Below are 113436 nucleotides of genomic sequence, written 5' to 3'. Positions count from 1 at the left end.
TGCTCGGGCCCCTCGTCGGCCGCTGCTGAAGCGGCCGGGGTGGGGGACAGGGCGACCATGGTGAGGAGGGCCAGTAAGGCGGCCCGGCATCGGGTCATGGAGGTCCTTCAGAGTTGGGAGCGCTCCCAAAAGGCGCGCCCCCGATCCTCCACAACCCCCGCCGCCCCGCCAACGGCCCCGCACGAACCCCTTCAGAAGAACGTGAAACTTTCACGGTCGTGGTTGTGGTCTTCACCGATTCGCGGTGATCTGGGAGGGTTCGAGCGTGGTTCGCGCCCTCACCCTGGCCGGGTGCCCCCTGTACGAGCTGCTCGACCGCCAGATCCCCAAGCTGGCCAGGCTGCTCGTCAAGGGCTTCGCCGAGCAGATCCCCGTCTACAGGCGGTTGCCGCAGGAGGAGCTCGACGGGGACATCACGGTCATCACCGAGCACAATCTGCGGCTGATCTCGCGGGTCTTCCGTGATCGCCGCCCGCCCGCCAGAGCCGATCTGGCGCCCTTGCGGGAGTCGGCGGCGCGCAGGGCGCAGGAAGGGGTGCCGCTCGAAGCGTTGCTGGCGGCCTATCACCTGGGGGCGCGGATGGTGAGCGAGCGGCTGTTCTCGCAGGTCGGTCCCGACGACCTCGACGACGTGCTGGAGGCCAACCGGATCATCCTGCTGTACATCGAGAGCGCGACCGTAGCCGTGTGCACGGCGTACCTGGAGGAGCGGGAGAGTGTGCTCAGCCAGGAGCAGCATGCCATGCACGCCACCGTCTCGGCGCTGCTCAGCGGTGACCAGGCGGCGCTCGCGGGGGTTCGGCTGGCCGCGCGGTATCTGGTGCTGGCCGTGGCGGCGGGGCGGCATCCCGATGAGGACGGGCCCGGTGGAGCGGTGGCCGGGCGGCGCAAGGTGCGGCGGATCAGGCACGCGCTGGAGCGGTACGTGGGCGAGCCGGTGTTGCCGGCGCTGGACACGACCGGTGGGCTCGTGCTGGTCCCCGTCCAAGGAGAGGTCCAAGGAGAGGTCCAAGGAGAGGTCCAAGGAGAGCTTCCGGTGGCCGGGGAGCTGGCGGAGGTGGCGGGGAAGGCGGCGGGTGTGCCGGTGTGGGTGGCCGCCGAGTGCGCGCCGCCCCAGGGGGTGCCCGAGGCGGCGCGGCTGGTCGAGGAGGTGCTGGACGTGGTACGGCTCTTCGAGCAGCCGCCGGGCGCCTATCGGCTGGCCGACGTGCTGCTCGAATACCAGCTCACCCGGTCGAGCCAGGCCACGGCGCTGCTCGCGGGGCTGCTCGACCCGCTGCTCGACAACCCGGATCTGCTCAGGACGCTCACGGCGTACCTGGACACGGGGCTGGACCGGCGGCGCACCGCCGAGCTGCTCCACGTGCACCCGAACACCGTCGACTACCGCCTGCGCAGGGCCGTCAGCCTGACCGGGCTCGACCCGATGGATCCGGCTCACCTCCAGCGGATCGGGGCCGCGCTGGCCGCCCGGAGGCTCACAGGACTCCGGTGACCGCGGCGGTCACCGCTGTGGCGAAGCCGCGCATGCCGAGGGCGTTCGGGTGGAAGGGTGCGGCGGGGGCGGCGGGGACGTACGGCTCGATCCAGCGAGTGCCGGGGCCGGTGCATGGGGAGTGGGAGGCGCTCGGGGTCTGGAGGTCGATGAAGCCGACCCCGGCCGCCGACGCCTGTTCGGCGAGCATCTGGTTGAAGTACATCAGCGTCGCCCGGATGTAGTTCGCGTCAGCGCGGATGATCGGGACGCGGGGGTAGCAGCCGTTGGGCGGCGCGTACGTGGCGTAGCCCACGACGAAGACCCTGGCCTGCGGCGCGCGGGCGTGAATGTCGGAGATCAGGGTGGTCATGCGGGCACGTAAGGCGTCGGTCGCCACCCGCCACTGGTCCTGGCCGCCCGCGTTGTAGTCGTCGTTGCAGGCGTCGCCGACGGGCGGGGGCAGCAGGTTGAGGCAGTCCTCGATGAAGCCGGTCAGGCCGACGTCGTTCGCGCCGATCTGCACCGTGACCAGCGTGGTGTCCTGGCTGAGGGCGTCGAGCTGGGGCGCCACGTCGCCCAGGTCGGTGCCCTGCGAGGTGTACATGTCGTCGGTCTGGGCGCCCGAGCAGGTCACGTCGCGGAACGTGGCCGCGCCGATGGACTGGGCGGTCAGGTGGGCGTAGTTGTGGTCGGATCGCCAGCAGCCGTAGTCGGGGCCGATCTGGTTGGGCACCAGGGGGCCTGAGGCGGCCGAGTCGCCGAGTGCCACGTACACCTCGGACTGGGCGGCTTGTGCCGGCGGCGCGAGGCTCAGGACGAGCCAGGCCGCGGCGAGCGGGATGAACATCCGTCGGACCATGAGGACTCCTTCCGGCAGGGGTGGGGGGTGCGGAATCCGTGCTGGTCTGTCAGCGGCGGAAGGGGCCGGTCACCTCGTAGGTGATGCCTCCGGTGCCCGCGGCCTCGCCGCTGGCGCCGCGTTGGGAGGAGAAGTAGAGCCGGGCGCCGTCGGGGGAGAAGGCAGGGCCGGTGATCTCCGACCTGGCCTGGCCGTTGAGGCGCATGACCGGGGCCACGACGCCGTCCGGCGTGATGATGTTGATCTCCATGTTGCCGCCGTCCTCGGCCACGTAGAGATCGCCTTTCAGGCCGGTGACGTTGTCCACGCCGTCGAGCGTGCCCGTGCCGTCGTAGATGGCGGTCACGGTCTGGCGGGCGGTGTCGTACGCCCAGACCTTGCGGTCGCCCTTCGCGGTGAAGTAGCAGACCCCGGCGGCGTAGTGGCAGCCCTCGCCGCCGTTGAAGTGCCTGGCGGCCGGGACCTGGTGCCTGGTCTGGCGCTCCAGCACGGCGGGGGTGGGGTCGGGGACCTCGCGCCACACCGTGCCGTCGCCGCAGAGCACCTCCAGCCGGCCGCTGGACAGATCGCCCCAGGTCGTGGGGGTGAATCGGTAGAAGCAGCCGTCGGTCTCGTCCTCGGTCAGGTAGATCACCCGGTGGTCGGGGTCGCAGGCGGCGGCCTCGTGCTTGAAGCGGCCCATGGCGGGGCGGGGCTGGGCGCCGCGGGAGCCGTACGGGTCCGTCTCGTACACCCGGCCGCGGAAGATCTCCTCACACGACAACCAGGTGTTCCAGGGCGTGGCGCCGCCCGCGCAGTTGAGGTTCGTGCCGTTCAGGATCCGGTACGCGCGCTCGACCGAGCCGTCCGCCCTGAACCTGATCGCCGAGGCTCCGCCGATGAGCGGCACCTCGGAGTTGGACACGTAGATCCAGCCGGTCCCGTCGGCGAAGCAGGCGCCGCCGTCGGGGGCCGGATGCCACAGCAGGCCCCCGACGATCCTGCCCGACCGCGCCACGACGCGGCCGGTGAAGCCCGCGGGCAACGCCATGCCGTTCGCGTCCGGGGCGCCCAGCGGCCCGTAAGGGCTCGTTCCCGCCGACAGCGCCGAGGCCACCGCCTCATGCCACACGGCTCCGGAGAACGCCACGGCGGTGAGGAACGTACGGCGGCGCATGGAGGCCCTCCCGTGGTCGCGGTTGCGTTCGCAGACACACGATGAGCCATGCTCGTCATTCTGGGAACTGGACACGCCAGTAAACGTCGGCGGTCAAATCTGTGACGCCTCACAAATTACGGGACGGCGGGGCGCCACATGGGCCAGAAGAGGGCCCCGTCCGGCAGGGCGAAGGGCTCGCGGGCCTGGTAGCCGTGGCGGGTGTACAGGTCGCGGTTGCGGGGGTCGCTGGCCTCCAGGTACGCCGGCAGCCCGCCCAGCCGGGCATGCTGGTGCCGCAGCAGCGCGGTCCCCAGCCCCTGGTTCTGCCTGTCTGGGTGGACGGCGAGGAAGGCCAGGTAGTGGTGTGGCGACTCCGGGTGGTTCTTGTCGAAGAGCTCGTCCAGCATACGGAAGCGTTCGACCCACTCGCCCGTGACCTCGGCCAGGCGCCGGTCGTAGTCGGGCGGTCCGGGCACCGGGGCGGTGTGCGGGATCCACACCGCGACGGCGGGCCCGTCGTCGATCAGGTGGACCTCGCCGTGATCGAGGGCGTGATCCACAAAAATGCGGAAATTTCCCGCCATGATGCGGTGCCGCTCCCGACGGGCCGGCACCAGGTAGGACGCGGCCCGCAGCCCGGCGAACGCGGTCGCGATCAGGTCGGCGACGAGCCCCGCGTCGTCGGCCGTGGCCCGGCGCACGATCGGCCGCAACGCGAACGGCTCCCCCGACGCCGACGGGGGGTGCATGACGGGCCAAGCCTCGAACGTCTCTCCCATGAGCTCACGTCTCCTCTCGTCGGTCACGCCGTCTCCTGGGCGGTGGCCGCCTTGGCGCCCATCCCCACCGCAGCGTAGACGGCGGGCTGCCGGGCGCGCAGCACCAGTGCCCACCCCACCCCGAGGAGGGCGGCGACGCCGTACACGGCGGGCAGCAGCCAGGCCAGCGGATCCCCCTCGGGCACGCCGAGCAGCGCCCAGAAGTTGTCCAGGGCCAGCCACACCATCACGGCCAGCGCGATCGCGGCGGGGACGGGGGCGATCGCGCGCTGGACGAGCGTCTCGCCGCTCGGCTCGCGGGCGAAGAAGGTGATGATCGCGATGGAGGTCACGAAGATCAGCAGGAGCACGCCGAGGCCGCCGAAGGAGCCGCCGTAGAAGAAGAGCTGGACGAGCGGGTCGAGGCCGAGGACCGCGTACAGGACGATGACGATCAGCCCGAGCACGGTCTGCGCGATCGAGCCGGCCTTGGGCGCGCCGCTGCGCGCCCGGGTGCGGCCGAAGATCTCGGGGAGCACGCGTTCGCGGCCGAGCGCGAAGAAGTAGCGGGCGGTGGTGTTGTGGAAGGAGATCATGGCCGCGAAGACGCTGGTCGCGAAGAGCACTCTGGCGATGTCCACGACGGTCGCGCCCAGGTGCGACTCGGCCAGGACGAAGATGGTGTCCGCCTGGTTCTTCTGCGCAGTGGCCACGATGGCGTCGGGGCCGGTGGCGACCGTCATGGCCCAGGACGACAACGCGTACACGACGGCGATGATCGCGACGGACGCGTACGTGGCGATCGGCACCGTGCGGCTCGGGGTCCGGCTCTCCTCGGAGAACACCACGGACGACTCGAACCCGACGAACCCGAGCGTGGCGAGCACCAGCAGCGCCCCCACCCCCGGTACGAACAGCGCGGCCGGCGACAACGTCGCGGCGGAGTAGCCGGAGGCGGCCGGGTTGAGCAGGTCGGCCAGGTCGAACAGCAGGATGACGGCCACCTCGGCGGTCAGCAGCACGGCCAGCAGGCGCCCGCTGATGTCCACCCGCATCACGCCCAGGATCGCGACGAGCGCCCAGGCGACGAGCGAGACGACGTACCAGGCCGGCGTGATGCCGAACCACCGTTCGAGCAGCGGCGTCGTCGCCGCCCCGAGGGCGCCGTAAAGACCCACCTGCAACGCGTTGTACGCGATGAGCGCCATCCACGCCGCCGCGATGCCGGCCGGACGGCCCAGCCCCCGGCTGATGTAGGTGTAGAACGCTCCGGCGTTGGCCATGTGACGTGCCATCGCCACGTACCCGACCCCGAACACGGCCAGCACCACCCCCACCACGAGGAAGGAGATCGGCAACCCGGTGATCCCGGTGACGGCGTAACCGGTGGTGATCACGCCGGCGACGACGGTGAGCGGCGCGGCGGCCGACAGGACGAAATAGACGACCGTGGGCGCGCCGAGCCGGTTGGCGGCGAGTGCGCCGGCGACCGGATCGGTTCCTGCGCCGGTCGGTGCGATACGCGTCATGGTCCTTCCAAGGGGGTTCAGGTGCGATAGGTCAGTACGGCGTCGCCCACGGCCGCGTTCACCTGGCGGCTCAGGTCGCTCAGCGGCTGGGGCATGGTCGCGAGCATCGTGGCGAGGTAACGGTGGGCGGCCCGGCGGCCGTCGGGGTCGTCGAGCACGGTGTCGGTCAGGTCGCAGGCGTCCATGAGCGTGGCCAGCGCCATGTCCTGCGGCGCCAGCGGCCGGCGCTGCGCCAGCGCCAGCCGCAGCCGGGTCAGCGGCCAAATGGCGTGGCTGAAGTCGGTCGAAAAATAGCGGGATTGTTTACGTTTCAAGAGTTTCGGGGTTTCGCGTTCGAGCAGCCCGGCGCTCATCAGCCGTCCGCTCACTTCTTCGACCGAACGTTGTGCGAGATAGGACAGCCAGGTGCGTACGTCGGTATGGTGCGGCGAATTTCCGATGTCGGACAGCACCTTGTCCGCCACGTTCTCCTGGACCCGTCGCGAGTCCACCATGTCCAGCCGCACACCTCGCACGGCGACCCGCCGGCGCAGCACCAGCTCCCCGATCAGCGCGCCGGCCAGGCCCAGCGCGACGCCCTGGACATGCAGCCTGGGCTTGCCAGAGCCGGTCGTGTCCCAGGAGACGAGGAAGAAATCATCGGCCAGCACCTGAATCGGTCCGCTCACTATCGTCTATAAAGGACAACCGGCTTTCCGTGCGATCGCACGAGCCGCCGGAAATATCTATCAAGAACGCCGGGGCACGGCTAGACCTATTTCCATAAGTGCCGCCGCATTATTTATGCGTGCCCGACTCATGATTTGTTGACGGGCTTCCCGCCCGTCGGCCGCCGCCGCCCGGCCAGGGACAAGATCTGCTGACGTGTCCCTTACGAGGTTGGGAGATCCACTTGTTCTGACCTGGGGTATCGGTGCCCGTGATCACGATCAGGAGGCATGTCGATGGCGGACTTTCCCATTGTCGTCGGTATAAATCGCACCCAGGATGGCTCCATCGCCGTCGCGATGGGCGAGTCGGGCATGTACAGCCTGCAGAAGGAACGCGTCAGCCGCCACAAGCACCACTGGGGCCGCCTCGGCGACCTGCGCGACCGTTACCTGTCCGCCATGCCGCTGCTCAAGGAGCGGGTCGACCTGGTCGTCGAGGGTTACTCCTCGGACACGGAGATCGAGCACGCGGGGGCGTACCAGGAGGAGGTGCGCGAGACGCTCGGCGCTTCGACCGTGCTGGTCTCCCACCACCTCAGCCACCTCTACAGCGCCTTCTATCCCTCGCCGTTCGAGGAGGCGGCGGGGCTGGTGATCGACGCGCAGGGCAGCCACGTCAGGGACTTCACCGAGCAGGTCGAACTGCCCGAGGGCACGGACGGCGACCTGCTGGAGGTGGCCTCGTTCTACCGGTGCGCGCGGGGGCGGATCGAGTGCCTGGCCAAGCAGGTCTGGGACGGCGACTGGGACCGTCCGGCCGGGCTCGGCGCCTTCTACGCGCTGCTGACCAGGATGATGTGGCCCGAGGGCAGCGAGGACAAGGTGATGGGGCTGGCGCCGTTCGGCGACCCGGACGCGCTCGGCCTGCCCGACCTCGACGTACGCGGGCACGAGGTGCACGTCCCGGCCGCCTGGCTGGAGGTGTTCGGCCGCCGCGACGCCTTCCTGTACGAGCCGGGCGGCGAGGACTTCCGCCGCGCCGCGAACCTCGCCGCCGCCGGCCAGCGCGCCTTCGAACGGGCCCTGGCCCAGGTGGCCGGATGGCTGCACACCAGGACAGGACTGGACACCCTGGCCTACGCCGGCGGCGCCGCCCTGAACAGCTCGGCCAACGGCCACCTCATCCGCGAGTCCGCGTTCCGCGAGGTGTTCGTCCCGCCCAGCCCGCACAACGGCGGCACGGCCGTCGGCTGCGCCTTGTACGGGCTCATCGCCTGCCTCGGCGTGGACAGCCGGTTCCGGTGGACCGACGACTTCCTCGGCCCCGACCCGGACGAGAGCGAGATCGACGCGGCCGTACGCGGCCTGCCCGACGACCTGTACGCCGAACGCCCCGACGACCTCGTGGACGCGATGGCGGCGCTGCTGGAGAGCGGCCGGGTCGTGGGCCTGCACCAGGGACGCAGCGAGTCGGGACCACGGGCGCTGGGCAACAGGAGCATCCTCGCCGACCCGCGCGGCCCTGACGTGCAGGACTACATCAACTTCGAGGTGAAGGGCCACGAATGGTTCCGGCCGCTGGCGCCGATCGTGCCGGCCGAGCACGCCAAGGAGGTCTTCGAGGTGGACCGGCCCGCCCCGTTCGCGCAGTACGCCGTCCGCCCGTCATACCGTGACCTGCTGCCGGGGGTCACCCACGTGGACGGCACCGCGCTGCCGCAGACGGTCGAGCGTGACAGCACGCCGTTCCTGCACGCCCTGCTGACCAGGTGGCACGAGCGCACGGGGACGCCGGTGCTGATCAACACCTCGCTCCACGGGCCGGGCGAACCCGTGACCGAGACGCCGGAGCACTCCATCGAGACCCTGCGCGGGACGGGCCTGCACGCGCTGGTCATGCCGCCGTACCTGATCCGCAAACACGCGGAGCCGCCGCTGCCGGGCTGAGCGCCGGCCGACACGAAATGCCAGGTCAGGCGGGATCGTGGGATTCCAGGGCGGTGCCCGGTACGGTCGGTGCCATGCGTGCCTACCGCACCGGACCCGTGGCACTGACCATGCTGGTCGCGCTGACCGCCGGATGCGGCGGCAGCGCCGCGCCCGCCGCCCAGAATGCGGCGCTGCCCGCCTCCCCGACCGCCACGGCCGGCGGGAAGCCGCTGGCGGGCAAGACCGTGGTGATCGACCCGGGGCACAACGGCGGCAACGCCTCGCACCCCAAGGAGATCAACCGCCAGGTCGACATCATCAACGGCCGCAAGCCCTGCAACACCACCGGCACCGAGACGAACGCCGGCTTCCCCGAGCACGCCTTCACCTGGGACGTCGCGGGCAGGCTCAAGCCGATCCTCGAGGACATGGGGGCGAAGGTCGTGCTCACCCGGCCCAATGACAAGGGTGTGGGGCCGTGCGTCACCGAGCGGGCCGCCATCGGCAACGAGGCCAGGGCCGACGCCGTCCTGTCGATTCACGGTGACGGGGCCGCGCCGAGCGGGCACGGGTTCCACGTGATCATGCCGGGGCTGCTGAAGGGGCACAACGACGACGTGGTCAAGCCGTCGCGCAGGCTCGGGCACGACATCCGCGACGCCTACCGCTCCGGCACCGGCATCCCGTACGCGAACTACGTCGCCGACGAGGGGCTGCAGACACGCACCGACCTGGGCGGGCTCAACCTGTCGAAGCAGCCGGCGGTGTTCATCGAATGTGGCAACATGCGTAACAAGGGCGACGCCGCCAAGATGTCCGACCCGGCCTTCCGCCAGCGTATGGCCGGCGCTCTGGCCAAGGGGCTCAAGCGGTATCTGGGTTAGCGGCCTCCGAGAGGTGGTCGGGACGCGGCTGATCACTCCCGGGCGTGTGCCTGGGGGGCGGGGAGGGCGTGAGGTCAGCCGTCGCGGCAGAGGGGCTTGCCACCGACCACGCAGGCGATGTCGTCGAGTTGGCAGCTGAGCAGAGTGCCGTCCATGCCGAGCACGAGCACGAGATCGCGTCGATACGAATGGGCCAGCATGACCCTGCCCACGACGCCATTGTCCAAGATCACGGTCGGGCGGCCTACCGCGTTGTCCATACCCGGTGACTCCTCTCAGGTCCGGAACGAGCCCCGCGCCGGACCCGTCCACACAAGGATGCACAGGCTAGGGCTCTGAGCGCATCGGTCCTGCGGCTGTATTTCCGGTCCATCCGGGGAAGGACCCCCGGTTCGGCGGCGTACAGCGACGTGAGGATACCGCCGAGTAATATGACGGCAAGGTGTTCTCGGCGAAGGAGACGGCCCCCGTGACCGAGCTAGAGCGCGTTCCGCCCGGCGTGGACCCGGGCGTCCCCAGTTCGGCCAGGGTCTACGACTACCTGCTCGGTGGCAAGGACAATCTGTCGGTGGACCGCGCCGTGGCCGAGAGACTGCTCGCCGTCGCGCCCGACACCCGCCTGGTGGCCAGGGCCAACCGCACCTTCCAGGTGGAGGCCGTCCGGCATCTGGCGGAGCGGGGCGTGCGGCAGTTCATCGATCTCGGCACCGGCATCCCGACCTCGCCCAGCATCCACGAGACCGTCCGCGCCGTGAACCCCGCCTGCCGGATCGTCTACGTGGACAACGACCCCGTCGTGCGCATGCACGCCCAGGTCCTGCTGGCCGACGCGCCCGGCGTCGCCGGCATCCAGGGCGACCTGCGCCGGCCCATCGAACTTCTGGCCGACCCGCACATCACGGGGCTGATCGACTTCGACCAGCCGGTGTGCGTGCTGATGGTCGGCGTGCTGCACTACGTGATGGACGAGGAGGACCCGGACGGCATCGTGGCGACCTTCAGGAAGCGCCTGGCGCCGGGCTCCCACCTGGTGATCTCGCACGCCATGGCCGAGAGCGACCCGAAGGCCACCGCCCAGCTCCAGTTCGCCACGGCCGGCTCGCCCGCGCAGGCCAGGTTCCGCACGCGGGAGGAGGTGCTGCGGTTGTTCGACGGGTTCGAGCTGATCGGGCCGGGCCTCGTGCCCGTCCAGGACTGGCACCTCGACCCCCACGCGCTCCCCCTGCTGGACGGCCCGCCGCACCTGCGCGTGGACGGCGGGGTGGGCCGGGTGCTCTAGTACGCCTTGAGCTCGATGCCGGTGGCGAACTTGTCGGTCATCTTCATCATCAGGCCGAGCAGGAAGCTGTACTTGAACGTCCAGTTGCGCATGCGCATCCGGCCAGGGGTGCCCGGGGCGAGGAAAGGGCCGGCGTTGCCGTTGCGGGCGATCTTGGCGTAGGGGCGGATCTGGCGCTCATACTCGGCGAAGGCCACGCGGTGATCACCGCCCGCCGCGGCCAGCTCGCCCGCCAGCACGTACGCGCCCACCAGGGCCAGGCCGGTGCCGAAGCCGCCCAGGGTGTTGCCGTACGCCGAGTCGCCGAGCAGCACCACCCGGCCCTGGCTGTAACGGTCGATCCTGACCTGGCTGAGCGAGTCGAGGTAGACCCCCTGTGACTCGCGCACCTCGCGCATGACCGCCTGGGTACGCCAGCCCATGCCGGCGTACGCGCGGACCAGGATGTCCTTGTGCTGCTCGATGTCGAAGCGGTCGTAGTCGAGCTCGTCGGAGGCGAAGACGAAGAACGCCGGCGCCTTCGGCCCGCCGACGGCGACCATCCTGCCGGGCTCGTTGTACATCTTCGGCTCCGCCCCGAAATCTCCGTCCATGTCCACCAGGGCGTAGTAATGGCCGAGGAAGTTGACGAACTCGGATTCGGGGCCGAAGGCGAGGCGGCGCACGTTGGAGTGGATCCCGTCCGCGCCCACGACCAGGTCGAACGTGCGGGGGGCGGAGCGTTCGAAGGTGACGTGGACGCCGGCCGGGGTCTCGGTGAGCGAGGTGATGGAGTCGCCGAAGACGTACTCACAGTGGGGGGCGGTGCGTTCGTACAGGAGTCTGGCCAGGTCGCCACGGGCGATCTCCAGGTCGCCGCCGGTGAACTCGCCGGGCACGACCGCCAGCTTGCGGTCGTTCGCGTCCACGATCTCCTGGTCGGTGCCGCCGGTCTGCAGGCGGCGGACGTCGTCCAGGATGCCCATGCGGGTCAGCACGGTCTTGTGGGTCTCGCCCTTGAAGTCGACCGCCTGTCCGCCCGGGCGCAGGGCCGGGGCCTTCTCGACGACGGTGACGGTGAAGCCGTATCGGATGAGCCAGTGGGCGAGGATGGGGCCCGCGACGCTGGCGCCGGAGATGAGGACGTGGGTGTTTCGCATGTCAGGCAGCTTCGTCAGCGGCGCTGACAGCGGGGCGACTAACGGCTGACAGCGGCGCGCAGGACTGTCAGCGCCTCGTCCCCGGTCATGGCCGCCCCTCTGGCGTACGCGGCCGCGAACGCCTCCGCCCCGAGCACGGCGGTGGCGCCCGCGGCGGTCGCGGCGACGTCCCGATCCCCCGCCACCGCCATCCCCCGCAACGCCACCCCGACCCCGAGCAACAACGCCGCCCTCTCCGCCCCGCCGCTCTGGAAGAGGGCGTGTCCGGCCAGGCCCTCGGCGACGTCGGCGTGGTCGGTGGCCAAGGGGGAGGTCAGGGCGGCGGCCAGGGCCTGGGCGTGCATGCGGGCGGCCCTGTCGTCCGCGTCGCCGCCCGCCTGGGCGAGCCGGCCCAGCGCGGTGTACACGTGCGACCTGGTCCCGCCGGAGGTGAACGCGCCGGTCTCCGCGCCGGACAACGCCGCGTCGAGCCGCCGCGCCGCCTCGGTGAGGTCGCCCTCGAACCGGGAGATCTCACCGAGCTGGAGGCTGACCCACGACATCAGCTCCGGCCGCCCGACCCGTCGTTCCAGCTCGCCCGCCCGCTCATAGTCGGCATGCGCGGCCTCGGCGTCCCTCGTACGCAGGTGCGCGCCCGCCCGCCGGACCAGCACGTCCGCCAGCTCGTCGAGCGCCCCCAGCTCCTCCAGCAGTCCGAGCGCCTCGTTCCACAACCGCATGGCGCGCCTCCAGTCGCCCCGCCAGCTCGCGATCAGGGCGAGCCAGTCGAGCGCCTGCGCCTTGCCCCACCGCTCGCCCACCGCGCCGAAGTCGGCCAGCACTTGCTCCAGCTCCGGTTCCGCAGCGGCGACCCGGCCGTTGAGCGACATCATCAGGGCGACGCCGAGCCGTTCGAGCGCCTGACTCCACGGATCGGGCGCGAGGACCGGCCGTTGTCTCCCGGCCGGTATCCCGTCCCGGGGCGGTCCCGCGATCATGCCCCAGAGGGCCACGCCGAACCGGTAGCGCGTCATCAAGCCGAGTTCCCCGACGACCGCCCGTGCCCGCGCCCAGTGCGGCGACCCGGCCTCCGGCACGGCGTGCAGCACGGTCATCACGTACTCCTCCGCCAGCTCGGCGGGCGGCTCTGGCCCGGTGGAGTCCAGCAGGCGGACGGCGTGCCGGGTCGCCTGGCCGCGCCGCCCGCTCAGCCACCAGTACATGCCCAGCGCCGCCACCAGCCGGAACGCCGTCGGCCTGTCGTGCTCCACGCTCCACCGCAGCGCCGCCTGCAGGTTGGCGTTGTCGGCCGACAGCCGGGCCAGCCATTCGAGCTGCTCGGCCCGGCGCAGGTGGTCGTCCGCCTGCCGGGCGAGCTCCAGGTGCCAGGCGGCATGGGCGGCCCGCAGCCGCTCCTCCTCACCCGCCTCCGCCAGCCTCTCCTGGCAGAACAGCCGGATGGTGTCGAGCATCTGGTAGCGCTCGCCGTCGGCCTCGATCAACGACTTGTCCACGAGATCGGCCAGCGACTCCGCCACGGTGTCGGCCGGGCCGCAGACCCGCTCGACCGCCGCCAGGCTCGCACCCCCGGCGAACACCGAGAACCGCCTGGCCAGTGCCTGCTCCTCGGCGTCGAGCAGGCTCCAGCTCCACTCCACCACCGCGTGCAACGTCTGGTGGCGGGCGGCCGCCGTGCGGTCGCCGCGCGAGAGCAGCCGGAACCGGCCGTGCGAGGCCAGCCGGTCGGCGATCTCCGCCACGCCGAACGTCCGCACCCGTGCCGCCGCCAGCTCGATGGCCAGCGGCAGGCCGTCGAGGGCCGCGCAGATCCGCAGCACCGCCTCCAGGTTGCCGGGACCGAGCGAGAACTCCTGCCGTACGGCCGCCGCCCGGTCGGCGAACAGCCTGATCGCCGGGTAGCCCATCGGGTCTTCCGACGAACCGGGCGGCGGGGTGGGCAGGGGCGCGAGCGGCACCAGGTGCTCGCCGGTGAGGCCCAGCGGCTCCCTGCTGGTGGCCAGGACGGTCAGGCCGGGGCAGCGGGCGAGCAGGTGGCGGGCGAGCGCGGCGGCCTCGTCGATGACGTGCTCGCAGTTGTCCAGGATGAGGCGGATCCGCTGCCCGGCCAGCGCGGCGACGAGGCGCTCCACGAGGTCGACGGACGGCCTGAGCGCGGGCTCACGCAGCCCGAGCGCCCCGAGCACGGCCTGCGCCACCTGCCCGGCCCCGCCGTCCACCAGCGACAGGTCCACGAACCCCACCTCGCCGGCGGTGGTGGCCTCGATGGCCAGGCGGGTCTTGCCGGTGCCGCCCGGCCCGACGATCGTCACCAGGCGGGCCCCGCTCAGGCCGGCCAGGCGGGCCAGCTCCTCCTCCCGTCCCACGAAGCTCGTGAGCTGGGCCGGCGGCGCCGCCCACGGGGCCGGGTCACGTTCGTTCCTGAGGATCTCCAGGTGCAGCGCCGCCAGCTCGGTAGACGGATCGGCCCCCAGTTCCTCGGCCAGCAGCCGCCGCCCCTCCTCGTACACGGTCAGGGCCTCGGCCGGACGCCCCGCCGCGTGCAGCGCCCGCATCAGCAGCCCGCGCGGCCGTTCGCGCAGGGGGTGGGCGGAGAGCAGGTCGCGCAGCCCGGCCATCGGGCTGGCCCCGGGCAGGGAGAGCTCGGCCTCGAACAGGTCCTCGGCGGCGGAGAGGCGGAGCTCCTCAAGCCGCACCGCCTGCGGCCCGGCGAAGGGCGCGTCGGACACGTCCGCGAAGGCAGGGCCCCGCCACAGATCCAGCCCCTCACGGAGCAGGGCGGCGGCGGCGCTGTGACGGCCCGCCGCCAGCAGCGCGTGCCCCTCGCGGGACAGCCGCTCGAAGCGGTGCGCGTCCACGTCGTCCCGGTCGGCCGCGAGCCGGTAACCGGCCCCGTGGAACTCGATCAGGTCGCCGGGCAGGCCCCGCCGCAGCCGGGAGATCCCCGCCTGTACGGCGTTGGCCGCGCCCGCCGGGGGCCGGTCGCCGTACTGGCCGTCGATGAGGCGTTCGACGCTGACCAGCCGCCCCGCGTCGAGCAGCAACATCGCCAGCAGCGCGCGCGGCCGGGGACCGCCCACGGCGACCGGGTCGCCGGCGGCCGACCGCACCACGAGCGGGCCCAGGACACCGAACTGCACGCCGTCGATTGTCCCCTACCTGACCAGGTGGAACGGAATTATCGGTATGTCTACCGATGCATATACGTATTTTCCCGCAGAGGGTGAGCGCTTAGCGTCTGGCGGCAACAAGGCGAAACGGTCCGCTCGCTTTCCCGACACCCTCCATCACCCCCCAGTTTCCCTGCACGACCGCGAGCCCAGGCGATCCCAGGCTACGCGTCGGCCGCCGCGTGCTCACAAGTGCCCGGCGGCCCAGGGGAACCGCCGAAAGGAGCAACAGCGTGAAACGCAAAGCCGTACTCGCCGCGGTCGTGGGCATGGCCACGGCCGCGACGATGGCGTTACCGTTACCTGCCCATGCCGCCCCTCCGGGGGCGAGCAGGCCCCAGGAGACGAAGGTGGCGGCCGACCCGGAGTCGCTCGCGGCGGCGGTGGCCGACAAGGCCGTCTCCAGCCAGCTCGACGAGCTCACCAGGGGCCCCGACGAGGCCTACAGCCGGGTCTCGGTGACGCCGGGCGCGAGCGAGATGTACTACGTGGCGTACGAGCGCACGTACAAGGGTCTTCCGATGGTCGGCGGCGACGCCGTCGTGGTCACCGACGCGGCCGGGCGGGTCAGGGACACGGTCGCGGCGACCGGGCCGAGCCCCCGGGGCATCGCCACCAAGGCCGCGGTCACCGCCGAGCGGGCCACCGAGGTGGCGAGGACCAGGCTGGCGCGGGTGGACGACACCGGGACGCCCCGGCTGGTCGTGCTGGCCTGGGGCGAGAAGCCCAAGCTGGCCTGGGAGGCCGTGGTCAGCGGCATCTCCGCGGGCAAGCCGAGCATCCAGCACGTGTTCGTGGACGCGCGCACCGGCAAGATCGCCGATTCGTACGACCTCGTACGCGCGGGCACCGGCAACGGCTACTACTACGGCCAGGTGACGATCGGCACGAGCGGCTCGGGCAGCTCGTACTCGATGACCGACACCAGCAGGCCCGGCATCCAGTGCGGCGGCCAGGGCGGCACGGCCTACACCGGCACGGACGACGCGTGGGGCACCGGCTCCGGCACCAACCTGGAGACCGCCTGCGTGGACGCGCTCTACGGCGTGCAGCGCGAATGGGACATGTTGCGCGACTGGCTGGGCCGTAACGGCATCAACGGCAGCGGGCGCGGCTTCCCCACCAGGGTCGGGCTGAACGACGTCAACGCGTACTGGAACGGCAGCTACACGAACTTCGGCCACAACCAGGCCAACACCCAGCAGGCGACCCCGATCGACGTCGTGGCGCACGAGTTCGGCCACGCGATCTTCCAGACCACCCCTGGCGGCGCCGGCTCGGGCAACGAGAACGGCGGCATCAACGAGGGCACCGGCGACATCTTCGGCGCGCTGACGGAGGCGTTCGCCAACCACGCAAGCGACCCGCCGGACTACCTGGTGGGCGAGGAGGTCAACCTGGTGGGCCAGGGGCCGATCAGGAACATGTACAACCCGAGCGCGCTCGGCGACCCGAACTGCTACTCCTCCTCCATCCCGAGCACCGAGGTGCACTCGGCGGCCGGCCCCCTGAACCACTGGTTCTACCTGCTGGCCGAGGGCAACAACCCCGGCGGCGGCAAGCCGGCCAGCCCGATCTGCTCCGGCGGACCCGCCTCGGTCACCGGCGTCGGCATCCAGACCGCCGGCAAGATCTACCTGGGCGCCCTCAGCCGCAAGACCTCGACCTGGCGCTACACGAACATCCGCGCCGCCTCCGTCGCGGCCGCCATCGAGTTGTTCGGCGCCAACAGCGCGGCGTGCAACACCACCAAGGCCGCGTGGAGCGCGGTGAGCGTGGCGGCGGCCTCCGGCGAACCCGCGTGCGGTCAGGCGGGCAACGACTTCTCGATCACGCTCAACCCGTCGTCGGGCAGCGCGTCACCGGGGCAGCAGCTGACGGCCACGGTCGCCACGCAGACCACCTCCGGCACGGCGCAGACCGTGAACCTGTCCGCGTCGGGGCTGCCGAGCGGCACCACGGCGAGCTTCAGCCCGTCCTCGGTGACCTCGGGCAACTCCTCGACGCTGACGTTGTCGGTCGGCTCGTCCACGGCGCAGGGCACCTACCCGTTCACCGTGACCGGAGCGGGGACGGCCACGCACACCGCCACCTACACCCTCACCGTCGGCCAGGGACCCGGCGGCAGTGACCCGCCGGACATCAGCCTGACCAACGTCAAGGCGCACCTGACGCAGTTGCAGTCGATCGCCACCGCGAACGGCGGCACCCGCAGGTCCAACGGCAACGGCTACCTGCAGTCGGTCTCCTACATCGAGGAGAAGCTGCGCGCGGCCGGATATACCGTGACCAGGCAGAGCTGCTCGACCACCACCTGCAGCACCGGCTCGGGCCCGAACCTGATCGCCGACTGGCCCGGCGGCGACGCCAACCAGGTCATCATGTCCGGCGCCCACCTCGACAGCGTCTCGGCCGGGCCCGGCATCAACGACAACGGCTCCGGCTCGTCGAACCTGCTCGAAGTCGCGCTGACCCTGGCGCAGAAGAACCCGACGCTGACCAAGCACGTCAGGTTCGGCTGGTGGACCGACGAGGAGCAGGGCCTGAACGGGTCGGAGTTCTACGTGGCCTCGCTCAGCGCCGCGGAGCGCTCGCGGATCCAGGTCTACTACAACTACGACATGACCGGCTCCACCAACGGCGGCTACTTCATCAACAACATCACCACCACCGGGGCCGCCTACCTCAAGGAGTTCTACGACCGGCTCAGCCTCCAGCCCGAGGAGAACGTCGAGGGCGCCAACCGCTCCGACGACGCCTCCTTCCGCAACGCCGGCATCGCCAGCTCGGGCGTCGCGGCGGGCGCCAGCGCCACCAAGACCTCGGCGCAGGCGACCAAGTGGGGCGGCACGGCGGGGCGCGCGTACGACTCCTGCTACCACGCCTCCTGCGACACCACCACCAACATCAACGACACCGTCCTGGACCGGGCGGCGGACGCGGCGATGTACGCGATCTGGAAGCAGGCGGCCGGCACCACGCCGCCCACGCGTGACTTCTCGATCTCGGCCAACCCGGGCTCCGGCACCGTGCAGGCGGGCTCGGCCGCCACGTCCACGATCGGCACCTCCACCACGGCCGGCACCGCCCAGACCGTGAACCTGTCCGCCGGCGGCCTCCCGACGGGCGCCTCGGCCACCTTCAGCCCGGCCTCGGTGACCTCCGGCGGGTCGTCCACACTGACGATCTCGACCTCGGCCACCACACCGGCCGGCGGGTACACCGTCACGGTGACCGGCACCGGTGAGACGGCCACGCGGACGACGACGTACGCGCTGACCGTCCAGGGCACCTCGGGCGGCAGGACCTTCACCAACGGCACCAACTATCCGATCGCCGACTTCTCCAACACCCAGAGCTCGATCACCTCCACCGCGACGGGCACCGCGACCACCCCGGTCAGGCTGTCCATCACGATCAGCCACACGTGCGCCGAGGACCTCGACATCTGGGTGCGCGGCCCCAACGGCACCTGGTACGCGGTCGATCTCTACGGCGGCACCACGTGCACCTCGTACGGCACCAGGACGTTCTCCGTCCCGGTGAGCCAGCAGGCGGCCGGCACCTGGGTGCTCGACATCGAGGACGTCTACGCCGGTGACACCGGCTTCCTCGACTCGTGGAGCATCACGGTCTGACCCCGTCAGCGCCCCTGCGGGGCTCCCCCTGGGAGGTGGGGAGTTCCGCGCAGGTCCCTCCGGGAGGAAGCCCCCCGCGAAGGGGGTCTAGCCGCCTGGAGAGTCGGGGGTGACGGGCCCCGGCCGGTCGTCCGGCCGGGGCTCTCTCACGTCCGCCCTCGTCCGCACCCCCAGCTTCTGCAACACCCGGGCCACGTGCGTGTCCACCGTCCGCTGGGACAGGAACAGCACCTCGGCGATCTCCCTGTTCGTCCGCCCGAGCGCCACCAGCCGCGCCACCTCGCTCTCCCGAGGTGTCAGCACGCCGGCCTTCCTGCCGCGGCGCGGCGCGGCGGGCCGCCCCCGGTCGGGGCCGAGCACGCGCAGGAGCCGCCGGCTGCGGGCCGCGTCGTGGGTGGCGCCGAGGGCCGCGTACCGTTCGCCGGCGTCGGCGATCAGGTCGGCGGCCCGCTCCCGGTCCCCGAGCGCGAGCCACGCGCCCGCCTCGGACTCGCCCGCCCGCGACGCCGCGTAGGGCCGCGGCATGGCCAGGTACGCCTCCCGCGCCTCCGCGTAACACCTCGCCGCCTCGTCGAACGCCCCCTGGTCCCAGGCCAGCGCGCCCCTCGCGAGGTGGAGCCCGGCGTGCGCGGACGGCGCGTCCCTGCCCGCGATGCCCGCCGCGAACTCGGCCACCAGGTCCACCGCCTCCTCCGGCCGCCGCGCCTTGAGCAGCGCGGTGACGGCGGCGGGCACGAGCTGGTCGCCCCACACCCACACCCCCTTGCGCCGCAGCCGGGTCACCGCCAGGTAGGCCGCGCCCAGCGCCGGCTCCAGCGCGCCCCTGGTCAGGTGCAGCTCGACGAGCCCGCTCGACCCCGCCACGGCGACCGGCAGGAACCCCGAGTCCAGATCCCGTACGCCGGCCGCCTCCAGGTGCTCGCCCGCCGAGTCCCACTCGCCCCTGGCCAGGGCCAGCACGCCGAGCGTGAGCCGGGCCTCCACCGCCAGCAGCGGCGCCTCGTACGCCATCTCCACGGCCGCCAGCGCCCGCTCGCGCAGCCCGTCCCAGCGGCCGGTCAGCAGGTCGAGCCGGATCGAGGACATCTCGACCAGGAACACCGGGTAGAGGGCGCCGGTCTCCTCGGCGATCCGCCTGCTCTGGTCCGCGAAGCGTTCCGCGGCGGCGTAGTGGCCGAGGGCGAGGGTGGCGTCGTACAGGTTGGAGTAGCCGCGGGCGACCTGGCGGCGTACGGCGGTGGAGGGGTCGTGGACCGGGAGCGTCTCGGCCAGCTCGAACGCGTCCGGCGAGCCGACGAGCATGGTCATGCTGACCTTGTTGGCCAGCACGGCGGCGGTCAGCTCCGGGTCATGGTCCTCGACCAGCAGTTTCTCGGCCTGGGCCATCCACTCCTCGTGCATGGCCAGCGGCTCGCCGCCCCAGGCGGGCATGGCCAGCAGCGCCAGGCCGCGGGCGGCCAGTGAGGGGCTGTCGGCCAGGTCGGGGAGCGCGGCGAGGATCTCCTGGCGGCCCGCGGTGATCGCGCCGGCCTGGTTGGACAGCAGCACGCCCAGGTTGAGCCGGGCCTCGCCGCGGGTCTGCCTGGACAGGAAGTCGTCGGAGAGGAGATGGCGCAGGATGCGGACGACGCGGCGGTGTGACAGGCCGATCGCGGCGACCCGGCTGAGCCGCAGCGCCAGCGGGCCCCTGGCCTTCCGGGGCAGTTTCGGGTCGGCGAGCAGCCCTTCGAGCAGCTCGACGGCGAGCGGGATGTCGCCGATGGCGGCGGCGTGCTCGGCCGCGGCGCCGCCGTGGCGCTGCCAGGCCGCGACGTCGCCGGCGCGGCGGGCGTGGTGGGCGAGCTGGACGAGCGGCGGCGGGTCCTGCGCGGCCAGCGCGGCCATGGCCCTGCGGTGGGTGGAGCGGCGGTCGGGGCCGGGGATGGCGTCGTAGACGGCCTGCTGGGCGAGGGCGTGGCGGAAACCGTACTGGCCGTCCTGCTGTTCCAGCAGGACACCGGCCTGCAGCGCCTCGCACAGCCCCGACCCATCGGCCGGGTTGTGGCCGGAGACGGCGTTGATCAGCGGCTCCTCGGCGGGCAGGCCCAGGACGGCGGCGGCGTGCACGGCGCGCAGCGCGGCCGTCGACAGCCCGGTGAGCCGCTCGGCCATGGCCTCGCGCAGCAGCACCGGCACGGCCATGCGGTCGAGGGACTCGGCGTCGAGCGAGGGCAGGCGGCCCTCGGCGTCGAGCGACGGCAGCGGGCCGTCGACGTCGAGCAACGAGCGCACCACCTCCTCGATCACGAACGGCACCCCCGCCGTGCGCTCGTGCAGCTTCGCGGCGAAGGCCTGGGTGGGCGCGGAGCGGCCGAGCAGCGCGCCGGCCAGGCTGCGCACGCCTTCCACGTCGAGCGGCGTCAGCGAGATCACCTCGCTGCGCACCCCTGGCGACCTCCGGTAGGCGTGCCCGAACGGCAGCCCGGGCACCGGCAACTCCTCCCTGCGGAACGTCACCACCAGCGCCAGCCTCTCGGGCGGCTGGTCGGTGAGGAAACGCAGCAGGTCACGGGTGCCGTCGTCGGCCCAGTGCAGGTCCTCGACCACGAGCACGACACCTCTCGCCGCGCCCAGCAGCGCGTGGACGGCACGGAACAGGTGGTGCCGCAAGGCGCGCGGATCGTCCATCGGGGATGGTGAGGGGGCCGGCGGCAGGTGGTCGCCCAGTTCGGGCAGGTAGCCGCGCAGCGTCCCGGTGACCGGGCTGAGCTGTTCGCGGTCGGGCAGGGCGGGGGCGATCTGGCGCAGGGCGTCGAACACGGGCCCGTAAGGGAACGGCTCGCGAATCCGGTGGCAGTGGCCGAGCAGCACCGTTCGTCCGGTGAGCAGGCCGACCGCCGCCCTGACGAGGCTGGTCTTGCCGATACCTGCCTCGCCCTGCACCTGGGTGACGGCGGGCGGGCTGGTGAGGGCGGCAACGAGTAATCGCAAGTGGGCGTCGCGCCCGACCAGCGCAGGAGAAGCCAGGCTTGTCATCGGGGTCTCCGTAACAGTGCAGGTTTACTCCATTCACCTCGCGAGTTTGCTGGCTTCTCAGTGATTCGTCTACGGGCCGGGGCAGGTCGAGCACGTGGCCACGGCGGCGCCGATGGCGGGAGGGGTCGTTCCATGATCGACTTCTGGGATAATGATCTTGTGCGGGCCCCGACCGCAGCCGGGGCCCGCACGCCCGACGGTAGGCTGACCGCATATGGACAGCACGCCTGGGCTGCGCGAACGCAAGAAGGCCGAGACGCGTCAGGCCGTGCACGAGGCGGCGCTGCGGCTCGTGGTCTCGCACGGGCTCGACTCCGTCACGGTCGAGGCGATCGCCGACGCGGCCAACATCTCGCGGCGGACTTTCTCCAACTATTTCTCCGGCAAGGAGGACGCGCTCCTCTACGGCGAGGAGCAGCGCATCAGGGCCCTGGTGGGCCAGGTGCGCGCGCAGCCCGCCGGGATGTCGGCGTGGCAGGCGCTGCGGGGCTCTATCGAGGAGTTGCGGCGACAGGTGGGGGAGCCGGAGCGCGAGTGGGCGTTGCGCACCCGGCTGGCCCGTCAGCACCCTTCGTTACTGGCCCGCCAGCTCGCCAACCACGCCGCCCTGGAGCGCGACCTCGCCGAGGCCGTCGCGGAGCGGCCCAGCACGGTGCCGGCGCCGGTGCTGGCGGCGGCCTTCCTGGTCGCGCTGCGGCTGGCCGCGTTGGTGTGGACGGAGGAGCAGCAGACGCGCACGCTGCGCGAGGTCATGAACGAGACCCTCGACCAGATCGCCCTGCCGTTCACCTGAGGCCCGCCCTCAGGCGAACGGCAGGGCAGTTCGGGGTCAGGAGCAGGTGGCGCCCGCCGGTTGGCTGCTGGGGCCGTTGGCGGTGAAGCCGATGACCACCGACGCGCCCGCGGCCAGGCTCTTCGCATAGTCCGGGCCCTTGGCGGTCCACGTGGTGCCCGACTGCGTGACCACCGCGTTCCAGCCGTTGTTCAGCGTGACCCCCGAAGGGAACGTCCACGTGGCGCCCCAGGCGGGGATGGCCGAGCCGCCGGTGTTCTTGACGGTCAGCTCACCCTGGAAGCCGCCCTGCCAGGAGTTCGTCTGTTTGTACGTCGCCGCGCACTGCCCGGGAGGATTGGCCGTCGTCGTCACGGTCGGCGGCGTCTGGCTGCCCACGGGCGGGATCAGGTACGGCTGGAGGATGTCCTGCTTGGGCTGGTTGATCGTGGTCCAGTCGTCGTTGGCGATGCCGCCGGTGTCGCCCGAGTTCGGGTTCCACGACCAGTACGTGAACGACATCCCGTTCACCCCGGTGCCCATGTACTTCATGAGCTCCTGCAACCAGATCTTGTCCACGTTCGAGGCCAGCGTGGTGCCGAACTCGCCGAGCATGATGGGCGCGATGTTCTGCTTGTAGAGGTATCCCCAGTACTTGTCCCAGATCGCCGGCATGTTCGCCGGGTAGTCGGGGGCGTCGAACCAGCTCTGGTGGTAGACCGAGGTGGCGTACTCGTGGGGTGAGTAGACCAGCCGGTTGGCCACGTTCAGCCGTACCGGGAACTGCCCGGCCTTGGTCAGGTTGCCGCCCCACCAGCCGCAGTCCTCGTCGTTGCTGGGATCGCCGTCCCAGACGTTGGACAGGCCGCCGCTCGGGCAGCTCACGCCCTCCACGAAGATCAGCCAGTTCGGGTTGACGGACAGGACCGCGTTCCCGCCCCGCTCCGCGGCCAGGCGCCAGTCGCGGGCCTGGTCGCCGCAGCCCCAGCAGGCGCCGGTGGCGTTCGGGTTGGTGCCCTCGGCGTGCGGCTCGTTGTGCAGGTCGGCGCCGATGACCGTGGTGTTGCCCGCGTAGTGCTGGGCCAGCGCCTTCCAGTCGTTGATCCAGGTGCTCTCCGGGGTGGCGGAGACGTACCAGAGGGGGGACTGCCCGCCTGCGGTGGGGCGGTGGCGGTCGAGGATGATCCGCATGCCCTTGACGCCGGCGTAGGCGACGACCTTGTCCAGGATCTGCATCGGCGTCAGGCCGATCAGGTCGGGGTTGATGTAGTCGTTGATGCCGGTGGCGGTGGCGCCGGACTTGAGCGCGTCGTTGGAGAACGGCACCCGCAGCGTGTTGTAGCCCAGCAGGGCCATCTTGTCGATCTGGCTCTTCCAGGGGTTGCTCGACCACAGGCCGTGGAAGGTGCGGTTGTCGGTCTCCATCCCGAACCAGTTGATCCCGGTCAGCCGCACGGTCGCGCCGGTGCTGTCGACGATCTTGTTGCCGTTCGTGTGCAGGTAACCGGTGCCCGTGCCGGCCGCGGCCGTCGCCGGGGTGGCGGTGGTGACCGCGACGGCGACGGGCGCCCCGGCCACCAGCGTGGCCAGGGCGGCTGTCAGCGCCTTGGACAAGTGCATGGGGTGCCCTTTCGAAGAGGGGGACGCGCGTCATGCTCAGCCGCGCGCTCCGGGCACGTCAATGCACCATGGCCGTCCATGTGCTCTGACCTGGTGGAACGTGTGAAACTTTCAGCTTGGCAGGTTCCACTTCTGCGGGTCGAGTCCGTTGCAGTCGTAGATCTGCAGCTTGGTGCCGTTGGCGGTGGCGCCCTGGGGAGCGTCCAGGCAGCGGCCCGACTGCGGGTTCAGCAGGGCGCCGTTGGCCTGGGGCGTCCACTTCTGGCCGCCGTTGGTGTTGCACTGCCAGAGCTGCACCTTGGTGAAGTTGGCGGTGCCGTTCGCGTCGATGTCCAGGCACTTGCCGAAGGCGCGCAGGGTGCCGTCGGGGTGCCTCGACCAGCGCTGGCCGGTGGCGACGCCGCAGTCCCAGAGCTGGGCGGCGTTGCCGTTGGCGTTGGTGTTGGTGTCCACGTCCAGGCACTTGCCGCCGGGGCCGGTGATCTGGACGGCGTTGCCGGGCAGCGTGCCGAGGCCGTATCTGACGGCACACTGGTTGCCCGTCAGGTGCGTGGCGGTCAGGTAGAGGAATTCCGTGCCGTTCGCCGAGGGCACGATGGGCGAGCTGTAGCCGGGGCAGGACGGCTCGCCGGTGTTGTAGCCGCCGGTCGGCGAGGTGAGGACGGGAGCCTCGATCTCGGTCCACGCGCCCACGCCGAGGTTGGTGTTGGCGAACAACACCTGGCCGGACTCGCCCAGCACGGTCTTGTTGCCGGTCGGTCCCGCCACGACGCGCTGGCCGGACAGCAGCAGCGTGCCGTTCGCGCCGCCGCCGGGCAACCAGGCGACGTACGGGGTGTGCAGCAGCTCCCGCTCGTCCGACGTGCGCACGAGCGTGCCGGCGCCGGTGCCCCAGCTCAGGCCGTTCGAGCTGGTCTTGATGTAGACCTCGCAGGCGTGGTCGGCGTCGGTGGCGTCCCTGCACATCTCGTACGCCATCAGGAACGTCCCGTTCGGCAGCCCCGTCACGATCGACATGCCCGGCCTGGCCAGGTTGTCGTTCGGGAAGGCCACGTCCTGGGTGAGCGTGGAGCTCCAGCTCTGGCCGCCGTTGGCAGAGGTGTAGTGGCCGATGACCTGGTTGTTGGTCGCGGTGCCCGCCGGCCGCTCGTCCGAGATGAAGCAGGCCAGGGTGTTGTCCGGCGCCAGGAGGAACCACGGCTCCCAGATGCCGTGCCCGATCGTGTCGGGCAGGCCGCTGGTCTGGGTGCAGTTGGACAGGTAGGTCCAGGACGTGCCGTGGTCGGTGCTCTTGAACACTTCGACCTTCTGGGTCGTGTAGTCGCCGTCCACCCAGGCCGTGCCGGCCGCCAGGAGGTCGCCCTGGTTGAGGCCGTTGGCGGTGCGCGGCACCTCGTACAGGACCGGGGCCCCGAGACCCCAGCCGGACGTGTGGGACGAGACCGTGGAGATCGGGCTGCCCGACCACGTGCGCCCGCCGTCGGTGCTGCGGTAGATCGGGAACGAGGAGGGGGCGTTGTGGTTGCGGCGGGCGAACGTGGCCAGCATGGTCTCGTTCGCCGAGCCGTCGTAGTCCAGCCTGACCGCCCTCGGGTAACTGGCGTCACCCTGGGGGAAGGTGGTCAGGTTCGGCGAGTAGAGCACCTGGCCGGCGGGGGCCGCCTGGGCGGGGCCCGCGAGGGCTCCCAAGCAGGTGCCGATCAGGGCTAACGCGGTCAGAACCCGCGCGGGGGGAGTGAATCGCACTGCGGATCGTTCTCCTTTATCGGTTGTCTCCGATGACGGGGGCGGTGAAGGTGTCCACGTCTACGGCCGAGCGGCCCACGACGACGCCGTCGCTGACCAGGGCGATGTGCAGTCGCCCGCTCGTCCAGCCGGCCGGCAGCCCGGCGCGCACCTCGGCGGCGGCGCTGAGCAGGAACGGCTTGGCCTCGGTCCACGGACCCCGCGAGCCGGGCTCGGAGGGGGTGGCGCCGAGGACGGGGGTCCAGGTGGTGTGCAGATGGCCGTTGACCGGCTCGTCGCCGTGGTGCGAGACGCGGACGGGCACGCTCACCTCGCCCGACTCGCTGAGCAGGTCACGGCCGGGCGCGACGGGGACGACGTCGAGGACGAGCGTGGTCGTGGCGTTCACCTCGGCCGGGTCCACCCCGGCCAGGTCCTTGGCCCGGCGCTCGAAGTCCAGCAGGCCGGCGGACTCGTGCTCGATGTCGTACAGCTCGGTGTAGACGTAGCCGGCCACGCGGTCGTGGCGGCGCAGCTCCTGGGTCTGCCAGCGCAGGTGCCAGCCGCGCTCGACGGAGGTGAAGCCGGTGCCGTACTCGCTGTTGAGGTTGGGCAGGCCGCGCAGCGGCTGGTCGGGCGTGCCGGCCAGCTTCTTGCGCACCACGAAGTCCGGGCCGAGCTTGACCGGGAAGTCGTCCTGGGTGCCGTCGAGCAGCGCGGCGACCGTCCTGCCCCAAGAGGCGGCGGACTCGTCGTAGTAGTGCCAGTCGAGCAGGTCGGTCTTGACGTGCGTCCAGCCGGAGTTGTCCACCGCGGGCCTGCTGGTGTCGAGGCTCTTGAGCAGGTCGTACGCCTGCGCCGTCGCCCGCTGCTTGGCCGGGTCGCCGGGAATGTCCCAGTCCAGGCCCCACTCCTCGTTGTACAGGCCCCAGATGACGATCGCCGGGGAGTTGCCGTCGCGCTCGACCATGGGCGCGACCTGCTCCTCGAACGCCGCCACCGAGTCGGCGGAGAAGCGGCCCGTCGCCGCGGGCTCGGCCCACACCAGCATGCCGAGCCGGTCGGCGTGGTGGACGAAGCGCGGGTCCTCCAGCTTGAGGTGCTTGCGCACCAGGTTGTAGCCCGCCGCCGCGGCCAGCTCGATGTCGCGGACCAGCGCGGCGTCGTCGGGCGCGGTGATCCCGGTACGCGGCCAGTACCCCTGGTCGAGCACCCCGCGCACGAACAGGCGGCGCCCGTTGAGGTACAGGTCCTCCCCGATCACCTCGATCCGCCGCAACCCGGTGTAGGCCGCGACCGTGTCGGCGCCGTCGGCCGAGGTCAGCGTGGCGTCCACGTGGTAGAGGTACGGGTCCTCCGGCGACCACAGCCGCGCGTCGGCCACCGGGATCTCGGTCTCGACCAGGCCGCCGGAGACCGGCAGCTCGACCGTCGTGCCCGTGCCGCGCAGAGTCAGGCGCAGCGTGCCCTCCCCTGCCACCTCCGCCTCCACCTTGATGGCGTCCAGGCCGTCGGAGGGGCGCAGCTTCAGCGCGGCCACGTACGTCGCGGGCCTGGCCTCCAGCCAGACGCTCTGCCAGATGCCCGACGACGGGGTGAAGCAGACGCCGTCGAAGTCGTCGCGCGGGATGCTGCGCTGCTTGCCGTGCGCGATCTCGCGCTTGTCCGGCGGGGCGGAGACGCGTACCACGACCTCCTGGTCGCCGTCATGGCTGACGGCGTCGGTGATGTCGGCCTCGAAGGGGGTGTAGCCGCCCCGGTGGGCGGCCACCTCGACGTCGTTCACCCAGACCGTGGCCTCGTGGTGCACGGCCCCGAAGTGCAGCACGACCCGCTGCCCCGACCAGGCGGCGGGGATGGTGAACGAGCGGCGGTACCAGGCCAGCGGCAGCCAGTGGGCCTCGACGCCCGACGCGGGGGTCTCCCAGGCGAAGGGCACCGTGATGGTCCGGTTCCAGTCCTGCTCGGTGTCGGCCCGGAAGTCCCAGTCGCCGTTCAGGCTCGACCAGGTGTGCGACCGGTCGAAGTGGGGCCGGGGGTATTCCGCACGCGGCGTCATGGTTCTCCGTTTCATGTGTTGGGGTCAGCCCTTGACGCTGCCCGCGAGGATGCCGTTGATGAAGTGGCGCTGCAGCAGGACGAAGATCACCAGCAGCGGCAACATGGCGATGCTCCCGGCGGCCAGCAACTCGCCCCACACGGTGGCGAAGTCGGCGCCGATCCGGTTGCCGGTGACGTTCTGCGCCAGCGTGGACAGAACCACCTGCAACGTCTGGTGCGCGGTGTCGTTGACGGCGACGACCGGCCAGACGAAGTCGTTGTAGATGTTCATGGTGGTCAGCACCGCCAGCGCGGCCAGTCCCGGCCTGATGACCGGCAGCACGACCTTCCAGAAGATGCCGAACTCGCCGGCCCCGTCCACCCGCCCGGCGTCGATCAGCTCGTTCGGGATGGCGGCGATCGTCTGCCGCATCCAGAAGATGCTGAACGCGTCGATGCTGTTCGGCAGGATCAGCGCCTGGTAGGTGTTCACCCAGCCCAGCGAGCTCATCTCCAGCAGCAGCGGGATGACCAGCACCAGCGTCGGCAGCATGAGCGTCAGCATCACCATGCCGAACAGCGCGTTCTTGAACGGGAAGTCGTACTTGGCGAAGGCGTAGCCGGCCAGCGGGCAGAAGAACATCGTCATCGCGCCCTTGACCACCAGCACCAGCGCCGTGTTGGCGAACCCGGTGCCGATCGGCACGTCGGCGAACATCGCCCGGTAGTTGTCCAGGGTCAGCTCGCCGATCGCGAGCGGGCTGGTGATGATCTCCGCCGCGGGTTTGAGCGAGGAGCTGACCGCCCACCAGATCGGGTACAGGAACACGATCGCGAGCAGCGCCAGCACCGCGTACTGCGCGACGCCCGGCCTGTTCTGGTTCATGAGGCCTCGTCTTTCGGGCGCAACATCCGGCCTGAGACCGCCGAGAGGCCGAAGACCAGCAGGACCAGCAGGAACGAGTTCGCCGCGCCGGTGCCCAGGTCGGAGGCGGTGATGTGGTTGTACAGGTACAGGCCCGCGGTGGTGGTGGAGCCGTACGGGCCGCCCTCGGTGACCACGAAGGGCTCGGAGAACATCTGGAAGACCGCCAGCGTCTGGATGACCACCAGGAACGACATGCTCCTGCGGACCAGCGGCACGGTGATCGACCAGAACTGGCGCCAGCGGGAGGCGCCGTCGAGGGAGGCGGCCTCGTACACGCCGCCGGGGACGGCCTGCAGGCCGGCGAGCAGGATGATGATCGCGAACCCGGTGGTCTTCCACAGGAACAGCAGCGCCAGCGTCGGCTTCGACCACGCCGTGGACGTCAGCCAGCCCACGTCGGGCAGGCCCACCAGGTTGAGCAGGTAGTTGACCAGGCCGTAGTCCTGGTCGAACACCACGATCCACACCTGCGCCATGGCCACCAGCGGGGTCACGAACGGCGCGATGAAGGCCACCCGGAAGAACCCGCGCAGCCGCAGCTTGGCGTTGGCCAGCAACACCGCGCCGCCCAGCCCGGCCACGACCTGGAGCGGCACGATCAGCAGCCACATGACGGCGCTGTTGCCGAGCGAGGCCCAGAAGTCCGGGTTGGTCAGCAGGTAGGTGTAGTTCTCCAGGCCGACCCAGCGGGCCACGCCCGCGCCGCGCCAGCGCATGAAGCTGAGCTGCAGCGCGTAGATCAGCGGATAGATCCCGAACGCGGCGAAGACCGCGAAGAACGGGGCGATGAACAGGTACGGCGACAGGCGGGTGGACCCCAGCCTGAGCCTGCGCCGCGCGTGACCACCGCCGCCCGTGAGCGTCGTCGTCATGACCGGTCGATCAGGTTGCGCTGGATCTTCTCCGCCGACTCCGAGATCACTTGGTCAGGTGACATCTTGCCTTCCATCAGGCGTTGCATGTTGTTGCCGAGGTAGTCCACCGACTGGGCCCACCACAACGGGATCGGCGCGGCGGCCGGGATGGTGGCGCCGGCCTCGACGGCGACCTTCCACAGGTCCTGGCCGCCGAGCGCCTCGATGGGCTGGAAGAGCGGCTTGGCCGGGTCGGCCGCGGGGGTGTAGCTGGGGATCGAGGTGGACAGGCCGCCGGGGTAGATGTCGTTGGGGCCGTACACGGCGGTGTAGCCGGGCTCCTTGAAGCAGAGGAACTCATACAGCAGCCAGGCCAGCTCCGGGTTCTTGGCCTTGGCGGGGATGACGAAGCTGCTGCCGCCCATCGCGCCGCTGCGCGCGCCGCCCGGCGTCCAGGCCGGCAGCGGCGCGGCCCGCCACTTGCCCTTGGTGGCCTTGAGCAACTGCTGCGGCGCGAACGACCACCAGATCGCCCACGGCACGAACACCTGCTGGCCGCTGTCGAGGGTGTTGACGTCGGCCGGCTCCAGGTAGGGGGCGTGCGTGACCAGGCCGTCCTTGACCGCGCTCTGGATCCAGGCGAAGATCCGCCGGTATTCGGGGGAGTCGAGGCGCAGCTTGCCCTGCGCGTCGGTGAGGCTCGTGCCCTGCTGGTTGGCCAGCATCTCCAGCCAGAGCTGGCTCAGGAACGGCGTCTTCTCCAGGTGGATGGGCTTGGTCTTGGGGTCCTTCTCCTTGACGGTCTGCGCCGCTTTGAGCAGGTCGTCGTACGTGGCCAGGCTCGCCGGATCGACCCCGGCGCTCTCCAGGATGTCCTCCCGGTACCAGAGCAGCCCCGGGTCCAGGTCCCACGGGACGCCGTAGATCTTGTTGTCCACGGTGTTCACCGACAGCTTGTACGCCGAGGTCTGCTCCTTGTACGGCGCGATCAGGTCGGTCAGGTCGAAGAGGTGCTCGGCCTGACCGCCGATCTTGGCGTCGTCCCAGAAGCTGCCGTCGGGCACGTCGGTGCCGCTGATCAGCGTGTTGGCGAGCTTGGCGTCGATGTCCACGGCCTGGTGGTTGACCTTGACGTTCGGGTAGGCCTGGCGGAACTTGCCGATGGCCGCGTCGAACACCTTGAACAGGTCGCCCGACCGGTTCCAGATCGTGATCTCGCCCTTGGCGGACGAGGCGGCGGCGGTGGGCTTGGCCAGTTTGCTCGGCTGCGCGGTGGTGCCGCCCGGGGCGCACGCGGCCAGTGAGCCGGTGGCGGCGAGCGCGCCGATGCCCAGGGCTCCCTTGAGAAAACCACGACGGTCTACGGAGGGTGTGGACATCTTCGACTCCTCGCCGGACGGAAAAAGGCAATGTGAGGGCTCTGCAACGATGCAGACATCATGCATACTTGCTTGCAACGATGCAAGAGGGAGTTTGGGATCTTCCCAAGACGAGCAGTCGGAGGTATAGGAGACGCATGGCCGGTCCAACCCTGCGCGACGTCGCCAAACGGGCGAACGTATCGATTCGCACCGTTTCCAACGTCGTCAACGGATACGCGCCCGTCTCCGACGAGCTTCGTGCCCGGGTTCAGGCCGTCCTGGACGAGCTCGACTACCGTCCGAACCTCATCGCCCGCAACCTCAAGCAGGGACGCACGGGGATGATCGCCCTCGTGGTGCCGGAACTGGACGTGCCGTACTTCGCCGAGCTGGCCCGCGAGGTGATCACGGCCGCCCGCGCGCACGGCTACGTGGTCATGATCGACCAGACCGACGGCGACGGGGACCGGGAGCGCGAGCTGCTCGGCCGGGACTCGCGGGCCACCATGTTCGACGGCCTCCTGCTCAGCCCCCTGTCGATCACCGCCGACGAGCTGCGCGGGCGGGCCAACCGGATCCCGATCGTGCTGCTCGGCGAGCACATCTTCAACGGCAACTTCCCCCACGTGGCCATCGACAACGTGGCCGCCGCCCGCGACGCCACCGCCCACCTGCTCGCCCTGGGCCGCCGCCGCGTGGCCGCCATCGGCGACCAGCAGTACGCGACCGGCGAGACCGCCCAGCTCCGCACCGCCGGCTACCGCCAGGCGCACACCCGCGCCGGGCTGGAGCCGGACGAGTCACTGATCGTCCCCACCGCGCACTTCCACCGCCGGCTGGGCGCCGAGGCCATGGAACACCTGCTCGCCCTGCCCGAGCCGCCCGACGCCGTCTTCTGCTACAACGACCTGCTCGCCCTGGGCGCGATCCGGGCCCTGACCAGGGCGGGCCGCCGCATCCCCGACGACGTCGCGGTGGTCGGGCTGGACGACATCGAGGAGGGCCTGTACAGCACGCCCAGCCTGACCACGGTCGCCCCCGACAAGGGGGAGCTGGCCCGTACGGCGGTGGACACGTTGCTGGAGTCGATCAGGGCCAACACCCCGGCCCCGCCGCCGGAGATCGTGGTGCCGCACCGGCTGATCGTCAGGGAGAGCACGGCCGGGGAAGGTCATTAGCGCTGGCACCACCCCCGATTCTCGCCACAGCACCCGTGCCCGCCCGTCCTGGCGCGACTTGGATGGCCGGTATGACGAATTCGGTTCCCGGACGCTGGGTGGAGGGCGCCGGGCTGGTGCTCGGTCCGCCGCTGCTCCTCGCCGGCGTGCTCACGAGGATCGGCGAGGACGACTTCTTCCCCGGCCAGCTCGCCGCCTACGCCGCTCATCCCGGGCGGATGGTGTTGTCCTACAGCCTGTACGCGGCCGGGGTGGTGTTGTTGTGGCCCGGCGTGACCGCGCTGGCCCGGCTGATCGGCTCCTCCTGGGGTCAGTGGGGGCTCGCGCTGGTGGTGCTGGGCCTGTTCGGGAGGGTGTTCCACGCCGGGGTGAGCCATCTGGCGTTCCAGCTCGTGGACGCGCTCGGGCTGGAGGAGGCGCAGCGGGTGGTGGCCGGGACGTACGGCGCCTTCCACGTGTTCAAGGCGGCCAACGTGGGCATCATGGGCGGCTGGATCGTGCTGGCCGTCGGCGCCTACCGGGCCAGGGTGCTGGGCCTGGTCCGGTGCGTGGCGCTGGGGCTGGCGGCGGGGCTGCCGCTGGGCGTGCTGAAGGGCAGCAGCGATCCGATCTCGCTGGTCGCTCTGGCCGGGCTCGCCGTCGCGCTGGTGCCGCTGGGCCTGTCCGTGCTGAAGGAGGGGCCCGCGCCCCGGTGGTGGGCGGTGGGGCTGGCCGTCGCGTTCGTCCCCGTCGCGTTCCTCCTGGGCCTGACGGGCTGATCGCCGCCGTACCTACCGGGCACGGAGCTCAGCTGGAGCGTCCCCCTGGGATCGGACGGGTGAGGGCGCGTTTGAGGATCTTGCCCGTGGGGCTCATCGGCAGCTCGTCCACGAAGGACAGGTGGCGGGGATACTTGTAGGCGGCCACCCGCTCCCGTACGAAGTCGCGCAGGTCCTCGCAGGTCACCGGCGCGCGCAGGGACACCACGGCCTCGATCTCCTCGCCCAGCTCCGGGTGCGGCACGCCGAGCACGGCCGCCTGCCGGACCGCCGGATGCTCGTACAGGACCTCCTCCACCTCGCGCGGATAGACCGTGTAGCCGCCCCGGATGATCACGTCGCGGCGGCGGTCCACCAGGAAGAAGTAGCCGTCCTCGTCCACCCGGCCGAGGTCGCCGGTGTGGAACCAGCCGTCGCGGACGGCCTCCGCCGTGGCGCCGGGGTTGTTCCAGTAGCCCTTCATGACGTTGGGGCCGCGGACCACGACCTCGCCGATCGCGCCGGTGGGCATCTCGCGCCCGTCGTCGCCGATGACCTTCATCTCGACGTCCCTGATGGGCCAGCCGATCGAGCCGGCCCTGCGGTGCTCGCCGCCCCGGTTGGTCGCGGAGACGGGGGAGGTCTCGCTGAGCCCGTACCCTTCGACGATCTCGCAGCCGAACCTGGCCTCGTACGCGCGCAGCACGTCCAGCGGCAGCGCCGCCCCGCCCGAGGCGCAGACCCGCAACATCGACATGTCCGAGGCGCCAGGATGGTCGAGCAGCGCGATGAACATGGTCGGCACGCCCTGGAAGACCGTCACCCCGTCGCGCCTGATCACCTCCAGCGCCCGCCCGGCCTCGAAGCGGCGCAGCAGCGTCAGCCGCGCGCCCGCGTGCACGGTCGCGTTGAGCGAGCACGTCTGGCCGAAGGTGTGGTAGAGCGGCAGCGCGCCGAGCACCACGTCGTCCACGCCGAGCGCGTGCATGCGGGCCACGGTGGCGGCGTTGCCGCCCAGGTTCCCGTGGGTCAGCTCGATGCCCTTCGGCCGGCCGGTGGTGCCGGAGGTGTAGTGGATGACCGCGGTGTCGTCGGCCGCCATGGAGGCGATCTCGCGTTCGGCCGCCACGCCGCGCAGCAGCCGGCGGAACTCGCCCGGCACCACGAAGAAGCAGTCGGTCTTCGTGCCCGCCGAGCCCGCCTCCGCCGTCTCGGCGAAGGCGTGCCAGGCGATGAGCAGCCGCGCGCCGCAGTCCCCCAGGTACGCGGCGATCTCCCGCCGCTTCAGCAGCGGATCCAACGGCACCACCACGGCCCCGGCCCGCAACACCCCGTAGTAGACGACGCCGAACTCGGGCACGTTCGGCAACATGATCGCCACCCGGTCGCCCACGCCGATCCCGCGGCCGCGCAGCAGGCCCGCGAGCCTGGCGCTCAGCTCCTCGAGCGTCCCGTAGGTGAGCTCCGCCTCGTCCAGCGTGAGAACCGCTCTGCCGCCCAGCCGGTCGGCGGCGGTGTGGAGCCGGTCAACGAGGTTCATGGAAAGACCGTACGTCCGCTCTCCCACGCCCCTCATTGGTCGCGGTGCCCAGTCTTTCCCGCCCCGCGTTGGTCGGAAGGGCGTCATGTAGGGCGATCGCGACAAGAAGCTCGACGAGGTCGTTGATCGAGCGCAGGCTCCGCCCCGTGCGCTCCTGGATCCTGCGCATCCGGTATTGGGCGGTGTTGGGGTGGATCTGGAGGCGTTCGGCGGCGGCCCGCAGGTTCAGGTCGGCCGCGGCGAACGCCCTGATCGTGGCCGTCAGCACGCCGCCGCGCGCCCGGTCCTCCGACAGCAGCGCCGCGATGCGCGGGTCCACCAGGTGGCGGGCGGTGTCGTCGGCCTTCAGCGCCAGATATTGGAACGGCGTGATCCTGGGCAGCGCCGCCACCCCGCCCTCCTCTGGCACGAAGTCCAGCACGGCCCTGGCCTCCTGGTAGGCCTGCGGGATCTGCGCGGGACCCGCCGACACCGTGCTGATGCCCATGGCCAGCCTGATCCCCTCGCCGGCCAGGCTCTCCAGCACCGCCTGCAGCCGGTCGCACAGATCCTCTGGGCCGGTGCCGAGGCCGAGCACGGGGATGGCCACGATCTCCGACTGACGCACGACCGACAGCGTACGCGTGCCGTTCCCGCCGGTCCTCGCGATGGCCGCGCAGGCGGCGTGCCGCGCGTCGGCGCCCCGGTCGGGGCCGGTGGTCACGGAGGTGGGCGGCCCGGCGAGCACCGCGATCACCACCAGCAGCGGCGCCCGCGCGTCGGGTGCCAGGCCGTGCGCCTGCGCCGCGGCCAGCTCCCTGCCCCGCGTCGGCGCCCCGCCGGCCAGCAACGTCTCCAGAAGGTCCCGGCTCTCCCGTACGGCCTCCGCCGCCGCGTACTGCTGGAACTCCATGTACGCGTTCGCCGCGTGCGTGCTGGCGAAGTCGCAGTAGCGCATCAACTGCGCCGCCAGTGACAACGCCGCCTCGCGGCCCGCGTACGTGTGCCCCGCCCGCTCGACCACGGCCTCCCAGAACACCTGCTGCCCCACCCGGAAGGCGTTGATGTAGTCGGCCAGCGCCACCCCCGCCCTGGCCCGGCGCATCGCCGCGCGCCGGGTGAAGGTGATGTCCTCCAGGGTCACCGTGCGCTCCTCCAGCAGCACGCCCAGCTTGGCCCGGTAGTGCTTGACCACCTGGTCGAGCACGTCGGCGTGGAAGGCGGGGCCCTGCGCCTCGTAGGCGGGGATCTCCTCGCGCATCGTCATGAGGGCGACGTCCGCCAACTCCTGGAGGTCGCTGAGCAACTCGGAAAGTATGCGTGTGCGTTCCGCGCGTACGGCGGCTTCCACGGTACTCGAACCTGTGGACATGCCGGGGATGATCCATGCCCTGGGCCGGGCGGTCAACGGGTCGTAACCGGTCCGAGACCCACGCTGTGCTCAGAGGACAACTCGCCTGAAACATCTTGGGTCACCGTGCCCAATGCGGCCCCTGACGAGCGGCTCCTACGCTGAGGCCAACATCAGAACATTGTTCTCCAGGAGGCGCCGGATGCTGGAGGTGCACGATCTTACCGTTCGCTTCGGCGGCATCACCGCGCTGGACAGCGTGGGATTCGAGGTGTCGGGCGGTGAGATGGTGGGACTCATCGGGCCGAACGGCGCCGGCAAGACCACCCTGTTCAACTGCCTGACCAGGCGCTACGACGCGGGCTCAGGGACGATCGCGTACGAGGGCAAGGACCTCACCGCCGTGCCGCCGCACGCCATCGCGGGGCTCGGCATCGCCAGGACGTTCCAGAACCTGGGCCTGTTCCCACGCCTGTCGGTGCGCGACAACGTACTGGTCGGCGCGCATCACCGGGGCCGCGCCGGCTTCGTGTCCGCCGGGTTGCGCCTGCCCGGGGTACGCCGCGAGGAACGTTCGCTGCGTGCGGACGCCGACGCCGTGCTGGACCGGCTCGGCCTGACCGGCGTGGCCGGACACCCGGCGATCGGCCTGCCGTTCGGCACCCTGAAACGGGTCGAACTGGCCCGCGCGCTCATCGGCCGCCCCCGGTTGTTGCTGCTCGACGAGCCGGTGAACGGGCTGAACTCGGGCGAGGTGGAGGAGTTCGCGGGCACGCTCGGGGCCATCCGCGAGGAGTACGAGCTGACGGTGGTCGTGGTCGAGCACCACATGGGGTTCGTCATGGGGATCTGCGAGCGCATCGTGTGCCTGGACTTCGGCCGCAAGATCGCCGAAGGCTCGCCGGAAGAGATCCAGCGCGACCCCGCCGTGATCGAGGCTTACCTGGGGACTGCGGCATGACCGACCTTGTGGTGGAAGACCTGGTCGCCGGTTACGGGGACGCGCGCGTGCTGCACGGCGTGCGCTTCACCGTGCGCGAGGGTGAGGTCTGCGCGATACTCGGGCCCAACGGCGCGGGCAAGACGACGCTGCTCCGGGCGTTGTCCGGCATGGTCAAGGCGCGCGGCAGGATCACGCTCGGCGGCACGGACCTCATCGGCCGCTCGCCCGACACGATCGCCAGGCAGGGCGTCGCGCACGTGCCCGAGGGCCGCGGCACGTTCATGCCGCTGACCGTCGAGGAGAACCTCCGGCTGGGCGCGTTCGTCCGGCGTGGCCGGGCGGCCGTCGAGGAGGACCTCGGCCGCATCTACACCTACTTCCCGGTCCTGAAGGACCGGCTCAAGCAGGCCGCGGGCAGCCTCAGCGGCGGCGAGCAGCAGATGCTGGCCCTCGGCCGGGCCCTCATGCTGCGCCCCCGGCTGCTGCTGCTCGACGAGCCGTCGCTCGGCCTGGCCCCGCTGGTCACCCGGGAGCTGTTCCGCATCGTCCAGGCCATCAACGCAGAGGAACGGACCACTGTGGTCGTCGTCGAACAGAACGCCCATCTCGCCCTCGGCATCGCCCAGCAGGCGCACGTCCTGGAGACCGGGCGGATCGTGTTGTCGGGCACGGCCGAGGACATCAGGGCCGACGAACAGGTCGCGCAGTCCTACCTCGGGTACCGGGTGTAGCCGATGGCCGGATTCCTGCAACAGATCGTCGAGGGGCTCGGCGCGGGCGCCATCTACGCCAGCCTGGCGCTGGCCCTGGTGCTGATCTACCAGTTCACCGGGATCGTGAACTTCGCCCAGGGCGAGCTGGCCATGTTCGCCACGTACATCGCCTGGCAGTGCATGGCCGCCGGGCTGCCGTTCTGGGCGGCGCTGGCGGTGACGCTGGTGGTGTCGTTCGCGGGCGGGATGCTCATCGAACGGGTGATCATCAGGCCGGTCGAGGGCGCTCCCGAGCTGACCATCGTGATCGTCACCGTCGGGCTGTTCATCTTCGTCAACGCGGCGGCCGGGTGGATCTGGACGTTCCTCATCAAGGACTTCCCGAACCCGTTCCCCGGCGGCGCCCTGGAGGCGGCCGGGGTCAGCGTCAGCTTCTCCACGCTCGGCGTGTTCGGCGTGGTGGCGCTGATCATGGGGCTGCTGTACCTGCTCTTCCAGTACACCAAGGTCGGCCTCGGCATGCGGGCGGTGGCCGCCAACCCCGCCTCGGCGAAGCTGGTCGGCATCCGCGTGGGCCGCACGCTCGCGCTCGGCTGGGGCCTGGCCGCCACCGTGGGCGCGGTGTCCGGGGTGCTGGTGGCGCCGCTGCTGTTCCTGGAGCCGAACATGATGGGCGGCGTCCTCATCTACGCCTTCGCCGCCGCCACGCTCGGCGGGTTCGACAGCCCCTTGGGCGCGGTCGTCGGCGGGCTCATCGTGGGCGTCGCGGAGACGCTCGCCGGGGCCTACGTCGGGTTCGTCGGGTCCGACCTCAAGGTGGGGGTGCCGCTGGTGATCATTCTTGGCGTTCTGCTGCTGCGGCCTCAGGGCCTGTTCGGGCGAGCGGTGGTGGAGCGGGCATGAGCGGTTCCACGCAGGCCGGCCGCCTCGGACAGGTGCGGACGGCGCTCACCCTCCGGTGGCGGTGGGCCTGGCCGGCCCTGGTGCTGGCCGCCGCCGTCTACGCGCCCTTCCAGCTCGCCCCCTTCCACGTCTTCCAGCTCACGATGGTGCTGGTGTACGCGGTGGCGCTGCTCGGGCTCAACCTCCTCGTCGGGCACGCCGGGCAGATCTCGCTCGGCCACGGCGCCTTCTTCGCCGTCGGGGCCTACTCGGGGGCCATCCTCCTCGACCGGTGGGAGTTGCCGTACCTCCTCACCCTGCCCATCGCGGCGGCGGTGGCGTTCGGACTCGGGCTGGTCCTGGGTGTGCCGGCGATGCGGTTGCGCGGCCTGTACCTGGCGCTCGTGACGCTCGCCATCGCGATCTTCCTCGTGCCGCTGCTCAAGCGGTTCGAGGCGCTGACCGGCGGCTCCATGGGTCTCACGCTGGCCAAACCCGCGCCACCCGCGTGGAGCGGCCTGGCCGAGGACCAGTGGTTGTACTTCCTCACCCTGGCCACCGCCGTCGTCGCGTTCCTGCTGGCTGCCAGCCTCCTGCGCTCCCGCGTCGGGCGGGCGCTGCACGCCCTCAGGGACAACGAGACGGCGGCCGAGGTCATGGGCGTGCGGCTGTCGTTCTACAAGACGCTCGCGTTCGCCTGGAGCGCCATGTTCGCCGGCGCCGCGGGCTGCGTCTACACGTGGGTGATCGGGTTCGTGTCGCCTGACTCGTTCACGGTGAACCTGTCGATCACCCTGCTGGCCGGCCTGGTCGTCGGGGGGCTCGGCTCGTTGTCAGGCCCCGTGCTCGGCGGGCTGTTCGTGATGTTCGTGCCGAACATCTCGCAGGACGTCAACGACGCCGCGCCCGGCGTCATCTTCGGCCTGCTGATCATCGCGGTGATGTACGTGGCCCCGACGGGGCTGGCCGGGCTGGCCGGCCGCTTGATCAAGAAGATTCCCCGGAAGGAGTAAGAGATGCGAGTTTCTGCGATCGGCTGCACAGCGCTGCTCCTGCTTGCCGTCGCCGCCTGTGGGGGGCGGTCAGAAGAGGGAGCCACCGGAGGTGCTACGGCCGCGTCGGGTCAGTGCCAGGGGCAGCAGACCACCGGCATCACCGACAAAAGCATCAAACTGGGCGGCATCTACCCACTGTCCGGCCCCGCCTCCGCCTACGGGGACATCCCCAAGGGCATCAAGGCGTACTTCGACTACATCAACGCCGAGAAGAACGGCATCGGCGGGCGCAAGGTCGAGTTCGTCGTCCGCGACGACGGCTACCAGCCGCCCAAGGCCGTGGAGGAGGCCCGCAGACTGGTCGAGCAGGAGCAGGTCTTCGCCCTGTTCCAGACGCTCGGCACCCCCTCGACCTCCGCCACCTGGGACTACACCAACCAGCGCAAGGTCCCGCAGGTCTTCGTCGCCACCGGCGCCTCGAAGTGGGGCACCGACGCCGCGCACCCGTGGACCATCGGCTGGCAGCCCAACTACATCTCCGAGGCCCGCGTCTACGCCGCGTACCTGAAGAAGGAGAAGCCCGAGGCCACGGTCGCCGTCCTCTACCAGAACGACGACTTCGGCAAGGACCTGCTGGGCGGGTTCAAGCGGGCGCTGGAGGGCACCCAGATCAAGGTCGCGGCCGAGCAGAGCTACGAGGTCACCGACCCCAGCATCGACCCGCAGATGCGCAACCTCGCCGAGTCGAAGGCCGAGGTCTTCCTCAACATCACCACGCCCAAGTTCGGCTCCCAGGCGCTGGCGGCCGACGCCAAGAACACCAAGTGGAACCCGCTGCACATCGTCAACAACGTCGCCGCCTCGATCACCGTGCTCAAGCCGGTCGGCTTCGAGAACGTGCAGGGCGTCCTGTCCGCCACCTACTACAAGGACCCGAACGACCCCACCTGGGCGAGCGATCCGGAGATGGTGCTGTACAAGGAGAAGATGAAGCAGTACGCGCCTCAGTCCGACCCGAACGTGCCCTACAACACCTTCGGATGGGCGGTGGCCAGCAGCTTCCACAAGGCCATGGACGCGGCCGCGTGCCCGACCCGCGAGGGGCTGCGGGACTCCGTACGCAACCTCAAGGGGGTCAAGGTGGACATGTTGCTGCCTGGGGTGATGATGGACACGGCGCAGGGGGACGGGTTCCCGATCGAGTCGATGCAGCTCATGACGTTCAAGGGGGAGCGGTGGGAGCTGATGGGTGACGTGATCGACACCCGGAAGGAGTTCGGGCCGCTGACGGGCTGACCTCTCACGCTCTGGATGCCGCCTGCCGCCTGCCGCCTGCCGTGGTCGTCGGCAGGCGGCATCGCCATGTCCGGCTCAGCTCGGCGCGGTTCGTTGCTCAGGCCTTGACGGTTCCCGCTCTCACCAGCCAGTCGACCGCCTCAGAGGTGGCCTCCAGAGAGGTGTAACGGGGCCGGTGCCCGAGCAGCCGCTCCGCCTTCTCCATGCTGCAGTGCGGGCTGTGCGCGATGTGGTCGTAGGTGATCTGCGCGTCCTGTTCGGACACCGTCGCCCGCCACTCCTCCCACGGCAGGAACGCCAGCCGCGCCTCCTTGCCGAACCAGCCCGCCACCGCCTCGGCGTACCCGCGCAACGTCAGGGCGGTGGTGGCGACGGAGTGGAAGCTCTCCCCGACGGCGGCCGACGGGCTGGCCATGGCGTCCATGAACAGACGCGCGACGTCGTCGGCATGCACGTGCTGGACGGTCTCCATGCCCAGATTGGGCAGCGCCACCTCGTCGCCGTCGGCCAGCGCCTGGTAAACGGCGGGATTGACGTTGCCCGCCGGATTGACCGGCACCCACCCGGGGCCGGTGATGTGCCCGGGATGAATGATCGTGGCGGGGAACCCGTCGCGCTGGGCGCGATCGAGCAGGAAGGCCTCGATGGCCGCCTTGCGCACGCCGTAGTCGCCGAAGGGCTCCCGCCTGGCGTCCTCGGTGGTGGGCACCTGCGCGCTCGGGCCGTGCACCCAGACCGTGCCGCAGTGCAGGAACTGCCGCACCCGCCCGCTGAGCGCGTCGGCGATCTCCTGGGCGCTGCTCTCCTTGAAGCAGATCAGGTCGATGACCACGTCGCCTTCGAGCCCGGCGACCCGCTGCCCGAACGCGCCGTCCGCCTCTTCCGCCGCGCGATCGGCGGTCACGGTGGTCACCTTCCGCCAGGCGCCGTGGGGGCTGTAGGGCTCCCGCTTCCCCCGGCTCACGTTGACCACCTCATGCCCGGCCCCGACAAGCCTGGGGATGAGGTACGTACCGATATGCCCACTACCACCGATCACCACTACGCGCATGAGCCCAGCGTAAACCGGCGCCGCCGCCCGCAGCACCCACCCGTGACCCGGTTACCGGCTGGGCCTCGTACGCCCGCCCCGAGCGGACCTCGCTGTCGCTCGGACGTCCTCCCGAGGCGTGCCTCCAGCACGCACGGCTCCACCACGGGGCGCTTCGCGCACGGCGGGCTCCGCCACGGGGCGCTTCGCGCGCCGACGATGTCCTAGCGCACCATCAGCGTGGGCCGTACGGCTCCCACGTGATCACCTGCCATCGTCGAACACGATCGCGCCGGTGAGCCTGTCACGGCGAGCCCTCATCACGATCCGCTCGTAGGTGTAGCACGGCTCATTGGCCCAGTCGATCCAGCCACACGTGCCGAATCGAGCCCCTGACGGTGAGACGCAAGGACGAGCTCAAGACGGTCATGTCGTGGGCATTCAAAGACAACAACGCGTTCATGACCACGGCGGCGGCCCATGCGCAGTATTCGGTCAAGGTCCTGGACGAGAAGGCAGCAGTGTTGGCCACGGAGATCGGAAACGAGTTCACGGCATGGCACAAGGCGCATCCTGAGGCGACTCAGAAGCAGATTGATGCGAAGCGACAGAAAATCCTCGAGGAGAAGATGGGAAATGGCGGCGGAGCTTTTGCGTTCCTGGGTTCGGTCGAGAACCTCAGCCAGACCACATCCGCGCTAACCGAGGCTGCGAACATCGCCAGGATCGAGGATGCCAGGAAGAATGATGAGCGGTACGCGGCGTACAAGGCCATGATTATGAAGATCATCGACCTGGCGCCGGGACCACCCGGCAAGTTCGTCGGTCTGCTGGTGGGCCAGGCGAAGGAACATGTCTACGGAAAATTCAACTCGAACGAAGAGGGGAAGGCGAGAGAAGCGGCCGGAGACGCGACCGAGGAGGCCAAGATCATGTTCCGGGACGCCACCGCGGCCGCCATGATGCGGCATGGACTTTTCGGAGATGGATCCGTGCCGGCGCCTACTCATCCATACGCATCCAAGCAGTATCCGAAAGGCTCTGCCGGTGACTTCCTGAGGGACGGGAAGATCATAGCGAAGGATAAAATGACCGCGGCTCAGCGAAGAGCTTACCTCGAATGGCTCTATCAGACCGACGCTACAGATCGCGTTTTCTACGGCGCAGATGCCGCCGTTACCCAAGGTTCTTGAGCTACCACAGAGGCCGCCATGAGTGACACCTGCTTCAACATGAGAAGGCTGTTACCGCCGATGGCCTTGCTTCTTGCGGCAGGCCTGCTGACCGGCTGCTCATCCTCTCCACCACGCCCCTCCCCGCCTGCTCCCGACACGCGGCCGCTGGGCGATGTCACTGCGGCGCCCAAAGAATGCGGCCTGATCTCGAGAGAGTCCGCCGAACGCGCCACAGGCCTCAGCGATTTCACCGTCGAGAAATACATGTCCGACGATGGCAAGCATCTGGAGTCCTGTTATTTCTACCGCAAGCCCCGCAACGGGAGTGGTTATCGCCTCAGGGTTGAGATCGAGAGCACGCGCCCACTCCCGTTGAGCCAGATAGAGAAATCCAAAGCATTCAGAAAGGGAGTCGACCTGCCTGCCGACGCCGGGCCGGGATTCACCTTCACCGTCGTGGAGGACGGGGTGGACTACGGGACTGCGGGCTGGGCATGGGCGAGGGACGGCAGCAGCATGCTCATGGTGTCGCTCTCCGAGACCCCGCCGAACAGGAATCCTCAAAAGGACGCCATCGAGTTCATCCGGCAGCTCAGACCCATCCTGCTGACCCCGAAGCCGGGCACCTCGCGACCGACATAAGCGGTCGGGTGCAGGAAGACCTCCCCGCCACGCCCGCACGACCGTGATGTCCGTCCGCTGGGCGCGACAACGGGCACGCCCGCCGGGCTGACTTTCGAGCCGGCCAGTCAGCCCCGCAAGTCGGACAGGTCCTCATCAGTGAGGCTGAGGCCGTTCGCCGCGAGGTTCTCCTCAAGGTGATCGAGGGAACCGGTGCCAGGAATCGCCAGCACCGACGGTGACGTCGCCAGCAGCGCGGCGATCGCGACCTGCGACGTCGTCGCGCCCAGGCGTGCCGCGACCTTGCCGAGCCGTTCGGTGTCGAGCGGGTTGCCGCCGCCGCCGAGCGGGAAGTACGGCACGTACGCGATGCCCGCTTCCTCGCATTCCGCCAGCAGTCCCATGTCACCGGCGTACTGGTTCTGCACCGCCGTGACAGGCGCGATCGCCCGGGCCTCGGCGAACTGGGCGGCGTCGACATTGCTGACGCCCAGGTGCCGGATCAGCCCCTCCGCCCGGAGTTCGGCCAGCGCCGCGAACCGTTCGGCGATCGACTCGCCACCCGGCCCGGTCATCCCGCCCACCCGCAGATAGACCAGGTCGAGCCGGTCCAGTCCGAGGGCGCGCAGATCCGCCTCGACCAGGCCGCGCAGCTGGCCGGGCGTCGCCTGCTCGCTCGGCACACCGGTCGGCCCGAGCAGCGGCCCGACCTTCGTCGCGATCACCAGGTCGTCACCGTAAGGGGTCAGCGCCGTACGGATCAGCTCGTTGGCCCGCACCGTGCCCCGGCCGTAGAAGCCGGCTGTGTCGATGTGGTTCACGCCGAGTTCCACGGCGCGCCGGAGCACCGCGACGCCGGTCTCCGGGGCCCGCGCCGGACCGTCGAAGGTGCCCATCGCCAGGCGCATCGCGCCGAAACCGAGCCGGTTGACGGTCAGGTCTCCGCCGAGGGAGAAGGTTGTGGTTGTCATGAGGCCCATGCTGTCCGCCGCCACGACGCCCGGCGAACTTCTGGCATCTTGCTGCCAGACTGGTGGGGTGCGGAATGAACAGGTGTTCTCAGTCCACGGGGACGCGGAGTTGATGGCGCGTGCCGGTCATCTCTTCGAGTCCGCCCGCACCGAGTTCCTGTGCGTCGCCCGTGACCTCAACACCTGGTCGCAGCCGGAGGTCAGGGCGGCGATCGTGAGCCGGATGCGTGCTCTCGACTCCCCGGGCTTCACCATTCACAAGCTGCTCAGCCCGACGGCGCTCGCCGATGAGGAGGCCCGCGCGCACCTGCGGCTGGTGCGGAGCAAGGGTGCTCTCGTCCGGATCAGCGGCTCGCCGTTGCCGCACGAGACCATCTGCATCGACCGGCGGGTGATGATCCTCGCCGGCAGGGAGACCCCCAGCGGCCGTGAATACACCGTGACGACGTCACCGATCCTGGTCGACGGTGTCCACTCGCTGCTCTGGGCGCTCTGGGACAACTCCGTCGACCTCGACACCTACCTGCTCGCCGACGTCCCCGACCTCGACGCCGACGGCCACCTGATCCTCAGGGCCCTCGGTTCCGGACTCACCGACGAGTCGGCGGCCAAACGGCTCGGCGTCTCGCTCCGCACCTACCGGCGGCGTGTGGCCGACCTCATGGCCAAGCTCGAGGCGGGCTCCCGCTTCCAGGCGGGGCTGCGCGCGGGGGAGCTGGGGCTACCCCGCTGACCTTGGGCGGCTTGCCGATTTGTCGACTTCTGTGGCGACAATGTGCGTGGTCGACATGGTCGAGACGCTGGCGCCGAGAACGTCGAGACGGTCGGACTTGGCGAAGTGGTGGAGCACCATGGCGTCGACGACCAGCGGGGGAAGCGGGTCGTCCGGCGTCGCGGCTGTTATGGAGCCTCATCTTCTTCGAGCCTCGGTGGCAGATCCGCGTAACCTTCGAGCTGTCCATGCATTAATTCCAGTGCACGGTTGCTGGTGATGTGCGCGAGTCGGTACGCCGTCATCACAGCGTGCGCAAAGTTCGGGGGCACTCGGATGGCATTGAGGTCCGGTTGAGGTGTCCAACCCACGGAGTCCGTCAGCTTCTCGGCCGTAAACGACCGAGCTTGCAGCTCCTCGCCGTCGATGGCGTCGACGGTCCGGTCCGCGTCAGGCAGCGTGACTCACTGCCCAGCCCGCCGCACCGCGTGCGGCGATGTTGCGGGCTGCGTTGACGTCGGCATGCTCAGCGAAGCCGCACGACGTACACGAGAAAGAGGCTTGATCGAGCCGGTTCCTGCGGTCCACATGCCCACACGAGGAGCATTGCTGTGAGGTGAAGGCCGGATCGATGTGGATGACGGCGACCCCGGCGCGGGCCGCCTTGTAGCCCAGGAAGCCGCCCAGCTGGTGGAAGCTCCAGGAATGCAGCGTGACCCGCTGGGGCTTGCGAAGCCGTACCCGCTCGCGGATGCCCCGCAGGTCTTCCAGGGCGATCCCACGTCCGGTGCGTTCTGCCTCGGTCACGATCTGCTTGGCGATGACGTGATTGGTGTTGGCGGCGAACCGCGCCTCGGCCCGGCGCCGCTTTTTCAGCAACCGCCTGGCGGACTTGGTCTGTTTGGCCTGCAACCGGCGGCGCAACTCGCGGTGGCGGTGGCGGACGGCGTTCACGCCCTTGCCGCAGTGTCGGCTGCCGGTGCTGGTGGTGGCGATGTTGGCGATGCCCAGGTCCACGCCCAGGAAGCCGTCCGGGACGGTCACCGGCCGGTTGGGGAGGTCACAGGTGGCGATCAGGAACCACCTGCCGTCCCGGAAGAGCAGGTCCGATTCGCCCTTGCGGTGTGCCGACAGCATCGTGATCTGGTCGGGCGAGGCGGTGAACGCCATGTTTCGCACTCGGCCCGCCACGGTCCAGATCGACACCGTCCGCGCGTCGATCTGCCAGGACAGGCAGCGATCATCGAACGGCTGGGCGGCGTGCGGGCGGAAGGCGATCGGCGTGGATTCGGCCCGTACCCGGCGGGCGGAGCCTGCCTTGCCCAGGTTCCCGGCTCGCAGGTTGGCGTGCAGGGTGGTGTAGGCGTCGGCGACCTTCTTGATGACGTGCTGCGCGGCCTGGGCGGCCAGCCCGTACTCGTCCTTGATCTGCGTGTAGGTGTGCTTGCGCAGGTCGTAGTTGCGAAACGTGCGCTGCTCGTGGGCCTGCCGGGAGACCTGGCAGGCGGCCGTGTTGACCGCGCGCAGGGTCGCCTCCAGCGCCGCCGCCTGCCCGGGCGTCGGCAGGAGTCGCACCTGCACCACCAGCCTCACAATCGAACACATTAGCATTTGGCCTATGTCACCGCGACAAGAACTCGACCTCGGTATTTGCAGGGGCCGAGCTGTCGTCTACAGCTTCAAAGCCTATTTGGTCTTTATCCCCAGATATCGGCGGAAAGTGTTACCAGCGAGATGCCGTGCCGCCGTGAAGACATCATGATCGAGGTATGCGACAACTTCGGCGCCGTCCTGGACGAGTTCAACGGCGAGCACGATCCTGTGCACCTGTCCCCGCCATACTCCGCCGCCTGCTGCGGTGGCGCCCCGCCATCGATCATCAAGGAGTACACCGAAACCAGAGATGACCGGACTGATCCGCTCAATGATCCGGCCGTCACGGCACCGCTCGGGCCTGGAGGCCCTCCCGCGCTGTCGCTTCCTCCCCGGCGTAAACACCCGGGGTTCCACGCCAGATTTCGCTGAACTCGGCGAAGGTCGGTGGGCACGCTCGCAGCTTCTTCTCCTCGCGAGGCGTGATGGCCTCAGCAGTTCGAGCCTGCCGTAGCGTGAGGCTCCAGGAGGTGCGGTATTCGGCCGCCAGTCGCACAAGCGTGGGTCGATCTGATTTCCCACTGCTGCTGGCGCGTTGGATCGCTGCCACCGGCAGAAGTAGCTCTGCCGCGAAGGCGTCTACCATGTCTTCGCGTTCCGCTCGGGAAGCGCCGACTCCTACGTCTGTCGAGTATTCGTCGCCGAGAATGAGATGACCAAGCTCGTGGGCGGCGGTGCTGCGTCGGCGACCGGGATCGCCATTGAGGCTTACCACCGCTGCCGCGATATCCAAGCTCGACCCCCTTGATCGACGTGCGGCCTGGTTTCGGAAGTCCCGAGTGCCGCATCGTTTTATTCCGCAGAGGCAGGCCGTAGCGCCGGTCACCCGACTGGTCGCCGAACCTGGCTGGGCCATCGGGGCCGGACGTGGCCCGGACGTGAGGCCGAAGACAGGTCCGGAAGGTATCCCAGGTCGGGTGAGCGTAAGAGGCCCACCACGTAAGGGGGCAACGGGTGAGGGCGCCGGAGGCGCGGGGGTGCGCACGAGGCGCCGAAGCAGGACGCCTGAATCCCCCCGCGCGTAGCGCCCTCTTGTGAAGACCTTCAGGCGGGTGCCGGTAGGCCCGATGGGGCCCACCTGCTGCCCGGTTACCGGCCCTGGTGGCGGGACGCGGCGAGGACGGTGAAGGAGGCCTTGGCGGTCTTGTCGGCGACCTTGACGGTTACCGTCTTGGTGCCGGTCCTCGTCCTCGACGACAGTGCCAGCTCCTTCGTGGCGCGGCCGTGCGAGAGGGAGACGCGGTAGTTCTTGCCCTCAGGGCTGGTGATCGTGGCGGTGCCGGAGGAGACGCCCTTGGCGACGATCGTGACGCCGTACGTGGAGCCCGCGCGGACCCGGCTCTCGCTCACCGACACCTTCAGGGAGACCGTCTGGTGCTTGGGCTCCTGGTGCTTGGTCTCGCGCTTCGGCTCCTGGTGCTGCTGGGGCTTGGCGGGGGACGAATGCGTTGGCTGCGGCGCCTTGGGGGCGTCGGCGAACGCGGAGCCGGCGAAGGGGAGGGCGACGAGGGCCGCGCTGGCGATGGTCACGGAGAAGGGCTTGGCGAAGCGCACTGGTAATGAGTCCAATCTTGGACTGACCTGGCCGAACCTCTGAATTCAGCCCCGAAGGTCATCCATGTCGGTCACTCTGCCGAGCGAACCTGAGAATGGGCTGGCATGCGCTTATGAGTTCGCTAAGTAACCCGGACATAAGTAGTGATCTGTAACACATATATTCTCTTATGCATTTTTCAGGGTTTTATCGGATTCGCTCTCAGGATTGGCGCCCGCCTCGCGGAACGCGTACAGGCCGATGAGGGCGGAAGGGTCACGGCGCGATCACAGCGAGCTGTGCGCCGGATAAATCCGGACAAAGGGGACTTAAAGCCCCGGTCAAGAGGGATACGTTCCTGCCTCATAGACGCACCGAACGCTCATCGCGTTCCCGCGACGAACAAGGAGCACATCCCTTGAAGATCAAGCACACCCTCGTACCCCTCGGCGGTGGCCTGGCCGCCGCGGCGCTGCTCAGCGCCTCGTTCGCCGGTACCGCGCAGGCACAGTCGCATGTGAAGCCGTCCGAGAGCGTCAGCACCACCACCGCCCAGGGGATCGCCTCGTTCTGGCTGCAGAACAACGGCGCCGCGCTACAGGCTGCCACCTACCTGGAGGAGGACACCACCGACGTCGACAAGCTCAAGACCACCGGCACCGCCACCACCGACACCAAGGCCGGCGCGGTGGCCCCGACCGGGACCACCACCAGCAGCTCCAAGTCGAAGAACGTGAACCTGCCGAAGACCGTCGGCAAGGTCTTCTTCGTCGACCAGGACGGCAAGAACCGCTGGTGCTCGGCCTCCTCCATCCAGGGCAAGTACGCCAACGTGGTCGCCACGGCCGGTCACTGCGTGTACGACACCGCCAACGACGAGCAGCTCATGGACAACTGGGTCTTCGTGCCCGGTTACTACCAGGGCAAGGCCCCCTGGGGCATCTACGTCGGCAAGCAGGCGTTCGTGCACTACGACTACAGCGTGTACGAGGACTACGACCGCGACTACGGGTTCGTGTCCGTCTACAACGGTGTGACGGTCAAGGACTCGACCGTCACCAGGTCCGAGTACGACTCGGACCGCTCCAAGCGGCGCTCCGACGACACCAAGGGCGACCTGAGCTACTACGACCGCTCCTCGAACAAGTACCACGTGGTCGAGGTCGCGGACGCCGGCCGCCTGGGTGACAACGTCGGCGGCCAGGGCATCTCCTGGAACCAGCCGCTCAAGAAGGCGCACTACGTCTTCGGCTACCCGCAGGCCGCGCACCCCGACGGCAACAAGCCGTACACGGGTGTCACGCCGAAGTGGTGCTACGGCACGACCACAGCCAAGACCGTGGGCTCGGCCGCCAAGAAGATCGAGGAGCACGTCGGCCTCAAGTGCGCCATGACCGCGGGCGCGGACGGCGGGCCGTGGCTGCTCAAGTACAGCAGCTCGAAGCGGACCGGTTACCTCAACGGCGTGACCAGCAGCTTCTACGACCAGGACGAGAACGACCGCGTGGACTACATCAGCTCGCCGTACTTCGACGCCGAGACCTACAGCGTCTACACATCCGCTGCCGCTGTCTGGTCTGGAAAGTTGTTCTGAGGGAAGGGGGGATGGGCTCTGGGTAGCTCTCACAGCGCTTTAAAGGGATAGGAAGGACCCGGCTCGGGATGCGTGCCGGGTCCTTCCGCACGCACAGCTCACGGTGCTTTCATCAAACACTCATCCTGGGGCGTCATCGTCACGAATATGGACACGATCAGCGCGAACTTCAAGTCCGAGCCCGTGCGCCGGCCCGACGGCAGCTCGATCAACATCCTCGTCGTGGATGACGAGCCCTCGCTGACGGAGCTCCTGTCCATGGTCATGCGTCAGGAGTCCTGGGACGTGCGCTGCGCGTACAACGGCAGTGAGGCCATCCGCGCGGCGCGCGGCTTCCGGCCCGACGCGATCGTCCTGGACATCATGTTGCCCGACATGGACGGGATCGACCTGCTCCCCAGGCTCAGGGCGGTGCTGCCGGGGGTGCCGGTGCTGTTCCTGACCGCGAGGGACTCGGTCCAGGATCGCCTCATCGGGCTGCGCGCGGGGGCCGACGACTACGTCACCAAGCCGTTCAGCCTGGAGGAGGTCGTCATCCGGCTGCGCGGACTGCTGCGCCGCTCGGGAGCGGCGCGGGCGCGGGCCGACGCGGGGCTCGCGGTCGGGGATCTCACGCTGGATCAGGAGACCCATGAGGTACGGCGGGCGGGCAAGGAGATCAGGCTGACGCCCACCGAGTTCGAGCTCCTGCGCTTCCTGATGCACAACCCGGGGCGGGTGCTCAGCAAGGCGCAGATCCTCGACCGGGTGTGGGCCTACGACTTCGGCGGCCAGAGCAACGTGGTCGAACTGTACATCTCCTACCTGCGCCGCAAGATCGACGTCCAGCGCAAGCCGATGATCCACACTGTGCGCGGCGTCGGGTACACGCTCAGACCCGCCGTATGACGATCTCCCTGGAGACCAAGCTGGTGGTCTCCTCGATCGCGCTGCTCGCGATCGTGTCGGCCGTCATCGCCACCGCGACGACCCTGCTGATCGACGACTTCCTCATCGATCGGCTCGACCACCAGGTCAGCTCCGCCGCCCACCGTTCCATGGGCGCGGCGGGACCGGAGGTGTCGTTCCTGCTGGTGCCGGGGCAGGCGGTGGAGACGTTCGGGGCGCGGGTGCGGCAGGGAGCCGTGCGCAGGGCCGCCGTGCTGACGGGCGTCGGCAGCGTACAGGATGTGCCGGCGCCGCCCTCGGTCGCGCGCGTCACCGGCGAGCCCGTCACGATCAACCTGGGGCCGATGGGCGACTACCGGATGGTCGGCGCGCGCACGCGCGACGGCGACGTGCTCGTCACCGGGCTGCCCCTGACCAGCATGCAGACCACGCTGACCAGGCTCGTCGTGGTGGAGGCCGCCGTGACGCTGGCGGGGGTGGCGCTGATGGCGATCGCGTGCACCCTGGTCGTACGCCGTGCCGTACGCCCCCTCGGCCGGCTCGCCGCCACCGCCACCCGGGTGTCGGAGCTGCCCCTGGCCTCGGGCGACGCGATCCGGCTCGCGCGGGTGCCGGCGGCGGACACCGACGCGCGTACCGAGGTCGGGCAGGTCGGCGGCGCGCTGAACCGCATGCTCGGGCACGTCGAGACCGCCTTCGCGGTACGGCACGAGAGCGAGACCAGGCTCCGGCAGTTCATCGCGGACGCCAGCCACGAACTGCGTACCCCACTGGCCTCCATCGTCGGCTACGCCGAGCTGACCGAGCGCGGCGGCGAGCCGCACGGGCCCCAGACGGCGCACGCGCTCGGGCGCATCCGCTCCGAGGCGGGCCGGATGACCACGCTGGTAGAGGACCTGCTGCTGCTGGCCCGCCTGGACGCGGGGCGGCCTCTTGAACGGGTGGAGCTGGATCTGTCGCCGATCGTGGTGAACGCGATCAGCGACGCGTACGCGACCGCGCCCCGGCACCGCTGGCTCGTCAGCCTGCCCGACCAGCCCGCGCTCGTCGTCGGGGACCATGACCGGCTGCACCAGGTGGTGACGAACCTGCTGGCCAATGCGCGCACCCACACCCCGCCGGGCACCACGGTCACCACGACGGTCTCGCTGGACCCCGACCGGGTGAGCGTGCGGGTGGCCGATGACGGGCCGGGGATCCCGCCTGAGCTGCTGCCGCACGTGTTCGGGCGGTTCGCGCGGGGCGACGGGTCCCGATCCCGGCTGGCCGGGGGGAGCGGGCTGGGGCTGGCGATCGTCTCCGCCGTCGCCGAGGCGCACGAGGGGCGGGTCGAGGTGAGCAGCGAACCCGGGAACACGGTGTTCACGGTCAGCCTGCCGGCCCGCTAGATCCGATCTAGCGGGCCCGTCTAGCGCCTCCAGGGTGAAGGAGGTGACCGTCATGGGGCCGCTCAGCGTCACGGTGATCATCGGCAGCACGCGGGCTGGGCGCGCGTGCGACGCGGTCGGCGAATGGTTCGCCGAGCGTGCCCGGCGCCGCGACGACCTGGCCGTCGAGGTGCTCGACCTGGCCGGGTACACCTTCCCGACCTGCTACCCGCAGCAGGCCACGCCGTCCATGCGGCGGTTCGCGGCGGCCGTCGGCGGCTCGGACGCCTTCGTGGTGGTCACCCCCGAGTACAACCGCAGCTTCCCCGCCCCGCTCAAACAGGCGATCGACTACGCCTACGACGAGTGGCAGGCCAAACCTGTCGCCATCGTGGCCTACGGCTCCGGCTCGTGCGGCCACTACGCCGTCGAGCAACTCCGTACCGTCTTCTCCGCCCTGCACGCCGTCACCATGCGCGACTGGGTGGGCCTCGACCTGCTGGGCGCCGGCATCGAGGAGCGCTGCCGGCCCCGCGACACCGACGACCGCCTGCGGGCCGTCGCGGTCATGCTCGACCAGCTCACCTGGTGGGGCCGCACGCTCCGCGAGGGCCGGCGCGCCCAGCCGTACGTCTCATGAAGGGAACAACCATGTCAGAACTGGCCATACAAACCTCCGGCCTGGTCAAGGTCTTCGGCGACACCCGCGCCGTCGACGGCCTCGACCTCGCCGTCCCCGCCGGCGCCGTCTACGGCGTGCTGGGGCCGAATGGCGCGGGCAAGACCACCGCCGTACGCATGCTGGCCACGCTGCTGCGGCCCGACGGCGGCGAGGCGAGCGTGTTCGGGCACGACGTGGTGCGCGAAGCCGACGCCGTACGGTCCCGCGTGAGCCTGACCGGCCAGTACGCGTCCGTGGACGAGGAGATGACCGGCTCCGAGAACCTCATCCTGCTCGCCCGCCTCCTCGGCCACCGCAAGCCGGTGGCCCGTTCGCGGGCGGCCGAACTGCTGGAGGCGTTCGGGCTGACGGAGGCGGCGGGGCGGCAGGTCAAGACGTACTCGGGAGGAATGCGGCGGCGCATCGACATCGCGGCCAGCATCCTCAACACGCCCGACCTGCTCTTCCTCGACGAGCCCACGACCGGCCTGGACCCGCGCAGCCGCAACCAGGTCTGGGACATCATCCGCATCGTCGTCGCCCACGGCACCACGGTGCTCCTGACCACGCAGTATCTGGAGGAGGCCGACCGTCTCGCCCAGCGCATCGCGGTCATCGACCACGGCAGACTCATCGCCGAGGGCACGCCCGGCCAGCTGAAGTCGTCCGTCGGGTCGGGCTCGATCCACGTACGGCTGCGCGACGCCGCGACCCGTCCCGAAGCGGAACGCGTGCTCACCGAGGCCCTGGACACGCCCGTCTACCGGGAGGCGGACCCGGTGGCCCTCACCGCCCGCGTCACCGACTCGGGCAACGAGGCCGCACAGGCCTCACGCGCGCTCGGCCGCCTGGCCGAGGCGGGCATCGTCGTCGACGACTTCTCCCTGGGCCAGCCCAGCCTGGACGAGGTCTTCCTCGCCCTCACCGACCACCCCGCCACCTCCTCCGAGGAGGAGGCCGCGGCATGAGCACCACCACTGAGATCGGCATCACCGAGACCGGCACCACCGAGACCGGCACCACTGAGGAGGCGGCAGCATGAGCACCACCACCGAGAGCAGCACCACCTACGCACCGGCCCCCGACGCCCTGGCCACCGTCCTGGCCCCGTCGGTCAAACCACCCCGGCCGGGCGCGTGGTCGGCGTCGCTCACGTTCGGCTGGCGGGCGATCCTGAAGATCAAGCACGTGCCCGAGCAGCTCTTCGACGTGACGGCGTTCCCGTTGATGATGACGTTGCTGTTCACGTACCTGTTCGGAGGCGCGCTCGCGGGCTCGCCCACCGAATACCTGCAGTTCCTGTTGCCCGGCATCATGGTGACGAGCGTCGTGATGATCACCATGTACACCGGCATGGAGGTCAACAAGGACATCGAGAAGGGCATCTTCGACCGCTTCCGCACCCTGCCCATCTGGCGCCCCTCCACCATGGTCGGCTACCTGCTGGCCGACATCCTGCGCTACACGATGGCCGCCACGGTCATCCTGCTGGTCGGCCTGGTGCTGGGATTCCGTCCGCAGGGCGGGTTCGTCGGGGTGGTGGCCGGAATCCTGCTGCTGCTGGCGTTCTCGTTCGCGTTCTCGTGGGTGTGGACGATGTTCGGGCTGATGATGCGCAGCGAGAAGGCGGTGATGGGGGTCAGCATGCTCGTGATGTTCCCCCTGACCTTCCTGAGCAACGTGTACGTGGATCCCTCGACCATGCCCGGCTGGCTCCAGGTGTTCGTCAACGCCAACCCGATCAGCCACCTGGTGACCTCCATCCGGTCGTTGATGGGCGGGGCCCCGGACGTGGGGGAGATCACCTGGGTGCTGGTGTCGTCGGCGCTCTTCATCGCGGTCTTCGGCACGCTGACGATGCGCCTCTACAACCGCAAGTAACTTTCGGTTGGTCAGCCTGCCGCCGGGCTCTGCGCTCGCGTGAACCCGTAGCTCCGCTCCACTTTCGCCACATGCAGCGTGTAGCTCCGGTACCACTCGACCTGGCCGCGCTTCTGCGCCGCGCGGTGCTCGGCGTTGCTCCGCCACTCCGCGAGGGCGCCGGCGTCGCGGAAGTACCCGACGGTGATGCCCAGCCCGCCAGGAGTCTGCGCGTGGTCCATCCCCAGGAACCCAGGGACGTCCTTCACCAGGTCTTCCATGCGTGCGTTGGTCTCGCTGTAGTCACTCTGCTCCTGGGTTCGCACCGCAGTGAAGACAGCCACGTAATAGGGGGGTTCATAGGCCTCGACGGGCGCTTCGGAGTGATTGTTCATGGCGTCACCGTAAGGCGGGATGGCGGACGGTCGCGAGCCGGAGCCCATTTCAAGGAACGGAGAACTGATCTCTCGCCCTTCCCCCCGAGTGGCACGATCAGACCTCGCCCGCACAAGAGAGCGGGCCTCCTCCGATCGGGGTGCATGGGTGTCAAGGATCGTCTGTTGCCTGTTGGTCGTCATAGCGATGGTCAGCGGTGTGAACCCCGCGTCGGCCGACGCGGGGCCCGCGCCACAAGAGCGGATCGGTGTCTACCACTGGGGCCCGACCGCCGCGGCGTGGCCGGGCACACCCGACAAGCTGAGCTGGGGTGCGAATGCCGTGGCCACGCTCGGGAGCCGGACGATCCGCGTCGCGTTGTCCACGCGCGACGACTACGGGGTCAACAACGGCGGGACCACGCTCAGAGCGATCGCCGGCCAGCCCGCGTATGCGGAACTGTTCGCCGACTCACGCTTCTCGACCTACCTGCTGACGGTCTATTCGGCGGACGACCTCAGGAACAGCTGGTCCGACGGGTACTCGCAGGCCGAGCAGGACGCCGGACGGGACGAGGTATCCGCGCTGGGGGCTTATCTGCTGAAGACCTACGAGAACAAGAAGTTCATCATCCTGAACTGGGAGGGCGACAACGCGCTGTCCGCCTTTCCCAGCAGCGACACCACGGCATGGGACGGCTACGTGAAGTGGGCCACGGCACGCGTCAACGGCGTGGCCGACGCGCGCGCCGCGGTGCCGGCCGCCACGAGCCGGATTTCTTCGGGACTGGAATTCAACGCTGTCCGGCGCCTGGACACCGGCGCCGCGTGCGACACGGCCGCGAACAAATGCGTCATCAGTTACGTCGCGCCGCGGGTCGATGCCGACTACTACTCCTATTCTTCCTGGCAGTCGCTCGGTGCCGACGCCGGCCGCCTGACCCGGGACCTGAGCACGGCGTACGACCTGGTGGCCGCCGCTCGCCCGGCCGTGACGCACGCGAATTTCCTCGTCGGCGAATTCGGCGCCGCGCGTGACATCAGCGGCGAATGCAAGGCCGCGTCCCAGGTCAGCGCCGCCGTCGTGGCGCTTGAATCGTGGGGCGCGTCGTACGGGATTTTCTGGCAGGCCTACGACAACGATCCGGCGGGTGGCCTCTACGACGGCTTCGGCGCGTACCGCCGTGATCGCTCGATCTCGCTGTCCGGCCAGACCCTCAAGAACCTGTACGCGACCGGAACACCGACCGTCCCGCCGGCCACGTGCGCCTCGATCAACGCCGGCGGCGTGGTCAATGGCAAGACGTTCAAGGCCGTCATCCACCCGGGCGACGTGATCTCCATCTTCGGATCGAATTTCTCGGCGTCGGGCAACATCGTGTGGATCAAGCAGGGTGCGAAGATCTACCAGGTCAGAGCGGGCAGCTCGTGGTGGCACGAGTCGGCGAGCCAGATCAACGCCACGCTTCCTGCGGGCGTCGTGGCCGGGCGCAACCTCAACGTGTACGTCACGCGCTCCGACGGTCGCGCCTCCAACGGCCAACTCATCGACGTCACCCCACGCTGAACTCCCGGAAGCAGCCAAATGTCCGGTTAATGTCCTTGGCGGCGACCTGGAAAGTCTCCATCATTACCAATCTATTGCGCGTGAAGTCCGTGCCTGATCACCCGATCCAAAGGAAGAACGCTCCACCAGCCTCGACAGCGGCATCGTCATCCTCACCCACCGAGCCTCGGCTCGCTGACCCGACGGAGTGATCGTGGACTACCAGGGGCTCGTCAAGCGCCTGAGCCTGCCGGCGGGCTGGGCCGCACCCACAGAACTGAGTTACGGCGACGTCCGAGCCCGCGCGCTCACCCGCGACCACCTGCACGACGACGTCCGGGGAATCAACGCCAGCCTCGCCCTCATCCGCCGAACGCGAGGCGGACGCTGGCCGACCGAACCGGTCACCGAAGACTTCAACTACGTGGACCTCGTCTGGCACGAATGCGAATTCCGCGAGGGCGACTCGTTCAGCTACGTCCTTTACGACGCGGGCGGCCAATACCTGGGCTGCTGCTACCTCTACCCGCTGGGCCGCCGCCAACCGCTCACCGAGGAATTGCTGGGCTATGACGTCGACGTGAGCTGGTGGGTGACTCCGGACGCCTATGAACGCGGCTATTACACCAAGCTGTACGACGCGCTCCGCCACTGGATCGCCACCGAGTTCCCATTTCCAAAGGCGTTCTACTCCAACAAGGAAATACCCAGCCGGCGATGAGTGACGTTCACCGGCGTCGGCCGACGGTGAGGGCGACTGACCAGTGGCGGGTCAGGCGTCCGTCCGGGCGGGCGGCCAGGAGGCGGCGGATCTCCTGGTAGAGGTGCCGGCGTTTGGCGGGTTCCATGGCGATGTGGCCGGAGAACGTGTCGAGCAGGGCGAGATATTCGTCGGCCGTGTAGCGCAGGCCCCATACGTAAAGCCGCGTTCCAGTAACAGAGAAAAGGCCGGACTTCTCGAATTCGGGGACGATGAGATTGGGCTCGTCCTCGGGCAGCGGCGGCGGCCAGGTTTCGTCGTGACCTTCGCCGATCTCCTCGTAGACCTTCTGGATTTCGAAGAAGAACGGGTCGGCGTCCGCCGGGAACGCGTGGTCGGCATTCCACACCGCCAGGTGGCCGCCCTTGGGCAGGAGGGTGGCCGCCTTGGCGTACTTGACCTCCGGGTCCAGCCATTTCCAGGCCGTGGCCGCGTACAAGAGGTCGAATCGCGCGTCTGCCGGGGGTTCCCAGCTTTCGAACGATGACGTGATCACGGAGACGTCGGGGAATTCGGCCAGGCGGTGCCGGGCCTCGGCCGCCAGGGCCTCACCGAATTCGACCGCCGTGATGCGGAAGCCCATGCGCGCCAACGGCAGCGTGGCCTTTCCCGGGCCGCAGCCGACTTCGAGGAGGTGCGCGGGTGGGGTGAGGCCGGTGATCGTGAGCAGGTCGGAGTAGAGCTCGGCGGGGTAGCCGGGGCGGGCGACTTGATAGGTGGAGGCGGCCTTGTCGAAGGTGGCGTACAACCGGCGGTCGTGGGGCATCCGCCAATCCTGACAGTGCGGCGGCGCGTACCTCGAACGGTTTTGGCTCATGCCGCTCCCCGCAGCCGCCCCGAGGCCTCTTCCTGTTCCAGATGGTCGAAGAGTTCGGGGAGGGTGGCGCCGCAGCGTACGTTGGAAAGGCCGCTTTCCTTGGGAACCAGTACGGTCCGGAAGGCGATGTAGCCGCCTCCAGCTCCTTCCATGATCTCCCAGCCGGGGAATCTGCGGCCTTTACCAGTCATATGGGTCTTCTCCGTGGTCGATGGAATGGCGCAGGCCGGGTCCGGCAGGGAGCCCGGCCTGCGCCGGTGGGTGCGGTGCGGGGAAGTCGTCACCGGGTCGCCCGCACGTGGCATGGCCCCGGCCCGACCGGAAGCCACACCACGATCACTGGTTCAGGGAAGGCATCGCGCTGCCTCGTGCCGGTGGCCACCGGGTTGATAGCCAGAATTGCTTAGCGTGCGTAGTCATGCACGAAGCGTATTTATGTCCAGGTGGGGCAGCAGGTGCCACGTGCACCCCACGCAGGAAGGGTGCGGTCCGCACCCGTCGGCTACAGGGGCAGTCCCAGTTCCTGGGCGAAGTCGCGCGCTCGCCGCTCGATCAGCGGTCCTCCTTGTTCGACGGCGTCAGAGGCCATCTGACGACCGGTCGGGCTGTAGTGCACCGAGTCGTGCGAGATCTGGTGCGCCTGGTGCAGCCAATCGAGCATGGACGACCAGTCGCGCCGTTGGTGGTACGTGCGGGCGATCTCGACATGCAGCCGAGCCCGTCGTTCCCGCGAGGGGATGCTGTCGGGGTCGATCTGCTCGGCCCGCCCTTTCGCAGTCGCGGACCTGGTCAGATCGGCGCCGATCGAAACGGCGTGCAGGGCCACGTTGGAGGCGCCGAACTGCGTCCATGGGTGGTGGTAGCCGTTGGAGAGGCGGGCGGCGGTGGCGGCGGCCTCGTCCCAAAATCGCCAGGCGTCTCCCTCGCGGCCCGCGCGGGCCGCCGTGGTGGCGGCGTGCAACTGCAGCGCGCCGTACATGGCTCGGATCTCGTCCCTGCCGTGCTCAAGCCTGTCGCGGAGCAGGTTGGCAGCGTCGAGGACGAGTGTCAGGGCGGCGTCGGTGTCGCCTCCTGAGCGCTGCACGATGGCGTATGTCCACGCGGCTCCGGCCAGCGCGGCGGGCTGGTCGGCTTCGTGGGCGGCGGCCATGGCCCGATCGGCGACGACCCAGATCAGTTCGGGTTCGCTCGCCCACACGATGACGTGCTGTACGAGCGCCCACAGATCGGCGAGCACGGCGTTGGCGTCACGCCGTTCCTGGCCTTGTGTCCGTCGTGCCGCCGCACGCACGTCGCGAATGAGCGCGGGCAGTACCCGGCCGACGTCGGTGCGATGCGTCCGCGAGGTGTGCCAGATCTTCCAGGCTTCCTCGGTACGCTGCCGCAGCGTTGCGATCGGCGATGGCACATCATCGACGGTGAGCAGGGGCGCGCGAACAGCTTCGCGGATGGCGGGGACCGCCTCGTGTGGTATCCGGGCGAAGGAGCTGACGGGGATGGTGACGTTCCCGCCGAGATCCAGGTCGCTCCCGGCGAGAACGGCGACGTCACCAACGGCGAGCACTTCGGCCAGGCGAATGAGCACAGGCAGACGGGGCGGGAGACGCCGACCGCATTCGATGCCCTTCAGCCACTCGGTGGAATAACCGACGAGGCCCGCCAGGACCGGTCGGCTCATGCCCTTGCGTTCCCGGATGGTCCGGATTCGCTCGCCTGTGCGCTTGCCTTCGAGGTCGTCGAGCATCGGGGGCAACTCTCGGTTCGTTCGACATCCACTGCTCAGGCTACGCGTACCCGGGCGGAGAACGTGGGCACTCGGCGCGGTACTCCTTTCCATGGCGTCGCGCGTCCTACCGCGTCAGCAACTTTCTTCCCAGGAGTCACATATGCGTTTACGGGTCCTCGCCGCTTTGGCCGCGCTCTTTGGAGCGTTCCTGATCTCCGCCCCGGCCGTCGCCGCCCAAGCCACCACCTACCGAGGCGAGGGCGACGACGTCGTACGCATCCCAATGACCACCAAGCCGACCATCGTGAAGCTGACCCACCAGGGCGAGAGCAACTTCGCCGTGTGGACGCTCACCACGACCGGCAAGAAGACGGACCTGCTCGTCAACGAGATCGGCGACTACAAGGGGACGGCGGCGTTCAACGTCAGCGGCATGAACAAGATCCGCTCGTTCAGCGTCAACGCGGACGGCGCCTGGACGATTCAGGTCCTTCCGCTCAGCAAGGCCCGCTACTGGGCGATCAACGCCAAGGGGGCGGGCGATGAGGTTATGCGTCTCACCTCCCCGAGCAAGGGACTTCGGCGGCTGACGATCCGACACAGCGGCGAGTCCAACTTCGCGATCTGGGCCCTGGACAACCGCGGGCAGCACTTGGACCTGCTGGTCAACGAGATCGGCGACTACAAGGGCCGCGTCGTCCTGCCGGCGGGCACCCGGTACGCCACCGTCTCGGCGGACGGAACCTGGACCATCAGCCGAGGCTGAGCAGAGGCGCTGAGGTCTTTCACGCTCCCGCACCTCCTGAAGCACTGTGACTCCAGGCTACGGTGCGTGTTCTCCTCGCACCACGAGAAGAACGCGAACTACCATGCCGGATCAGCTGACCTTGGTGAGGATCATGGATGACCGATGACCCCGAGCGTATCGCCGCCACCACCGCGTTCGTCGACGCCGAAGCTCCTCCTCCTGAGGGGCGGCCCACGGCGCTCATCCTCTTCGGCACCAACCAGGTCCGCCCGCCCGTCGAGATCGCGGCTGAGCGCTATCACCGGGGGCTCGCGCCGTTCATCATCGCCACGGGTGGCGTCAATCGGCACAACGGCATCGTCGAGGGGCGTACGTTCCGTCGTCTGCTTCTCGAACGCGGCGTGCCGGATGACGCGATCAGGTACGAGGATCAGTCCCTCAACACCTGGCAGAACGTCGAGCTGGCGCTGCCGTTCCTGCGCGAGGCACTGACTGCTGGACTCCCGATTACGGCGGTCTGCAAGTGGTACCACCGCCGTACGATCCACATGCTGAAGACGCTCCTGCCGGACATCGGCGCCTTCCACGCCATCACCTGGGAGCCTCTCTACGCCGGAAGACCGGTCACACGTACGGATTGGCCTGCCATGCCCGAAGGCAAGCGGCGGGTGATGCGCGAATGGGAAGAGGTGACCCGGCGCGTCGCCGACGGCAGCCTCATGGATGTCGTCTCCGCTGATGGTGCCTGGCGCTGAAGGCCGGTATTTGATCGACGCGGGTGCTGCCCTCGACAATGACCTCAGCACCCGCATCGGGGAAGCGCATTAGTTGACGTACGCCCACATGTCGTAGGTGTAGTAGTTCGGGGCGTTCTGCGGGTAGTGGGTGCTGCACCACCAGGTTTGCCAGCGGCCGGTCTCCACGCCGGAGCGGCCGAAGGAGAGGCAGATCTCATAGGGCAGGTTGCTGTAGACGATCTGGAGCGTGGGTGTGGCGTGTGCCGGTGTGCTCGTGGCCAGGACGGGCGCCAGGGCGGTGACTGCGAAGAGCGATAACGCTGTGATTCGGCGGCGCACCAGTTCTCCCATCGTGAAGGGCCGGATGACGCGAAGAGCGATCACCGTGCATTGGACGACAGGGGGTCGTTCCGCCGCAAGATCCGCCTTCGCTGGGTCTCGACGACCAGCGCGAACGTCTGGTACGCGCTGAAAGCTTCATCCCAGGGGTCAGAGGCGCCAGGTGGTCGGCTCCTGGGGCTGATAGCGGCAGGTTGAGCCGGTGGAGATCGTTGCTTTCAGGTGGGCCGCTAGGTCTGGGTGGGTGTGGCCGAGTTTGCGTAGGGTGTCGCGGATTCGGGCGGTGACTGTCTTGCGGGCTCGTTCGGCCTCGTCGCCCAGTCGTCGGGTACGTCCGCCCAGTCCGGCCGCCGTGCGCAGTTCGGACAGCAGGGCCGCCCGTTCCCGGTCGTAGTCCGCCGCTCGCCTGTCGTCGCCCCGTTCGGTGGCGTGGTCGATCTCCTCGTCGAGCTGGGCCAGGCGGCGGCGGTAGCGGGTCTTGGCCTCGTCGTCCAGCACCTCGTCGCCGCCCATCCGCCGCGCGGCGATGACGGTCTCGCCGCCCTCAGGGGCCAGCAGCACTACGGCGGGTACGTCGTCGCCCGGGCGGGTCAGCAAGGTGTGCAGGTCGCGTAGGCCCTTGGCGTCGGGCATGTACGCCGTCCGGCCCGCGAACGTCAGCGACCAGACCACCCCGTCCCGCCGGAACTCCCCCTCGGCGGGACCGACGGTCTCGCCCGGTGTGCCCGTCTTCCCTGCAGCCATGGTCTCATCTGGTGTGCGGGTCGCTTTGAGGGTTGCGGTCTCGTCTGTCGTGTCAGCCCTTGTGGGTGCCGCGCCCCCGGTAGGTGCGCCGGTCCTGCTGATGGGGCCGGCGTCTGGCGGTCGCTCGGCAGGATCCTGGGCCTGCTCCCGGGATCCCGGCCAGGTCGGCGTCCCCGCGATGGGCGCAGGGCGTACGGGCTGGAGGACCTGGCGCATTCCCAGCGCCGCCGCCTCCCGACGCACCTCGTCGAGCAGGGCGTGGGCCCGCTCCGTGTCGCCGGGAGCCGCGCGGGAGAGGAGGGTTTCTGCGAGGTGGGCGCGGGCCAGCACAGACCATGGCTGGGCGCGCATGGCGTCGGCGGTGCGGTGGGCGGCGGTGAGCTCTTCGATGGCCTCGGCCCAGCGTTCCTGCGCCGCGTCCACCAGGCCGAGCCAGAGGTCGTAGGGCCCGCTGATCTCCCAGCCGAACAGCGACACCACCCACTGACCCCGATGCGGCGCCAGCCGGGCCCTGGCACGGGCGCACAGCTCTGGGTCCTGGGTGGCGGCGGCCATCTCGGCCAGGAAGCGCAGCCAGATCGGCTGGATCATGCGGTCGTCGGGCTCGGCGCCGGCGAGGTGGCGCAGGGCGGTGTCGAGGTCGCCGGAGTGGAGGGCGGTCAGGCCCTCCAACAGGGGTACGCAGGGGTGGGCGGCGCCCCTGAGCTCGCGGAGCACCTGCTCCTGCTCCTCGATCCTGCCCCGCAACGACGCCATCGCCCACCGGTGGTGCTCCACCATGAAGGCGAAGTGCTCGTGCTGGGTGTCGGGCCCCACGCGGGACAGGAAGGTCTCGGCCTCGGCGAAGCGGCCCGCGAGAGCGGCGATGATACTGACGTCGACGTCGGTGGACATCGTGTGGTGAGGGCTCTCGCTGCGGCGGCCCCTGGCGACGTAGGCGTGGAACTCGTCGAGATAGCGGGGGTCGCCTTCCTCGATCATGGCCACCCAGCGCAGGGCCCTGGCGAAGTGTTCGAGGTCGGCGTCGGAGGTGCGGCGCGCCACGGTGATCAGCTCGGCGGTCAGCGCCACTCGCTCCCGGGCGGTGCCGGGGCCCCAGATGATGTCGTGGTGCGCCCACAGGCTGAACGCCAGCGCGTCGTCGTCTCCACCCTTCCTGGCCAGGTTGGCGAGGTGGAGAACCAGGTCCATCGCCAGCCGCTCGTCAGGCACCGCGCCGCCGACCAGCCGGCGATGGGCGTCTCTGAGCAGGTCGAGGGCCTTCTCCTGACCGTAGTGGCGGTGGAAGAGCAGCGCGACGCGGGCGGGCAGCTCGGGGTCGTCGAGGTCGCGGGAGATGGCGGCGGCCTGCTCGAAGACGCGTCTGGCCTGCTCGCGGTCGCCGACGTGCTGCAACTCGGCGCCCAGGTCGAGGGCGATCATGCCGCGCCTACGGGGGGTGGTGTCGGAACTCAGCTCGTACGCCCTGAGCAGGTGAACCAGCTGCTCCTCCGACGCCAGCCGGCTCTTGGCCGCCCTGGCCGCGTCGAGCAGCAGGTCGATCGCCCGATCAGGGTCGAGCCGGTCACCGGCGAGGTAGGCGTGCCTGGCCAGGTCGCTGGGCGGCAGCTTGCTCGCCAGGCCGGGCGAGCCCTCCACGGCGGTGACGACGGCGGTGACCACGGCGGCGTGCCGGTCGCGCGGGTCGTTGAGGGAGTCGTAGAGGGTCTCGCGCACCAGGTCATGCGCGAACGCGAACACGCCCCCGCCCTTGCTCACCACGAGCCTGGCCACCACGGCCAGCTCCAGCAGCCGATCCACGTGCGCCACCGGGGCCCCGATCGTGGCGGCCAGCACCTGGCGGTGGAACTCCCGCCCCAGCACCGCGGCGGCCGGGAGCAGCTCGGAGACCTGGCTGGGCAGCAGGGACAGGCGCCGCAGCAGCGCGTCGCGCACGCCGGGTGCGATGGCGCCGGCCGAGCCGCCGCTGCGCCACAGCCTCGCGGTCTGCTCGACGAAGAACGGGTTGCCGCCCGTGCGCAGGTGGACCTCCGCCACCAGCTCCGGCGGCGGGTCGTGACCCGTCGTGCGGACCATGAGCGCGCCGACGCCTGCCTGGTCGAGCCCGGTGAGCGTGATCGTGGTGGCCTTGGCCACGAGCGGCGACAGCAGGTCGCGCAGCGGGTGGTCGACGGGCTCCACCTCGGCGTCGCGATAGGTGCCGATCAGGAGCAGCCGCTCGAACCAGGTCTGCTGCGCGGCGAACTCCAGCAGCCGGAGCGAGGCCGGGTCGGCGACGTGCAGGTCGTCGATGACGATCACCACGGGATGGTGCTGCGAGAGCGCGACCAGGGCGGAAGTGATCGCGTCGAAGAGCTGGAAGCCATCGGGGCCGCTCCCCAGCGGCTCACCGGGGTGGTGATCCAGGGACGGACCCCCGGTGCGCGGGTCGCCGATGTCGGTGCTTCTGCCGCCCTTGGCTCGTGCCTCACCCAGCAGGGTCGTCAGGCTGTCGCCCGCCGCCTCCTCGGCCGCCGCCCACTCCTGCGGTGAGGCGGCCCGCCGCAGCGCCCGGATGACCTGCACCCACGGCCAGTAGCCGGGAGCGCTGCCGGAATCCCAGCACGCCCCGCCCACCACCAGCGCGCCGCGCCTCTTGGCCTCGCCCGCCGCGCTGGTGACGAGCGTGGTCTTGCCGATGCCCGCCTCGCCGGTGACCAGCACCAGGCCGCCGTGGCTGCCCACGACCCTGGTGATCTCGGCACGCAGCAGCGCGGCGGGGTGCTCCCTGCCGATCAGTTCATGGGCCGCGACGTCGATAGGCATGACGTTTGCACGCTATCCGCCGCGGCCGACATTTTCCTGTCGACGGCTTACCAGGCCACCTCAAGGGCGGCCAGGCCGTACACGATGCTGAAGGTGCGGAACTGCGCGGGGCTGTCGGTCACGCGCAGGTTCGGGAAGCGCTTGAGCAGGGCGGGGAAGGCGATCCGCAGCTCCATGCGGGCCAGCGGAGCACCCAGGCAGTGGTGGATGCCGTGACCGAACGCGACATGGCCGGGCGCGCCGCGGGTGAGGTCGAAGGTGTCCGCGTCCGGCATGAGACGCGGGTCCCGGTTGGCGGCGGGCAGGGAGACCATCACCAGGTCGCCCGCCTTGATCGCCTGCCCGCCGATCTCGGCGTCCACGGCCGCGACCTTGGTGGCGCCGGAGTTGACGATGCTGAGCCAGCGCAGCAGCTCCTCGACCGTGGCGTCGATCCGCGCCGGCTCCTGCCTGAGCAGGTCGAGCTGCTCGGGGTGGCGCAGCAGGGCGAGCGTGCCCAGGGAGAGCATGTTGGAGGTGGTCTCGTGCCCGGCGAACAGCAGCAGCCCGCCGATCCCGACCAGTTCGTCGGTGGACAGGTCGTCGCCGTGCTCACGTACGAGCATGCCGAGCAGGTCCTCGCCCGGGTCGGCCTGGATGCGGCCGACCAGGCCCTCCATGTACGCGCGCTGCTCGAACTGGACCATCAGGCGCTCCTGCCCGGGCACCGTCATGTCGAGCATCCTGGTGGTACGCGCCTGGAAACCGGCGCGGTCCTCGTACGGCACGCCGAGCAGTTCGCACATCACCAGCGACGGAATCGGCAGCGCGAACGACGGCACCAGGTCCGCCGGCGACCCGGCGGCCTCCAGCGCGTCCAGGTGGTCCTCCACGATGCGACTGATCCGAGGCTCCAGCCGGTTCATCCGCCGGATGGTGAACTCGGGCGTCAACATCCTGCGTAACCGCGTGTGGTCGGGCGGGTCCATGCCGAGCAGGTTGCCCGCGCGTACCTTGGCGATCTGCTCCTCGGTCATCGCCGGAGCGCCGGGCAGCCGCGCGTTCAGATGCTGGGCGACCTTGAACCGTTCCGCGTCGCCGAGCACCTCGCGGACGTCCGCGTATTGCGTCACGAGCCAGGCGTCGTCGCCGAACACCGTCGTGATCCGTTTGACCCGTTCTTCGTCCCGTGCGGCCGCCAACTCCGGCGCCGGGTCGAACTCCACCCGCCGCATGTGCAGCGGCATCGTCGAGGTCTCGCTCATGCAGTCCCCTGGCTGATCCCGATTTTTCCTAGCACGCTACTGATCCGGAGGATCGGACTACTAGTGCGATCTTCAATCGTTGCAGAATGGACAGTCATGGAGACGCACGTGCCCGTACTGATCGCCGGTGGCGGGCCTGTCGGGCTGGCGACCGCGGTGGAGCTGGCCCATCACGGCGTTCGCTGCCTGGTGGTCGAGCCGCGCGAGTCGGTGTCGTGGCTGCGGCCCCGCGCGAAGACGACCTCGGCGCGTTCGATGGAGCTGCTGCGCAGGTGGGGGCTGGCGGAGACGTTACGGGCGCGGGCGCCGCTGGCGGTGTCGTGGTCGGATCAGGCGGTGTTCGTCAGCAGCCTGCTCGGGCGCGAGATCACCAGGATCGGCGGCTGCTTCGGCCTCGACCTGACGGGTTCGGGCCTGGCCGCCGAACCGGGGCAGCAGGTGCCGCAGCCGCTGGTGGAGGAGGTGCTGCGCGAGGCGGTCGGCGACGCGCTGCTGACGGGCCGGCAGGTGAGCGGCCTGCGGGAGGACGCCGACGGCGTGACGGTGCGGATCACCTCCGCGAACGGCGAGGAGCAGGAGGTACGCGCCCAGTACGTGGTCGGCTGCGATGGCCCGCGCAGCGTCACCAGGCAGGCCATCGGCTCCCGGTACGAGGGCCGCGAGGACGGCAGGCCCAACTTCAACATCGTCTTCCGCGCCCCCGGCCTGGCCGAACGTATGCCGCACGGGCCCGCCGTGCACTACTGGGTGCTGAACCCGGCCCAGCCAGGTCTCGCCGGCCGCCTGGACCTGGAGGAGACCTGGTGGTGCATCGCGCAGGGCGTGCGGGAGGCCGACCCGGTACGCCTGGTGCGGAACCTGGCGGGCGCCGACATCGAGGTGGAGATCCTGGCCACCGACCCGTGGACGGCGCGGATGTTGCTGGCCGACCGGTACGCGAGCGAGCGCGTCTTCCTGGCCGGTGACGCGGCGCACCAGAACCCGCCCTACGGGGGCCACGGGTTCAACACCGGCATCGGCGACGCGGTCAACATCGGCTGGAAACTCGCCGCCGTCCTGCACGGGTGGGCTCCGGCGAGCCTGCTGGCCACGTACGAGGGCGAGCGCCGCCCCATCGCCGCCGACACCATCGAGGCCGCCGCCGCGAACATGACCACCCTCGCACCCGAACTGGCCGACCCGGCGCTGATGGGCGACGAGGCCGCGTTCGAGAAGGTGCGACCGGCGGTGGCGGAGGCCGTGCTCAGGACCAAGCACAGCGAGTTCCACAGCCTGGACCTGGTGCTGGGCTACACGTACGCGGGCTCGCCCATCGTCGCTCCCGACGCCGGGGAACGGCTGCCGCACCGCTGGCTCTCGCCGGGGGAGTCCCTGTACGACCGCCTCGGCCCCGCCTTCAGCCTCGTCGGCGACCAGAGCGCGCCGGGGGTCGCCGGGGTGGTGGCGGAGGCGCGCGACCTGGGCGTGCCGCTGCGGGAAGTGCACCTGCCCGGCGAGCCGCTGACGCTCGTACGACCTGATCAGCACGTCGCGTGGCGCGGCTCGGGCAGCCTCCGCATGGCGCTCGGCCGATGATTTTCCCCGGCTCGGGAAGTCTCTTTTGGCATGAATGAAATGTGGTCGCTTGTCCATGACGAGCGGGCCGCCCTGGCCGCCGACCTCGGCGCTCTGACGGAGGAGCGGTGGGCGACGCCGTCACTGTGCGCCGGGCTGACGGTGCGCGAGGTGCTCGCCCATCTGACGTCGGCGGCGAGCCTGAACGCGGTGCGGTGGCTGGCGGGCGTGATCCGCTGCCGGTTCGACTTCGACAGGCAGGTGGCCATGCGGCTGGCCGAGCAGCTGGGCGAAAGCGGGGCGGAGACGCTGGCGAGGTTCCGCTCCGTCGCCACGAGCACCACCAAGCCGCCGCTTCCTGTCCTGGCGATGCTCGGGGAGACGATCGTGCACGGGGAGGACATCCGGCGGCCACTGGAAGTGAAGCGAAACTACCCGATCGCGACGCTCACCCGGCTGGCCGAGTACTACGCGGGCTCTGATCAGGTCGTCCTGGCCAAGGGGCGGATCGGCGGGCTGCGGCTGGTCGCTGCCGACGGGCCCTTCGAGGCCGGGGCCGGATCGCCCGTGTCGGGGACGACGGTGGCGCTGGTCATGGCGATGACCGGGCGGGGAGCGTACTGCGATGAGCTGGACGGGGAGGGGGCCGCGATCCTGCGCGAGCGCTGCGGCTGAGTAAGGGGCTACTCATGCGCGCGGCCCGGAACCGCCCTTTCATTAAGGGGGCAAAGCATCCGCTAGCAAGGGAGACCATAGTGATTCGCACCATTGGACTGGCCGTCTTAGGGGTCGTCCCGTTCGTGAGCGCCGCTCCCGCGTCCGCCGCCGCGCCGAACTGCGCCGCCGCCGCGGCGTACTATGACGCGGCTCCGACCAGCGGAAACCTCTCCATGGTCGGCCAGGCGGTGCATTGCCTCATCGACGCGGAACGCGCGAAGGTCGGGCTGGCCGCGCTGACCCGCAACACCCCGCTCAACTCGGCGGCGACGTCGCACGCCGCCGCCGCGGCGAGCCTGAAGTGGTGGCGGCCCGGCGCGAACTCGCACAACAACCCGCAGACGGGCTCGACGCCGTACAGCCGGATCACCGCGGCGGGCTACTGCCCGAACCCCGTGTCGTGGGCCTACTCCGAGACGACCTACACAGGCTGGGGGGCTGGTTACGGCACCGCGAGGGCCGCCGTCAACTGGTGGGTGAACATCAGCACGTACGGCCACCGCCAGATCGTCCTCAGCTCGACGCTGAAGGACCTCGGCATCGGGGTCGCTGTCGGGTCGGCCGACCCGGCCGGCGCGGGTGCCGCGGGCGGCGGGACATACGTCGTCGACTTCGGCCGCTGCCAGCGATAGCCAGGCGGGACATACGTCGTCGACCTCGGTTGTTGCCGGCGATAGCCAGGCGCGACGTACGTCGTCGGCCTCGGCCGCTGCCGGCGATAACCCACTGCCGGCGCTGATCGAGCACGTCAGGCGCCCGGCCCCAGTCGAAGGGGCCGGGCGCCGGCGCGTCTCAGGAGCCGATGTTGCTCTGCGGTCCCGCGTACGTCTTGAGCAGGGACGGCACGTCGGCGGCCGGGTCGAGCGTGTAGGAGTAGAACGAGCCAGGGGTGAAGGCCGAGCCGCTGGTCGTCTGGTTGCCGGTGCAGCTCACGCAGATGCTGCCGCTCTGGCGGAGCTGGGCCGTGGGGTCGGGGTAGTAGGGGTCCTTGACGGACTCGTAGTAACTGTTCTCGATGACCATCTTGGTCGCGCCGCGCGAGTAGTTGCCGTAGCCGGTGACGTTCTGCAGGTAGTTGTTGTACAGGTGCGCGTAGGCCACGTTGTCGGTGCTCGGGTTGCGCTGGTTCGTGTGGTGGATCCAGTTGTGATGGATGGTCATCCGGGCGGTCACGTTCTCGGTCCAGCCGATGCCGAACGACTTGTTGTTCTCGGCCAGGACGTTCCAGGAGACGGTCAGGTAGCTGGTGTCCTTGCGGCTGTCGATCAGGCCGTCGTTCATCCGGGCGATGTGGTTGTGGTCGATCCAGATGTGGTCGGCGGTGTCCATCTGGATGCCGTCGTAGTCGTAGAGCTTGTCGTCCGGGTCGTCGTCGGCCATCCGGGTGTCGCGGATGGTCAGGTTACGGATGATCACGTTGTTGACGCCGGTGCCGAGGAAGAAGCCGCCGTTGACGATGTGGCCGCTGGTGCCGACGCCGATGATGGTCTTGTTGGAGGCGACCTTGATCTCGGTCCCGTACGGGCTCACGGTGATCGCGCCGCTGACGCGGATCACGTGGGGGGCGGCGGCGGTGGCGTACTTGACCAGGTCCGCGTAGGTGGAGACGGTCACCGTGGTCCCGGCGGCGCCGCCGGTGGTGCCGGCGGCGAAACCGTCGGCGGTGTTCGACCAGGAACGGCCCCCTGCCGACTCGAAGGCCCACTGCTTGTTGGTGTTGGCGCTGCAGGTCTCCTGGATGATCGCGGCGCCGTTGGCGGTGGAGGCGCCCTCGTCGCTCAGGCACAGGCCGCTGGCCACGTTCACGATCTGGTAGGTGTCGGTGCCGGAGGCGGTCAGCCGCCACTGCTGGTTGGTCTTGGTGCCGTCGCCGCAGCCCCACTGCTGCAGCCGCAGGCCCGAGGTCGTGGCGCCGCTGGGCACGTCGAGGCAGCGCCCGCTGTTGACGTTGGCCAGGTGGTAGATGCCCGATCCCGCCGAGCGGAGGGTGAACCGCTGCCAGGCGTCGCCCGAGCAGCTCCACTGTTGCAGCAGCGCGCCGTTGTCCTTGGAGCCGGCCACCACGTCGAGGCACTTGCCGCTCTTGGCGACCTTGAGCTGGTAGACGCCGCCCGCCACCGGGGCGGCCGCCTGCGCGGGGGAGGCGGCCACGGTGAGCGCGGCCAGGACGGCGAGTGCGGTGAATGTCGCACGGATGTTCATGGTCGTCCTTCTATGCGAGGGGGTTCCAGCCGTCGGATCCGGCCAGGTACTTCTGCGGGGTGTGGTTCGGGGCCTGCGAGTCGGAGAGCTGCGGCCGGTTGGAGTTCGTGCCGGCGCCCGCGCCGGTGTTCCTGTACTCGGAGAACCGGGCGTTCTTCCAGGAGTTGGCGGACATGTCGGTCCACGGCTGGGAGGTTTTGATCACCGAGCTGAGCGTGGACTCGCGGTAGAGCACCTGGGCGTTGGGGTACCAGGGGCGGCCGAGGGTGGTGGTGCTGGCCGCCGAGGCTCCGGTGATGCGGGACTTGTAGAACAGGAAGCCGTAGCTCTTGGCGGCGTCCGTGCTGGCGGCGGTGATGGGGCCGCCGGTGCTGCGCTTCTCGTAGATGTCGCAGTCGTCGAAGACGATGGTGCCGCCGCCGAAGATGAAGTCGACGGTGCCCTCGACGTAGGAGTTCGAGACGTAGGCCCTGGCCGAGTTGTTGACCAGGAAGGTGTCCTGGTCGCCGAGCAGGCGCACGTTGGTCAGACGGGCGCGGTCGGCGGTCAGGTTGAGCGCGACGGCCTGGTGCCCGGTGACGTTCGGGTCCTCGTTGAAGTCGTTGGAGATCGTGAGGTTGGCAGCGACGAAGTCGTGGCCGTCCACGAACGCGGTGGCGCTGCCGGACGTCCCGTATTCGCCCGCATAGTGGTTGTTAACGATAACAGTCTGGTTCGCAGAAGAACCGAGTCCCTGCAGCGTGATGTACGGCTTGTTCGACGGGACCCGGACGATCTCCCGGTACGTCCCGGGTGCGATGGTGATCGTGACCCGGCCGGCGTTGCCCGTGGGCACGGCGTCGATCGCGGCCTGGACCGTCCGGTAGGTGCCCGAGCCGTCCGCCGCCACCGTCGCCTTGGCGGCGGCGTCGAAGGCCCACTGCTTGTTGGTGTTGGCGGTGCAGGTCTCCTGGATGATCGCGGCTCCACTGGCGGTGGAGGCGCCCTCGTCGCTCATGCACAACCCGGTGGCGACGCTGACGACCTGGTAGGTGCCGCTGCCGGAGGGCACGAAACGCCACTGCTGGTTGCTCTTGGTGCCGTCGCCGCAGCCCCACTGCTGGAGCCGGAGCCCCGAGGTGGCGGCTCCGCCGGGCACGTCGACACATCGGCCGCTCTGTACGTTGGCCAGAGTGTAACGATCGTCTCCCGCCGAGACCACCCTGAACTTCTGCCAGGCATCGCCCGAGCAACCCCACTGCTGGAGCAGGGCGGCGTTCTCGGCCGATCCCGCGACCACGTCGAGGCACTTGCCGCTCTTGGTGACCGTGAGCTGGTAAACCCCGCCCGCCACCGGTGCGCTGACCTGCGCCGATGGCGCCAGAACCACGGCGAGCAGGGCGGCGCCCGCGAATTGGATCATGGACATCCGCGCTCTCCTTCCTCTCGGGCCCAGAGGAAGCACCACGCGCAATATGTATGTCAAGTCAACTAAAAAAACCCGTCAGGAAAGCCGTGGTGGAGCGTGAAACTTTCACACGGGAGCGGTGCTGGAGCGCACCACGAGGGTGGTGGGCAACTCCATCCGCCGCGGCGCGTCCCCGGCCAGCAGCCCGCTCAGGGCGACGGAGCCCAGGTCAGGCCAGGGTTGGCGGACCGTCGTCAGGGCCGGCGTGACGTGCGCGGCGGCCCACGAGTCGTCGAAGCCCACCACGCTCACGTCGTCGGGGACACGCAGGCCGTGCTCGGTCAGCGCCTGGTAGACCCCGACGGCCATCGCGTCGGAGCACGTGAAGATGGCCGTCGGACGCTCGGTGGCGAGCAGTTCACGGGTGGCGGTCAGCGCGCCCTCACGCTGGAAGTAGCCGCACACCTCCCGGCGCGGGTCGACCGGCAGCCCGGCCGCGGTCATGGCCTGCCGATAGCCGGCCAGTCGCTCGATCGCGCACGGCACCCCGGGGCGCCCTGTCACGACGGCGATGCGCCGGTGGCCCAGGCCGATGAGGTGTTCGGTGGCCTCGCGGGCGCCGGCCAGGTTCGCGGCGGCCACGACCGACACCCCGGGCGGGGGCTTGCGGCGCGGGTCCACGATCACGGTCGGGATCCCGTGGTCGGTCAGCCAGGTTCGTTGCGTGGCGGTCGGCGACGTGCGCACCAGCAGCACGCCCGCGCTGTCCCGCGCGCCGAGCCGGTCCAGCCAGGCCGGCGGCGGCTGGCCGTTCTTGGTGCGGCCGACGACGGCGGAGACCACCAGGTCCACGCCCAGCCGCCAGGCCGCGTCCTCCACGCCGCCGAGGATCGCCAGCGCGTACGGCGAGTCCAGCCCCTGCAACATGACGTCCACCATGCTGCCCCGCGTGGGCCGCGGCCGCCGGCCCGGGTAGCCACGGCGTTCCAGCACCTCGGCGACCAGGCGCCGGGTGTGGGTGGAGACGTCGGACCGGCCGTTCAGCGCCTTGGAAACGGTTGCAACCGACACTCCGGCCTCGCGGGCGATCACCGCCAGTTTCGGCAGTGGCCGGGGAGTCTCGGGGGCCGTCATGTCCCCCACTCTGCTCCGACGAGTCGGTGAAAGACCAGGCCATAGCCGCGAAAATTTCGAAATTTCGGCGTTTGCCCTGATGGTGGCACCCGCGTGGTTCTCATGCCATTGACGTTGCGTACGTGCTAACGCAACGTTTCCTGCAACCGATTGCAGACCCGGCACCACAAAGGAGTCCGTACGTGGCCGTCGTCTCGGCGCCCCCGCCCCGCACCAAACCACGCCGAGCGGGAGCGTTAGCGCCGTATGTGCTGATCGCCCCCTCGCTGGTCGCGATGCTCGGGTTCCTCGTGTACCCGATGGCCAGCGTCATCTACTACAGCCTTCAGCGCTACAACGTCACCAAGCCCTGGGACAACGGCTTCGCCGGGCTGGAGAACTTCCGCACGCTGCTCTTCGACGACCCGATCTTCTGGCAGAGCCTCGGCTTCAGCCTGAAGTGGGTGGTCGTCGAGGTCGTGCTGCAGTTCCTGCTCGGGCTCGCGCTCGCGCTGATCGTCAACGAGAGCTTCGTCGGCCGCGCGATCTCGCGGGCGCTGGTCTTCTCGCCGTGGGCGGTCTCCGGCGTGCTCACCACCGCGATCTGGGTCCTGCTCTACAACCCGTTCACCGGCATGTCGCGCTATCTCGCCGACATGGGCCTCATGGACTACGGCGCCGCGCCGCTGGCCAACCCCGGCACCGTGTTCTGGGCCGCCGTGGTGGCCGAGTTGTGGCGGGGTGTGCCGTTCTTCGCGATCCTGCTCCTCGCCGACCTGCAGTCGGTCTCCAAGGAGTTGTACGAGGCCGCCTCCGTGGACGGCGCGACCCGGCTGCGCAGGTTCTTCCACATCACGCTGCCCCACCTGCGCGACGCGATCATCCTGTCGACCCTGCTGCGCTCGGTGTGGGAGTTCAACAACGTCGACCTGCTCTACACGCTGACCGGCGGCGGCCCGGCCCACCAGACCACCACGCTGCCGCTGTACGTCGCCTCCCTGGCCGCCCAGTCGCACGACTTCGGCTACGCCACCGCGCTGACCACCGTGGCGTTCCTCATCCTGACCTTCTTCTCCATCGTCTACCTGCGGCTCAGCAAGTTCGGGGTGAAGTCATGACCATGGTGACCGAGCGCCCACCGGTGACGCGGCCTCAGGCCGCGCCCGTCAAGGGCGCGAACCGGGTGCCGCGGTGGCAGATCTATCTCCCGCTGGCCCTGTACCTGCTGTTCACGCTGGTGCCGTTCTACTGGATGCTGGTCTTCGCCTTCCGGCCCAGGGGCTCCACGGCGATCTTCCCGTGGCCGATCACGCTGGAGCACTTCGACACGGTCTGGAACGGGATGGGGTTCGCCGTCTTCTTCAGGAACAGCCTGATGGTCGGCGTCGCCTCGCTGGTCGCGACCACGGTGGTGGCGCTGGCCGGGGGATACGCGCTGGCCCGCTACACCTTCCGCGGCAAGGGCGCGTTCCTGATCGGGATGCTCTGCACGCAGTTCATCCCCGGCGCACTGATGATCATCCCGCTGTTCGAGATCTTCCGCACGTTGTCGCTGACGAACTCGCTCTGGAGCCTGGTGGTCGCGGAGACGGTCTTCCAGCTTCCGCTCTCCCTGATCCTGATCAGCGGCTTCATCCGCAACATCCCGTACGAGCTGGAGCAGGCCGCCTGGGTGGACGGCTGCTCGCGCCTGCGCGGCTTCCTGGCCATCGTGCTGCCCCTGCTGCGGCCCGCGCTGGTCGCGGTCGGCTCGTTCGCCTTCATCCACAGCTGGAACAACTTTCTTTTCGCCCTCATGTTCATCAACGACCAGGAGAAATTCACCGTGCCCGTGGGCCTGGCCTACAACCTCGGGGAGAACAGCGCCGACTTCGGCGCCCTCGCCGCCGGCGGTGTCGTCGCCGCACTGCCCGTCGTGATCGTCTTCGCGTTCATCCAGCGTTACCTCGTCCAGGGGATGTCGGCCGGGGCGGTGAAGGGATGAGCACCTACCGCAACCCCGTGCTGAACGCCGACTGGTCCGACCCCGACGTGATCCGCGTCGGCGACGACTTCTACCTGACGGTCTCCACCTTCACCAAGGTGCCGGGGCTGCCGATCCTGCACTCGCGCGACCTGGTCAACTGGACGATCATCGGCCACGGCGTGACCAGCGGGTACGACGACGTACGGCCCGGCTGCGGGGTGTGGGCGCCGTCGCTGCGCCACCACGACGGTCGCTTCTGGATCTTCTGGGGCGATCCGGACGTGGGCATTCGCTGGGTGAGCGCCGCGGACCCCCGGGGCCCGTGGAGCGAGCCGCACGTGGTCAAGCCGGGGGTCGGGCTCATCGACCCGTGCCCGCTGTGGGACGACGACGGGCAGGCGTACCTGGTGCACGGGTGGGCCAGGAGCCGCGCGGGCGTGAACAACCGGCTCACGGTGAACCGCATGGCGCCGGACGGGAGCGGGGTGCTCGACGAGGGCACGCTGGTCATCGACGCCGACCTGCTGCCGGGCTACCGGACGCTGGAGGGGCCCAAGCTGTACAAGCGCGACGGGGCCTACTGGATCTTCGCGCCGGCGGGCGGCGTCGAGCAGGGCTGGCAGTCGGTGTTCCGGGCGGAGTCGGTGTTCGGTCCGTACGAGGACCGCATCGTGCTGGCGCAGGGCGGCACCGACGTCAACGGCCCGCATCAGGGCGGCTGGGTGGACACGCCGTCAGGCGAGCACTGGTTCATGCACTTCCAGGACCGCGGCCCCTACGGGCGGGTCGTGCACCTGCAGCCGATGCGGTGGAACGGCGGCTGGCCCGTCATGGGGGCGGACGGCGAGCCGGTGGCCGAGGCGCCCGTGCCCGTTCCCGGTGGTGAGCCGGCCGCCCCGGCCGCCTCCGACGACTTCGCCGGGCCGGACCTGGGGATGCAGTGGAGCTGGCAGGCCAACCCCGACCCGTCGTGGTGGTCGGTCGGGGAAGGGAAGCTCCGGCTGGCCTGCGTGCCGGGGCCGGAGGATCTCCGGGAACGGCCGTCCGTGCTGGGGCAGCGGCTGCCGGGCGAGCCCTGCGCCGTCACGACCCGCCTGACCCTGGAGGGCGAGGGCCGGGCCGGGCTGGCCGTCGTCGGCGACACCGCCGCGTATGTCGGGCTGGAGCGCGCGGGGGACGAGACGGTCCTGGTCTGCGGCGACATGGACCCGGTGTCCGTCCAGGGGCCCGTCACCGTCGGCGCGCGGATCGGCGACGGCGCGCTCGTCACCTTCTTCGCCGACACCGGGGACGGGCCGTGCCAGGTCGGAGCCCCTTTCCAGGCCACACAGGGCCGGTGGGTGGGGGCCGTGCTCGGGCTGTTCGCCGCGGGGGACGGCGCCGGCCAGGCGATCTTCGAGGCGTTCACCGTGGACATCGAGAGGTAGGGGCAATGAGACGACATGTGCCGACGGCCGCGATCCTGCTGGCGGCCGTCCTGGCCGGGTGCGGCTCGGACACCGGCTCCGGCGGCAAGACCGAGATCACCTTCTGGGACACCAACGCGGGACCCGCGCGCACGCCGCTCTGGCAGCACGCCATCGCCGAGTTCGAGAAGGTCAACCCGACCATCAAGGTCAACTACGTGGGCGTGCCGATCGCGCAGTCGGCCCAGAAGATCGACACCGCCATCGCCGGCGGCGGCACGCCGGACGTGGCCGACGTGGCGACCTCCGGACTCGGCAACCTGGTCGCCCAGAAGGCCCTGGAGCCGGTGGACGACCGCATCGCCAAGAACCCCGCGCTGAACGGCAAGTTCAACGACGCGCTCATGACCACGGTCAAGAACGTGGCCCCTGACGCGAAGATGTACATCTATCCCATCTCCACCAACGCCGGCGCGTTCTGGTACCGCAAGGACTGGTTCAAGGAGGCCGGGCTGGAGCCGCCGAAGACCTGGTCGGAGTTCTTCGCCGCGGTGGACAAACTGACCAGGCCGGAGGAGAACCGCTTCGGCTTCACCATCCGCGGCGGCGCGGGCTCCATCGCCCAGATGCTGGAGGTCGTGTACGGCCAGTCAGGCCTCACGGAGTTCTTCGACGCCACCGGCAAGGCCACGCTGAACGACCCGCGCAACGTGACGGCGCTGGAGAAGTACGCCGGACTGTACAAGAGGAACACGCCCGAGGCCGACCTGCAGAACGACTACGTCAAGATGGTCGCGCAGTTCGACACCGCGGGCAGCATCGCCGTCATGCAGCACAACCTGGGCTCCTACCAGGACCACATCAAGGCGCTCGGCCCCGAGAAGGTCTCCTCCTTCTCCGTGCCCAAGTCCGACTCCGGCACCCAGTCCGTGTTGTCGAACCCGGTCAGCGGTGTCGGCGTCTTCTCCGCCAGTGAGAACAAGGAGGCCGCTGTCAAGCTGGCCGAGTTCTTCGCCGCCAAGGAGATGGGCGGCTACATCGCCAAGGAGAGCGGCGTCATCCCGGCCAACACCGACGTGAAGGACACGCAGGCCGAGCACATCGTCGAGGCGCAGCGGGTGCTGAACGACCCGGCGACCAAGGTCGTGCAGATGCCGTACCACCTGCCGGAGTTCAACGAGATCACCAAGACGTGGGCCGAGCCGCAGTTCCAGAAGGTGCTGCTGGGCCGGCTCAGCGCCCAGGACTTCCTGACGGAGTTCGCGGGCAAGCTGACCGAGGCGCAGGCCGGGTACAAGAAGAGGAACGGCTGATGCACACGATCGCCGCGCTCGCCGTGGCCGCCGTCACGGCCCTGCACCCCGCACCCGACCTGGGCCACCAGGTCCTGGCCTCGAACGCCCAGGCGGACCACACCCCGCGCGCCGACGGCTTCGCCGGGCTCAGCGCCCTGGGCGTGGACGGCACCACCGGCGGCGCGGCCGGGCGGACGGTGAGCGTGGACAACCAGGCCGACCTGGAGAGGTACGCCACGGCCGCGGAGCCGTACGTGATCAAGGTCAGGGGCTCGATCGCGATGGAGCCGTACGGCAAGGAGATCGAGGTCGCCTCCGACAAGAGCATCGTCGGCGACGGCGCGGGCGCCGAGATCGTGCACGGCGGGTTCTTCCTCAACGGCGTGCACAACGTCATCCTCCGCAACCTGACGATCCGCGACTCCTACGTTCCCGGCGACTGGGACGGCAAGAGCAAGGACTACGACGGCGTGCAGATGGACGGCGCGCACCACGTCTGGATCGACCACAACCACTTCACCCGCACCGGCGACGGCCTGCTGGACATCCGCAAGGACACCGACTACGTCACCGTCTCCTGGAACGTCTTCAGCGACCACAACAAGGCCGTCGGCATCGGCTGGACCACCAACGTCGTCACCAAGGTGACCCTGCACCACAACTGGATCCGCGGTACCCACCAGCGCAACGCCAGCATCGACAACACCGAGGCCGCGCACTGGTACAACAATTACGTCCAGGACTCCGCCCTGTACGGCACCATGATCCGCGGCAGCGGCAGGATGGTCGTCGAGAACAGCTACTACCAGGACGTGCCCGACCCGATCGTGGTCAAGGACGCCACCGCGCAGGCGGTGCAGCGGGGCAACGTGTTCAACGACTCGCCCGGCCGCAACGACAGCGCGGGCGCCGCGTTCGACCCGTCCTCCTACTACGCCTACACCCTCGACCCCGTCGCCAAGGTGCCCGCCATCGTCACCCGGGGCGCCGGGCCGCTCGGCGGGGAAAGGCCGGTCGCGCGCCGCATCACGGTCGCGCTCGACGGCACCGGCGACTTCGCCAGCCTCCAGGCCGCCGTCGGGGCCGCGCCGCGCGGCGCGGTGATCACCGTCAAGCCGGGCGTCTACCGCGAGCAGGTACGAGTCTGGCCCGGCGACAGGGACCTGACGATCAGGGGCGCCACCGGCAACCCCGAGGACGTCGTGGTCAGCTACGAGCTGGCCGCGGGCGCCGCGAAGTTCTACGGCGGCACCTGGGGCGACGCCCAGAGCGCCACCTTCGCCGTGCTCGCCGACGGCGTCACGGTCGAGGACATCACCTTCCAGAACACCTACGACGAGTCGGCCGCACCCAGCCCGGCCGCCGCCGTGCGCACGACCGGCGACCGCACCGCCTTCGAGGGCACTCGCTTCGTGGGCGACGCGGGCACCTACCAGGCCGACGGCCGCCGCTCCTACCTGCGCGACTGCTACGTCGAGGGCGACGCGGGCATCGTACGCGGCCAGGGCACGACCGTCCTGGACGGCTGCACGGTCAAGTCGGCGGGCCCCGGCGCGGTGACGGCGGGCGGCACCGTCCTGGTCAACGGAAGCCGGCTGGAGGGCGACACCCCCAAGTCCACGTCCCTGGGGAGCTCCGGCGCGGTCGTGGTCCGTGACTCCTGGCTGGCCGCGCACGTCAAGGACGACCCGTGGGACGGCGAGGGCCGCTTCGCCGAGTACCGCGACACCGGCCCGGGCGCGGCCGTCAACGCGGACCGGCCGCAGCTCACCGACAGGCAGGCGGCCGAGCACACCGTGCGGCGGTATCTGGGCGGCTGGCGACCCTGACCGGCTTTACTCGGAACAATCCAGCCCTAGAGTAATCGAATCACTACCCAAAGTTACGATGGCGAAGTTCACCCATCAAATACTCCAGGGGGCTGGAAAATGACCGACGAGACCAGGGCCGACCGCATCACGATCGACACCGAGGAAGAGACGGCGATCGGCGGCGAAGCCGCACTGCTGCACGCCCAGGACGACCCGGTGGCGTCGGCCGCCGTCGACGCCGCCGTCGAGACCGAGCTGCTGGAGGAGGCTCCGGAGCGCGAGGCGGCCGAGGCCAGGCGGGAGAGCGAGCGCCAGATCGCCGAGCTCGCCGCCAAGGACCAGGAGCGAGTCCGCCGCGTTCAGGGCGAGCTGCGCAAGAGGGGCGCCGACGTCTGGCCGGTGGCCAGGTGGTGGGGCTACGAGATCCACCTCAACGAGTCGGCCGCGCTGCTGGCCGCCGAGATCCCGCAGCTCATCGGGGAGCTCGCGGGCGCCGTGCTGGGCTCTTGGCTGGCCCCGGTCGTCGAGCGCTCCGTACGCGACAAGGCGGGCTGGATCGGCGAGGCCGCCCGCCCGTACGGGGTCAAGCTGGCCTCGCCGTGGACCGCGCCCGGCATGCTCGTCCCGGCCCGCCAGGGCCGGCGCCGGACCGCCGGCGACACCAGCCTGTACTGGGCGGTCCACGAGCCGGGCGAGGGCTGGAGCCAGGACCAGCGTTTCGTCGACCACTTCAGCGTGTCGAACCCGGCCCTGGCCGAGTTCCAGGACCGGCTCTACCTGGCCCACCGGGGCACCTCCGGCGACGCCGCCCTGTGGTGGACGGTGTACGACGCCGAGGAGGGCTGGAGCGAGGACCAGAAGTTCCCCCAGCACTTCAGCCAGGCGGGGCCGGCGCTGACCGCGTACGACGGGCAGCTCTTCTGCGTGCACCGCGGCGCCGGCGAGGACGCCGCGCTGTGGTGGACGCGCTGGGACGGCTCGGCCTGGAGCCCCGACCAGAGGCTGCCGCAACACTTCACCGACGCCGCTCCGGCGCTGGCCGCCTACGACGGGCAGCTCTTCTGCGTGCACCGTGGCGCGGGCAATGACGCCGCGCTGTGGTGGACCCGCTGGGACGGCTCCGGCTGGAGCCCCGACCAGCGGCTGCCCGGCCACGCCAGCCGCTCGAACCCGGCGCTGGCGGTCTACCGGGGCCACCTCTACTGCGTGCACCGCGGCGCCGGTGAGGACACGGCGCTCTGGTGGACGCGCTGGGACGGCTCGACGTGGAGCCCGGACCAGAAGCTGCCCGCCCACCACACCAGCGAGGGCCCGGCCCTGACCGTCTACAAGGACCGGCTGTACTGCCTGCACCGCGGCGCCTCCGACGAGAGCCTGTGGTGGAGCGGCTTCAACGGCTCCGGCTGGACCGCCGACGAGCGGCTGCCCGACCACCGCAGCGGCGAAGGCCCCGCCGTCATCGCCTACCGCGACAAGAACGCCACCCGCGACCAGCTCCTGTGCGTGCACCGCGGCGTCCGCTGACATGGCGAGTGCCGGCTCGCGACCGCGGGCCGGCACTCTGTCGTCCGCAGCAGGTCACCAACCGGCGAGCTGCTCCAGGAACCACTCGATCAGCGGCCTCGACGGGGCGCTGTGCTCCGTGTTGCCGGCGTCACAGCAGAACGCGTCCAGGAACGTCTCGTCCTTCGGCAGGTCGCCGAGGTCGAGGTACAGGTCCGACTGCCACTGGAACGGGTCCCTGGCCAGCCCGATCGCGCTGACCGACGGGACGAAGGCGCTCCTCCTGAACCGGTCCTGGATCGGCAGCCCCGCCGCGTCGGCGAAGCGCCCCCACAGGTCGATCGTGCCGCCGGGCGCCCCGTCGAACGCGGCCACGTGCGAGGTGGCGCTCGTCCACACCGGCGCGCCGAAGCGTACGACGCCGATGTTCTGCAGCTCGCCCATGTCCGGCTGGATCCTGGCCGTGAGCTGCAGCGCCTCGTGCTGCAGGTCGAAGACCGGAGTGCCGGGAGGCAGGTCGGGGCCGCTGCCGTTGCCGGTCCCGTTGGCCAGGCCCAGCTTGTACGGCCGCATCGGGAACCAGCCCACCCTGCGCAGGTCCTCCAGGAACTCCTGGCGCAGCGGGCTGGCGCTCGTCACCGGACCCGAGTAGTCCGCGCTGTCCACCCAGCCCCACAGGAGCTGCTGCGCGGCCGGGCTGCGGATCAGCTCGGCCTGACCCGGGCCGTCGGAACGCGGGGACAGCGACTCGTGCAGGTACGCGAGCTGCTGCAGCACCAGCGGGATCCACGCGCCGAGGTGCGGGCTGTCGTAGGAGAAGTACTTGTCGGTCTGGTGGTCGATGCGATCGTTCTCCATGCGGGCCAGGGCGTACCTGGTGACGATCCCGCCCATGCTGACCCCGCCGACGACGAGCGGGTCGTCGCCGCGCCGCTCCTCGATCGCGCGCAGCACGGCGCTGACCGCCACGCCGGCGTTGGCCTGGATGGCGACGTGCCGCTGGTCGAAGCCCAGCAGCACGACGTCGATGCCCATCTTCCTGAGCTGGTCGAGGAAGCCGGGCGTGCCCTTGGCGTACGGCTTGTTGAAGTGCCGCCACAGGGCGTCGAGGTCGCTCGGCCCGTAGTTGAAGCCGTCGGCCAGGATCAGCGGCCTGGTCAGCGCGTCGTGCCCCTCGGCCAGGTGCACGGCGGCCCGGCCGGTGGCCGTGTAACCCTGGTGCGGGCGGTCGCCCACGAGCTCCCAGACCACCTCGGGCCTGCGGGCCTGGCCCTCGCGCTCCGGCGGGGTGGCGAACCAGATCCCCTGCTGTCCCAGCGCCTCGGCGACGCGCTCGACCTGCTCGGAGCTCAGGCTGGCCTCGACTCCCTGAGCCCTGGTCTCGACGTCGATTCTCGGTTCCTGCGCCATGCTTCGATCCTCTTTCTCACGTGCGGGGCCAACTGGCGCCACTGAGCACACTGTACGTTCACTCTCAGTAATCAACCATGCGCAACACGTGATGGTGTGATAGTGCGTTTCCGCAGGTCGGATGAGGTCAGAGGACGGAGAACAGGGAGCGAGTTCGGAGGAAGCCCATGGCCGGCACGCGGGCGTTCTGGATCGACGCGGCGCACGAAGGAACCCAGGAGCGGTACGGCGAGCAGTTGCGCAAATGGCGGCACGCGTTCGAGGCCACCGAGGGAGAGCCGGCCGCGGAAGGCATCACGCTCGACCCGCTGCACTTCGCGCTGGGCGCCTGGGAGGTGGCCGGCCGGCCGGTGGGCGACCCTCCGTACGTGCGCCGCCATCCCCGCGTGCTGGACGCCACCTGTCACCGGCCCGAGGAGGCGCCCGGTCTGATGGCGGTGGTCGAACTGGCCGCGCCCACCCCGGTGCGGCTGCCCGACGGGTGGGCCGGATGGCAGCGGCAGGACGGGGGCGATCGGACGTACACGGCGCCGCCGTACGAGAGGCCGACCGCGCTGGCCACGCTGGAACTGCGCGTGCCCCTGCCGGCCGACCTGCTGCCCCACCCGACCAAGGCCCGGGCCTCGGGGCTGCCCAACCTGGACGACGCCCAGGCCTCGATCGAAGCGCTGGTCTCCGAGCTGAACGCCGTCGTCACCCCGTTCCTGTGGAAACTCGAGGGGGAAGGGGACGGGGGGCCGCTGCCGGAGTGGCTGCGTACGCAGATCGAGGCCGACAAGGCGACCGCCGAGACGGCGGGCGGACGCGACTGGCGGTACGTGCCCGCGAGCGAGGGCAACCGGCTGGAGTTCGACGGGCCGCGCGGCGTGAGCGCGATCGGCTTCCACGCCGACGACCTGCTGCAACCGGTCGAGGCCATCCACATCGCCCTGCACGACCCGGCCGACGCCGTCGCCCGCTGCGAGGCGGAGCTGGCCCTGCTGGCGCTGCACGCCCGCGACTGTGACGAGTGCGCCGGCGGCTCACCCTGCGCCACCCTGCGCCGCCTCGCCTCCGGCTACCGCCTGCGGCCGGGCTGGCGGGACGAATGGGCGGTCTGAGGTGGAGGTTTCACATCTTCTGGCAGGGTAATCGGCCACTCAACGGTGAGGAGCACCCATGTCTTCCATGTCCTTGATCGACAGAGAATGTGTCCGTCAGTTGCTGGACTCGCGCCACCAGGACGCCACGCTGGTGTTCGTGAGGGGCGACTGCGTGGTGCTCCCGGCCGCGGAGGTGGACGAGGCCCACAAGGGCCTGGTCATCGCGCGGCGGGACGACGTCGTGGCCCAGCTCCCGGAGGGCGCCCGCACCGACCAGGCCCTCGACGACCTGGCCGTACGGCTGGACAACATCGTCAGAGACCTGGGCGCCTGACCTCCGCGCGATTCCTACTCGCGGCCGCTCTCCAGGAACTGCAGGACGGCGGCCACCCGCCGATCCGTCCCGTCGGTCGGCGCCAGGTCGAGCTTGGCGAAGATGCTGCGGATGTGCTTGTGCACGGCGCCGTCGGTGACGAAGAGCCGCTCGGCGATCGCGGCGTTGCCCAGTCCCTCGGCCATCAGGGCGAGCACGTCGCGCTCGCGCGGGCTGAGCCGTTCCAGCTTGTTGTCGGGACGGGCGCGGGTGAGGAGTTGCGCGACGACCTCCGGGTCGATGGCCGTGCCGCCGCCGGCCACCCGGTGCAGCGCCGTCATGAACTCCTGGACCCGCCCGACCCGCTCCTTGAGCAGGTAGCCGAGCCGGGAGCTGCCGTGGGAGAGCAGGTCGGTGGCGAACGCCTGCTCCACGTACGCCGACAACACCAGCACCGCCAGCCCCGGCAGCCGCCGCCTGGCCTCGACGGCGGCCACGATGCCCTCGTCGGTGTGGGTGGGCGGCATGCGCACGTCGACGATGGCGACATCCGGTTTGTGGGTGTCGACGGCGACCAGGAACTCGGCGGCGTCGGGGGCGGTGGCCACCACGTCGAGTCCCTCGGCGCGCAACAACAGCGCGAGGCCTTCGCGCAGCAAGGGGTCGTCTTCGGCGATCACAATCCGCATGGAAGGCTCACATTCATGGTGGTAGGCCCGCCTGGGGGGCTGGTCAACGCGAACACACCGTCGAGGGCTTCGGTACGGCGGCGGATGCCGCCCAGGCCGGACCCGCCGTCTTCGACGGCCCCGCCGCGTCCGTCGTCGGTGATCTGGATCAGCACCCGGTCGTCGGTCCGCCGGACGGACACGGTGGCCTGCCGGGCCTGGCTGTGCTTGGCGATGTTGGTCAGCGCCTCGGCCACCACGAAGTAGGCGGTGGCCTCGACGGAGGCGGGGCACCGGCCGGGCACCTCGGCGTCCACCGCGCAGGGCACCGGGCTGGCGGCGGCCAGTCCGGTGAGCGCGTCGGCCAGGCTGCGATCGGCCAGCACCGGGGGCAGGATGCTGCGGACGACCGCGCGCAGCTCGGCCAGGGCCTGCTCGGCGGCGTCCTGGGCACGTTCGAGCAGCTCGTCGGCGGTGGCCGGGTCGCGGGCCACCGCCCGGCGGGCCGCGCCCAGCAGCACGTTGACGGCGACGATCCGGTTCTGCGTGCCGTCGTGCAACGAGCGCTCGATCCTGCGCAGCTCGGCGGCGTGGGCGTCCAGCGCCGCCGCGCGGGTGGCGGCGAGCTGCGCCACGCGTAGCGCCAGGTCGGTGCCGGGATCGGCGGACAGCAGCCGCCGCCCCGGCCACGCCTGGAACCGCGCCATGACCGGGATGACCACCACGGCGAGGGCGAGCCAGAGCAGGCTCATCGAGCTGACCAGGAGCGCGCCCCGCAGGTCGTAGGCGTCCCAGATCTCCAGCACCGCGCCGGCCCGTTCGGAATCCGGCAGCAGCGGCCAGTACAGCGGGAACGTCAGGTCGAGCGCCGCTCTCAAGGGCAACGTCAGCCCGACAATGCCCAGCATCAGCCCCAGCGTCGCGTGCGTGAGCAACCAGCGCAGCTCCCGTCCGGAGGCGGGTTGCCTGATGGCGCCGCGCCAGTCGTCGGGCACCGGGTCGGGGTCGATGATCTGCGGACCCCAGCGGGACAGCCGCGCCCGCTCCCGGTTGGCCACCGCGCGCAGGACGCGCAGGCCACCGGGCGCCAGCCGCAGGCCCACGCCGGTGAGGCCGGCCAGCGCGACGGCGGCCAGGAGGGTCAGCGCGACCAGCGCCAGCGCGGCGGTGCCCATGCCGCCGACAAGATGTTCCAGTCCGTCGAGAGTGGCGCGGCCACGGGCGGACACGTCCCACAAACGGGCGGGCCGCTGCCCGGCCGTCGGGTCGTGGGTCGGCATCCGCACCTCCTTGTCGCTCAGACCATAGGACATGAGGCGTGATGTCGTGAGATAGCGGGGCGAAGAGTACAGCAGGCTGTACCCGTGCCTGTCCCGCTGGTGGGATCGCTGCTAGGGCGGCCGGTTCGTAGCGTTCTGTGCGAGACGAACGCCCCGAACCATGAAGGAGCACACGATGAGTCACGAGATCCGCCCCACCGCCTCCCGCATCCGGGTGAGCCGCCCCGTCCTGTGGTTGCTGCTGGCCGTCTTCATGGTCGGCAACATGGTGTCGAACACGGCCGGACTCCACCTGTTCCTGGGGGTCGGGTTCGGCCTGGCCACCCTGGCCTGCGCCGCCGCGCTGATCGTCCAGCACTACGACAGGCGGCGCTCGGACGGGTAATATTTGCCCATCTACGGTCATGTTGCGCTAAAGGGGATATTTGTGGGAAAACCCTCTGAAGATCGGCCTGATCAGGACAGATACGTCCGGCAGGAGCTGCAGCGCCTGAGGAACAGCATCGACAACCTCGACGCCGCCCTCGTCCACCTGCTCGCCGAGCGCTTCAAGTGCACCAAGGAGGTCGGCCGGCTCAAGGCGGAGTATCAGCTCCCGCCCGCGGACCCGGAGCGGGAGGCGGCCCAGATCAGCCGCCTGTGCGCGCTCGCGGAAGAGTCGAAGCTCGACCCCGTCTTCGCCAAGCGCTTCCTGAACTTCATCATCGCCGAGGTCGTCCGCCACCACGAGCTCATCGCCAGCAACAGGGCCGCCGCCCGCGGCAACTAGCGCGTGCTGAGGAAGGCGAGCGCGCGTTCGGCCAGCAGCTTGGCGGCGGGCTCGTCGTAGGAGGGCAGGCTGGGATCGGCGAACAGGTGCCGGTCCCCGGGGTAGAGGAACAGCTCCGCTCCCGAGGTCGCCGCCACGAAGGCGCGGGCCGCGTCGAGGTCGCCGGAGTCGACGAAATCCTCGTCCGCGTCCATCCCGTGAATCTGCACGGGCACCCCTTCCGGCCAGGAAGCGCCGAAGTGCGCGAGCGGCACGAAGGAGTCGAACAGCAGCGCTCCCTTCGCCCCCGCCCGCGTCAGGGCCAGCTTCTCCGCCGGCATCGCCCCGAGCGAGAACCCGGCGTAGACCAGCGAGCCGGGCAGCTCGCCGGCGGCGGCCACCCCGCGCGCGACGACCGTGTCGAACCCGATCTCCCGCGCGTGGGCCACGCCCGCCTCGACGGAGCCGAAGAGACGGCCTTCGAACAGGTCGGGCACGTGGACGGTGTGACCGGCGCCCCTGAGCGTCTCGGCGAACTCGCCCACGCCGCTCGTCAGTCCGTACGCGTGATGGAACAGCAGCACCTCGGCCATCTCGGCACCCCTGATTTCGATCGGGTTTTCGGATGGCGAGTATGCCAGCAACCCGGGCGATCAGTCCACAAGAGCGACCCGGACGGCTCCAGGGTCGTCGCCGGACAGGGGGACGGAGAAGACGGCCGTGCGTTCGCGGGCCCCGTACACGACGAACCGCACGCCGTCCTCGTCCCACGTCTCGCGGACGTCCGAGGTGAGCTGGGCGGAGGCCGAGCAGTACGCGAGGCTGCGGCGCAGCAGGTGCAGGGACGCCTCCAAGGGGACGTCGCGGAGCGGGGGCAGGGCGAGGGGGCGGCGCAGGCGTACCAGGAGGCGGCGTAGCGGGGTGAGCCAGTAGCGGTCCAGCTCCGAGGAGAGGACCAGCAGGATCACGGCCTCCAGCAGGACGACGGCGGGAATCGGCGACGAGGCGGCGGTCATGGAGAGCACGGCGGCGGCCAGCAGGAGCGCGGCGCGGGCGAAGCCGCGTGCGTCCACGGGCCGGGAGTGTGTGCCCAGGCAGCCGCACGACGAGGTGGGCGCGGCGACGCGGGCGTAGGCGAGGTAGGCGAGGAAACCGGCCGACAGCAGTGCGGCGGCGGCTCCGTCCAGGGGGTGGACCGGGGGCAGCAGCAACAAGGCGGCCACGGCCAGCTCGGCCAGGCCGACGAGCCGCAGCGCGGGGACCGCGCGCGCCGGGCCGGTCAGCCGGGCCAGGGCGGTCTGCCCGGCCCGCGCCCGCATCCGCCGGCTGAGCAGCTTCATCAGGCCTGCCCAGAGGAGGAAGAGGGCGATCACGTACGGCTGCGACGCGGCGATCCCGTTCACGAGCTGCCTCCTAGTGGGGGGAGAAGACCGTTGCGATGTCCACTTCGTTCGTGTCCGGCCGCCAGGCGCCCAGGATCTGCACGTGCTGGCTCACTTTCAGCATCGACAGGTCCGACGTGGCCGGCGACTCGGAATGGATGGCGACCGATTTTCCGGCCACGACGTGGCACAGCACTTCGGTGCCGTTGTGGTCGAGGTGGATGGTCTGGCCGGTGATGTTCTTGATGTGGCCCTTGATGTTGACGATGTTGAGCCACACCGATTCGGCGGCCAGGATGCCGTCCGGCATGAGCACGCCTCTGGCGTACAGGCCGTCACCGGGCTGGGCCTGGTCGAACGGGACCGGCCCCAGCTTCCACAGGCTCGTGCCGTCCACGACCCTGATGGTGTGGAAGACCATGTTCGAGCCCAGGACCAGGAGGGTGTTCTCCTTGATCGAACGGATCCTGCCCTCGGCGAAGTTCGGGTCGGGCGAGCCGGGTTCGACCTGCTGGGCCGTGGTGGCGAAGGCCGCCTCCGGGCCGAGCGAGCCCAGCGCGGTCGCGGCGACGACACTGGCGCCGCCGCCGAGCACGGCGGACCTGAGCATGTCCCTTCTGGTGCGCATCGTTCGCCTCCTGTCAGGGCGTCGAGATCTCCGCCGGTCGCAGGCCGGAAGAGAGACTGGCGATCTGGCTGTAGGCGGCGGGGGTCAGGTCGATCAGCCGGTTGCTCGCGCAGGTCGCGCCGCAACAACTGCGCTCGCCGCAGAACAGGTCGGTCTGCGGGCCGCAGTCGGCGATGGCGGTGACGACGCTGGTGCCGCTGCACAGCGCCGTGATGCGGTGGCGGAATCCACAGGTTCTGCGCGACAGGCTGACGCCGCAACTGTCCGGGCGGGTGATCGCCCAGCAGGCGTCGGAGGCGTTGGGCCAGGCGTGCTGGAGGCTGCCGGAGTTACAGGTTCCGCAGGCTCCCTTGCCGGTGCTGCTGCAGGGGCCCCAGGCGGTGCCGCAGCAGAACCAGGAGACCTCTCCTTGGACGGGGCCGAGTAAGTCGGCGGGCGGGTCGGGGGACTTGCTTCGCGCCATGCGCGTCCTCCTTGGGTGAGCTCTGGACGATCTCAGCGAGGGGTCTGAAGCTTTCCGACTTGATCTATGAGTACCATGTAAGGATTTTTCGTCAATGCCCGATTTTCGGAGGATGGCGCGACGGGCGGGGCGTTGTCAGGCGCAGAATTCCGTGATGGTGGCGGTGAGGATGTCGGTGACCTGGTGGACCGAGGCGATGTCCGCCCATTCGGTGTCGGCGTGGGCGCCGCCGCCGTCGGCTCCGAAGAGGAGGCAGGGGATGCCGGCGCGGGTCAGCAGGGCGCAGTCGGTCCAGAAGGGTTCGGCGCGGATCATCGGGGGGTGGCCGAGTGCGCGTTCTGCCTGGCCCAGGAGGACGCGGGCGATGTCCGAGCCGGGGTCGGCCTCGAAGGGCTCGCGGTGGAGGCCGTCACGAAGGACGTACCGGAAGTCGGGGACGGTGGCCGCGAGGCGGTCGAGGAGGTCCGTGAGCTCGGCTCGTACCGTGTGAGCGTCCTCGCCGGGAACCGTGCGGCGCTCGATCGTGATCAGGCATCGCGCCGGATACGTCGAGGGGCCCTCGCCGCCCTCGATGACGGAGGCGTGCACGGTGCCGGGGCCCAGCAGGCGATGTCCGCCGGCGGCGGCCAGGCGGCGGCCCAGGTCCTCCAGGGCGACCAGGAAGTGGCCGGCCTTGGCGATCGCGTCCACGCCCAGGTCGGGGCGGGAGCCGTGGGCGGCGCGGCCGAGGATCTCGACCTCGTACCAGGCGAAACCCTTGTGGGCGAGTGTCACCTCCAGCAGGCTCGGCTCCGTGACGATCGCCGCGTCCGCCGTGAAGGTCTCCAGCACCTCCTCCGTGCCGAAGCTGGCGTGCTCCTCGTCGGCGACGCAGGCGAGGATGACGTCCCCGCGCAGTGGGGAGCCGCTGGTGGCGCGGGCGGCGGCGGCCATCATGGCGGCGACGCCGCTCTTCATGTCGAAGGCGCCGCGGCCGTAGATCCTGCCGTCCTGGATGCGCGGGGTGAGCGGTTCGCCGTCGTACGTGCCGGTCGCGACGGTGTCCAGGTGGCCGTTGAGCATGAGTGAACGGCCGCCACCTGAGCCCCTGGCCACGGCGACCAGGGACGGACGGCCGGGTCGCCGCTCAAGCCGGTGGAGCTCGAACCCGCGCTCGCCCAGCCACTGCGCGCAGAACCCGGCGGCGGCCGACTCCCCGGCGCCGCCGGGGGACAGGTCGGGGTTGACCGAGTCGATGGCGATGAGGCGTTCGAGCAGCGGCAGCGGATCCGGCATGAGGGGCCTCCTGGCTGAAGGATCCCATCATGCCGCACCGCCTCAGAGCGCCTCGGAGTTCTGCGCCGCCTGGTAGACGGCCATCGCCTCGTCCCCGAAGAAGGGGCCGAACATGAAGTTCGGGGCGAAGTTGTAGGTGAAGCTGTTGACGGAGTTCAGCCAGCCGAGGCCGGTCGACTCGTTGAAGTTCTGGAACCACGGCCCGCCGCTGGAGCCGCCGGTCATGTTGCAGCGCAGCCCCTGGTCAGTGGTCATGACGGTGTCGTTGAACGAGCGCCCGCTGCAGTAGATCAGCTCCGACCCGTCGAACGGATCGGCCGCCGGATACCCGAAGGCGAACATCTGCCGCTGCCTGGCCTGGTTGAAGGCCACCCCCTGCCCGCCCACGACGTCGGTCAGCGTGCGGCCGTTGAGCGGCGCGACCACGACGGCGGCCACGTCGAAGTTGATGTCCTCGTTGGCGTTCCACTGCTGCGTGGTGAACATGGCGGTGGCCACCCAGGTGCCGAACGGGCGCTGCCCGTCGTCGAAGGCCGGGACGAACACCCAGTTCCTGTGGGCGGCGCCGTCGATCTTCACGCAGTGGCCCGCGGTGATCACGACGCTCTCGTTCGCGCTGGTCACGGCCGAGCCGGAGCAGGAGGCGTTGCCGCCTTCCGCGGTGGTGAAGAAGACCCGCCCGGTGGTGCGCACGACCGCGCCGCCGTCCGTCCACTGCAGGCCGCGGCTGTTGGGGACCGCCGCCTGCTGGGTGGCGTTCACGGTCCACGACGCGCCGCGGGTGCTCCACGAGGTGCGTCTGGAGGTGCCGCGGGTGGCCCACGGCTCGCCCCTGGACGGCCCGCTCGATCTCGTACGCCGGGGCGCGGGCGCGTCCAGGGGCTGCGCGGCGAGCATGCGCTGCGTGGTCCAGTACTGCGAGACGGTCCTGCGTTCCGACCCGGAGTCCGCGGCGGCCCACCCGGAGGGCCTGGGGTCGTTCGCGGCCTGCGCGCTGCTCGCGGGGACCAGGGCGCCCGCCACGGCGATGGCGAGGGCGGAGAGCAGGGCGACTCTACGGTGCATTACGTACCTCCCGAAACCCGGAATCTGCCGTAGGGAGGTACGTACGGAGCGGTCCATCCGACTCAACACCCGCACAACTCGATATAGCGCCATCACGGGACGAATCCGGCTCGGCACGGAGCGTCGACGTCCCCGCCGCCGACGAAACCATGACCAATGCCCGTCCGATATTGACGTTCTTTCACCGGTTCTTGCCCGTGTAAAGGAAATTCTAATTCGGCGTGGCGTTCTCATCTGAGTCGCGGCAACTGTAAATCTTGTACCGGTCTGGCGTCCATGGGCCGCATGCCGAAAGGAACGGTATATGTTCACCCGAATGAAAAATATGGCCATGCCGGCCATGCGTGGCTTCCTTGCCGCGACGCTGGTCGTCTCCCTCGCCCCGGCGGCGAGCGCGGTGACGGTCAACGACGACGACGACGGTCGCAGAAACTGCGAACACCATACTTTCTGGCGAATTCACCGAATGTCGCCGAGAAACTTCTTCGTACCCCGCACCCGTTACATCGACGGCCCCGGCGGCTCGATAACGGTGTCGGTCACCAGGGAGCACGAGGTGACCGCCTTCCTCGAAACCGAGAACGAGAGGCTGAAGTCGATCACCAGGCCCCTTCGCAGAGGGGAACTCGGCTTCGCGGAAGCGGACATCGCGCCAGTGGAGCCCGAGGAAGCGGACGCCGAGGCAGCGGACACCGCGGCAGTGGACGCCGGGGAAGTGGTGCACCAGCTACGGAGACTGGGCCTGCCCCACCTCGAGCAGCGGCACATGGTCTTCACCGGGCACGAATACACCCGGGAGATCACCGACGGCATGTACGGCAACATGTGGTACCGCGTCTTCGGCTACCGCATCGGCTGGTCGGCCTGGAGTGTGCTCGGCACATGCGACCGAGTCAAGGTCGCCGCCGGCATCGCCAGCGTGCCTTCCCGGGTGGAGGGCTGGCGTTACTGGGAGACCAAGCACCCGATGTTCAAGCGTCGGCAGATCTCCGACAAGTAACAGCAGGTCAGCAGGGTTTTCGAGCTGATTCCCGGGTATGGGATGGATCCAGTGGTCCGGCACGCGCAGCCGTTCCGGCGAACCCCACGAATCGCATGAGGGGACACCATGGCCATCCAGCGATATCTGGGAATCACCTTCTTCCGGCTTCCGCCGCCGCCTCCGGGAGGCGGCAGCGACAACTCTCGCAGCGCGCGCCGCCGCAGGCGCCGGCGCTGAGACCCGGCACGGGAGATGTGAGGGTGTGAACCCTCACATCTCTTCTGTGGGGATCACCGGTGGATCTGACAGGATGATCGGGTTACTGTCAGATCGTTTCGCCGGTAACCCATGGGAGCGCTTCATGAAACTCGTCCTGGTGCTGTTAGCGCCCCTCGCCCTGCTCCTGACGGCGGCGCCCGCCCAGGCCGCCGGGCCGGTCTGCCTCCCCGAGGCCCAGGTGTGCGCGGGGCTCGAGGACGGCCAGTTCGTCTTCACGATCAAGCCGCCGCCCACCACGCTCACGGTGAGCGCCACGGTCAACGACGTGCCCGTCACCGGCAGCCTGACCCACCAGTCCGCGCCCTCCTACGTGCAGGGCTGGTACGAGCCGTATCCGGCGCTGGTCTCCGGTGATGTCATCTGCCTGACGTTGAACGCGCCGGGGGTGTCACCGGGCCCGTACTGCGACACACAGCCGTGAAAAGTTTGTTTTCGGCCGTGACGACCATGTGCTGCCAGCGGCGATAAGGCCGAGATCAGCAGCCGCGGCGGCGGGGGACCAGCGGCTTAGCCGGGATTTACGCACGATGGATCATCCTGGTGTCATCGGGACACTAGGAGATGACATGGACGCGAACGAGCCTCGTACCGGTGGCTGGAGCCAGTTCGGTGACACACCCCCGTCCGCGGGAGGGTTCACCCGGCCGGGCGCGTTGATCCCGCCGCCTCCCCCTCCGCCGCGGCGGACCGGGTTCATGCTGACGCGCAAGGCGATCGCCGGGTTCGCGCTGGCCGCCGTGGCCGCCGTGTCGGTGGCGGCGCTGGGCGGCGGGGCCGTGGGCGCCTCCCTCGCCGACGGCAGCAGGCCGGTGGTGACCGCCACCCCGAACACCCCGAGCCCCGTGTTCCACGCCGCCGCCGACCAGTTCACGGTCGCGCAGGTGGCGGAGAAGGTGCAGCCGTCCGTGGTGATGATCCAGGGGCAGACCGCCGAAGGCTCCGGCGTGGTGTTGTCGGAGGACGGCCTGATCCTCACCAACAACCACGTCGTGAGCGGGCAGAACGGCGGGCTGACGGTCAAGTTCAACAACGGCAAGACCGCCCAGGCGAAGGTCATCGGCACCGACCCGAGCACCGACCTGGCAGTCATCAAGGCCGAGGGCGTTTCCGGGCTGGCCAAGGTGGCGCTCGGCGACAGCGACCAGCTCAAGGTGGGCGACGACGTCCTGGCCATCGGCAGCCCGCTGGGCCTGGACGGGACGGTGACGTCGGGCATCATCAGCGCGCTCGACCGTACCGTGACCTCGGGCAGCGGGGGCGGCCAGGACCAGCAGCAGCTCCCGCCGGGCTGGGGCGGGCAGCAGCAGGGGCAGAGCCAGGCGGAGGAGAACACCACGCTCGGCGGCATGATCCAGACCGACGCGGCGATCAACCCGGGCAACTCCGGCGGCGCCCTGGTGAACGCGGCCGGTGAGCTGGTCGGCATCAACAGCGCGATCGCCGCCGACGGTGTCAACCTCGGCTTCGCGATCCCCGTGAACACCGCCAAGAACGTCTCCGAGCAGCTCATCAGCAAGGGCACCGTGAGCCACGTGTACCTGGGCGTGAGCGTGACCGACGCCAGCGGGGGCGTGAGCGGCGCGCTCATCAGCCAGGTGACCGCCGGCAGCCCCGCCGAGAAGGCCGGGCTCAAGCAGGGCGACCTGATCACCAAGATCGGCGAGACGGCGGTCTCCGGCGGCGACACGGTCGTCGGCCAGGTCCGCGGCTACAAGGTCGGCCAGAAGGTCGAGGTCACCTACCAGCGCGACGGCAAGGAGAGCACGGTGACCGTCGCCATGGAGGAGAAGAAGTAGCCCCTGCTCCCCACCGCGCCCTGCCCCACCGCCCCCTGCCCCACCGCGCCCCCTGCCCCGCTGGGCAGGGGGCGCTTTGCGTGGCGGACGCGCACTTAGTCCGATCGGCGGTGATTAGGCCCTCCTCTATCGGCGTAACTCGGGTTACATTCACGTTAATTTGCCCTCTCTTATCCCCCGAGTAGACCGAAGGAGAGAGGCATGAGAGCGAGAACCGCGATCGCGGCCCTGACTGCTGCGGCGATACTCATGCCGCAGACCGCCGCACAAGCCCGTGCGGCGGCCCCGCCCCCCGACGACCAGTTCCAGAAGGTCACGCTCAACGACCATCCGGGCGAGCCGATGGACCTGGCGGTGTTACCGGACTCCAGGGTCCTGCACACCACCCGGCGCGGCGAGGTCTGGCTGCACGACCCGCAGACCGGCCTCAACACGCTCGCCGCCACGCTCGACGTCTACCAGCACGACGAGGAGGGACTGCAGAGCATCGCCCTCAGCCCCGGCTTCGGCAAGGGCTCCAAGAAGGACGACTGGATCTACCTCTACTACTCGCCGCCGCTCGACACCCCCATCGACGACCCGGCGACGCCGGACGTCAACGAGGGCGACGCCCCGTTCACCGGCACGCCGCAGGACTTCGCGCCCTTCAAGGGGCTGATCCGGCTGTCGCGGTTCCGCTGGGCGGGCGCCACCATCGACCTGCGCACCGAGCAGCGCATCCTCGACGTTCCCGTGGACCGCGGCATCTGCTGCCACGTCGGCGGGGACATCGTCTTCGACCCGGCGGGCAACCTGTACCTGTCCACCGGCGACGACACGAACCCGTTCTTCTCCGACGGGTTCACCCCGATCGACGAGCGGGCCGACAGCAACCCCGCCTTCGACGCCCAGCGCAGCGCCGGCAACACCAACGACCTGCGCGGCAAGGTCCTGCGCATCAGCGTCCGCGCGGACGGCTCCTACACCACCCCGCGCGGCAACCTCTTCAGGCCTGGTACGGCCCGCACCCGGCCGGAGATCTACGCCATGGGCCTGCGCAACCCCTTCCGCATCGAGGTGAACAGGGAGACCGGCGTGTTGTACGTCGGCGACTACTCGCCCGACCAGCGGGAGGCCGACCCCCAGCGCGGCCCGTCGGGGACCGGCAAGTGGACGACCATCCGTAAGGCGGGCAACTACGGCTGGCCGTACTGCGCGACGGCGCGGCTGCCGTACGTGGACTACGACTTCGCGACCGGGGCTTCCGGCGCGGCGTTCAACTGCGCGGCTCCGGTGAACGAGTCGCCGCACAACACCGGCCTGCGGGCGCTGCCGCCGGTCACGCAGCCGGACGTGTGGTATTCCTACGGGCCCTCGGCGGAGTTCCCCGCGCTGGGCACCGGCGGCATCGGGCCGATGGGCGGACCCGCGTACGACTTCGACCCGGCCGACACCCGCGGCCGCACCGCCGTGGGCTGGCCGAAGTACTACGACGGCGTCCCGCTCCTCTACGAGTGGACCCGCGACTACGTCAAGGCGATGCACCGCGACCGGCGGATCGAGGACGTGCTGCCCTCGGTCGTCTTCGACAACCCGATGGACATGGAGTTCGGCCCCGACGGCGCGCTCTACGTGCTCGAATACGGCGACGGCTTCTTCAGCGAGAACCCGGACGCCCAGCTCGCCCGCATCGACTACATCGGCAACACCGGCAACCACTCGCCCGTCCCGGTGGCGGCCGCGTCGGCGACGGCCGGCCTCGCGCCGCTCACGGTGAGCTTCACCAGCACCGGCACGAGCGACCCCGACGGTGACCGGCTCCGTTACGCGTGGGACTTCAACGCCGACGGCCGGGTCGACTCCCGCAACCCGCAGGGGTCCTACACCTACACCCGGAACGGCCTCTACAACGCCACGCTCAAGGTCACCGACCCCAGCGGCAGGTCCGCCGCCACCTCGGTACGCGTCGTGGTCGGCAACGCCGCCCCCGTCGTCGAGCTGGTGCGGCCCGTGGACGGGCAGCCGTTCACCTTCGGCGACCTCGTCGAGTTCGAGGTACGCGTCACCGACGACCAGCCGGTCGACTGCGCCAACGTGACCGTGGACTACATCCTCGGCCACGACGACCACGGCCACCCGCAGACCACGGCGCGCGGCTGCGCCGGCTCCATCCAGACCACCCTGCCGAGCGGCCATGACCCGGAGACCGATCACCTGACCGGTGTCTTCGTGGCCACCTACACCGACCCGGGAACCGGCGGCCTGCCCCCGCTGACCAGCAGCACCCAGGTCGTGCTCCAGCCCACCAGTTAGGAGACCTTCCATGTGTTACGGCTACGGCCCCAGCAGGCGTTCCCTGCTCGCCGCCGGTCTCGGGCTAGGGGCGGGCGCGCTCGCCGCCGCGTCCCCGGCCGCCGCGGCGACGACGCCGCCGCACCACTCGCGCGGGGAGCGCGTCCCTCCCGGCCAGATCAGCATGCAGCTCTGGACCGTGCGCGACGACCTGGCCCTGAACTACGACACCACCCTCGCCTACCTGGCCGAGATCGGTTACCCGAGGGTCGAGCTCGCGCTCGGCTACTTCGGCCGGACGGCCCAGCAGTTACGCGCGTTCCTCGACGGGCTCGGCCTGCACGCCAGCTCCAGCCACGACGGCATCAGCCCCGACGACGCCGCCCTGGAGACGAAGATCGAGAACGCGCTGACCCTCGGCCAGTCGTACATCGTCGTGCCCTTCCTGCAGTCCGCCAGCCTGGACGAGTGGAAGGGCTGGGCCGAGCGCATGAACGTCGAGGCCAGAGTCGCCCGCTCGGCCGGGCTGCGCTACGGCTACCACAACCACGCCCACGAGTTCACCACCGATCTCGGCGGCGGGAAGACGCCCTGGCAGGTGCTCACCTCCGAGCTCGATCCGCGCCTGGTCCACCTGGAGATCGACATCTACTGGGCGGTCACCGGCGGCGTCGGGCGCGGCGCCCGTGACCCGGTGAAGTTCGCGATCGACGTGATCCGCAGGGCGCCGCAGCGGGTGCTGCAGTACCACGTCAAGGACCGGGCCCCGGACGGCGACATGGCCGACCTCGGCACCGGCACGATCGACTTCCGCCGGGTCTTCGACGCGCACCAGGTGAAGGAGTACATCGTGGAGAACGACACCCCCGACGTGACGCCGCGGCGTACGTCCGAGGTGGGCTACTCCTACCTGCGGAAGGTGCGCTTCTAGCGGAACGTGGGTCCGGTCCGGCGACCGGGCCCACGACGGTTATGGACCCGGCCAAAATTTCGTTCTGATTCACGCGAAAACACTCCTTCCTCTCCCTTGTGGGCACTTTTCTCTATAACTCGATACAAGGGGGCTGAAGGAGGACCATGTACGTCGCCATCACCACAGCCCTGGCCATCATGGCGAGCCCGCAGGTGGACAACATCGCCCACCGGGGCGGCTCCGCGCACGCGCCGGAGAACACGATCGCGGCCTGCGCCCTGGCCAGGACCCAGCAGGCCGACACGTGCGAGTTCGACGTCCAGCAGACCAAGGATCACAAGCTCGTGCTGATGCACGACGAGACGCTGGCCCGCACCACCAACGTCGAGAAGCTCTTCCCCAAGCGCTCCCCGTGGTGGGTCTCCGACTTCACGCTCGCGGAGATCCAGCGCCTGGACGCGGGTTCATGGTTCTCCGGGCGCTACCGCGGTGAGGGTGTGCCCACCCTCACGCAGGCTTTGCAGGCGGTCGGCCGCACCAAGACCGGGCTGCTGCTGGAGATCAAGCACGCGCCGCGCAGCCCGGACATCGACCGGCGGGTGGCCGCCGAGCTGCAGGAGGGCCGCGAGTGGTGGAGCGGCGAGCGGCTGACCGTGCAGGCGTTCGGCTGGCAGTCGATGCGGGTGCTGCACGACATGGTGCCCAACCTGCCCATCGCGCTGCTCGGCAAGCCGCCCGCCGGCCGGCTCTCCGAGCTGGCCCGCTACGCCGACGGCATCACCCTCCCGCACTCCGGGCTCACCGCCGGGTATGTCAGGAAGGTCCACGATCGGGGCATGCGCGTCTACACGTGGACGGCGGACCGGACCGGCGTCATCCGGCGGCTGATCTCGTACGGGGTGGACGGCATCATGACGAACCGGCCGGACCGCCTCAGGAACGTCAAGCGTGCACGATAGGGCCGCCTCAGATCAGCTCGGTCTTGTAGAAGATGCTGGCCAGGCGCGGCCCCGGCTCCGAGGCCAGGCCGAGGCAGAGGCGCGGGGCGCCGGAGACGATCTGGATGCCCATGCCCTCCGGCTCGCGGTAGTTGAGAGACTGGCCCGCCACGCTGCGGGCCCGCTGCACCTGCTCCCCGGTGCGCAGGTCGAGGCAGGTGATGTAGGTGTTGCCCGGCGCCGGGTTCGTGTCCCCGTAGGCGGTGCCGGTCAGGACGTAGACGTAGTTCCCGTAGGCCGCGTACCCCTGGAAGGTTCCCAGGCCGACGGGCTGGGCCACGTCGTGCAGCCTGTCGGGCGAGCCCGCCTTGACCGACGACAGCGTGAACGCCGCGAACCGGAACGAGCCCTCGCTCACGTAGCGCATGATCAGCCGGTTCGTCGAGGGGTCGATCGTGCACGTCGTGTTGGTCGCTCCCGCGACCGGCGAGTACTTGGTGAGCGCCGCCGACGACGTGGTGAGCGTCTGGCCGTTGACGAACATGAAGCGGGCCAGCTTGGTGCCCCGGGAGCTGTTGCCGTCGATGGGGACCCCGTCCGTCTCCGTCCACAGGTAGGCGGACGACCCCGACGGCTCAACGCCTATCTGCACGCCGTGGCCGAAGCCCATGAGGTACATGTGGCCGAGGATCGACCCGGACAGGCTGAGCTTGGTGAGGCACAGGTCGCCCGCGGCGTTCGAGCCTGAACCGTTTTTGACCTGGACCGTGTAGATGTGCCCGTGGGCGTTGTCGATGGCGAACGACTGCAGGACGGTCGTGTTGTACAGGGCCTTGCGCCAGATCAGCGAGGTCGAGGGAGCGGTCAGCTCGAACCTGCCCTCCGCCGCGGCCGCGGGCTCGCCCCCGGCCAGCGCGGTGGTCGCCGCGACGCCGGCGCCGAGCTTGAGCAGTCCTCGGCGGGTTAACGGTGCATGAGAGGTCATGTTTCGCGTCCGTTCAACTGGAGGTCATGTCACGCCCAAAACACCCTAATGGGAGGGCGCCGATTTGAGATCTGGTCAGGTCGCCTGGTACGTTCAGGCCCATGCAGATCAGTCGATTTTGGCGTTATGTGCCGGCTCCGGGTGGAGCCCAGGGTCACATGCGCTGACTTACTGATCATCCGGAGCCACAGAGCAGAGACATCCCGTCTCTGCTCTTCGTCGTTTAGGCGGTCGGTTCCGGGGATCTGGGTGTGGGCCGTACCGCCGCGAGCTTGAGGGACGCCAGCCCATGACCGTGACCAGCGATCTACGTATCACCTCGTTCGAAGCCCTGCCCACGCCGACCGAGCTGCGGACGGAACAGCCGCTCGGGGAGGAACGCGCGGCGTTGGTGGCCGCGAGCCGCCGCGCCGTACGCGACGTCCTGGCGGGCGACGACGACCGGCTGCTGCTTGTCGTCGGGCCGTGCTCCGTGCACGACCCGGAGGCCGCGCTCGACTACGCCCGCCGCCTGGCCGCCGCCACCCGTGACCTGGGCGACGCCCTGTGCGTGGTGATGCGGGTCTACTTCGAGAAGCCGCGCACGACCATCGGCTGGAAGGGCCTGATCAACGACCCGGACATCGACGGCGGCCACGACGTGCGGCGGGGTCTGCGCCTGGCCCGCACGGTGCTGCTCGACGTGCTCAGCACGGGGCTGCCGGTGGGCTGCGAGTTCCTGGAGCCGACCAGCCCGCAGTACATCGCCGACGCGGTGAGCTGGGGTGCGATCGGCGCCCGTACACCGGAGAGCCAGGTGCACCGGCAGCTCACGTCCGGTCTCTCCATGCCCGTCGGGTTCAAGAACGCGACGGACGGGGACGTGCAGGTCGCGATCGACGGGCTGATCGCCGCCTCGCATCCGCAGGTGTTCTTCGGCATCGACGACGAGGGCCGCGCCTCCGTGGTCACCACCACCGGCAACCCCGACTGCCACGTCATCCTGCGCGGCGGGCGTACCGGCCCCAACTACGACGCCGGCTCCGTCCGCGACGCCCTCGACCTGCTGGCCAAGGCCGAGCGTCCGCGCCGGCTGGTCGTGGACGCCAGCCACGGCAACAGCGGCAAGGACCACGTACGGCAGGCCGGCGTGGTGCGCGAGGTGGCCGCCCGTATCGCGGAGGGCGACAACGGCATCGCCGGGCTGATGGTGGAGAGCTTCATCGAGCCCGGCCGTCAGGAGCCGGGGCCGCGCGAGGGGCTGACCTACGGGAAGAGCATCACCGACTCCTGCGTCGGCTGGGACGAGACAGAACGGCTGCTCGACGTCCTGGCCGAAGCCGTACGCTCCCGCCGGGCCGCTCACTAGTCACGGCATGGTGCGGCGGTAGCAGCCGGGCATTCGCTCCCGAGGCAGGAGGAATGCCGCGGCGGCCACCGCCGCCCGTCGCCGCACACCGTCACGTGGCTCAACCCAGATACGCCTCCCGCACGCGCTGGTCCGCCAGCAGCTCCTTCCCGGGACCGGACAGCGTGGTGCGGCCGAGGTCGATCACGTAGCCGTGGTCGGCCAGGGTGAGCGCGGCCAGGGCGTTCTGCTCGACCATGAGGATGGTCGTGCCCCCGCTGCGCAACATCGCGATGGTCTCCAGGAGCTGTTTGATCATGATGGGCGACAGGCCCATGGTCGGCTCGTCGAACATGAGCAGCTTCGGCCTGGCCATCATGGCCCGCCCGATCGCCAGCATCTGCTGCTCGCCCCCGGAGAACAGCCCCGCCCGCTGCGTCCGCCGCTCCCCGAGCACCGGGAACAGGTCGTAGACGTGCTCCATGTCCCTCCCGACGCGCCGGTCCCTGCGCAGGTGGGCGCCCAGGAGCAGGTTCTCCTCGACGGTCATCCCGGCGAACAACCTGCGGCCCTCCGGGCAGTGGGCGATGCCGGCGGCCAGGATCGAGTGCGCGGGCAGGTCGTGGATCGGGCGGCCCAGGAAGCGGATCTCGCCCCGGTGCGGCCGGAGCAGGCCGGAGATGGTCCTGAGCGTGGTGCTCTTGCCCGCGCCGTTCGTGCCGACCAGGCAGACGATCTGCCCCTCCTCGACGGTGAAGCCGACGTCCCTGACCGCCTCGATGGCGCCGTACGCGACCGCGAGTCCGTTCACTTCGAGCATCAGGCGGCTCCCAGGTAGGCCTCGATGACCCGCGGGTCGGCGCGTACGGCCGGCGGCGGCCCCGCGGTCAGCATCCGGCCGCGGACCAGCACGTAGACGTGGTCACAGAGGGAGAAGATGAACTTGGTGTCGTGCTCGATCACCAGCACGGCGATCCCGCGGTCGCGGATGGCGCCGATCAGCGTGCGCACGGCGGCGGTCTCCTGGGCGTTCATGCCCGCGGTGGGCTCGTCGAGCATGAGCACCGCCGGGTCGCCGGCCAGCGCCCTGGCGATCTCCAGGCGGCGCTGGTCGCCGTAGGAGAGGTTGCGCGCGGGCCGGTCGCCCTCGGGGTCGAGCCCCACGAAGGTCAGTTCCGCGCGGGCCCGCTCGACCGCCTGTCCCTCGCTGCGGCGGAAGCGCGGGCTGCGCAGCAGCGCGTCGACCAGGCCCTGCCTGATGCGGGTGTGCCGGCCGACGAGCACGTTGTCCAGGGCGGACATGCCGGAGAAGAGGCGGATGTTCTGGAACGTGCGGGCCACCCCGCTGCGGGCGGCCTGCGCGGGGTCGGCCGCGAGGGGCCGCCCGTCGAGCAGGACGCGGCCGGAGGAAGGGGCGTACAGGCCGGTCAGGCAGTTGAACAGGGTGGTCTTGCCGGCGCCGTTGGGGCCGATCAGGCCCACGATCGTGCGCTCCGGCACGGTCAGCGTCACCTCGTCGAGCGCGCGCAGGCCGCCGAAGGAGATCGAGACGCTCTCTGCGGTCAGGGTCATGAGGAGGAAACCAATCCCCGGGGGCGGAAACGCATGATCAGGATGAGGGCGAGACCGAAGAGCATCAGCCGGTAGTCGCTGAACTCGCGCAACTTCTCCGGCAGCACGAACAGCAGCGAGGCGCCCACGACCGCGCCGGGCACCGTGCCCATCCCGCCGAGGATCACCGCCCCCAGCAGGGTGACGGACTCGCTGAAGTCGAAGCTCTCGTACCCGACGGTGCCGAGCTTGTGCGCGAAGACCGCGCCCGCCAGGCCCGCCAGCATCGAGCCGACCAGGAAGGCAAGGATCTTGGTACGGCCGGTGCGCACACCCATGGCCCTGGCGACGTCCTCGTCCTCGCTGATCGCCAGCCACGCCCGCCCGGTGCGGCTGCGCTTGAGGTTGCCCAGCACCAGCATCGCCCCGCCGACCATGATCACGGCCACCGCGTAGTAGAGGAACCCGGAGGGCAGGGCGCCGACCGGCTCGTTGAACGACTGGCCGAACAGGGTGATCGGCGGAATCCCCGGGATGGAGTTGGCGCCGCCGGTCAGCCCGCCGATGTCGTTCTGCGCCGCCCTGAAGAAGATCTCCCCGAACGCCAGCGTCACGATCGCCAGGTAGTCACCCCGCACCCGCAGGGTGGGCGCGCCCACGATCACCCCGAACACGCCGGCCGTCGCCGCGCCCGCCAGCGCGGCCACCGGGAAGGGCACCACGAAGGCCAGGTTCGCGGCGGTGAACGCGCCGATGCCGAGGAAGGCCACATAGCCGAGGTCGAGCAGCCCGGCCAGGCCCACCACGATGTTGAGCCCGATCGCGGTTGCGGCGTAGATGCCGATCGTGGCGGCCACGGTCATCCAGTAGCCGGTGCCGGCCTCGGTGACCGGCAGCGACAACGCGCAGGCGAGCAGGACCATGACGCTGAAGACCCGGTGCCGCTCGGACAGGGCGGCGATCCAGGCCAGCACCCGGTACGCGGACAGGATGCCGATCAGGGCGACGGCGAACCCGAGGAAGGCCAGGAACTCGGCCCCGCCGTACGGGTTGCTCGCCCTGCTCTGCCCGCCCGCCGTCAGCGTCGCCGACACCAGCCAGAGCAGGGCGGCGAAGGCGGCCAGCAGCACCGGCCACGCCACCGCCCGCCCGGGCTGCCTGAGCTCGGGAGCCGGCCCGGGTTTGGGCGACCACACCAGCAGCAGGCCGCCTGCCAGCGTCACCGGGCCGCCGATCGACGGCGCGCCGAGCACGATGAGGTAGAGCGAGTGCACCACCGCGATGACGATCACGCCGATGCCGACGGGCCTGGCGGCGCGCGGGAGGAAGGCGGCCACGCCCATCAGTACCAGGTGCAGCCGGAATCCGGTGACCAGGTACGGGGCGTCGAAGAACTGCAGGGTGGCCAGGTCGGGGTAGGCGCCGTCGGGCAGCACGAAGGCGGCCCACGGGAGCAGGGCGCCTGCCAGCACGAGCGCGGCGCCCGCCCACTGACGCCAGGGGCGTGCCGCCGGTGTCCGCACGTCCGGGATCGGTCGAGTCTCCAATGTCGTCATGCCCGGACCCTTTCCGGCCGGCCGAGGAAGCCCTGGGGACGGAACATCAGCACCAGGATCAGCAGCACGAAGACCCAGACGTAGTCGTACTGGGCGCCGCCCCAGGCGTACTGGCCGGCCAGGGACTTGACCAGGCCGATGCACAGGGCGCCGAGCATGGCGCCGCGGATGCTGCCGATGCCGCCCAGGACGGCGGCGGTGAAGGCGAAGATGCCGTTCTGGAAGCCGATGGCGGTGTCGATCTGTGTGTAGTGGATGCCGTACAGGACGGCGCCGATCCCGGCGAGGACCGCGCCGATCACGAACGTCGCCAGGATCACCCGGTCCGGGTTGATGCCCATGAGGCGGGCGGTGTCGGGGTCCTGGGCCGTGGCCCGCATGGCGCGGCCCGTCCGCGAGCGCTCCACGTACACGTGCAGCGCCGCGGCCAGGAGCGGGGCGACGGCCACGGCCAGCACCCCGGTCCAGAGCACCGACACCTCCCCGAGGACCAGATGGCCCTCGGGGAAGGCCCGTGGGAACGCCAGCGGCGCGGTGGCGCCCGGGTAGAAGACCCGGACGACCTCCTGCAGCAGGATGGACACGCCGAGCGCGGTGATCAGCGGGGCCAGTTTGTGCGCGCCGCGCAACGGCCGGTAGGCCAGCCGTTCCATCGCGGCCGCGGCGGCGACGGAGACCGCCACCGCCGCGACGCACATGACCGGCAGCACCACGTACCAGGGCGTGCCCTTGGGCAGCAGGTACAGGGAGACGAAGTGGGCGCCGAACGCGCCCACCATGAACACCTCACCGTGCGCGAAGTTGATCAGCTGGACGATGCCGTAGACCATGGTGTAGCCGAGCGCGATCAACCCGATCAGCGCTCCCAGCACCAGGCCGTTGACGATCTGCTGAGACAGGGTCGCCACGGGTCACTTCGCCTCGTACTGGTCGCTCAGCACGTCCTTCCACGCGCCGGACGTGACCTGGTACACCGTGAACATCTTGTTGACGCTGTCGCCGTACTGGTCGAAGCCGATCACGCCGTTGGCGCCCGCGTCGGTCTTGTACGCCTGGACCTGCTCGTTCAGCTTGTTGCGCTGGTCCAGCTCGCCCGTCCACGCGGCGTTGGCGGTCACCTTGCCGACCGAGGTGACGACCACGTTGGCCGCGTCGTACGCGAACGCGCCGAACCCGCCGTACCCGTCGGAGAAGTTCTTCGCCTTGTACGCCGCCACGAACGCCTTGCCGGTGTCCAGCTTCTCGATCGGCGCCCCGACGGAGGTGGCGACATCGCCGTCCTTGCCGCCGAGCGCGATGAACTGCGGGTCGAACAGCCCGTCGGTGCCCGAGATCGGCACGCTCAGCCCCAGGTCCTTGGCCTGCTTGCTGAGCGGCCCGGCGACGTGGTACTCCGAGCCGACGTAGATCGCCTCGGGCTTGAGCGCCTTCACCTTGGTCAGCACGCTGGAGAAGTCGCTGTCGTTCTCGTTGACCTTCTCGCGGATGACGATCCTGGCGCCCAGCCTGCGGGCCTCCAGGGCGAACTGCGTCGCGCTGTTCTCGCCCACGGCCTTGCCGTCGGTGATGATCGCGATCCGCTTCTTCCCCTCGTGCTCGACCATGTAGCGGGCGTTGAACGGGCCCTGGAGGTCGTCGGTGCCGACGACGCGGAAGTAGTTGTCGTAGGTGCGCTTGGGCGCCTTGACGAAGGCGGCGCCCCTGGACAACACCGGGTCGGTGTTGCCGGGCGAGATCTGCAGCAGCTTGGAGGCGGCGATCTTCGGCTGGATGGCCCTGGCCACCCCCGAGTTGTACGAGCCCACGATGCCCACGACGTTGGGATCGTCGGCGAAGCGCTGGGCCGCCGCCGCGCCCTTGTCCGGGTTCGCCTCGTCGTCCTGCGCGTCCGCCCTGAGCCGGTAGCCCTTGACCGCGCACTTCGTGTTGGCCTGCTCCACCGCCAGCTGCACCGAGTTACGGATCCCCAGTCCGATCGCCGACAGCTTGCCCGACATCGGCGCGATGACGCCGATGACCAGCGTGCCCTTGCTCGTGTCGCAACCGCCGGCGCCGCCGGCCGTCTCGGTCTTGGCGGCGCCGCACGCGCTTGTCGCCAGTGCCCCCGCTATCAGCACGGACAACGCGCTCTTGGTTCTCAACGGAAACTCCCTTGCCCCCGGTCGTGGTTCTCACATCGGACCGGAGGCAAGCTAGGGCCTCTGACTGTTCAGTTGACAGATCAAAAGATGGCCATTGACTGCCCAAGATTCCGGGCAACTGAGCAGTCTTTGGTCTGCTGAATGGTCAGGTGTTGCGCTTAACGTGCCATTCCATGCGCACTATCGGACTCATCGGCGGATTGAGCTGGGAATCCACGGTCATTTACTACCAGGTGATCAACCAGCGCGTACGCGAGCGCCTCGGCGGCAGCCATTCCGCCAACAGCCTGATCTGGTCGGTCGACTACACCACCGTCGAGGACCTCATCTTCGCCGGCCGCTGGGACGAGGTGGGCACCATGCTGGCCGAGGCCGGTGAGAAGCTCGAAGCGCAGGGCGCCGAGATGTTGATGATCTGCAGCAACACCTTCAACCGGGTGGCCGAAGAGGTGGAGCGGGTGGCGAACGTGCCCTTCCTGCACATCGCCGACGCCGTGGGCGCCGAGGTCGACAACAGGGGGATGCGCAAGGTCGGCCTGCTGGGCACCCGCTTCACGATGGAGGAGCCCTTCTACCGCGACCGGCTGGCCGCCCACGGCTTCGAGGTGATCATCCCCGGCCGTGCGCAGCGCGAGCAGGTCCACGACGTGATCTTCGACGAGCTCGTGCGCGGCGTCTTCCGCGACTCCTCCAAGGACGCCTACGTCGAGATCATCGCCCAGCTCGCCGACCAGGGCGCGGAGGGCGTGATCCTCGGCTGCACCGAGATCGAGCTGCTGGTCACCGACAAGGACGCCCCCATCCCGGTGTTGCCGAGCGCGCGGCTGCACGCGGAGGCCGCGGCCGAGTTCGCCCTCACCGGCTGATCGGCTCCAAGTCGTTCCAGAGCTCGCGACGCCAGAGGTCCTCACTGACCCGCTCGATCCCGGCGAGCAGGTGACGGCGGTAGGTGGTGAACGGCAGGCCGAGACGTTCGGCGGCGGCCTCCTGGGTGGGGACGCCGCGCAGGTAGGTGGTGTCGAGCGCGCGGTGCAGCTTACCCGCCCGCGGGTCCCGGCTCAGGTCCTTGATGCCCTGTTCGAGCAGGTCACGCAGGGCCCTGGCGGGGTCGGCGCGCCCGGCGAGCAGCCTGGTGCGGGTGAGCGGGTTGGCGGCCAGCTCGGTGTGCCGCGAGAGGTGCCGCAGCGCCTTGCGGACCGCGCCGGTGAACTCCTCCTGTGACAACACGGCCAGCTCGGGCTCCTGCCGCGCGGCGGGGACGTCCTGCCCGCCTGCCGCCAGCAGCCGTTCGAGCCAGGGGCACGCGGGCGCGGCCCGCCAGTCGTGGGCGTACAGGGCGTACTCGCTGCCGCCCACCCAGGCGTGCTCTCCCAGGTCGTGCATCTGATAGACCTTGTAGTGCTCCGCCCAGGCACGCTCGGTGCCCATGGCCGCGAACGACCAGGCCATGCGCTCGGAGCGCAGGCAATATCCGATCGCCCGCCACTGGACCAGGTCCGGCGTCGGGCACTTCTCGTTCTGCCCGGCGCCCCAGACCCGGATGACGGCCAGGTGCTCGCCCGGCCGCAGCGGCGCCGTCGCACGGGCGGTCGCCCAGGCCGTGGCCATGATCGGGTCGGACTCGGCCGTCTCTTCGTCGAGTTCGTCCAGGCGGAGCCAGGCACAGCAGCCGACCAGCTCGCCCGTGTCGGTGCGCCGGTAGAGGTGGAACGAGCGCGGTTGCCTGGCCGTCCAGAAGCGGATGGTCTCCGCCTGCTCCTCGCCCTCGGCCCGCACAGCCAGGCGCACCAGGTCCTCGGTGTCCTCCGGGCGGAAGACGTCCTCGTACGTCTCGCCCTTCTGGCTCCAGTCGTGCAGTCGCGAGGTCGCGCCGGGTCCCCGGTGGATGTAGAACAGCGAGCCCACGGCCCCGAGCACGTCGGCGTCCGCCGCGAGGCGGATCTGGGTCACGAGGTGGGCCATAATGCGCTGGTGCATGTCGGCGTACCCCTGGGGGTCGCGCCAGCGCAGGTCGGCCTCCAGGATCTCGCGGACCACGTCGTGCGGGTACAGGCCGAGCGGGCTCGACTCGACGAACGGCAACCGCCGCAACCAGGCGAACAACGCCGCCGCGTCGTGGTCGGGCAGGACCGCGCGCACCAGGTCCTCGGTCGTCATGTACGTGTGCGCGCACACCTCCAGCGCGTGCCAGTGCGCCGGGCTGGGCACCTCGCCGACGAGCTGGCCGAGCAGCGTGCTCACCACGTCCTGCGTGGGCGTCCACCGGGAGCTCGCCTCGCTGTCCCTGATCGCCACCGCCGCGCCCAGCGACAGCGCGAGCGGATGCCCACCGGCGAACGCCAGCAGCGGCGCCCGCAGTTCGTCCGCCACACCTCGGGCGTCCAGCAGGTCGGCGGCCTCCGCGGGCTCCAGGTCGCGCAGCGGCATCACCTGCAAGGTGCCCGCCCAGCCCGGGTCGGCCTGCCACATCATGTGCGGCGGGTTTCTCCCCGCCATCACGATCACCGTGCCCACCGGCACGCGCGGCAGGAACCGTTCGCGCACCCAGCACTCCAGGCCCTGGATGCGTTCGAAGGTGTCCACGAGCAACACTCCGCGCTCGTCGCCGAGCACCTGTCCCGCCTCGGCTTCGAAGGCGGCGGGGGACGGGTCGAGCGTGCGCCCGTCCAGCAGCGTCACCGGCCGCCCGGCCGCCGTCGCCTCCTGGACGAAGCGCCGTAGCAGCGCGGACTTGCCGACACCGCCGGGGCCGTGCACGTAGAACACCCGGCCGCCACTGTCCAGCGCCCTCGCGAAGGCCGCCAGTTCCTCTTTCCGCCCGACGAAGGAGCGCTCCCTGGCCGCATGGAGACGCTTTCCCAGGTTGTGGTCAGTTCCCAGAAGTCGCCTGCTGTCAATGGCTGGTGACATGTGTGCAACTCTAGCGTCAGGAATCCCTCAACTGCCAAAATGGCTCTCAAGCCAACATATTCACACAAAGCTCAGGGAGCGGTGAGTGCTCGGGCACAGGCGCCGAGGCCGTACTCGCTGGAGGCTTTGACCAGCACCACGTCGCCCGGCTCGATCAGCTCGGTGGCCACCCTGATGGCCTCGGTCACGTCATCGGCCGTGCGCACGATGACGTTCCCGGCGGACGCCGCCGCCGCCATGGCGAGCGGGTCCTCGTCCCCGACCGCGATCAGCACCTCGATGCCGAGATCGGCCACGAGCCTGCCCATCTCCGCGTGCCGCTCCCGCGAGGCCTCGGCCTGCTGTCCCATGCCGCCGAGCACGGCGACGGCCCGCCGGCCGCCGGCCAGCGCCCGCAGCGCGCGCAGCCCGGCGCGCATGGACTCGGGGTTGGCGTTGTAGGCGTCGTTGACGACGGTGACGCCGTCGGGTCGTTCGCTGATCTCCAGGCGGCCCCCCGAGCGCCGCTTCGCCTGGGTCAGGCCCTCGGCGATCGCGCCGGCGGGCAGCCCGAGCGTCACGGCGACCGCGGCGGCGGCCAGGGCGTTGCTCACCTGGTGCTCGCCGATGAGGTCCAGCTCCACCCTGGCCCGGCCGGCGGGCGTCACCAGGTCGAACGCGGGCCTGGCCCCCTCGCGCAGCACCACGTTCTCGGCGCGCAGGTCCGCGGAGCCGCCCCACAGCACGATCTGGGCCTTGGTGCGCGCGGCCATGCCCATGACGTACGGGTCGTCGGCGTTCAGTAGCGCGAACCCGTCGGCCGGCAGCGCCGCGACCAGCTCCCCCTTGGCCTCGGCCACGTCGGCCAGCCCGCCGCCCATGCGCGACACGTGCGCGGCGCCGACGTTCAGCACCAGGCTCAGGTGCGGCGGGGCGATGCCGGTGAGGTAGGTCAGGTCGCCCTTCTGGCCCGCGCCCATCTCCAGCACCAGGTACCGGGTCGCGGGGTCGGCGCGCAGCACGGTGAGCGGCAGACCGAGCTCGTTGTTGAACGACCGGTCGGTGGCGATCGTCGGCGCGTGCCGTTCGAGCACCTGGGCCAGCAGGTCCTTGGTCGTGGTCTTGCCCACGGAGCCGGTCAGCGCGATCACGGCCGGGCTGAGGCGTTCGAGCACGTGCTTGGCCAGCAGGCCGAGCGCGGACTGGACGTCCTCGACCACGAGAGCGGGCACCCCGACGGGCCGCGCGGCCAGCACGGCCACGGCTCCGGAGTCCACCGCCTTGGCCGCGTAGTCGTGTCCGTCCACCCGGGCGCCGGCCGTCGCGGCGAACAGGCCGCCCGGCACCACGTCCCGCGAGTCGACCGCCGACGGCGCCGTCACCAGGGCCGCCGCGTCGGGTACGTCGTGCATCTCGGCGTCGATCACCCGCGCGATCTCGGCCAGCGTCATGGGGATCACGAGCCGCTCCTCGCCATCGCCAGGTCGATGAGGCGGCGCAGCAGGTCAGGGTAGGCGAGCCCGCTCGACTCCCACGCCCTGGCGTAGACGGAACGGGCGGTGAATCCCGGCATGGTGTTGATCTCCAGTACGTAGAGGCGTCCCGTGCCCTCCTCCCAGAGGAAGTCGACCCGGGCCAGGCCGTAGCCGCCGATCGCCTGGTAGGCGCGCAGGGACAACATACGTACTTCCTCGGCCACCTGCTCGGGCAGCACGGCGGGGATTGTGGCGATCTCGGACTGACTGAGGTATTTGGACTCGTAGTCGAGCCAGTCGCCGTTCACGAGCAGCTCGCCGGGCACCGAAGCCTGCGGGGTGTCGTGGTCGCCGAGCACGCCGCAGATCAGCTCGCGGCCGTTCACCCCCTGCTCGACCACGACCACCCGGTCATAGCCGAAGGCCAGCTCGACGCCCGTGCTCAGTTCCTCCATGGAGGTGACGCGGGAGATGCCGATGGAGGAGCCCATGTTGGCCGGTTTGACGTACATCGGCCAGTCGAGCGACTTCACCAGGCCCCAGTGGTCGGTGGCGGTGTCCCAGTCGTGCCGGGTGAACCACACGTACGGGCTCACCGGGAGGTCCTCCGCGAGGAACGTGCGCTTCATCGCGACCTTGTCCATGGCCACGGCCGAGGCCAGGACGCCGCAGCCCACGTACGGCAGGCGCAGGGTCTCCAGGTGGCCCTGGATGACGCCGTCCTCGCCGTACGGGCCGTGCAAGACGGGGAAGACCACGTCCGCCACGTCGCGGCGCAGGTCGAGCGGCCATCTGCCCTGGCGGTCGATGATGACGGGGATGGGCTCGTACAGGTCTCTCGGCAGGGCGTCGAGCACGGCCTGCGCCGACTGCAGCGACACCTCGTGCTCCGCGGACGGCCCGCCCGCGAGCACGGCCACGCGCAGGCGTTCAGTCATGATCGATCAGCCTCTCTTGCCATGGCATGCGTTTGTCCGCCGTCACGAACCCGGCCGCCCGATTGTGCACCGATCGCCTGATCACTTTTGAGTCCAGATTCTGTCCAGTCTCTACTCACCCTTGGCCAGAAAGTTTTGCCCGCCGTTTTACCGCCTGCTGTACCCCGAGGTGGGCAGTGCGCGGGATCGCCGTGGCCCCCGGCGTTCTCCTAGTTTCGAGGTGCCACGAGAAGGGCGCTTCTCACCGTGGCAGAGGAGGCGGGGGGCATGTCAGTGGAGATCGTTTCCGGATCGCTGGGATCGCGGGTGCACGCGGCGCGCGAGCTCGCGTTCGTCGGCAGGAAAGAGGAGCTGGGCGTCTTCCACGCGGCGTTGCACGGCCGGGGCTGCAATGTCCTGTTCGTGCACGGGCCGGGCGGCATCGGCAAGTCGGCGCTGTTGCGCAGGTTCGCGCAGGAGGCCGCGGCGGCCGGGCGGCCGGTGACGCGGCTCGACGGGCGGGAGCTGGAAGCCTCACAGGAGGCGTTCGCGGCGGCGGCCCTGCCGCTGGATGCCGACGGGGTGCTGCTGGTGGACGCGTTCGAGCGGATCCAGGGCCTGGAGGGGTGGCTGCGGGAGACGTTCCTGCCCCAGGTGCCGATGGGCGCGCTGGTGGTGCTGTCGGGGCGGAACTCGCCGGACATCCGCTGGCAGGCCGACCCCGGGTGGGCGGCGGCGCTGGAGGTGATGCCGCTGGGCGACCTGGTGCCCGAGGACGCGCGGGCCCTGCTCGACTCCAGCGAGGCGCCCGGCGAACGGCGGGAGAACGTGCTGGCCTTCGCGGGCGGGCATCCGCTGGCGCTGTTGCTGGCGGCGGCGGTGGCGGCGTCCGACGGCGGGACGTCGCCGAGGCAGGACGCGCTGGCCACGCTGCTGGATCAGCTCGTGGGGGAGGTGCCCTCGCCGGCGCACCGGCATGCCCTGGAGATCAGCGCGCATGCGTACGTGACGACGGAGGAACTGCTGCGGGCGGTCCTGCCGCAGGACGCGGGGGCCTTGTTCGGCTGGTTGCGCCGGTTGCCTTTCATGAGGTCGAACAGGCTCGGGTTGGTGCCGCACGACGTCGTACGGGAGGCGCTGGAGAAAGATTTCCGCTGGCGGGACCCGCAGGGGCACGCCGAGATGCACGACCTCATCCACGCGCATCTGGCCGGGAAGGCGCGCACGGCGGCGGAACCCGACGTGCTCGGCGCGGTGGCGTCGCTGCTGTATCTGTATCGCGGTGACTCGGCCGGCTTCCAGGAGCCCGACGTGCGGGAGGAGGACCTGGGCCCCGGTGACGTGGAGGCGTTGCTCCGGGTGGCCGAGGGGGAGGAGTCGGCGGCCTTCTGGGTGAAGCGACGGCCGGAGGCGTTCCGGGTGTATCGGCGCGATGGTGAGCCGATCGCGTTCTGCGCGTGGTTGTTGTTGCCTGAGCCCGACGAGGAGGAGCTGGCGGCCGATCCGGTCGTGGCCAGGGCGTGGGCGTACGCGCGCGGTACGGCGCCGTTGCGTGCCGGTGAGCAGTTGGCGGTGGCGCGGGTGTGGGTGTCGGCCGCTTGCCGGGGGGATGCGTCGGTGACGCGGATCATTCAGTGGCGGGCGATCGGCAACTGTCTGCGGATCGAGTGGATGGCCTGGTCATTTATCGCGATAAATCATGACATGGTGTGGCCGTATCGGATGGCTGAGCTGACCGAGCGGCCGGAGGTGGGCGAGGTACGTGGGGCTGGCGAGATGGGCGGGGCTGGCGAGATGGACGGGGCTGGCGAGATGGATGAGGTTGGCGGGATGGGTGAGGTTGGCGGGGTGGGTGAGGTGGCGCAC

At 70.0% G+C, this 113436-nt stretch carries 99 protein-coding genes (1 of these 99 only partly in view); 48 read left to right on the top strand and 51 right to left on the bottom strand.

Annotated elements, in window-relative coordinates; all coding sequences use genetic code 11:
* A protein-coding gene (locus ACFPZ3_RS15035) for a glycoside hydrolase family 9 protein (protein WP_379514698.1) crosses the window boundary here: on the bottom strand, positions 1-98 show its start. The gene continues 2434 nt to the left of window position 1, outside the view; only the first 98 of its 2532 coding nucleotides appear in the window; its start codon is at positions 96-98; its stop codon lies beyond the left edge, outside the window.
* 167 nt (positions 99-265) lie between these two features.
* Here ACFPZ3_RS15035 and ACFPZ3_RS15030 point away from each other — a divergent pair, with 167 nt between their 5' ends.
* Complete coding sequence (locus ACFPZ3_RS15030; protein ID WP_379514697.1) at positions 266-1495, top strand: PucR family transcriptional regulator; 1230 nt, start codon at positions 266-268, stop codon at positions 1493-1495.
* Here the strand turns inward: ACFPZ3_RS15030 and ACFPZ3_RS15025 are convergent.
* The 5 genes from ACFPZ3_RS15025 to ACFPZ3_RS15005 form a co-directional block, all read right to left on the bottom strand.
* Positions 1479-2336: an SGNH/GDSL hydrolase family protein gene (locus ACFPZ3_RS15025; RefSeq protein ID WP_379514696.1), complete on the bottom strand. Its 858-nt coding sequence runs from the start codon at positions 2334-2336 to the stop codon at positions 1479-1481. The genes ACFPZ3_RS15030 and ACFPZ3_RS15025 overlap by 17 nt on opposite strands.
* Before the next feature lie 49 nt (positions 2337-2385).
* Entirely contained in the window at positions 2386-3492 is a 1107-nt protein-coding gene (locus tag ACFPZ3_RS15020; protein ID WP_379514695.1) for an alkaline phosphatase PhoX, read from the bottom strand.
* 116 nt (positions 3493-3608) lie between these two features.
* Positions 3609-4280, bottom strand: a complete 672-nt coding sequence (locus ACFPZ3_RS15015; RefSeq protein ID WP_379514694.1) for a GNAT family N-acetyltransferase — start codon at positions 4278-4280, stop codon at positions 3609-3611.
* Positions 4277-5761 (bottom strand): APC family permease, encoded by a 1485-nt coding sequence (locus ACFPZ3_RS15010; RefSeq protein ID WP_379514693.1) that lies wholly within the window; start codon positions 5759-5761, stop codon positions 4277-4279. The genes ACFPZ3_RS15015 and ACFPZ3_RS15010 overlap by 4 nt, the downstream gene beginning before the upstream one ends.
* Positions 5762-5778: 17 nt before the next feature.
* A complete protein-coding gene (locus ACFPZ3_RS15005) occupies positions 5779-6429 on the bottom strand; it encodes a GOLPH3/VPS74 family protein (RefSeq protein ID WP_379514692.1) in 651 nt (216 codons plus the stop codon).
* Between the two features lie 339 nt (positions 6430-6768).
* Here ACFPZ3_RS15005 and ACFPZ3_RS15000 point away from each other — a divergent pair, with 339 nt between their 5' ends.
* Positions 6769-8358: a carbamoyltransferase C-terminal domain-containing protein gene (locus ACFPZ3_RS15000; protein WP_379514691.1), complete on the top strand. Its 1590-nt coding sequence runs from the start codon at positions 6769-6771 to the stop codon at positions 8356-8358.
* A gap of 74 nt (positions 8359-8432) precedes the next feature.
* Positions 8433-9224, top strand: coding sequence for an N-acetylmuramoyl-L-alanine amidase (locus tag ACFPZ3_RS14995; protein WP_379514690.1), 792 nt, complete (start codon positions 8433-8435; stop codon positions 9222-9224).
* A 74-nt stretch (positions 9225-9298) separates the two neighbouring features.
* On the opposite strand, the gene ACFPZ3_RS14990 is transcribed toward ACFPZ3_RS14995, so the two are convergent.
* Positions 9299-9484 (bottom strand): hypothetical protein, encoded by a 186-nt coding sequence (locus tag ACFPZ3_RS14990; protein WP_379514689.1) that lies wholly within the window; start codon positions 9482-9484, stop codon positions 9299-9301.
* Positions 9485-9693: 209 nt separating this feature from the next.
* Here ACFPZ3_RS14990 and ACFPZ3_RS14985 point away from each other — a divergent pair, with 209 nt between their 5' ends.
* A complete protein-coding gene (locus ACFPZ3_RS14985) occupies positions 9694-10503 on the top strand; it encodes an SAM-dependent methyltransferase (RefSeq protein ID WP_379514688.1) in 810 nt (269 codons plus the stop codon).
* Here ACFPZ3_RS14985 and ACFPZ3_RS14980 read toward each other — a convergent pair.
* Both ACFPZ3_RS14980 and ACFPZ3_RS14975 read right to left on the bottom strand, forming a co-directional pair.
* Positions 10500-11642, bottom strand: a complete 1143-nt coding sequence (locus tag ACFPZ3_RS14980; protein ID WP_379514687.1) for an FAD-dependent monooxygenase — start codon at positions 11640-11642, stop codon at positions 10500-10502. The genes ACFPZ3_RS14985 and ACFPZ3_RS14980 overlap by 4 nt on opposite strands.
* Positions 11643-11680: 38 nt before the next feature.
* Entirely contained in the window at positions 11681-14779 is a 3099-nt protein-coding gene (locus ACFPZ3_RS14975) for an AfsR/SARP family transcriptional regulator (RefSeq protein WP_379514686.1), read from the bottom strand.
* Positions 14780-15042: 263 nt separating this feature from the next.
* Between ACFPZ3_RS14975 and ACFPZ3_RS14970 the strand changes: the two genes are divergently transcribed.
* A complete protein-coding gene (locus ACFPZ3_RS14970) occupies positions 15043-18447 on the top strand; it encodes a M28 family peptidase (protein WP_379514685.1) in 3405 nt (1134 codons plus the stop codon).
* An 87-nt stretch (positions 18448-18534) separates the two neighbouring features.
* Here ACFPZ3_RS14970 and ACFPZ3_RS14965 read toward each other — a convergent pair whose 3' ends face one another.
* A complete protein-coding gene (locus tag ACFPZ3_RS14965) occupies positions 18535-21462 on the bottom strand; it encodes an ATP-binding protein (protein ID WP_379514684.1) in 2928 nt (975 codons plus the stop codon).
* Positions 21463-21676: 214 nt separating this feature from the next.
* Here ACFPZ3_RS14965 and ACFPZ3_RS14960 point away from each other — a divergent pair, with 214 nt between their 5' ends.
* Positions 21677-22255 (top strand): TetR/AcrR family transcriptional regulator, encoded by a 579-nt coding sequence (locus tag ACFPZ3_RS14960; RefSeq protein ID WP_379514683.1) that lies wholly within the window; start codon positions 21677-21679, stop codon positions 22253-22255.
* Between the two features lie 36 nt (positions 22256-22291).
* Here ACFPZ3_RS14960 and ACFPZ3_RS14955 read toward each other — a convergent pair whose 3' ends face one another.
* From ACFPZ3_RS14955 to ACFPZ3_RS14930, 6 genes are all read right to left on the bottom strand, one after another.
* Positions 22292-23854: a cellulase family glycosylhydrolase gene (locus tag ACFPZ3_RS14955; protein WP_379514682.1), complete on the bottom strand. Its 1563-nt coding sequence runs from the start codon at positions 23852-23854 to the stop codon at positions 22292-22294.
* A gap of 111 nt (positions 23855-23965) precedes the next feature.
* Entirely contained in the window at positions 23966-25600 is a 1635-nt protein-coding gene (locus ACFPZ3_RS14950; RefSeq protein ID WP_379514681.1) for a ricin-type beta-trefoil lectin domain protein, read from the bottom strand.
* A 16-nt stretch (positions 25601-25616) separates the two neighbouring features.
* Positions 25617-27638 (bottom strand): glycoside hydrolase family 2 protein, encoded by a 2022-nt coding sequence (locus ACFPZ3_RS14945; protein WP_379514680.1) that lies wholly within the window; start codon positions 27636-27638, stop codon positions 25617-25619.
* Positions 27639-27662: 24 nt separating this feature from the next.
* A complete protein-coding gene (locus tag ACFPZ3_RS14940) occupies positions 27663-28505 on the bottom strand; it encodes a carbohydrate ABC transporter permease (RefSeq protein WP_379514679.1) in 843 nt (280 codons plus the stop codon).
* Entirely contained in the window at positions 28502-29419 is a 918-nt protein-coding gene (locus ACFPZ3_RS14935; RefSeq protein ID WP_379514678.1) for a carbohydrate ABC transporter permease, read from the bottom strand. Before ACFPZ3_RS14935 ends, ACFPZ3_RS14940 begins: the two co-directional genes overlap by 4 nt.
* The gene (locus ACFPZ3_RS14930; RefSeq protein ID WP_379514677.1) at positions 29416-30780 is read right to left on the bottom strand and encodes an ABC transporter substrate-binding protein; all 1365 of its coding nucleotides are present in this window, start codon (positions 30778-30780) and stop codon (positions 29416-29418) included. Before ACFPZ3_RS14930 ends, ACFPZ3_RS14935 begins: the two co-directional genes overlap by 4 nt.
* A 137-nt stretch (positions 30781-30917) precedes the next feature.
* On the opposite strand from ACFPZ3_RS14930, the gene ACFPZ3_RS14925 reads away from it, so the two are divergent.
* Together ACFPZ3_RS14925 and ACFPZ3_RS14920 are read left to right on the top strand one after the other, a co-directional pair.
* Positions 30918-31940: a LacI family DNA-binding transcriptional regulator gene (locus tag ACFPZ3_RS14925; RefSeq protein ID WP_379514676.1), complete on the top strand. Its 1023-nt coding sequence runs from the start codon at positions 30918-30920 to the stop codon at positions 31938-31940.
* Between the two features lie 71 nt (positions 31941-32011).
* Positions 32012-32698, top strand: a complete 687-nt coding sequence (locus tag ACFPZ3_RS14920) for a hypothetical protein (RefSeq protein ID WP_379514675.1) — start codon at positions 32012-32014, stop codon at positions 32696-32698.
* A 28-nt stretch (positions 32699-32726) separates the two neighbouring features.
* Here ACFPZ3_RS14920 and ACFPZ3_RS14915 read toward each other — a convergent pair whose 3' ends face one another.
* Together ACFPZ3_RS14915 and ACFPZ3_RS14910 are read right to left on the bottom strand one after the other, a co-directional pair.
* Positions 32727-34217, bottom strand: a complete 1491-nt coding sequence (locus ACFPZ3_RS14915; protein ID WP_379514674.1) for a long-chain-fatty-acid--CoA ligase — start codon at positions 34215-34217, stop codon at positions 32727-32729.
* A complete protein-coding gene (locus ACFPZ3_RS14910; RefSeq protein ID WP_379514673.1) occupies positions 34204-35568 on the bottom strand; it encodes a PucR family transcriptional regulator in 1365 nt (454 codons plus the stop codon). Before ACFPZ3_RS14910 ends, ACFPZ3_RS14915 begins: the two co-directional genes overlap by 14 nt.
* 181 nt (positions 35569-35749) lie before the next feature.
* Between ACFPZ3_RS14910 and ACFPZ3_RS14905 the strand changes: the two genes are divergently transcribed.
* Genes ACFPZ3_RS14905 through ACFPZ3_RS14885 form a run of 5 tightly spaced genes read left to right on the top strand, consistent with a single transcriptional unit; the run spans position 35750 to position 40376 of the window.
* Positions 35750-36508, top strand: coding sequence for an ABC transporter ATP-binding protein (locus ACFPZ3_RS14905; protein WP_379514672.1), 759 nt, complete (start codon positions 35750-35752; stop codon positions 36506-36508).
* Positions 36505-37221 (top strand): ABC transporter ATP-binding protein, encoded by a 717-nt coding sequence (locus ACFPZ3_RS14900; RefSeq protein WP_379514671.1) that lies wholly within the window; start codon positions 36505-36507, stop codon positions 37219-37221. Before ACFPZ3_RS14905 ends, ACFPZ3_RS14900 begins: the two co-directional genes overlap by 4 nt.
* 3 nt (positions 37222-37224) lie before the next feature.
* Positions 37225-38106: a branched-chain amino acid ABC transporter permease gene (locus ACFPZ3_RS14895; RefSeq protein WP_379514670.1), complete on the top strand. Its 882-nt coding sequence runs from the start codon at positions 37225-37227 to the stop codon at positions 38104-38106.
* Positions 38103-39098, top strand: a complete 996-nt coding sequence (locus ACFPZ3_RS14890) for a branched-chain amino acid ABC transporter permease (protein ID WP_379514669.1) — start codon at positions 38103-38105, stop codon at positions 39096-39098. The genes ACFPZ3_RS14895 and ACFPZ3_RS14890 overlap by 4 nt, the downstream gene beginning before the upstream one ends.
* A 3-nt stretch (positions 39099-39101) precedes the next feature.
* Complete coding sequence (locus tag ACFPZ3_RS14885; protein WP_379514668.1) at positions 39102-40376, top strand: ABC transporter substrate-binding protein; 1275 nt, start codon at positions 39102-39104, stop codon at positions 40374-40376.
* A 97-nt stretch (positions 40377-40473) separates the two neighbouring features.
* Here the strand turns inward: ACFPZ3_RS14885 and ACFPZ3_RS14880 are convergent, their stop codons facing one another.
* Positions 40474-41427 carry an NAD-dependent epimerase/dehydratase family protein gene (locus ACFPZ3_RS14880; RefSeq protein WP_379514667.1) on the bottom strand — a complete coding sequence of 318 codons (954 nt, stop codon included), beginning with the start codon at positions 41425-41427 and terminating at the stop codon, positions 40474-40476.
* 377 nt (positions 41428-41804) lie between these two features.
* Between ACFPZ3_RS14880 and ACFPZ3_RS14875 the strand changes: the two genes are divergently transcribed.
* Together ACFPZ3_RS14875 and ACFPZ3_RS14870 are read left to right on the top strand one after the other, a co-directional pair.
* Positions 41805-42599 carry a hypothetical protein gene (locus tag ACFPZ3_RS14875; RefSeq protein ID WP_379514666.1) on the top strand — a complete coding sequence of 265 codons (795 nt, stop codon included), beginning with the start codon at positions 41805-41807 and terminating at the stop codon, positions 42597-42599.
* Between the two features lie 18 nt (positions 42600-42617).
* On the top strand, positions 42618-43223 hold the full coding sequence (locus tag ACFPZ3_RS14870) for a hypothetical protein (RefSeq protein WP_379514665.1): 606 nt from the start codon (positions 42618-42620) through the stop codon (positions 43221-43223).
* 107 nt (positions 43224-43330) lie between these two features.
* Here the strand turns inward: ACFPZ3_RS14870 and ACFPZ3_RS14865 are convergent, their stop codons facing one another.
* Positions 43331-44173 (bottom strand): oxidoreductase, encoded by an 843-nt coding sequence (locus ACFPZ3_RS14865; protein ID WP_379514664.1) that lies wholly within the window; start codon positions 44171-44173, stop codon positions 43331-43333.
* A 67-nt stretch (positions 44174-44240) separates the two neighbouring features.
* Between ACFPZ3_RS14865 and ACFPZ3_RS14860 the strand changes: the two genes are divergently transcribed.
* Positions 44241-44906, top strand: a complete 666-nt coding sequence (locus ACFPZ3_RS14860) for a DNA-binding response regulator (protein WP_379514663.1) — start codon at positions 44241-44243, stop codon at positions 44904-44906.
* A 429-nt stretch (positions 44907-45335) separates the two neighbouring features.
* Here the strand turns inward: ACFPZ3_RS14860 and ACFPZ3_RS14855 are convergent, their stop codons facing one another.
* From ACFPZ3_RS14855 to ACFPZ3_RS14845, 3 genes are all read right to left on the bottom strand, one after another.
* Entirely contained in the window at positions 45336-46478 is a 1143-nt protein-coding gene (locus tag ACFPZ3_RS14855; RefSeq protein WP_379514662.1) for an RNA-guided endonuclease InsQ/TnpB family protein, read from the bottom strand.
* Between the two features lie 343 nt (positions 46479-46821).
* On the bottom strand, positions 46822-47271 hold the full coding sequence (locus ACFPZ3_RS14850; protein WP_379514661.1) for an ImmA/IrrE family metallo-endopeptidase: 450 nt from the start codon (positions 47269-47271) through the stop codon (positions 46822-46824).
* 356 nt (positions 47272-47627) lie between these two features.
* The gene (locus ACFPZ3_RS14845; RefSeq protein WP_379514660.1) at positions 47628-48068 is read right to left on the bottom strand and encodes a hypothetical protein; all 441 of its coding nucleotides are present in this window, start codon (positions 48066-48068) and stop codon (positions 47628-47630) included.
* A 422-nt stretch (positions 48069-48490) separates the two neighbouring features.
* Between ACFPZ3_RS14845 and ACFPZ3_RS14840 the strand changes: the two genes are divergently transcribed.
* From ACFPZ3_RS14840 to ACFPZ3_RS14815, 6 genes are all read left to right on the top strand, one after another.
* Entirely contained in the window at positions 48491-49666 is a 1176-nt protein-coding gene (locus ACFPZ3_RS14840; protein WP_379514659.1) for a trypsin-like serine peptidase, read from the top strand.
* A gap of 147 nt (positions 49667-49813) precedes the next feature.
* Positions 49814-50554 carry a response regulator transcription factor gene (locus tag ACFPZ3_RS14835; RefSeq protein ID WP_379514658.1) on the top strand — a complete coding sequence of 247 codons (741 nt, stop codon included), beginning with the start codon at positions 49814-49816 and terminating at the stop codon, positions 50552-50554.
* Positions 50551-51942, top strand: coding sequence for a sensor histidine kinase (locus ACFPZ3_RS14830; protein ID WP_379514657.1), 1392 nt, complete (start codon positions 50551-50553; stop codon positions 51940-51942). The genes ACFPZ3_RS14835 and ACFPZ3_RS14830 overlap by 4 nt, the downstream gene beginning before the upstream one ends.
* Positions 51943-51976: 34 nt before the next feature.
* Positions 51977-52561 (top strand): NADPH-dependent FMN reductase, encoded by a 585-nt coding sequence (locus ACFPZ3_RS14825; RefSeq protein WP_379514656.1) that lies wholly within the window; start codon positions 51977-51979, stop codon positions 52559-52561.
* 11 nt (positions 52562-52572) lie between these two features.
* The gene (locus ACFPZ3_RS14820; RefSeq protein WP_379514655.1) at positions 52573-53550 is read left to right on the top strand and encodes an ATP-binding cassette domain-containing protein; all 978 of its coding nucleotides are present in this window, start codon (positions 52573-52575) and stop codon (positions 53548-53550) included.
* A gap of 70 nt (positions 53551-53620) precedes the next feature.
* Entirely contained in the window at positions 53621-54463 is an 843-nt protein-coding gene (locus tag ACFPZ3_RS14815) for an ABC transporter permease (protein WP_379514654.1), read from the top strand.
* An 11-nt stretch (positions 54464-54474) separates the two neighbouring features.
* Here ACFPZ3_RS14815 and ACFPZ3_RS14810 read toward each other — a convergent pair whose 3' ends face one another.
* Positions 54475-54837 carry an antibiotic biosynthesis monooxygenase family protein gene (locus tag ACFPZ3_RS14810; RefSeq protein WP_379514653.1) on the bottom strand — a complete coding sequence of 121 codons (363 nt, stop codon included), beginning with the start codon at positions 54835-54837 and terminating at the stop codon, positions 54475-54477.
* A gap of 322 nt (positions 54838-55159) precedes the next feature.
* Here ACFPZ3_RS14810 and ACFPZ3_RS14805 point away from each other — a divergent pair, with 322 nt between their 5' ends.
* Positions 55160-56383: a hypothetical protein gene (locus ACFPZ3_RS14805; protein WP_379514652.1), complete on the top strand. Its 1224-nt coding sequence runs from the start codon at positions 55160-55162 to the stop codon at positions 56381-56383.
* 193 nt (positions 56384-56576) lie between these two features.
* Positions 56577-57083 (top strand): GNAT family N-acetyltransferase, encoded by a 507-nt coding sequence (locus ACFPZ3_RS14800; protein WP_379514651.1) that lies wholly within the window; start codon positions 56577-56579, stop codon positions 57081-57083.
* A gap of 7 nt (positions 57084-57090) precedes the next feature.
* On the opposite strand, the gene ACFPZ3_RS14795 is transcribed toward ACFPZ3_RS14800, so the two are convergent.
* The 3 genes from ACFPZ3_RS14795 to ACFPZ3_RS14785 form a co-directional block, all read right to left on the bottom strand.
* Positions 57091-57888, bottom strand: a complete 798-nt coding sequence (locus ACFPZ3_RS14795; RefSeq protein ID WP_379514650.1) for a class I SAM-dependent methyltransferase — start codon at positions 57886-57888, stop codon at positions 57091-57093.
* Positions 57889-57935: 47 nt separating this feature from the next.
* Complete coding sequence (locus ACFPZ3_RS14790) at positions 57936-58130, bottom strand: hypothetical protein (protein ID WP_379514649.1); 195 nt, start codon at positions 58128-58130, stop codon at positions 57936-57938.
* 311 nt (positions 58131-58441) lie between these two features.
* Complete coding sequence (locus tag ACFPZ3_RS14785) at positions 58442-59683, bottom strand: helix-turn-helix domain-containing protein (protein ID WP_379514648.1); 1242 nt, start codon at positions 59681-59683, stop codon at positions 58442-58444.
* A gap of 142 nt (positions 59684-59825) precedes the next feature.
* Between ACFPZ3_RS14785 and ACFPZ3_RS14780 the strand changes: the two genes are divergently transcribed.
* Complete coding sequence (locus ACFPZ3_RS14780; RefSeq protein WP_379514647.1) at positions 59826-60431, top strand: hypothetical protein; 606 nt, start codon at positions 59826-59828, stop codon at positions 60429-60431.
* Positions 60432-60568: 137 nt separating this feature from the next.
* On the top strand, positions 60569-61168 hold the full coding sequence (locus tag ACFPZ3_RS14775; RefSeq protein WP_379514646.1) for a YdcF family protein: 600 nt from the start codon (positions 60569-60571) through the stop codon (positions 61166-61168).
* 69 nt (positions 61169-61237) lie between these two features.
* Here ACFPZ3_RS14775 and ACFPZ3_RS14770 read toward each other — a convergent pair whose 3' ends face one another.
* From ACFPZ3_RS14770 to ACFPZ3_RS14760, 3 genes are all read right to left on the bottom strand, one after another.
* Positions 61238-61489 carry a hypothetical protein gene (locus tag ACFPZ3_RS14770; RefSeq protein ID WP_379514645.1) on the bottom strand — a complete coding sequence of 84 codons (252 nt, stop codon included), beginning with the start codon at positions 61487-61489 and terminating at the stop codon, positions 61238-61240.
* A 150-nt stretch (positions 61490-61639) separates the two neighbouring features.
* A complete protein-coding gene (locus tag ACFPZ3_RS14765; RefSeq protein WP_379514644.1) occupies positions 61640-65038 on the bottom strand; it encodes an ATP-binding protein in 3399 nt (1132 codons plus the stop codon).
* A gap of 47 nt (positions 65039-65085) precedes the next feature.
* Positions 65086-66282, bottom strand: coding sequence for a cytochrome P450 (locus ACFPZ3_RS14760; RefSeq protein WP_379514643.1), 1197 nt, complete (start codon positions 66280-66282; stop codon positions 65086-65088).
* 108 nt (positions 66283-66390) lie between these two features.
* Here ACFPZ3_RS14760 and ACFPZ3_RS14755 point away from each other — a divergent pair, with 108 nt between their 5' ends.
* From ACFPZ3_RS14755 to ACFPZ3_RS14745, 3 genes are all read left to right on the top strand, one after another.
* Positions 66391-67857, top strand: a complete 1467-nt coding sequence (locus ACFPZ3_RS14755; protein WP_379514642.1) for an FAD-dependent monooxygenase — start codon at positions 66391-66393, stop codon at positions 67855-67857.
* A gap of 30 nt (positions 67858-67887) precedes the next feature.
* Positions 67888-68511, top strand: coding sequence for a maleylpyruvate isomerase family mycothiol-dependent enzyme (locus tag ACFPZ3_RS14750; RefSeq protein ID WP_379514641.1), 624 nt, complete (start codon positions 67888-67890; stop codon positions 68509-68511).
* Positions 68512-68591: 80 nt separating this feature from the next.
* A complete protein-coding gene (locus ACFPZ3_RS14745; protein ID WP_379514640.1) occupies positions 68592-69185 on the top strand; it encodes a CAP domain-containing protein in 594 nt (197 codons plus the stop codon).
* A 160-nt stretch (positions 69186-69345) separates the two neighbouring features.
* On the opposite strand, the gene ACFPZ3_RS14740 is transcribed toward ACFPZ3_RS14745, so the two are convergent.
* The 3 genes from ACFPZ3_RS14740 to ACFPZ3_RS14730 all read right to left on the bottom strand — a co-directional run bounded on the left by ACFPZ3_RS14740 (position 69346) and on the right by ACFPZ3_RS14730 (position 73276).
* Positions 69346-70755: an RICIN domain-containing protein gene (locus tag ACFPZ3_RS14740; protein ID WP_379514639.1), complete on the bottom strand. Its 1410-nt coding sequence runs from the start codon at positions 70753-70755 to the stop codon at positions 69346-69348.
* Between the two features lie 10 nt (positions 70756-70765).
* A complete protein-coding gene (locus tag ACFPZ3_RS14735) occupies positions 70766-72163 on the bottom strand; it encodes a pectinesterase family protein (protein ID WP_379514638.1) in 1398 nt (465 codons plus the stop codon).
* A 105-nt stretch (positions 72164-72268) separates the two neighbouring features.
* Positions 72269-73276, bottom strand: coding sequence for a LacI family DNA-binding transcriptional regulator (locus tag ACFPZ3_RS14730; RefSeq protein WP_379514637.1), 1008 nt, complete (start codon positions 73274-73276; stop codon positions 72269-72271).
* 182 nt (positions 73277-73458) lie between these two features.
* Between ACFPZ3_RS14730 and ACFPZ3_RS14725 the strand changes: the two genes are divergently transcribed.
* From ACFPZ3_RS14725 to ACFPZ3_RS14700, 6 genes are all read left to right on the top strand, one after another.
* Positions 73459-74373, top strand: a complete 915-nt coding sequence (locus tag ACFPZ3_RS14725) for a carbohydrate ABC transporter permease (protein WP_379514636.1) — start codon at positions 73459-73461, stop codon at positions 74371-74373.
* Entirely contained in the window at positions 74370-75239 is an 870-nt protein-coding gene (locus ACFPZ3_RS14720; RefSeq protein WP_379514635.1) for a carbohydrate ABC transporter permease, read from the top strand. Before ACFPZ3_RS14725 ends, ACFPZ3_RS14720 begins: the two co-directional genes overlap by 4 nt.
* Positions 75236-76648, top strand: coding sequence for a glycoside hydrolase family 43 protein (locus ACFPZ3_RS14715; protein WP_379514634.1), 1413 nt, complete (start codon positions 75236-75238; stop codon positions 76646-76648). The genes ACFPZ3_RS14720 and ACFPZ3_RS14715 overlap by 4 nt, the downstream gene beginning before the upstream one ends.
* A 5-nt stretch (positions 76649-76653) precedes the next feature.
* Complete coding sequence (locus tag ACFPZ3_RS14710) at positions 76654-77940, top strand: ABC transporter substrate-binding protein (protein WP_379514633.1); 1287 nt, start codon at positions 76654-76656, stop codon at positions 77938-77940.
* Entirely contained in the window at positions 77940-79751 is a 1812-nt protein-coding gene (locus tag ACFPZ3_RS14705; protein ID WP_379514632.1) for a pectinesterase family protein, read from the top strand. The genes ACFPZ3_RS14710 and ACFPZ3_RS14705 overlap by 1 nt, the downstream gene beginning before the upstream one ends.
* A 99-nt stretch (positions 79752-79850) precedes the next feature.
* A complete protein-coding gene (locus tag ACFPZ3_RS14700) occupies positions 79851-81257 on the top strand; it encodes a PLL family lectin (protein WP_379514631.1) in 1407 nt (468 codons plus the stop codon).
* A 54-nt stretch (positions 81258-81311) separates the two neighbouring features.
* On the opposite strand, the gene ACFPZ3_RS14695 is transcribed toward ACFPZ3_RS14700, so the two are convergent.
* On the bottom strand, positions 81312-82646 hold the full coding sequence (locus ACFPZ3_RS14695; protein WP_379514630.1) for an esterase/lipase family protein: 1335 nt from the start codon (positions 82644-82646) through the stop codon (positions 81312-81314).
* 167 nt (positions 82647-82813) lie between these two features.
* Between ACFPZ3_RS14695 and ACFPZ3_RS14690 the strand changes: the two genes are divergently transcribed.
* Positions 82814-83746 (top strand): DUF6221 family protein, encoded by a 933-nt coding sequence (locus ACFPZ3_RS14690; protein WP_379514629.1) that lies wholly within the window; start codon positions 82814-82816, stop codon positions 83744-83746.
* A gap of 58 nt (positions 83747-83804) precedes the next feature.
* Positions 83805-84062, top strand: a complete 258-nt coding sequence (locus ACFPZ3_RS14685) for a hypothetical protein (RefSeq protein ID WP_379514628.1) — start codon at positions 83805-83807, stop codon at positions 84060-84062.
* Positions 84063-84076: 14 nt separating this feature from the next.
* Here ACFPZ3_RS14685 and ACFPZ3_RS14680 read toward each other — a convergent pair whose 3' ends face one another.
* Both ACFPZ3_RS14680 and ACFPZ3_RS14675 read right to left on the bottom strand, forming a co-directional pair.
* Positions 84077-84730, bottom strand: a complete 654-nt coding sequence (locus ACFPZ3_RS14680; protein WP_379514627.1) for a response regulator — start codon at positions 84728-84730, stop codon at positions 84077-84079.
* Positions 84718-85989, bottom strand: a complete 1272-nt coding sequence (locus tag ACFPZ3_RS14675) for a sensor histidine kinase (RefSeq protein ID WP_379514626.1) — start codon at positions 85987-85989, stop codon at positions 84718-84720. The genes ACFPZ3_RS14680 and ACFPZ3_RS14675 overlap by 13 nt, the downstream gene beginning before the upstream one ends.
* A 175-nt stretch (positions 85990-86164) precedes the next feature.
* Here ACFPZ3_RS14675 and ACFPZ3_RS14670 point away from each other — a divergent pair, with 175 nt between their 5' ends.
* Entirely contained in the window at positions 86165-86374 is a 210-nt protein-coding gene (locus ACFPZ3_RS14670) for a hypothetical protein (RefSeq protein WP_379514625.1), read from the top strand.
* Between the two features lie 42 nt (positions 86375-86416).
* On the top strand, positions 86417-86758 hold the full coding sequence (locus ACFPZ3_RS14665) for a chorismate mutase (RefSeq protein WP_379514624.1): 342 nt from the start codon (positions 86417-86419) through the stop codon (positions 86756-86758).
* Here ACFPZ3_RS14665 and ACFPZ3_RS14660 read toward each other — a convergent pair.
* The 6 genes from ACFPZ3_RS14660 to ACFPZ3_RS14635 form a co-directional block, all read right to left on the bottom strand.
* Positions 86755-87330 (bottom strand): dienelactone hydrolase family protein, encoded by a 576-nt coding sequence (locus ACFPZ3_RS14660; protein WP_379514623.1) that lies wholly within the window; start codon positions 87328-87330, stop codon positions 86755-86757. The two genes, ACFPZ3_RS14665 and ACFPZ3_RS14660, sit on opposite strands and share 4 nt — an antisense overlap.
* Before the next feature lie 60 nt (positions 87331-87390).
* Positions 87391-88140 carry a MauE/DoxX family redox-associated membrane protein gene (locus tag ACFPZ3_RS14655; protein ID WP_379514622.1) on the bottom strand — a complete coding sequence of 250 codons (750 nt, stop codon included), beginning with the start codon at positions 88138-88140 and terminating at the stop codon, positions 87391-87393.
* Positions 88141-88150: 10 nt separating this feature from the next.
* Positions 88151-88747 (bottom strand): cell wall protein, encoded by a 597-nt coding sequence (locus tag ACFPZ3_RS14650; RefSeq protein ID WP_379514621.1) that lies wholly within the window; start codon positions 88745-88747, stop codon positions 88151-88153.
* Between the two features lie 13 nt (positions 88748-88760).
* On the bottom strand, positions 88761-89210 hold the full coding sequence (locus ACFPZ3_RS14645) for an RlpA-like double-psi beta-barrel domain-containing protein (protein ID WP_379514620.1): 450 nt from the start codon (positions 89208-89210) through the stop codon (positions 88761-88763).
* A gap of 135 nt (positions 89211-89345) precedes the next feature.
* Positions 89346-90485 (bottom strand): M20/M25/M40 family metallo-hydrolase, encoded by a 1140-nt coding sequence (locus tag ACFPZ3_RS14640; protein WP_379514619.1) that lies wholly within the window; start codon positions 90483-90485, stop codon positions 89346-89348.
* 42 nt (positions 90486-90527) lie between these two features.
* A complete protein-coding gene (locus tag ACFPZ3_RS14635) occupies positions 90528-91550 on the bottom strand; it encodes a trypsin-like serine peptidase (RefSeq protein WP_379514618.1) in 1023 nt (340 codons plus the stop codon).
* A gap of 331 nt (positions 91551-91881) precedes the next feature.
* Between ACFPZ3_RS14635 and ACFPZ3_RS14630 the strand changes: the two genes are divergently transcribed.
* From ACFPZ3_RS14630 to ACFPZ3_RS14605, 6 genes are all read left to right on the top strand, one after another.
* Entirely contained in the window at positions 91882-92550 is a 669-nt protein-coding gene (locus ACFPZ3_RS14630) for a hypothetical protein (RefSeq protein ID WP_379514617.1), read from the top strand.
* A 343-nt stretch (positions 92551-92893) separates the two neighbouring features.
* Positions 92894-93232 carry a hypothetical protein gene (locus ACFPZ3_RS14625; RefSeq protein WP_379514616.1) on the top strand — a complete coding sequence of 113 codons (339 nt, stop codon included), beginning with the start codon at positions 92894-92896 and terminating at the stop codon, positions 93230-93232.
* 145 nt (positions 93233-93377) lie between these two features.
* Entirely contained in the window at positions 93378-94607 is a 1230-nt protein-coding gene (locus ACFPZ3_RS14620; protein ID WP_379514615.1) for a S1C family serine protease, read from the top strand.
* 201 nt (positions 94608-94808) lie between these two features.
* On the top strand, positions 94809-96899 hold the full coding sequence (locus tag ACFPZ3_RS14615; protein ID WP_379514614.1) for a PQQ-dependent sugar dehydrogenase: 2091 nt from the start codon (positions 94809-94811) through the stop codon (positions 96897-96899).
* A 10-nt stretch (positions 96900-96909) separates the two neighbouring features.
* Complete coding sequence (locus ACFPZ3_RS14610; protein ID WP_379514613.1) at positions 96910-97809, top strand: sugar phosphate isomerase/epimerase family protein; 900 nt, start codon at positions 96910-96912, stop codon at positions 97807-97809.
* Positions 97810-97955: 146 nt separating this feature from the next.
* Complete coding sequence (locus ACFPZ3_RS14605) at positions 97956-98750, top strand: glycerophosphodiester phosphodiesterase (RefSeq protein WP_379514612.1); 795 nt, start codon at positions 97956-97958, stop codon at positions 98748-98750.
* A gap of 7 nt (positions 98751-98757) precedes the next feature.
* Here the strand turns inward: ACFPZ3_RS14605 and ACFPZ3_RS14600 are convergent, their stop codons facing one another.
* On the bottom strand, positions 98758-99714 hold the full coding sequence (locus ACFPZ3_RS14600) for a phage baseplate protein (protein ID WP_379514611.1): 957 nt from the start codon (positions 99712-99714) through the stop codon (positions 98758-98760).
* Between the two features lie 289 nt (positions 99715-100003).
* On the opposite strand from ACFPZ3_RS14600, the gene ACFPZ3_RS14595 reads away from it, so the two are divergent.
* Entirely contained in the window at positions 100004-101062 is a 1059-nt protein-coding gene (locus ACFPZ3_RS14595; protein ID WP_379514610.1) for a 3-deoxy-7-phosphoheptulonate synthase, read from the top strand.
* Between the two features lie 100 nt (positions 101063-101162).
* Here the strand turns inward: ACFPZ3_RS14595 and ACFPZ3_RS14590 are convergent, their stop codons facing one another.
* Genes ACFPZ3_RS14590 through ACFPZ3_RS14570 form a run of 5 tightly spaced genes read right to left on the bottom strand, consistent with a single transcriptional unit; the run spans position 101163 to position 106289 of the window.
* Positions 101163-101861 carry an ABC transporter ATP-binding protein gene (locus tag ACFPZ3_RS14590; protein ID WP_379514609.1) on the bottom strand — a complete coding sequence of 233 codons (699 nt, stop codon included), beginning with the start codon at positions 101859-101861 and terminating at the stop codon, positions 101163-101165.
* Positions 101861-102613 carry an ABC transporter ATP-binding protein gene (locus ACFPZ3_RS14585; protein WP_379514608.1) on the bottom strand — a complete coding sequence of 251 codons (753 nt, stop codon included), beginning with the start codon at positions 102611-102613 and terminating at the stop codon, positions 101861-101863. Before ACFPZ3_RS14585 ends, ACFPZ3_RS14590 begins: the two co-directional genes overlap by 1 nt.
* Positions 102610-104148, bottom strand: a complete 1539-nt coding sequence (locus ACFPZ3_RS14580; protein ID WP_379514607.1) for a branched-chain amino acid ABC transporter permease — start codon at positions 104146-104148, stop codon at positions 102610-102612. The genes ACFPZ3_RS14585 and ACFPZ3_RS14580 overlap by 4 nt, the downstream gene beginning before the upstream one ends.
* Entirely contained in the window at positions 104145-105056 is a 912-nt protein-coding gene (locus ACFPZ3_RS14575) for a branched-chain amino acid ABC transporter permease (protein ID WP_379514606.1), read from the bottom strand. The genes ACFPZ3_RS14580 and ACFPZ3_RS14575 overlap by 4 nt, the downstream gene beginning before the upstream one ends.
* A 3-nt stretch (positions 105057-105059) precedes the next feature.
* Positions 105060-106289 carry a branched-chain amino acid ABC transporter substrate-binding protein gene (locus ACFPZ3_RS14570; RefSeq protein ID WP_379514605.1) on the bottom strand — a complete coding sequence of 410 codons (1230 nt, stop codon included), beginning with the start codon at positions 106287-106289 and terminating at the stop codon, positions 105060-105062.
* Between the two features lie 173 nt (positions 106290-106462).
* Between ACFPZ3_RS14570 and ACFPZ3_RS14565 the strand changes: the two genes are divergently transcribed.
* Entirely contained in the window at positions 106463-107155 is a 693-nt protein-coding gene (locus ACFPZ3_RS14565; protein ID WP_379514604.1) for an aspartate/glutamate racemase family protein, read from the top strand.
* On the opposite strand, the gene ACFPZ3_RS14560 is transcribed toward ACFPZ3_RS14565, so the two are convergent.
* From ACFPZ3_RS14560 to ACFPZ3_RS14550, 3 genes are all read right to left on the bottom strand, one after another.
* Entirely contained in the window at positions 107145-109199 is a 2055-nt protein-coding gene (locus tag ACFPZ3_RS14560) for an AAA family ATPase (protein ID WP_379514603.1), read from the bottom strand. The genes ACFPZ3_RS14565 and ACFPZ3_RS14560 overlap by 11 nt on opposite strands.
* A 71-nt stretch (positions 109200-109270) precedes the next feature.
* The gene (locus ACFPZ3_RS14555) at positions 109271-110629 is read right to left on the bottom strand and encodes a UDP-N-acetylmuramoyl-tripeptide--D-alanyl-D-alanine ligase (RefSeq protein WP_379514754.1); all 1359 of its coding nucleotides are present in this window, start codon (positions 110627-110629) and stop codon (positions 109271-109273) included.
* Positions 110630-110634: 5 nt separating this feature from the next.
* Entirely contained in the window at positions 110635-111591 is a 957-nt protein-coding gene (locus ACFPZ3_RS14550; RefSeq protein WP_379514602.1) for a D-alanine--D-alanine ligase family protein, read from the bottom strand.
* Positions 111592-111858: 267 nt separating this feature from the next.
* Here ACFPZ3_RS14550 and ACFPZ3_RS14545 point away from each other — a divergent pair.
* On the top strand, positions 111859-113436 hold a 1578-nt coding region (locus ACFPZ3_RS14545; protein WP_379514601.1), incomplete at its 3' end, for an ATP-binding protein.

Source organism: Nonomuraea insulae, from assembly GCF_042656245.1.
Note: the sequence above shows the minus strand (reverse complement) of the source record. Positions and strands in the feature narration are given on the sequence as shown.

What these genes read in the sequence shown, in the direction of transcription:
- ACFPZ3_RS15025 (WP_379514696.1), bottom strand. Translation starts at nt 2,336, where the DNA reads ATGGTCCGACGGATGTTCATCCCGCTCGCCGCGGCCTGGCTCGTCCTG.
- ACFPZ3_RS15020 (WP_379514695.1), bottom strand. Translation starts at nt 3,492, where the DNA reads ATGCGCCGCCGTACGTTCCTCACCGCCGTGGCGTTCTCCGGAGCCGTG.
- ACFPZ3_RS15010 (WP_379514693.1), bottom strand. Translation starts at nt 5,761, where the DNA reads ATGACGCGTATCGCACCGACCGGCGCAGGAACCGATCCGGTCGCCGGC.
- ACFPZ3_RS15000 (WP_379514691.1), top strand. Translation starts at nt 6,769, where the DNA reads ATGGGCGAGTCGGGCATGTACAGCCTGCAGAAGGAACGCGTCAGCCGC.
- ACFPZ3_RS14995 (WP_379514690.1), top strand. Translation starts at nt 8,433, where the DNA reads ATGCGTGCCTACCGCACCGGACCCGTGGCACTGACCATGCTGGTCGCG.
- ACFPZ3_RS14990 (WP_379514689.1), bottom strand. Translation starts at nt 9,484, where the DNA reads ATGGACAACGCGGTAGGCCGCCCGACCGTGATCTTGGACAATGGCGTC.
- ACFPZ3_RS14980 (WP_379514687.1), bottom strand. Translation starts at nt 11,642, where the DNA reads ATGCGAAACACCCACGTCCTCATCTCCGGCGCCAGCGTCGCGGGCCCC.
- ACFPZ3_RS14965 (WP_379514684.1), bottom strand. Translation starts at nt 21,462, where the DNA reads ATGACAAGCCTGGCTTCTCCTGCGCTGGTCGGGCGCGACGCCCACTTG.
- ACFPZ3_RS14960 (WP_379514683.1), top strand. Translation starts at nt 21,677, where the DNA reads ATGGACAGCACGCCTGGGCTGCGCGAACGCAAGAAGGCCGAGACGCGT.
- ACFPZ3_RS14955 (WP_379514682.1), bottom strand. Translation starts at nt 23,854, where the DNA reads ATGCACTTGTCCAAGGCGCTGACAGCCGCCCTGGCCACGCTGGTGGCC.
- ACFPZ3_RS14945 (WP_379514680.1), bottom strand. Translation starts at nt 27,638, where the DNA reads ATGACGCCGCGTGCGGAATACCCCCGGCCCCACTTCGACCGGTCGCAC.
- ACFPZ3_RS14940 (WP_379514679.1), bottom strand. Translation starts at nt 28,505, where the DNA reads ATGAACCAGAACAGGCCGGGCGTCGCGCAGTACGCGGTGCTGGCGCTG.
- ACFPZ3_RS14935 (WP_379514678.1), bottom strand. Translation starts at nt 29,419, where the DNA reads ATGACGACGACGCTCACGGGCGGCGGTGGTCACGCGCGGCGCAGGCTC.
- ACFPZ3_RS14930 (WP_379514677.1), bottom strand. Translation starts at nt 30,780, where the DNA reads ATGTCCACACCCTCCGTAGACCGTCGTGGTTTTCTCAAGGGAGCCCTG.
- ACFPZ3_RS14925 (WP_379514676.1), top strand. Translation starts at nt 30,918, where the DNA reads ATGGCCGGTCCAACCCTGCGCGACGTCGCCAAACGGGCGAACGTATCG.
- ACFPZ3_RS14920 (WP_379514675.1), top strand. Translation starts at nt 32,012, where the DNA reads ATGACGAATTCGGTTCCCGGACGCTGGGTGGAGGGCGCCGGGCTGGTG.
- ACFPZ3_RS14915 (WP_379514674.1), bottom strand. Translation starts at nt 34,217, where the DNA reads ATGAACCTCGTTGACCGGCTCCACACCGCCGCCGACCGGCTGGGCGGC.
- ACFPZ3_RS14910 (WP_379514673.1), bottom strand. Translation starts at nt 35,568, where the DNA reads ATGTCCACAGGTTCGAGTACCGTGGAAGCCGCCGTACGCGCGGAACGC.
- ACFPZ3_RS14905 (WP_379514672.1), top strand. Translation starts at nt 35,750, where the DNA reads ATGCTGGAGGTGCACGATCTTACCGTTCGCTTCGGCGGCATCACCGCG.
- ACFPZ3_RS14900 (WP_379514671.1), top strand. Translation starts at nt 36,505, where the DNA reads ATGACCGACCTTGTGGTGGAAGACCTGGTCGCCGGTTACGGGGACGCG.
- ACFPZ3_RS14895 (WP_379514670.1), top strand. Translation starts at nt 37,225, where the DNA reads ATGGCCGGATTCCTGCAACAGATCGTCGAGGGGCTCGGCGCGGGCGCC.
- ACFPZ3_RS14890 (WP_379514669.1), top strand. Translation starts at nt 38,103, where the DNA reads ATGAGCGGTTCCACGCAGGCCGGCCGCCTCGGACAGGTGCGGACGGCG.
- ACFPZ3_RS14885 (WP_379514668.1), top strand. Translation starts at nt 39,102, where the DNA reads ATGCGAGTTTCTGCGATCGGCTGCACAGCGCTGCTCCTGCTTGCCGTC.
- ACFPZ3_RS14880 (WP_379514667.1), bottom strand. Translation starts at nt 41,427, where the DNA reads ATGCGCGTAGTGGTGATCGGTGGTAGTGGGCATATCGGTACGTACCTC.
- ACFPZ3_RS14870 (WP_379514665.1), top strand. Translation starts at nt 42,618, where the DNA reads ATGAGTGACACCTGCTTCAACATGAGAAGGCTGTTACCGCCGATGGCC.
- ACFPZ3_RS14865 (WP_379514664.1), bottom strand. Translation starts at nt 44,173, where the DNA reads ATGACAACCACAACCTTCTCCCTCGGCGGAGACCTGACCGTCAACCGG.
- ACFPZ3_RS14835 (WP_379514658.1), top strand. Translation starts at nt 49,814, where the DNA reads ATGGACACGATCAGCGCGAACTTCAAGTCCGAGCCCGTGCGCCGGCCC.
- ACFPZ3_RS14830 (WP_379514657.1), top strand. Translation starts at nt 50,551, where the DNA reads ATGACGATCTCCCTGGAGACCAAGCTGGTGGTCTCCTCGATCGCGCTG.
- ACFPZ3_RS14820 (WP_379514655.1), top strand. Translation starts at nt 52,573, where the DNA reads ATGTCAGAACTGGCCATACAAACCTCCGGCCTGGTCAAGGTCTTCGGC.
- ACFPZ3_RS14815 (WP_379514654.1), top strand. Translation starts at nt 53,621, where the DNA reads ATGAGCACCACCACCGAGAGCAGCACCACCTACGCACCGGCCCCCGAC.
- ACFPZ3_RS14810 (WP_379514653.1), bottom strand. Translation starts at nt 54,837, where the DNA reads ATGAACAATCACTCCGAAGCGCCCGTCGAGGCCTATGAACCCCCCTAT.
- ACFPZ3_RS14795 (WP_379514650.1), bottom strand. Translation starts at nt 57,888, where the DNA reads ATGCCCCACGACCGCCGGTTGTACGCCACCTTCGACAAGGCCGCCTCC.
- ACFPZ3_RS14790 (WP_379514649.1), bottom strand. Translation starts at nt 58,130, where the DNA reads ATGACTGGTAAAGGCCGCAGATTCCCCGGCTGGGAGATCATGGAAGGA.
- ACFPZ3_RS14785 (WP_379514648.1), bottom strand. Translation starts at nt 59,683, where the DNA reads ATGCTCGACGACCTCGAAGGCAAGCGCACAGGCGAGCGAATCCGGACC.
- ACFPZ3_RS14780 (WP_379514647.1), top strand. Translation starts at nt 59,826, where the DNA reads ATGCGTTTACGGGTCCTCGCCGCTTTGGCCGCGCTCTTTGGAGCGTTC.
- ACFPZ3_RS14775 (WP_379514646.1), top strand. Translation starts at nt 60,569, where the DNA reads ATGACCGATGACCCCGAGCGTATCGCCGCCACCACCGCGTTCGTCGAC.
- ACFPZ3_RS14765 (WP_379514644.1), bottom strand. Translation starts at nt 65,038, where the DNA reads ATGCCTATCGACGTCGCGGCCCATGAACTGATCGGCAGGGAGCACCCC.
- ACFPZ3_RS14760 (WP_379514643.1), bottom strand. Translation starts at nt 66,282, where the DNA reads ATGAGCGAGACCTCGACGATGCCGCTGCACATGCGGCGGGTGGAGTTC.
- ACFPZ3_RS14750 (WP_379514641.1), top strand. Translation starts at nt 67,888, where the DNA reads ATGAATGAAATGTGGTCGCTTGTCCATGACGAGCGGGCCGCCCTGGCC.
- ACFPZ3_RS14740 (WP_379514639.1), bottom strand. Translation starts at nt 70,755, where the DNA reads ATGAACATCCGTGCGACATTCACCGCACTCGCCGTCCTGGCCGCGCTC.
- ACFPZ3_RS14735 (WP_379514638.1), bottom strand. Translation starts at nt 72,163, where the DNA reads ATGTCCATGATCCAATTCGCGGGCGCCGCCCTGCTCGCCGTGGTTCTG.
- ACFPZ3_RS14730 (WP_379514637.1), bottom strand. Translation starts at nt 73,276, where the DNA reads ATGACGGCCCCCGAGACTCCCCGGCCACTGCCGAAACTGGCGGTGATC.
- ACFPZ3_RS14720 (WP_379514635.1), top strand. Translation starts at nt 74,370, where the DNA reads ATGACCATGGTGACCGAGCGCCCACCGGTGACGCGGCCTCAGGCCGCG.
- ACFPZ3_RS14715 (WP_379514634.1), top strand. Translation starts at nt 75,236, where the DNA reads ATGAGCACCTACCGCAACCCCGTGCTGAACGCCGACTGGTCCGACCCC.
- ACFPZ3_RS14710 (WP_379514633.1), top strand. Translation starts at nt 76,654, where the DNA reads ATGAGACGACATGTGCCGACGGCCGCGATCCTGCTGGCGGCCGTCCTG.
- ACFPZ3_RS14705 (WP_379514632.1), top strand. Translation starts at nt 77,940, where the DNA reads ATGCACACGATCGCCGCGCTCGCCGTGGCCGCCGTCACGGCCCTGCAC.
- ACFPZ3_RS14700 (WP_379514631.1), top strand. Translation starts at nt 79,851, where the DNA reads ATGACCGACGAGACCAGGGCCGACCGCATCACGATCGACACCGAGGAA.
- ACFPZ3_RS14695 (WP_379514630.1), bottom strand. Translation starts at nt 82,646, where the DNA reads ATGGCGCAGGAACCGAGAATCGACGTCGAGACCAGGGCTCAGGGAGTC.
- ACFPZ3_RS14690 (WP_379514629.1), top strand. Translation starts at nt 82,814, where the DNA reads ATGGCCGGCACGCGGGCGTTCTGGATCGACGCGGCGCACGAAGGAACC.
- ACFPZ3_RS14685 (WP_379514628.1), top strand. Translation starts at nt 83,805, where the DNA reads ATGTCTTCCATGTCCTTGATCGACAGAGAATGTGTCCGTCAGTTGCTG.
- ACFPZ3_RS14680 (WP_379514627.1), bottom strand. Translation starts at nt 84,730, where the DNA reads ATGCGGATTGTGATCGCCGAAGACGACCCCTTGCTGCGCGAAGGCCTC.
- ACFPZ3_RS14675 (WP_379514626.1), bottom strand. Translation starts at nt 85,989, where the DNA reads ATGCCGACCCACGACCCGACGGCCGGGCAGCGGCCCGCCCGTTTGTGG.
- ACFPZ3_RS14670 (WP_379514625.1), top strand. Translation starts at nt 86,165, where the DNA reads ATGAGTCACGAGATCCGCCCCACCGCCTCCCGCATCCGGGTGAGCCGC.
- ACFPZ3_RS14660 (WP_379514623.1), bottom strand. Translation starts at nt 87,330, where the DNA reads ATGGCCGAGGTGCTGCTGTTCCATCACGCGTACGGACTGACGAGCGGC.
- ACFPZ3_RS14650 (WP_379514621.1), bottom strand. Translation starts at nt 88,747, where the DNA reads ATGCGCACCAGAAGGGACATGCTCAGGTCCGCCGTGCTCGGCGGCGGC.
- ACFPZ3_RS14645 (WP_379514620.1), bottom strand. Translation starts at nt 89,210, where the DNA reads ATGGCGCGAAGCAAGTCCCCCGACCCGCCCGCCGACTTACTCGGCCCC.
- ACFPZ3_RS14640 (WP_379514619.1), bottom strand. Translation starts at nt 90,485, where the DNA reads ATGCCGGATCCGCTGCCGCTGCTCGAACGCCTCATCGCCATCGACTCG.
- ACFPZ3_RS14635 (WP_379514618.1), bottom strand. Translation starts at nt 91,550, where the DNA reads ATGCACCGTAGAGTCGCCCTGCTCTCCGCCCTCGCCATCGCCGTGGCG.
- ACFPZ3_RS14630 (WP_379514617.1), top strand. Translation starts at nt 91,882, where the DNA reads ATGCCGGCCATGCGTGGCTTCCTTGCCGCGACGCTGGTCGTCTCCCTC.
- ACFPZ3_RS14625 (WP_379514616.1), top strand. Translation starts at nt 92,894, where the DNA reads ATGAAACTCGTCCTGGTGCTGTTAGCGCCCCTCGCCCTGCTCCTGACG.
- ACFPZ3_RS14620 (WP_379514615.1), top strand. Translation starts at nt 93,378, where the DNA reads ATGGACGCGAACGAGCCTCGTACCGGTGGCTGGAGCCAGTTCGGTGAC.
- ACFPZ3_RS14615 (WP_379514614.1), top strand. Translation starts at nt 94,809, where the DNA reads ATGAGAGCGAGAACCGCGATCGCGGCCCTGACTGCTGCGGCGATACTC.
- ACFPZ3_RS14610 (WP_379514613.1), top strand. Translation starts at nt 96,910, where the DNA reads ATGTGTTACGGCTACGGCCCCAGCAGGCGTTCCCTGCTCGCCGCCGGT.
- ACFPZ3_RS14605 (WP_379514612.1), top strand. Translation starts at nt 97,956, where the DNA reads ATGTACGTCGCCATCACCACAGCCCTGGCCATCATGGCGAGCCCGCAG.
- ACFPZ3_RS14600 (WP_379514611.1), bottom strand. Translation starts at nt 99,714, where the DNA reads ATGACCTCTCATGCACCGTTAACCCGCCGAGGACTGCTCAAGCTCGGC.
- ACFPZ3_RS14595 (WP_379514610.1), top strand. Translation starts at nt 100,004, where the DNA reads ATGACCGTGACCAGCGATCTACGTATCACCTCGTTCGAAGCCCTGCCC.
- ACFPZ3_RS14590 (WP_379514609.1), bottom strand. Translation starts at nt 101,861, where the DNA reads ATGCTCGAAGTGAACGGACTCGCGGTCGCGTACGGCGCCATCGAGGCG.
- ACFPZ3_RS14585 (WP_379514608.1), bottom strand. Translation starts at nt 102,613, where the DNA reads ATGACCCTGACCGCAGAGAGCGTCTCGATCTCCTTCGGCGGCCTGCGC.
- ACFPZ3_RS14580 (WP_379514607.1), bottom strand. Translation starts at nt 104,148, where the DNA reads ATGACGACATTGGAGACTCGACCGATCCCGGACGTGCGGACACCGGCG.
- ACFPZ3_RS14565 (WP_379514604.1), top strand. Translation starts at nt 106,463, where the DNA reads ATGCGCACTATCGGACTCATCGGCGGATTGAGCTGGGAATCCACGGTC.
- ACFPZ3_RS14560 (WP_379514603.1), bottom strand. Translation starts at nt 109,199, where the DNA reads ATGTCACCAGCCATTGACAGCAGGCGACTTCTGGGAACTGACCACAAC.
- ACFPZ3_RS14555 (WP_379514754.1), bottom strand. Translation starts at nt 110,629, where the DNA reads ATGACGCTGGCCGAGATCGCGCGGGTGATCGACGCCGAGATGCACGAC.
- ACFPZ3_RS14550 (WP_379514602.1), bottom strand. Translation starts at nt 111,591, where the DNA reads ATGACTGAACGCCTGCGCGTGGCCGTGCTCGCGGGCGGGCCGTCCGCG.